The sequence below is a fragment of the Methylobacterium sp. HMF5984 genome (genome assembly GCF_045033435.1).
In the GTDB taxonomy this organism is placed as follows: Bacteria; Pseudomonadota; Alphaproteobacteria; order Rhizobiales; family Beijerinckiaceae; genus Methylobacterium.
On record NZ_JBJFLN010000001.1, the window covers coordinates 2,477,213 to 2,587,121 of the forward strand.

Consider the following 109,909-nt stretch of genomic DNA (forward strand, 5'->3'; position numbering starts at 1 on the left):
AAAGCCCGCCGCGACAGCTGCCGGTCGGGCTCAAGTGATGTCGGGGCCAGAGGAACCTCTTGGAAAGCCGGGGCGTAACGCGAGCTAGTTAACGGAGAACGAAAGAGCCCCGCGCGGCGGATGCCGGCGGGGCTAAGTGCGACTCGGGTAGGAATGAGCGTGAAACGGAAGTGCCCCACGCCGTGGCCGTAAGCGATCCATGTGCCAGCAGTACTGGAGCGAAGGCCGTGGGTACGGAAAAATCCCCGGCGGCAGCTGCCGGGCGATCTGGGGATAATGCAGGGGGGAGGGGGGGGGTTCAGAGCCTGGAAGTTAGAGTCCCTTCTTCATCCCAATGGTCCGGCCACCACCGCGACGCATCATGCGGTGGCGCATCATCGGCCGGCGCATCATACGACGATGCATCATCCGGCGCTCCATGCGGACATTCGTCACCAGCTCGGCGGGTGCGGCCACAGCGGCGGACGGGCCCATGGGTGCAGCGGAGGCGGACGTGGAGAGCGACGCTGCGCCGAGCGCGGCGAACAGGGCGGCGGCAATGATGGATGAGCGCAAGATGGTTCTCCTCGCATGCCGCCAGAAGCGACAGCCTTCTCCCGTCGGTCGACCGGAGAATGGGAGAACCAAGCTCAAGCTTGTTTCGATCCGTTCGATCGTGGACCCGTAAGCGCGTGGAATGCGCAGCCGGGCACCTCGGATAGCCATCCCCGCTTAGACAGCGTTTTAGTGAGTGCGCGCTGCGGGCCCATTGGCAGCGATCCAGTCGGGCGAGAGGACGTGGCCTTCCTCCGTCACGATCCATGGTAGCGCTCTCGGATCGCGAAGCGCAGCAACTGCAACCGTCAGGGCTTCGCGGAGCGTTCGAAACTCATGTCCCTCCTGCCTACGGGGAGACATACCCCGCGGCCAGATCGTCAGATCGGCGGGCTTGTCCAGGTCGCTGAGCGTCATGCGAACAGTCTGCTTCGATGGGAGGGACACGCCTCGATACCGGAGCCCTATGGCTTCGGTTGGAAGATCGTGTTTCGGGTTTGTGACCGTGTTGGATGGGGGGAGCCCTAAGCCCGTGCGCCTAACCCGGTGCGACCCACCCAGGCTGATCCCCTTCGACGACACCGAACGCGTGCCGAACGATGTCGGAGCGCAGGGTTTGCGTGACAGGTCATGCAGCGCATCCCCGACGAGACCGGGCGCTCCTTGTAGAGCGCGCCTTTCGCAGGTTGTGGCGATGCGGATGCCGAGTTCATGGGTGTGGCTTCGCCCGTAGAGGTAGACCGCCAGCCGTGCGCGGGTGGCCTCGGGAATACCTTCCAACAGGCTGGGCAGCGTCTCGGCTTCAGCGCCCATGAGCCGCCCCAGCACCTCTATGGCGACCGGGCAGTCTGCAGCAGGATCATCGACGCTGATCGGGTACGCTCGGTTCACGACGGCACCTGTTGGCTGGACGCGAGCACGGTGGCGGCAGGTGGTTAATGATTGGTGTCGCGGATCAGTAATGCCGCTCGGCCCGCGTCAGTGATCGCCCACTTGTCCGTCGTCAGATGATTTGGGACATTCAGCGGTGTTCAGGAGCGGAGGCTCTGGTTCATCTGGGGTAAGAGGTTAGGCAGCCTGCGCGTGGTGGCGCAAGCGGCGATCCATCAGGGTCTGGCGCTTGATGCGTTCCCGCTCGGCCAGGATCCCTTCGCCGCGTCCGAAGTAGACGTCGGCGGGCGTGAGGTTGCTCAGGCTCTCATGGGCTCGGGCATGGTTGTAGTGTTCGACGAAGTCGGCAACCTGCGTCTCCAACTCGCCGGGCAAGTACGCGTGTTCGAGCAGGATGCGGTTCTTGAGTGTCTGATGCCAACGCTCGATCTTGCCCTGCGTTTGCGGATGGCATGGCGCACCGCGGATGTGGGTCATGCCCCGAATGCCGAGCCAGTCAGCCAGGTCGCTGGCGACGTAGCTTGGACCGTTGTCGGAGAGCAGGCGTGGCCGCGGCATCACCCGCGCCTGATCGAGCCCAGCCGCACCCAGCGCCAGGTCGAGCGTGGCGGTGACGTCGCTGGCCTGCATCGTCGTGCACAGCTTCCAGGCGACGATGTAGCGTGAGAAGTCGTCCAGGACCGTCGACAGGTAGTACCAGCCCCAGCCAACGACCTTCAAGTAGGTGAAGTCCGTCTGCCAAAGCTGGTTGGGCGCGGTGGTTTTATCGCGGAACTCGTCGGCGGCCTTGATGACGATATAGGCCGGGCTGGTGATCAGGTTCTGAGACTTGAGCAACCGGTAGACGGTCGCTTCCGAGACGAAGTAGCGCCGCTCGTCGGTGAAGCGCACCGCCAGCTCACGCGGACTGAGTTCAGGCTGCTCCAGAGCCAAGGCAACGATCTGCTCGCGGATCTCTGCAGGTAGACGGTTCCAGACCCGGCTCGGCTGCGAAGGATGGTCATTCAACGCCTCGGGGCCGCCGCGCTGGTAGGCGTCGTACCAGCGGTAGAACGTCGAGCGCGTGATGCCGAGCTTGTCCAGGGTGGCACGCACCGGCAGGTGGGATTGCTCGACCAGCCGGATGATCTCCAGCTTCTCGGGGGCCGGGTACCTCATGCCTCGTCGCCCCCAGCCCCGCTCATGCTTTTTTAAGCAAACGGTTCTCCAGGACGAGATCAGCTACGACCTCCTTCAGCGCCCCCGCTTCGCGACGGAGATCCCGCACCTCATCCGTGGTGGCCGCACGAGACGTGTCACCGGACAGGCGCTTCTTGCCAGCCTCCAGGAACTCCTTGGACCAGCCGTAGTACATCGAGGCGGCAATCCCCTCACGTCGGCACAACTCCGCGATGCTGTCCTCGCCACGCAAGCCTTCCAGCACCACACGGATCTTCTCCTCGGACGAGAACTGCCGACGTGTGGCCCGACGGATGTCCTTGATCACCGCTTCTGCCGGCTTCTTGGCCGGTCCGGATGTCTGCTTCATCTTCGCTCCTCAGGGGCTACGATGAACCAGCCATCCTCCGTTCGTGAAGACCCTCATTCTGTCCCACAGGTGCTGACGTCGGACACGCCCACTCTTGACCTGACCGGTATTTTGGACCGAGCCAATTGAGAGGCTACTGCATGGTGGCGGCCATGGGTAGCCGGAAGGCCAGACCCGGGTAGCTGACGGGCGCGGGCGGCCGATAGCCCAGCGACGAATGCGGTCGAACGCGGTTGTAGGTGGTTTGCCAGAGACCGATCACGATCTGCGCCTCCTTCAGCGAGTAGAAGATCTCCTGGCGTAGGCACTCGTCGCGCAGCTTGCCGTTAAAGCTCTCGCAGTAGCCATTCTCCCACGGGGATCCTGGCGCGATGTACTGGATCTGTGAGCCAGCTTTGGCGACCCATTTGCGCAACGCCTTGGAGATCATCTCTGGGCCATTGTCGCAGCGAATGTGCTCCGGGATGCCGTGCAGGCACATCGCGTCGGCCAGCGCCTCGATCACGCCGACGCTGTTGATGCGCCGCGCCACCTTCAGCGCGAGGCAGGCACGGCTGTGCTCGTCAATCAGCGTTAGGATGCGCAGAGAGCGCCCATCGTGCGTCTGGGCTTGCACGAAGTCGAAGCTCCAGACGTGATTGCGATGAAGCGGTCGTAGCCGCACGCAGGAGCCGTCGTTCAGCCACAAGCGGCTGCGGGGTCTATGTCGGCTGGGGACCTTCAGCCCCTCGCGACGCCAGATGCGCTGAACCCGGTCTTTGCCTACCTGCCAGCCGGCTGCCTGTAGCAGCGCGGTGACTCGGCGGTAGCCGTAGCGTCCGTACTCGGACGCCAGGGCGATCATGGCCTGGGTCAGTGCATCCTCGTCGGCCAGCACGGTAGGCACGTAGCGTTGCGTGCCGCGGTGCTGACCGACGATCCGGCAGGCGTGACGTTCCGAGAGGCCGTACTTCTCGCGGATGCCGTTCACCGCCTGCCTGCGTCGCTCGGGGGCTACAAGTTTCCCGAGGCGACGTCCGCCAGCACCTGCTTCTCTAGAGAAAGGTCGGCGACGAGCCGGCGCAGACGAGCGTTCTCGCGCTCCAGATCCTTCATCTTCCTGGCTTGATCGACCTGAAGGCCGCCGTACTCCTTGCGCCAGCGGTAGTAACTCTGCTCGGAGATCTCCGCCTCCCTGCATGCAAGGGCCAAACTCTTGCCCTGGGCCGTCTGCACCTCAATCTGACGCAGCTTGAGCACGACCTGCTCCGCGTTCGTCTTCTGGCCTCGCCGCATGTCCAACTCCTTTGGTCCTGGCTGATCCTCTCAATCAGCCCGGTCCAAAGCCAGCCGGTCAGGCCAGCAGCGGCCATGCAGTAGCCTCTCAATCGGCTCGGTCCAAAATACCGGTCAGGTCAAGCGGATCGGTCGCCCAACGTCGTCCAGATGTGACCGCCCGCGATTGAGCAGCCACCGTACGGAGCCGTCGTCGGCAAGAATGCGGTATTCGGCCAGCACGAGACCGCCTGCCTTTGCAGCGCGCTTCATGTGCTCGGCCAGCCATTCCTGATCGGCTGGATGAACGGCGGCAGCTGCCGCCGCTCCGCTGATTTCGCGGTCAGCCAGATCCCGGTCTCCAGTCAGAAGCCAAGCCGCCCCGGCATCATAGACGACGATCCCGCGGACGTGGTCCCAATCCCATGTTCCGACGATGCACGAGGCGTCGAGTGCAGCCCGTAGGTGCTCTAAGTCCTCATGGAAGCCATCGATCGCGTTGACCCGCATTCTGCCCTCTCACGGCTGATACCGAGATACCGCTTTAGTCAAAAAACACCAGAACGGTTCCAGCGGAGGTCTGATGGCTTCTCCTTCACAAGTCAGATTGATGGACTTACCGTGCCGAGTTGGCGATGCCCTTCGTAGGGGCTCTTCAGGGGAAAGACCGGCTCACGCTCCGAGAGCGATACTGGGAGGGAACGTTATGCGCGATGGGCCTGACGATCCGGTGGGCGAAGTAGAGAGGGCACTGTCCCGTGTTGCGGGCGCGCTGGATTTGCCCGTCTCCACCTTCAGTGCAGTTCCTGGTTCGCATGCGGCCAAGCTCTTGGCAGAGCAAAAAGAAGCGTACCTGATCGCCATGGTCACAGCATATCTGCGCGCCGCCGACCCTAGGTCGCGAGCCCGCTTCACTGACGCGTTGAGGTCTGTTGTAGATACCATGCAATCCTAAAAGGTGTTTGGCTACAGCAGCACCGTCGCGGCTTCCTGGACCTGCGCGGCTGGCGTACCGCTACCAGACCAAACCTGCTTGATCGTCTCGCGCAGGGCTGCCGGCATGAACGGTTTGATGAGGCAGGCATTCACACCGGCCCGCCGCGCGGCGACGAAGCAGTGGGCCTGCTCCTTCGTCGTCATGATGACGAACGGCGTCTCGCGGAGCTGTGGATCGTCGCGCACCTGACGGAGCAGCTCGTAGCCGGTCATCGGATGCATGTTCCAATCCGCGATGACGAGGCCATAGCGGCGCTGGTTCAGCATCGCGAGCGCGGCAGCTCCATCGCCAGCCTCGTGTACCTCGGTCAGCCCGACCTGTTCGAGCGTCGCCCGCACCACGGCACGGATCAAAGGCACATCGTCCACGACGAGCACGGGAAGCGATCGTGGCGATGTCACATCAACCCCTACAGCGACCTCGGTTCGGCCCCGTCCCGATCCGCTCACGGGACGGGGGAACCCCGGATCTTACCAGCTAGGCCGATACGCAACTTGGCCCGAACGTGGGATGCGGCTCCTCGGTTAGAAGCACGTCACCGTGGCGAGTGCCGAGGTGTGCCGGAACGGGCCGCTGAGCGGCGTCAGGCCACTTTGGCGACCTTCTTGCGACCGCGGGCCTTCGGGGCTGCCTCTGAGGCTTCTACGGCCTTGGGCTTCTGACCACGGGCTTAGTTGCCAAGGAGATCGCTCCTCCCGTCTCAGGAGCCTAAGCGGCTGCCTTGCGCCGCAGCTGGCCGAGGCCGAGTGAACGTGCCAGCTCGGACCGCTTGGCGGAGTAGGCGGCCGATACGATGGGGTAGTCAGACGGCAGGCCGTACTTCGCACGGTAGCTCTCCGGTGTGAGCCCGCGAAGCGTGAGGTGGCGCTTCATCGTCTTGTAGGTCTTGCCATCCTCGAAGCTGACCATGCCGTCCGGGGTGACCGACTTGCGGATCTGGGCGGGGGTCGGCTTCTCGGGGATAGCAGCCTCAGCCTTGACTCCGTTGCCGAGACCATTGATGGCGGCATGCACGCTGGTGATCAGCGCCGGCAATTCACTGGCCGGGACATTGTTATTTGATACGAAAGCGGCGACGAGGTCGGCCGTCATCTCGAATTCGTCACGCCCTGAAACGAGCATCGCACCACCGGTCATATTATCACCCTTAAATACTTTTCGCTCCACATAACAACTTACCGAATTAGGCGTCAAGGTTCTGTTAGGGATCGCGCTTTAGGAGTTTTTTTAAATTTTAGGGGTTCGACGATGCGTGTTCTGCTGGTCGAGGATGATGCGTCGGTGGCGGAGAGCATTGAACTGATGCTCAAATCCGAGCGGTTCGTGACCTACACCACCGATCTCGGTGAGGAGGGGATCGATCTCGGTAAGCTCTACGACTACGACATCATCCTGCTCGACCTGAACCTGCCCGACATGTCTGGCTATGACGTGCTCAGGAAGCTCCGGGTCGCCAAGGTGAAGACCCCGATCCTGATCCTCTCAGGGATGGCCAGCATCGAGGACAAGGTGAAGGGCCTCGGCTTCGGCGCCGACGACTACCTCACCAAGCCGTTCCACAAGGACGAGCTCGTGGCCCGCATCCACGCGATCGTCCGCCGGTCACAGGGGCATGCCGAAGCGGTAATCACGATCGATGACCTGATCATCAACCTCGATCAGAAGATCGTCGAGATTGGCGGGAAGCGGGTTCCGCTGACCACCAAGGAGTACCAGATGCTGGAACTCCTCTCCCTGCGGGAGGGGACGACGATCACCAAAGAGATGTTCCTCAACCAACTCTACAACGGCATGGACGAGCCCGAACTGAAGATCATCGACGTGTTCATCTGCAAGCTTCGGAAGAAGCTTGCCAACGCCAGCGGGGGCAAGAACTACATCGAGACCATCTGGGGCCGCGGTTACGTCCTGCGGGAGAGCGCACACGAAATGCGGGCTATGGCGAGCTGAGGAGCTATGCTGCTGAAGGTACAAAGCTTAAGCGACGGCTCACTTGCTTCAAGGCGACCCTTCTTGCGACGTGTCCAAAAAAACGATCGCGCGAAGTTCGGTCTTTAGACGGTATTTCCCGCCTCAAGCTCGTTCTTGATCCCCTGCAGCGCTTCACGCTCGGCCTTGTACGCAGCCAGGGTCTGATCCGTCATATCGACCTCCTGCCCTCCAGGCTGCACCTCGCTTACCTTTCGGGTCTTGGCCTCCATCATCTCAACAGCTTGGCTGATGTCGGCGATGCGCTTCGTCGCGTAGGTGAGGAATGCTGCTTCAATGGCCATCGTGCTCTTTCGTACCGCGATGAGCGCCATATAGGGCAGCTGGGCTCCTACCGTCGGCAAATACCTCACTGCTCCGAGACGTGCCGCGCGCGCCACTCGCCCGCCGTCAGTTCCAGGCCGATGGCCAGCGTAGCATCTCTTACATCGAGCCAATCAATATGGCCGGGGTCCGGCCCCCGCCTTGGCTGCGGCGAGAGCGCATGGCATGGTCAAGCATGACCTACCGCATCGACTTCTACCGGGAAGGCGCCATCGTCAGCGTAGTGAAGGATCTAGAGGATCTCTCCGCTGCCAAACGGACTGCTGAGAAGGAAGTCGCTACCCGCGATGCCGAAATCGCCCTTGTGATCGATGTGGACGGCACTGGAACGGAGGTAGCCTCCATCCGTCAGGACACGATGGTCTGGGACGATGAATAAGCGCTGCTGCACTCCGTCTGACTAAGCCGCGCCTTCACAAACTCGGCCGGAACGCCGTAGGCGGTGAGGGCGCGGGCGAGGGTGCCGCTGTCGTCGGCCCCGGGCCAGTCAGGGTTCTGCGACTTCGCCGTCGCCCACTCGTCGAGGGCAGCGGTGGAGAGAATGTGCCCGCGCTCGGCGGGGTCCAGACATTCACCTGCTCCGTACCGTGTGCACAGGGCAGCGTCTGCCCGTTCGATCCGCTGGCTCCACTCCTCGGGGTTCGCTTCAGCCTGTGCCTCCATGTCGTCATGATCGGCATATCCGAGCGCCCGAGCGAAGCCGTCGCTGTAGGAGTCCTCCAGATGCAGCGGGCCTGACGCGCGCGGCCGAGGATAGCTGCCGAGCGCAATGGCGACGGCCCGGAGCCAGACCTGAGTCAACTCGCGGGATGCCAGTCCCTGGCCAGCGCGCCCTGCCTGTCCGGCTTCCAGGCGGTTCAGACGCTCGATCAGCTTCGGGGTCATTGCACGTTCCTCGGCCAGTCCAACTGGAAGGTGAAGGCGGCGCAGGTCTTCGGCCACAGGCCGGCTGCCCCAGCCTGCGCACGCGCCTCCTCCGTCAGGATGGCGGGCGACAGGTCCCGCGGCGGCTCGCCCTCGGCCATGCGGGACGCCCCGACGTTCATGACGAAGGCGTCGTCGCCGTCGTGGATGGCGTGGCGGCGAGCCTTCAGGAAGGCGATGATATCGCTGAGCGGCGTCCTGGAGGGAGCCTCGACCTGAAAGACGAGGTGCTTGCCGGCCGAAGGGGGGGCGGCCTCCGCCTCCAGGCGGGTCAGCCTGTCCATCACACGTGGTGTCATCGCTTTCCTCCAGATGTCTGTTCCAGGGCGGCGAGGCGTTCGGCGAACTCGTGCGCCTCGATGGCCTTCACATGCGCGTCGATTGCCTTGCCGACATCGGCCGCCTCGGATGGTGTGAGATCGCCGGAGGAGACCGCGTGGAGCAGCGCGCTCGTCGCCTTGGGGATGTCGGCGGTGCTCTTGATCGCGGGCAACTCGAACGTGACAGGGCGATCCCTCCGAGCCGGCATCAGCCGATCCATGCAGAGCCGCAGTGCCGGCCCGTCGCCGTCCAAGGCCATCTCGATCGCCTTGCGGGTCAGGGCCTCGCCCTCGCCCTCCAGGATGGCCTCCATCGCCAAGGACGTGCGGTTGCGGGAGCCCGTGGGCCGCCCGTTCGGGTTGCCGCTCTGTCCCTTCTCGAACTGCGTTATGTTCTCCGCCATGTCCTTCGATCCACGCTAAAGCTGATGCCTGCGGCCACTGTCATGCGCCTGATAGTACAGGAGAAATACAGGCGCGGGGCTATCCCTGACGGACCTCCGCCGTCCGGTCGCGCAACAGCAGATCGATCGGCTGACCATTCTCGGCGTCGGTGACGACCCGGATGATGTTCAAGTCCTCGTCCCGCACCTCGTGCCCGTTTGAACGCAGGAACGCGACGGCATCCTCAGGCGGCAATCCGGCAGGTCCCTCCATCAGAAACCGGTGGGTCTGATGAGGGATGGCCGGCGGCGTGGTCGCCACCTCCAGCTTGGCGAGGCGCTTGTGCAGGTCGTTCATCACGGTTCCTGGTGGGTTGGATCGGGTTTCTTCGTGAGGGCCAGCGCCGCGGCGCTCTCGGCGAAGGCGTAGAGGGCAGCGACGGCAGCCTGCTTGCACACGTCCGTCGCGCCAGGTGCGGTCTCCATCGTGATCGCAGCGGTGCGAGCGCCGTGGATGGCGGCGCGGAGGCCGGCGTTGTAGGCGGCTTGCTCGCGCGGGGTCATGCCTGTGCTCCAAGGTATTTTAATCCACGTCGGCGCGTGCGCGGCGTCACGTCGAGAATGAAATCGGCACCCCATCTTAGTTTCAAGCAGAAGGGAACAAGCCCGATCCAGGGATTGTCCTGCATAGGAGTTTGAATACGACCATGAAGACCCGTATCGCCGCCATCGCCACCGCCCTTGTTGTTGGCGTTGCCTCGATCTCGTCTGCAATGGCCTACGATCGGCCCGCCCGCCACACCGGGTTCTCGCCCTACGAGGTTGAGACGACGGGTTCGTTCAACGGTTACGACGCTGGCTTCCACCGTGACCCGGCAACTTGCCCGATGAGTTCGGCTGCCGAGGGCAACGCCAACCAGCAGCACTTCCCGGTGAAGCAGTACGGCCAGACCGCCGGCGGAAACCGCTGCTGATCGGCTGACAGGTTCACAGGCATGCAAATGAAGCTGTTCAACTACCTGATGATCGGAGCTTTCGCTTGCGGTCTCGTCGCAACGGCCGTGGGTACGGCGAGCGCTGTCGTCGGCTTCTGATCGCAGAGAGGCCAGGTCCGGTTTGAGGTTCGAGCGGCGGGGCGAGAGCCCCGCCGTTTTTGTGTGCGCGGTTGGCCGGACCTGGGTAGGGGCAAGGCTCTCCCATGGGGTCATCGGTAGGCCGTCCATGGCGCTCGCAGCCTCAGGCGTGTCAGTGTCCGGCTCTCGGGCGCAAACACGATCGCGACCGCCGAGAGGTAGAGGCGTTGAATGGCTGGAATTCTTGAGGAGACCGGCCTGCAGCCGTTGATCGCGACGGTGATGCGACCGTGGGTAAGCGCGGTCGAAACGGCCTCACCTGGCATGCATGGGATGATGGCGTCTGCCACGTCCAGCACGGCCGCGAGCTTGAAACGCCGCATCGTTGTCTCGCCAGCACTCGGCTCGGCGCTCGAAGTGGCTGTCGCAGCGTCCAACCTCTTTGCAGCAGCTCTCGACACAAAAAACGGCCGGGTGGCCGAGCAGCGCGCGGCAGCGCTCGCGGCCTTAGTGGTATTGATAGAGAACCTACGGTCAGCCGAGCCAAGTGAGGATACGCGGGGGCTCGGGCTGGGATGGTAGGCAGTCTGATTGTGAGAGGTCATGCTGCGGCATTCCCCCGATTGCGCCACGCCTCGACCGCCTGATGCGCCTGGATGACGACAGCTTCGATCCAGGCAGCGTCGGCATTCGTGACGGAGACATCCCCCTCGAAGCCTTTGAGGCGGTCCCGGTCTGTCTTGCTCAGGAAGCGACCGCCGAACGCCTTCGGCATCGTCCAATCGAGCATCCAGGTATAGCGCGCGACCCTGCTCCATGGCTCGATCGTCTGCGTGTCCCGGAGACGCATCCCTGTTCGGCGACATGGTGCGTTCGGCGCTTCGCTCCCGGGGTCAGGGCTGGTCGAGGAGCGCTGCGGGAACGAGGATGGCGCAAACCGGGCGGGCGCAATCTCGATCATCCTCGCGAGAGCATGCCAGTCGAGCCCCGCGGCGGCCAACGTCCGTCCCATCGCATGCGCCGCAGCCACCACCTCTCCATCATGCTCGCTTGCGAGCCGAGGCAGGATCTTGGCGAGCTTCGCAGCGATGTCGGCTGGGATCATGAGCGCCATCCAGGCAGGCCGGCCCATGCCGCAGCGATGATGGTTTCGCGACGCTCAGAACGGTCAGGAGCGGCGTCGGCGACCGCGCGCAGCAACGGCCTCCATCGTGTCACTGCCACCCGCCTCTGAGGCTTCTTCGCCCTTTCGACGAATGGCGGACTGAAAGGCTTTCCAGGCCGGACCATCCGCGGGTTGGCTCTCGACGGCCGCAACGACCGCGATCAGCGCTTCAATGATCGGAGCGATGGTCTCCTGCTGGGGCGGGGCTATCGTTGACGTCACCTCTGCCTCGCGGCTCGCAGCTGGCGGGGCGGCGACGTGACTGGTGGAGCGAGGGCGGATCATGGTGCTGATCTCGTTGGGTAAGTGATGGTGAGCAGGGTCATGATCGGATCTCCCTGGCTGCCCGGCCGGTACCGTTAAGAACGGCCAGCGCCTCGGTTGCCTTGGCGGCAGTGGCGGCGAGTGTGTAGCGGGCTGCGTTGCGAGCGGAGGCGGCATCCTCGGGATAGAGGCGATCGAGCAGGCGCAGCTTCTCGGCCGAGAGGTTCGCTGGGCAGCGAACGCACTCAATGCTCGTCGGGCACTCGGCGTGGTGCGGATGCAGGCGGATGCCCTGTTCTGCGACGAAGGTCCACACCTCCGCGTCGGTCCACGACCACAGGGGCATGGCGACCTCGATATGTGCAGGGAACGCGCTGGCGAGCCCGGCGACGGTGCCGCCCCCATCGGCGGTACGTTGACCGATGAGCAGAGGGCAGGGGCTGCGAACGCCCTCCATGAAGGTGACGGCCGGCTGCACGCGGTGGACGCCGCAACAGGATAACCAGGGCTGCACCTTCGGCTCGCGCCACCCGACCGTAGCAAGGTTCTCGACCGCAACCAGGTCGGCGGGGACGCCCCACTCCTGCCAGTTCTCGACCATGGGCCGATCCGGGCGCAGCTCGACCACCTCGAAGTCGGCGCGATGGCGCAGGACGTGATCGCGCATGAAGGGCGCGGCATCAGCGTTCACCCACAGCAACGTTGTCCGGTCCTGCCAGGGCCGGCAGAGGTGGGCGAGGGCGGCCGAGTCCTTGCCTCCCGAGAATAGGACGTAGGCGCGGTCGTAACGGTCGAAGAGGGCAGCGAGGGCCTGTTGAGCGACTTGGATGCCAGCGGCAAAGGCGGCCTGTTCGCAAGGGATCATGTCCTAATCTTCCGTGCTGCTAGGTCGGTGCCGTTGATGGCGTTGAGTACCTCGGTTGCCGTGGCTGAACGGATCGCTTGGCAGTGGGTCAGCATCGGTTCAGCGACTGAGGTGCAGCCTTCGAACTCGCCGGCTGGATGAGAGCGATGCCGGGCGCTAACGAGGTTCAGGTCATGACGCGCATGAAGGTGCTGGGAATTGCCGTTTTGATAGCCGCAGGGCTTGGTTCGGCGACTTCGGCGAATGCCGCTCCCTTCTTGTCCGGTCAGATCCGCAGTGATGCGGTAATCGAACTTGTGGCTGGCGGATGTGGCCCCGGCTTTCATCCAAATCCGTGGGGACGCTGCCGGCCGAACGACCGTGGATACGGCTACGGTGGTGGTCCTCGAGGGTACTATGAGGGGCGGCCAGCATACGGCTACGGCGGCGGGTATGGTCGTCGCGGTGGCGACTACGAGTACGGCGGTCCCCGCCGGTTCTACGGCGGCTATTAAGGCCATCAGGGCTGGCGGTCTTTCGGCTGCCAGCTCATAAACCTGTGGTTGAAGGCAGCATGCTGGCGCGGGGTCATGGCCGCGACTTTTGGGTGTTGCCAACGGTCTGAGGGGAAACGCCTGCCCGTCGAGTGATCTTGCGATCGGTGATGCTGTGACCGAATAGGTCCAGCACGTCGCGGCGTTTGTCGGCGTTGGTTCCGGATATCCAGATTGGACGGCGCCTCGGCGGTCGTCATACCTGCTGCGTGGGCGAGCACTTTCATAGGGCCAGCAGCAAACGGACCGGCGGCGCCCGGCGCGACCTAGAAGACCTTCGGGCGGCCATCGGGCATCACCAGACCGAAGGCTTGCATCGTGAGATCGTCAAAGTCCCGTTGCCAGAGAAAGGGGAGGGGAGAGACCGCTTCCTAACGAGAGAGGAGGCCGCCGGCCTGCTCTGGGTGTGCTGGCGCTACCGCGAGAAGCAAACCGTCCATCGGGGCGCGAACCTCGGCTAGGCAGTTCAGACCGACAAGCGCCCACTTCGGCACCTCGCGCGGTTTATCCTGCTCGGCCTCTATACCGGCACACCTGCCGGAGTGCTTGCTGCTGCTTCGTTCCACCGCGGTAAGGGCAGGGCCTATGTCGATCTCGATAAGGGGCTGTTTTACCGGCGAGCCGAGGGCAATCGCGTTACGAAGAAGAGGCAGCCCGTCGTGAAGCTGCCATCGCACCTCGTGGCGCACTTGCGCCGCTGGGCGGTGACGCCGCGCCGCGATGGAACGATGCCCGAGTTCGCGGTCGAGTGGAACGGCAAGCCCGTTGCGTCGGTCAAGACGGCCTTCGCATCGGCGGTCCGCCTTGCCGGCCTTGAGGAAGCTGCTTCACCGCATGTCCTCCGGCACACCGCGGCGACTTGGCTGATGCAGCGCGGCGTCAGCATCTGGGAGGCGTCCGGCTTCCTCGGCATGACGCCTGACGTGTTGATCAACGTCTACGGTCACCACCACCCGGACTTTCAATCCGGCGCCGCGGGAGCCTTCAAAAACAGGGGCAAAAAGAGCGTTCCGTTGGGCAAATCGTTGGGCGACCGCCCCGGGGCATAAAACAATGCCTGCTTAAGTCGCTGCGATGATTGGTGGGCCCGGCAGGACTCGAACCTGCAACCAGACCGTTATGAGCGGTCGGCTCTAACCATTGAGCTACAGGCCCAAGCCGTTATCCCAGCTTGCTTTTAGGCATCGGTACCGTCGCCGCTCAACGTGGGGCGGCAAGACGGCGACGGAAACCCTGCTCCTGCCTACCGCGAGCCGGTGCCGGCGACAAGCTGGGTGGGGGCTCGGACGACCGTGCCGTCGCTCCGATCGCGTCTCGGCTCGCATGGCGACCAGGATGCTAGCGTGCGGCACAGGACGGGCGATCGGATACGAAGAAAATGCCCGGACGCGAGGCTGCCGAGCACCGAGCGTAGCTGCCGAATGCTACTCCGCGACGGCCGGCGCCGCCTCCGCGATCGCCACGCGCGGCACGAGCAGGGATGCCGACAGCGTCAGCAGCGCGACGGCGAAGACCGTCCAGAAGGTGCCGTGCAGGGCGTGCTGCAGGCTGAGGCGGGCCGCCTCGCCGGCTGCGCCGAGACTCGCCGGGTCGTCGAGCAGGCGGCGCAGCTGGTCGGGATCCACCCCGGTCCCGCCGTCCGGATGGATCAGGCGATAGTTCAGCACGGCGCCGAGCGCGGTGGCGCCGAGCGTCGAGCCGAGGTTGCGCGCGAAGATGTTCGAGGCGGTGGCCGCCCCCCGCTGCCCCCAGGCGACGCTGTCTTGGATGATCACGATCGCCGCCGTCGACAGGAAGCCCATGCCGAGGCCCATCACGATCGACCCCGCCGCCGCCACGACCGGCGAGGTCTCCGGGCCCAAGGCCACGAAGGCCGTCGCGCCGATCGGCAGCAGGGCGGCGCCGAGCAGCAGGACCGGTCGCAGGCCGAAGCGGACGAAGCTGCGCGCCGCCGTCGTCGCGCCGATCGGCCAGCCGAGCACCATGAGGGTCAGGGTGAACCCGGCGACGAGCGGCGATTGCCGGAGCACGCCCTGCACGTACATCGGGAGAAAGGCGGTGAGCCCGATGATCGCCATGCCCGAGAGCAGCGTCGCGGCGTTGGCGGTGAGGATCGGGCGCTGCCCCCACAGCGAGAAATCCAGCATGGGGTCGGCGGCCCGCCGCTCCTGCAGCACGAACAGCGCGATCGCCGCCAGGAAGGTCAGGCCGGCGGCGACGGCGAGGGCCGGCGCGGCCGACGTCTCGGTCAGGGCGATCATCAGCGCCGCGATCGCCACCGTGAACAGGGCCGCCCCGATCACGTCGATCCGGCGCGGCTTGCGCTCCACCTCCTCGCGCAGGAACAGCAGGAACAGGACGGCCGCGAGGACGCCGACCGGCAGGTTGATCCAGAAGATCCACGGCCAGCTCAGATGCCCGACGATCAGCCCGCCCGCGAGCGGCCCGGCCACCGACGAGACGCCCCAGACGCTCGCGAGGTAGCCCTGGACCCGTCCGCGCTCGCGGGCCGCGTAGAGGTCGCCGACCACGGTCATGCTCACGGGCTGGATCGCGCCGGCCCCGACGCCCTGCACGAGCCGGAACAGGATCAGCGAAGGCATCGACCAGGCGATGCCGCACAGCAGCGAGCCGACGAGGAACACCGCGATGCCGAACAGCAGCACCGGGCGCCGGCCGTAGAGATCGGACAGCTTGCCGAACACCACGGTGGTCGCGGTCTGCGTCAGCAGGAAGGAGGCGAACACCCAGGCGTAGAGATGGAGGTCGCCGAGCTGGCCCGCGATCTGCGGCATCGCCGTCGAGACGATCGTCGCCTCGATCGCGATCATGAACATCGCCGCCATCACCGCGGCGAGGACCAGCGGGCGGCGCGTCGTCGGTGCGTTCAGCATGCGCCGGCTTTAGGGCTCCTGCGCCGCCGGCGCCAGAGGACGGCGATCTGCTGGCCCGCGCCCGCGCCGGCAAAACTTTCTCGATCGCGCGACGTAGGGGGTGGGCGGAAGGACATCCGCCCATGCTGGCCTCAAGCCTGATCTGCCTCGTCGTCGGGACCGGCCTGGTCGCGGCGTCCCTGCTGATGCCCGCCTATCGCCTGCGACTGGAGGTCATCGGCGCGGGGCTGTTCATCGTCGGCCTCTGCCTGCTCGGCGCAGAGCTTCCCCTGTTGCGTTGAGGCCGGTTCCCGATCGCGGGTCGTGTCCCGCCGCCCTGCGGCTCGGTCGTCATGCCCCTCGGGTGCGGGACGGGTTTCCCATCGCCGCCCGGGCGGCACCGTCTCCACGGCATCTCGGGGGCGTCCGCCCCAGCGCCACGCATTGGTCCGGGCGCCGCGATCCGCGCATGGCGGCCGGCGAGATCCGCCGCGCGGCCGGCTTCGAGAGGCACGCCGGAATCGGGCCGGATTTGATGAGCGGATGCACGATCCCTATCGGCGTCGTCGACCGATGAACCCCGCACGCACTTGATTCGAATGCCGACTCGGCCGACTGCGCCGGCAAGGGGACCGCAGGGCGCCGCCCACAGGTCTGCGCAGGAACGCTCGAACATGCCGAACACGTTTGGCCTCAACCGCACCCTCGGCGGCGCGATCGGCGCCATCGCGCTCGTGTCGGTCCTCGGCAGCGGCACGGTCCTGTTCACGCTGGACCGCCTGAACGAGGCGACCGAGGCCCGTCGCAAGGTGACGCTCGTGGCGCGCGGCCTCGACGCCTTTCGCGGCGCCATGCTCAACCAGGAAACCGGGCTGCGCGGGTACCTCATCACCGGGCGCGACAGCAGCCTCGAGCCCTATCGGGCCGGCCGCCCGGCGCTCGATGAGACCATCGATCGGCTTCGGGCGCTGACGAGCGGCGAGGCCGAGACGTCGCGCCTGCTGGCCGATGCCGTCGCCGCCGCCCGCACCTGGCAGGCCGAGATCGGCGAGCCGGCCGTGCGCATGGCCGCCGACCCGGCGCGACGGCCCGAGGCGGCGCGCGTCGAGGCCGAAGGCAATGGCAAGCAGCTGTTCGACACCCTGCGCGAAAAGCTCGCCGTCATCGAGACCAAGCAGGACGATGCCCGGAACGCGCTGAACGATCGCGTCGCGGAGGCGCAGCGGACCGCGTTCCTGACCCTGTGGGGCGCGGCCCTGATCACGCTCCTGATCTGCATCGGGATCGGGATCGCCATCAACCGCGTGATCGTCCGGCCGCTCGGGCGGGTGATGACCTTCGTCGAGCAGGTCGGTCAGGGCGACCTGTCCGGGACGCTCTGGGACGGCGGCCACAACGAGATCGGTCGCCTCGGGCGTACGCTGAACGGGATGGTCTCTGGGCTTGCGGACTTGGCCCGGACGAACCGTGCGGCGACGTCGGACCTGAACGCGGCGGCGGCCGAGATCCGCGCCTCGGCGCAGGAGCAGGCGGCCTCGGTGGAGGAGCAGTTCGCGGCGGTGCAGGAGACGGCGGCGACGGTGGACGAGATCACCCATTCGGGCGCGCAGATCACGAAGCGGGCCGGCGAGGTGATCGCCACCGCCCAGGCCACGGCCCAGACCTCGCGCCAGGGCCTGCGCGCGGTGGCCGACACGGCGCGGGCGATGGACGCGATCCGCGAGCAGGCGGAGGCGGTGGCCGGCAACATCGTGACGCTGTCGGAGAAGACCCAGACGATCGGCGACATCATCGAGACGGTCAACGACATCTCGGAGCGCACGCACCTGCTGGCGCTCAACGCCGCGATCGAGGCGGCGGCGGCCGGGGAGAGCGGGCGCAGCTTCGCGGTGGTGGCCTCGGAGATGAAGCTTCTGGCCGACCAGGCCAAGGCGGCCACCCTGCAGGTGCGCGGCATCCTTTCGGAGATCCAGCGCGGCATCAACACCTCGGTGATGCTGACGGAGGAGGCGGTCAAGCGGGCGGCCACCGGCAAGGCGCGCTCCGACACGACCCAGCGCACGATCGAGGAGATCACCGGGCGGGTGGAGGAGAACGTGCAGACCTTCCAGCAGATCGTGGCGTCGACCAACCAGCAGCAGCTCGGCATCGAGCAGGTGATGGGCGCCCTGCAGAACATCCGCCAGGCGAGCCAGCAGACCGCCGCCGGCACCCGCGAGGTCGAGGCGGCCTCGGCCAACCTCACCGAGCTCGCAGGAGCCCTCATGGCCCTCGCCGAACGCTACCGGCACTAGGCGTCGTCCGGCGCAGGCCCCGGTGGCCGGGCTGAGCCATCGGCTCGCCCCGACGCCATCTCGTCCCGCCGTCGCCGCCGGGGGTCATCGGGGTCTGCTCGAATCCCGGGCGACGGGCCCTGCCGCGTCGACGACCGGTGGCGGAGAGAAGGTCGGCGCTTTCGTCGCCCCCGGCCCTCGGGAACCTCGCGTCGCCGCGACCGGTTTTTCGCCTGGATCCGGCATGCAGCGAGATCGGGAGGCGACGATGGCAGTCAAGACGACGACGCGGAAGACGGTTCGGGCCGTGCTGGCGGCAGGCCTCATTCTCGGCTCGACCGGCGCCGTGCTCGCGCGCGGCGGCGGTGGAGGCGGTGGCAGCGACAGCGGCAGCGGCCTCTCGCCCTACGCGGCACTGAACGGCAACGACCGCTCGGCCGGCGTCAACAACGGCAACTACCGCGATCCGCGGCTCGATCCCTATCTCGGGGCGTACGGCGACGGCTATGGCCGTCCCGTTCAGGACCGCTACCGCCCGGTCCGCCGGCCGTATTACGGGACGCCCTACTGATCGGGCGGCGCAACCGTCTCACCCTAAGGTCGCCGTGACCTCGATCTCGAGCTTCATCTCGGGGCGCAGCAGGCCGGCGACGACGAGGAGCGTCGCGGCCGGCCGGACCTGGGCCAGCACGCGCCCGCAGACCGCGAGCACCGTCTCGGCATCCGCCCGATCGGTGACGTAGTAGGTCGCCCGCACGATGCGCTCCAGGCCGGATCCGGCCTCGGCGAGCACCGATGCGATGGTGCGCCAGCACGCCTCGGCCTGCGCCGCGGCCTCCTCCGGCATCGTCATCGTCGCGTCATCGTAGCCGGTGGTGCCGGCGACGAACACGAAGCCGCCCGTCACGACCGCGCGCGAATAGCCGTAGGCGGCCTCGAACGGCGAGCCCGAGCCGATCAGGCGCCGGCTCACCGGCGCAACGCTTCCAGCACCTTCGCGCCCGGACGGCCGGTCTGCGGCATGCCGAGGCTGCGCTCGATCTCCTTGATCGCGTCGCGGGTCTTGGCGCCGACCTTGCCGTCCGGCTCGCCGACGTCGTAGCCGCGCGCCGTCAGCCGGGCCTGGAGGTCGCGGCGCTCGGCCCGCGACAGCGGCGGGTCGTCGGTCGGCCACTCCGCCTGGATGCCGGGCCGGCCGCGCAGGCGGTCGGAGAGCACGGCGATTGCGAGCCCGTAGGATTCGGCGGCGTTGTAGGAGTAGATCGCGTCGAAGTTCCTGGTGACGAGGAAGGCGGGCCCCTCGATCCCGGCCGGGATCATGATGCCGACGGGACCCTCGGCCGAGAGCGGGCGCCCGTCGATGCGCTTGACGCCGAGCGCGGCCCAGTGGCCGACCGGCTTCTTGTTCTTCCGCCCCGCGGCACCGGCGTTGAAGCCGGCCGGCAGCTTGACCTCGTAGCCCCAGCCCTGGCCGTTCGACCACTTCGCGACGTGCAGGAAGTTCGCGGTCGAGCCGACGGCGTCGGGCACCGAGTCGACCACGTCGCGGCGGCCGTCGCCGTCGAGGTCGACGGCGAGGCGCTGGTAGGTCGTCGGCATGAACTGGGTCTGGCCGAAGGCGCCGGCCCAGGAGCCGGTGAGGCGGCCGGGCTCGATGTCGCCGCGGTCGATGATCTTCAGCGTCGCCATCAGCTCGCCGCGGAAGAAGTCGCGGCGGCGGTTACCGGAGCAGGCCAGCGTCGCCAGCGACTGCACCAGCGGCATCTTGCCGAGGTTCTTGCCGAAGTTCGATTCCACGCCCCAGACCGCGGCGATGGTGAAGCGGTCGACGCCGTAGCGGGCCTCTGCCTGCGCCAGGGCCTGCCCGTACTGGCGCATCGCCGCCTTGCCGTCGTCGACGCGCTCGTCGTCGACCAGGGCCGCCATGTAGTCCCAGATCGGCGTCTTGAACTCGGGCTGCGCCTGGGAGAGCTCGATCACCTTGTCGTCGAAGCTGATCCCGTCGGTGGCGCTGCGGAACGCCTGCGCCGACACGCCCTGCGCCGCCGCCTGCTGCTGCAGGCCGGCGAGGCAGGACTGGAAGTCGGCCCGCGCGCCGGTCGCCGTGAGGCAGGCGAGGGCGAGCCACGGCAGGATCGGCCTGCGGGAGGATCGCTGCCAGGAGTCTCGCCGCATCGTCGTCGCTCGCATGGTGTCCGGGGCGCCGGAGCCTGATGAGGGAACGGTTAACGCAGGCTTAAGGCCGGATCGCGGTGCGGACGCTCCCCCGCGGTCCGGCCGCGCTCACGCCCAGCCGCGCGCGGCCAGCTTGTCCTCGTAGGCGTCGATCTTCGGGGCGCGCTTGAGGGTCAGGCCGATCTCGTCGAGGCCGTTGAGCAGGCTCTCCTTGCGGCCGGGATCGATGTCGAAGTGCAGCGTGCCGCCGTCCGGGCCCCGGATGGTCTGCGCTTCGAGGTCGACCGAGAGGGTGGCGTTGGCGCCGCGCTCGGCATCCTCGAACAGCTTCTCGAGGTCTTCCGGAGAGACCACGATCGCCAGGATGCCGTTCTTGGCGCAGTTGTTGAAGAAGATGTCGGCGAAGCTCGTCGAGATCACGCAGCGGATGCCGAAATCGGTCAGCGCCCAGGGCGCGTGCTCGCGCGACGAGCCGCAGCCGAAATTGTCGCCCGCCACCAGGATCCTGGCGTTGCGGTAGGCCGGCTGGTTGAGCACGAAGTCCGGGTTCTCCGAGCCGTCGTCCCGGTAGCGCATCTCGGCGAACAGCCCCTTGCCGAGGCCGGTGCGCTTGATCGTCTTGAGGTACTGCTTCGGGATGATCCGGTCGGTGTCGACGTTGATGATCCGCATGGGCGCCGCGACGCCCTCCAGGGTGGTGAATTTTTCCATTGGTCTTGCCGTCTGTCGCGTTGCGCTCGGTGCCTGCCGGCACCCTAGCAGCGGCGTGCCACGGCCGGAAGGTTCAGGGCAGGTCCCCGGCGCGGAGGGCGCCGTCATGGATCGCCGACGCGACCAGGGCGCCCGCGACCCCGGCGCGACGGAGCGCGGCGAGGTCGTCCGGGCCGCGCACGCCGCCGGCGGCGTAGATCCGGCGGCCGGGCGCCAGGCGCGCGGCAGCTTCCAGCCCGGCGAGGTCCGGCCCCGATCCGACGCCGATGCGGGCGAGCGTCATCACGATCACCTCCGGCGGCCAGTGGCGGGCATCCGCATGCAGGCCGGGCGGCCCGAGCCGGCTCGCGCCGCGGCTGTCGAGCGAGAGCACGGCCCGGTCGCCGAGGCGGACGACGAGGCCCTCGTCGGCCTGGCTCTCGCTGCCGATCACGGGGCGGCCGAGCCCGGCGGCGAGGAAGGCCTCGACCGTCGCCGCCTCGGCGAAGCCCGCATCGACCCAGAGGCCGATGCCGGGGCAGGCCCGCGCGATCGCCGCCAGCGCCCCGAGGTCGGGGGGCGTGCCGTCAACGATCGCGTCGAGGTCGGCGACGTAGAGCGTCCGCGCCGGGACCGCGGCGAGGAGGCCGCCGGCAATGTCGGCCGGCGCCGAGCCCTTTGCCAACGGGGTCTCGATCGGGGCATAGCTCTGTCGCTCGCCGGCGCGTGCCCGCACCACCCGCCCGTGGCGCAGGTCGATCACCGGAATCACCGCGAACGGCGTCGTCGCGCCCTCGCCCTCTGCGTCGCCCATCAGTGAGATCGCCCTTGCCCGCCGCGCATCCGCTTCCCCGCCCTGCCAGGACGATCGGATGGGATCTCGGCGGGGTGCACGTCAAGGCGGCGCTGGTCGAGGGCGGCATCGTCCGCGCGGTGGTGCAGGCGCCGTGCCCGCTCTGGCGCGGGCTGCCCGCCCTCGACGCCACCTTCGCCGGGCTGCCCGACTGGGCGCGGGGGGAGGCGGCGCACGCCGTGACGATGACCGGCGAGCTCACCGACTGCTTCGCCGACCGGACGGACGGCGTCGCGCAGCTCGCGGGCTGGGCGGCGACGCACCTGGCCGGCGAGGTCGCGATCTATGCCGGGCGCGCCGGCTTCGTCGCGCCGCGGGATGCGGAGCCGAACGCCGCGGAGATCGCCTCGGCGAACTGGCACGCCACCGCGGCCCTGCTCGGGCGGAACGTGCCCGACGCGCTGCTCGTCGACGTCGGCTCGACCACCGCCGACCTGATCCCGATCGTCGGAGGCCGCGCCGCCGCCGCCGGCTACAGCGACGCCGAGCGGCTGGAGACGGGGGAGCTCGTCTATACCGGCGTCGTGCGCACGCCGCTGCTGGCGCTTTCCGACCATGCGCCGTTCCGGGGCCGCCGCACCCGGCTGATGTCCGAGACCTTCGCGCACGCGGCCGACGTCCACCGCATCACCGGCGACCTTCCCGAGGGCGCCGACCAGCAGGCGAGCGGCGACGGCAAGGGCAAGTCGGTGCCCGAAAGCGAGACGCGGCTCGCCCGGATGATCGGCCGCGACCGCGGGGAGGGGACGGACGAGGACTGGCGGGCGCTTGCCGGCCACTTCGCCGAGGCGCAGCTGCGCCTGCTCCACGACGCGGCCGCCACCCTGCTCTCGCGCCCCGACATCCCGGCCGCGGCCCCCGTGATCGCCTGCGGCGCGGGCGCCTTCCTGGCCGACGCCCTCGCCCGGCGCCTCGGCCGGCGCTGCCTGCCCTTCACCGAGGTGCTGGCGGATCGCATCGCCGGCCGGCCAGACTGGGCCTCCACCTGCGGCCCGGCGCTCGCCGTCGCGCTGCTCTCCGCCGACACGCTGGTTTCGAAGGAAGACCGATGAGCGCCCTGAAGATCCTCGCCCGCGTCCTCACCGCCCGGGTCGGCCCGCATATCGAGCTCGCGCTCGCCACCGAGGACGGCGAGACCGTCAAGGTGCTGGCGACGCCCGACCAGATCGACCGGCTGATCGACGAGCTGGAGGACATGCTGCACGCGCCGGAGGGCCCGGAGGACGGCGAGCCGCCCGAGGCGGCGTGATCGACCGCGGGACCACGCCCTCTTCCATGGGGAGAGGGTTGGGGTAAGGGGCGTGACCGCGCCGGAAAACGCACGCCCCTCATCCTGTCCTCCCCCTGGGGGAAGGGACCCGCGCCACGTCAGGCTTCCGCCCGGCGCGACGTCAGCGCAGAAAATCCCCGAACGCCCGCGGGCTGTCGTCGGTCTTGATCTCGCGGGTCACCGTCAGCGTCCGCGCATCGATGACCGAGAGCGTGTTCGAGCCCCAGTTGGCGACGATCACCGAGCGCCCGTCGGCGGTGGCGGCGATGCCCTCGGGGTGGTCGCCGACTTCGATCCGGGTCACGGGGGCGAGGGTGGCAGGATCGAACACCGTGACGGTGCCGGAATACTGGTCAGTGACGAAGCCGTGCTCCCCCGTCAGGGCGATCACGTAGGGGCGCTGGCCGGTCTTCACCCGGCCGACCTCGCGCGCCGCGGCGAGGTCGATCACCGACACGTCGTCGCCGGTGACGTTGGCGGTGTAGGCGCGCTTGGCTTGCGCATCGAGGGTGATGCCGAAGGGATGGTGGCCGACGGCGATCGTCCCGGTCTCGCGGCGGGTCGCGGCGTCGACCACCGAGACCGTGTCCGCCTCGCGGTTGGCCACCAGCAGCGTCGCGCCGTCCGGCGTCACCGCGATGCCCGACGGCGAGGCCCCGACCGCGATCTCGCCGTCGAGCCTGAGGCCCGCCTCACCCGGCACCAGCACGAACACCCGCTTGGCGTACCAGTCGGCGACGTAGACGGCGCCGCTCCTCGGGTTCGCCGCGATGCCGAGCGGGCCGCCCGGAAGGGCCAGCACCTGCGCGACCTTGCGCGCGGTCAGGTCGACGACGGCGATGCCCGGCGCGTCGGGGCAGGTCACGTAGGCGGTCCTGCGATCGGGGGAGAGCGCGATGCCGGCGGGCGAGCCGGCGACCGGGATGCGCTGCAGGATCGTGCCGGCCTCGAGGTCGATCACGTCGACGGCGTTGTCGCCCTGCACCGTGACCACCGCCTCGGCGGCGCGCGCGGCAAGCGGCACGAGCCACAGGGCGAGGGCGAGCGAGAGGCCGGCGCGCAGCCGGCCTCCGCGTCGCGATGTGATCGAACGGCTCAAGAGCCCTTCTCGACCTGCGCCTTCAGCGCGTCGAGACCGGTGCGGTAGAGGCCGCGCACGGCCTTCTGCGAGGCCTCGTCGTTCAGCTCGGGCGGCGGATCGTTGTTCATGTAGCCGCGGTAGAACGCGCCGTCCCACGACACCTTCGACTTGCCGTCGCCGTCCGCCTCGACCTTGAGCGTGGACGAGTAATCGTTCACCGGCAGGGTCTTCACGTCGACCTTGGTGATCCGGTACGAGTAGCTCATCTTCTCGGCGGAGTACTTGTACAGGCTCTCCTCGACGGTGGCGCCGCCCTTGAGCGTGAGGACGCGGGTGGCCTTGTCGGGGGTGTTGCCCTCCTTGCCCTCGGTCTTCTCGACCAGCGGCAGCCAGCTCATGTCCTGGAAGTTGCCGATCACCTTCCAGACCTTGTCCGGGCTGGCGTTGATCTCGACGGTCTCCTCGACCTTCTTGCGGGTCGGGCCGTGGGCCTGAGCCGTGGTCGCCGCCACCGCGGCGATCACCACGGCGCTCGTGAGGGCCAGTCTTCTCATCATGGGCAGCTCGATCCTCATGGGGGTGTCACTCCTGATCCGCCGTCTCGTGCGGCGGCGGTGTCGGCGAGGATGCGGCCGTCCGTCCCGAGATGGGCGGCGACCTTGTCCTCGATCCAGTCCCAGGCCTCCCGCTCGCGCGGGCCGGCCGTCTTGGATATCGCGATGGCGAGATAGCGCATCTCGGCCATGACCTTGTCGGGCGTCAGCATGTGGAGCCGCGTCGAGAGGATTGCCGCCTCCAGCACCGCGGCCTGCGCCCGGTTGTAGCCGATGAACGGGGCGTGCGCCGCCGCGTGGACCTGGCGCCCGCGGTAGCGCGGCCGGGTCGGGTCGGCCTCGACCGCCGCGACCTCGAACTCGGCGTGGCCGAAGCTGTCGGCGAGGCGCCGGCCCGGGATGCGGTCGCACGCCACCGTCGGCCAGTCCCGGCGCCCGGTGACCGCGCCGGCGATCACCCGCACGTCGCGCGGGCTCGAGGCGCAGAAGCAGGGGTTGGCCTCGAGGTTGAGGATCGTCGGCGAGGGCCGGAACGGCGCCAGCACGTAGTCGTCGCCCTCCGCGATCAGGCCGAAGGGCACGAGGTGCAGGGCGCCCTCTCGCGAGAGCGTCGTGACGATCGTCTCGAGGATCAGCGGCACCGGCTCAGGCCTCCCCGGCCGGCACGAGCTTGCCGCAGACGGGCTTTTGCGCGGGCGCCCGGGGCGTTTCCGACACCGACGCCTCGGCCGCGGCCGCGTCCGGCGCGATGGTGCGGGGCGCCGAGGCGCCGGCCTCGGCCGGAACCTGCGCGTCGCGCGCGCCCTGCAGCGCGTCCGGGCCGGAATGCTTGGTATGGCCGGCCTTCTTGAAGGCGGTGGTGTCCTCGACCTCGGCGTCGGCGGCGCAGGCCCAGTCGAGCGGCTCGTCCTGCACGTAGCGCTTGCCTAAGCGCCACGCGGTCTCGGCCTTGGTCAGCTCGCCCCCGAGGTAGAACGCGTGGGCGCCGTCGCTGGCGACGTCGAGGTCAGTGAAGAAGGCCATCGCGTCGGTGCCGACCTTGTGGACGTCGCGGTTGTAGAGGTGGATCCCGTCCTCGGCGACCGCGATCCGGTAGTTCGGGTCGCGGACCTGCGCCGCCAGGGCCGCGATCTCGTCGGGCGTTTGCACGAAGGGACGCTTGTCGTGAAGTGCCAGAAGTGCCCGGCCGTAGCCCTTCGGCAGCGCGGCGTCGGCCTTGGCCGCGAACATCACCCGCCTCGCGGCATCGTGTTCCTCAACCGTGCGGCGGGTGTGGTTCGAGACCTGCACGATCAGGACGTTGCCGATCGACAGCTCCGAACACATCCCGACGAGGAGCGCGGTGATCCCGAGGCTGTCGGCCTCCGTCAGCTCCGTGAGGTTGCCGGTGCCCATCATCATCGCGATGTCGGGCCAGCGCGCGCGGGTGGCGCGGTAGCGCGCGATCGAGTCGACGAAGCCGAAATGGATCGGCTCGAGGATCGGGTCGGCGATGAACGGGCGCCCTGCCTCCACCATCCGCGCGATCGCGCGGTCGAGGGAGGGCAGGTCGTCGGGGCGCATCGGCACCAGGATCGGCACCGCATCCGTCTCGAAGGCGAGGTCCAGCGTCTCCTCGTTGAGGCTGAGCAGGAAGTCGGCCCCGGCGGCCGCACCCCGGCGCAGCTCGTCGATTGAGAAGGAATCGACGCTGACCTTGAGGCCCTGCGCCTTCAGCCCGCGCACGCAATCCTCGAGATGCGGGAAATCGGTGTCCGGCAGGCCGCCGAGGTCGATCACGTCGGCGCCCCGGCGCGCCAGGTCCAGGCCCTTGGCCACCACCTCGGCGGCCGTCATCTTCGAGGCGTCGACGATCTCGGAGAAGATGCGCAGGTCGTGGCGCGACAGGTCGACCTTGCGGCCGGCGAGCCCGAGATGGGCCGGCAGGTCGACGATCTCGTCGGGGCCGCGCTCGACCGGCAGGCCGAAATGCGCGGCCAACGCCTCCGGGTTCGCCCGGCAGCGCCCGGGCAGGATGATGCGGGTGGCGCCCTCGGGGAGGGTGACGCGGCGCTTGATGATCTCCTCGGTCATCAGCGCGGCGACCTTCACCCCGGAATCGGCGATGCTCCAGGCGAACCGCTCCGGGGGCAGGGCGCTCGCGACCTTCTCCAGCCGGGCGCGGGCGAGCTTGCCGGTGACGAAGACCAGGTGCTCGGGCGCGGCGCTCATGCGGCGGCCCGCGCGTGGACCGGCCGCGCGCCGGCGGGGCCGAGGATCGAGACCGCGCCGCAGTAGCGGCCGGCGAAGGCCGGGAACGCGGCGTCGACGAGGCCGATCCGGGCGAGGTCGCACGCGTCGGCGCCCGCCGGGGCGTCGGCGGACTTCACCAGGATGCAGCGGGCGGCCTCGATCCGCGTCGCCGCCCAGAGCGCGAGGCTGTCGGAGGTCACGTCCCAGGATTCCGGGATGTCCGGATGGCCGGCGCGGAGGGCGATGGGGTCCCAGATAGCCGATACGGCACTCTCCCTCCCCCCTTTGCGGGGGAGGGGGAAGGGAAGGAGGCGCGGCTCGATGGCGTGGAAACACCCCGCCATCCGGCTCATCGCATCGAGCGCGCGGCGATGCGCCTCCGCGTCGTCGAAGCCGAGACGCGCCTGGTCGAGCCGCACCGCGTCGGCGAAGGCGCCGCCGCCCGGCACGACGAGGCACGGGCCGAAGGCGCCGTCGGCGAGCGCGGCGAGCAGCGCTTGCAGGCGCGCCGGGTCGGCGCGGAGGCTGCCGCCGACCTTGACGACGGTGTGCACGCTCACGCCGCGTCTCGCGCGGCCGGCCGGCGGAGCGCCCGCACGGCCTCGGCGATCCGCTGCGCGTCGAGGGCGTTGCGGCGGTCGCCGTCGCGGCAGAGGCCGCCGCGGAAGCCGAGATAGTCCGGGCGGTGGGCGGCAAGCCCGGGGATGTCGCCGACGCGCAGCGACCCGGCGAGCCCCGACAGCAGCCCGGCGGCACGGGCCGCGGCGGTGAAAGCGGCCAGGCGCGCCCCGTCGATCAGGTTGGGCAGGCGGCGCCCGTCCTTAACCGCCGTGTCGATCATCGCGCCGATGAAGCCCGCCGCCGCGAGCCGCGGCGCGCAGTCCGGCGCGGGGTCGTCCTCGGCGAACAGCACGGCGACGAGTCGGCCGGGCGCGGCCGCGCCGGCCGCGCGAAGGGAGGCGGGATCGGCGAGCCAGTCGGGGCGGACCGCGACCTTGACCCAGCCGACCCCGGTCTCCGCCATGGCGCGGATCGCGGCCTGCCGCTCCGCCGCCGCCGGCTCGCCGGCGACCGCGCTCGTGGCGGCGCGGCCGGCGGTGCGCGCGACGATGGCGCGGACGGTCTCCGGGGGGAGGGCGCCGAGCGCCCCGTTCTCCGGGTCCTTGGCGTCGATCAGGTCGGCCCCGGCGCGGATCGCGGCCTCGGCCTCGGCGGCGTCGCGGACGCTGACGAGGAGGCGGGGGAGGGGATTTGTCGGAAACGGAGGTGCGGACTCGGACACGGGCGACCTGAACGGGGACGGCTCGGGGGCGGCGCGGGCGCCGGACGACATCACGACTTGCCGGGCAGGGGCTCGGCGAGCAGGCGGTTCTTGACGATCCAGCGCATGGCATGCGTCCAGGTGTCGTCGGTGTCGGCCCGGATCACCACCTGCCCGCCGCGCACCACCTTGCCGGTGGCGGCGTCGGCGATGACGACGTTGAGGTTGAAGATCTGGCCCGACCCCTTCTCCACATAGCCGGTCACGGCGAGATCCGCACCCAGGGCCTTGGCGATCGGGGCGGCGCAGCCGTCGCACTTGTAGAGCGGTCCCTGCTTGTTCACCTCGGCCGCCTGCGGCGCGGTGTCGACGGGCTCGAGGCCGCCCTTGTCCTTGAGCGCGCCGCGCAGCTCCTCGGTGACCAGGGCGAGCTTGCGCGCCTCGTCGGGCCGGGCCTTGCGGCCGCCGACGACGCCCGGATCGAACAGCTCGACCGGGAAGACCGCGGCCTTCGACGGCTCGGCCGCCGCCGCGCCCGGATGGCAGGCGGCAGAGAGGGCGGCAGAGAGCACGAGGGGAACCGCGAGGCGGCAGGCGCGAAAGGCGTCGTCGCGAAAGATCTTGCCGCGAAAGATCATGACGGAACTCCGGTCGGAGGCATCGGCGCCGGCCGCAACGCCGGCCGCATCCCGGCATAAGGTCGCGCGGCGGGGAATTTTGGCAATGATCGGCGCGCGCTTAACGTTTGAGTCCGCGCCCGGAATGCTGTTACGTCCCGCCCCCATGCACGCCTCCCTGCACGCCATCCTGCACGATCCTGCACGTTCCCTCGGTGCTGCGGCGCTGCTCGCCCTGGCGCTGGCCGGCGCGGCGGCAGCCCAAGAGCCCGCCGCCGCGCCGGCCGCGCCCGCGGAACCGGCCGCCACCCATGTCGGCCTGATCTACCGGCCGCAGCCCGCGCCGTCCTCCTACGACGCGGAGGCCGCGCCCGAGGACGAGGGCCTGGCCGGCGCGAAGATGGCCATCGCCGACAACAACACCACCGGCCGCTTCATCAAGCAGAGCTACGCCCTCGACGAGATCGCGCTCACCGAGGGGGGCCCGAGCGCGGTCGACGCGGCGAAGGCGCTGCTCGGCAAGGGCATCCGCTTCCTCGTCCTGGCGCTGCCGGCCGACGAGGTGCTCGCCGTCTCGGAGGCGGCACGCGCCGACGGCAAGGGCGCCGTGGTGCTGAACGCGGCGGCCCCCGACGACCGCCTGCGCGGTGCCGATTGCCGCAGGAACGTGTTCCACGTCGCCCCGAGCCGGGCGATGCAGACCGACGCGCTGGCGCAGTACCTCACCGTGATGCGCTGGCGGAAGCTGTTCCTGATCGTCGGCCCGACCGACGCGGACAAGCTCTATGCCGACGCGATGCGCAACTCGGCCAGGAAGTTCGCTCTCAAGATCACGGCGGAGAAGCCCTGGACCTTCGGGCCGCTGGCCAAAGCGCGCGGCGACACGCCGACCCGCGCCGAGGCGATGGTCTTCACCCGCGGGCTCGACTACGACATGGCGATCGTGGCCGACGAGGAGGCCGACTGGGGCGACTACGTCCCCTATCGCACCGTCGACCCGCGGCCCGTCGGCGGCACGCAGGGGCTCGTCGCCACCACCTGGTCGCCGGTGCTGGAGACCTGGGGCGCCGCCCAGGCGCAGAACCGCTTCCGCCGCCTCTCCGGCCGGCTGATGCGTCCGCTGGACTACCAGGTCTGGGCCGCGATCCGCGTCGTCAGCAATGCCGAGACCGACCGCAAGACCGCCGACCCGGCGGTGCTGGCCGCCTACCTGAGCGACCCGGCCTTCGCCCTCTCCGCCTACAAGGGCGTGTCGCTGAGCTTCCGCCCCTGGGACCACCAGCTGCGCCAGCCGCTGATCGTGGTGCAGCCGAAGGCCCTGGTCTCGGTGGCGCCCGAGCAGGGCTTCCTGCACCAGCGCACGCCGCTCGACACCCTCGGGACCGACCTGCCCGAGACGACCTGCAAGTTCCAGTGAGCGCGCCGGGACGCACGAGGACGGCGTTCCGCCGCGTGAAGTCCGCAGCGCGGTTCCGTCGCCCTCGCCGCGGGCACGAAACGCACTACACTGTCGTCCGTCGGGATTTCGGCACCGCCAGAGTGCCAAGCTTGCCGCCAGGCCAGGGGGAGGATCGCGAATGGACCGCTGCGTGAGAGCAGGGTTGGGGCTCGCCGCGCTCGGCGCGGCGCTCCTGGCGTCGGTGCCGGCGCAGGCCTACACGGTCTACGTCTCCAACGAGAAGGGCAACTCGGTCAGCGTGATCGACACCGCGACGATGGCGGTGACGGCGACTTGGAAGGTCGGGCGCCGCCCCCGCGGCATCACCGTGAGCAAGGACGGCAAGGAGGTCTTCGTCTGCGCCAGCGACGACGACCGCATCGACGTGCTCGACACCGCCACCGGCAAGGTGGTGCGCTCGCTGCGCTCCGGCCCCGATCCCGAGCAGTTCATCCTCGATCGCAGCGGCAACCCGCTCTACGTCGCCAACGAGGACGACAGCCAGGTCACGATCATCGACATCGAGAAGAACAAGGTGCTCGCCGAGGTCCCCGTCGGCGTCGAGCCGGAGGGCATGGGCCTGTCGCCGGACGGCAAGATCCTGGTGAACACCTCCGAGACCACCAACATGGCCCACTTCATCGACACCAAGACCTTCCAGGTGACCGACAACGTGCTGGTCGACGCCCGTCCGCGCTTCGCCGAGTTCACGGTGGACGGCAAGTTCCTCTGGGTCTCGGCCGAGGTCGGCGGCACGGTCAGCGTGATCGACGTGGCGGCGCGGCGCGTGGTGAAGAAGATCACCTTCAAGATCCCGAGCGTGAACGACGAGGCGATCCAGCCGGTGGGCATCCGCATCACCCAGGACGGGACCAAGGCCTTCGTCGCCCTCGGGCCCGCCAACCGCATCGCGGTGATCGATGCCAAGACCTACGACGTGCAGAAGTACCTGCCGGTGGGCCAGAGGGTGTGGCAGCTCGCCTTCACGCCGGACCAGTCGCTGCTGTTCTCCACCAACGGCACCTCCAACGACGTCTCGGTGGTCGACGTGGCGGCCGAGAAGGTGGTCAAGAGCATCCCGGTCGGCCTGCTGCCCTGGGGCGTGGCGATCTCGCCGAACTGAGTTTTCGCAAGCACGACTGCCGCGAACGGCAGCGCGGGGGGGGAACAGGATGACACGAGGTCTTCGATGGGCGGCGCTGGGGCTGGCCGCGATCCTGGCGGCCGGCCCGGCCGTCGCGCTCGATCTCACCAAGAAGCGCGAGACCCTGCCCGACCTGGTCCTCGGCAACGAGGAGGGCAACGACTTCGTCGTCGAGAACAAGGACATCGAGCTCGAATCCGGCAAGGCCTACCGGCTGCGGATCATCGCCAAGGGCCATCAGGAGTACAAGGTCTACGCGACCGAGTTCTTCCGCTACATCTGGTGGAACCAGATCGTCATCGAGCACAAGGAGATCCACGGCGGCGGCCCGCCGGATCACCTCGAGTTCGACGATCCGGGCGAGATCGCGATCGAGTTCGTGGCGATCAAGCCGGGCAAGTACACCTGGGAGGCCCGCGGCCTGGAGTCGAAGGGCGTCGCCGGCACGATCACTGTGAAATGACGCACGGTGGAATGATGCGGACGCTTCTTCTCGCCAGCCTCCTCTTGAGCACGCCGGCGCTGGCCGACGACAAGGCCGCCTGCGCGGACGGCATCGCCATGATCAGGGATGCGCTCGCGCAGAACCCGCCCGAGGCGGCGCTGCCGAAGCTGAAAAAGGCCCTGCGCGTGGCCGAGCGCGAGCAGGGCGAGGGCGAGTTCGACGAGTGCCTCGACGCGGTCGGCGATGCCAGAAGGGTCCTCGGGCGATGAGCGAGGGCGCTCGGGCGATGGGTGCGGGCGGGCGTCCGGCGGGCGAGGCCCCGGCGCTGGAGGTGGCCGACGTCAGCCACAGCTTCGGCGCGCGCCGGGCGCTGTCGGACGTGTCGATCACCGTCGAGCGCGGGCGCTTCATGGCGCTGCTCGGGCCCAACGGCGCCGGCAAGACCACGCTGTTCTCCCTGATCACCCGGCTCTACAACAACCGCCACGGCCGGGTCGCGATCTTCGGCCACGCCCTCGACCGCGAGCCGTCGCGCGCGCTCGCCCGCCTCGGCGTGGTGTTCCAGGCACGGACCTTGGACACCGACCTCACCGTCGAGCAGAACCTGCTCTATCACGCGGCGCTTCACGGCATCGCGCGCAAGGCCGCCAAGGCGCGGATCGCGGTGCTGCTCGACCGGGTCGGGCTGGCGGACCGGCGCGCCGACAAGGTGCGGACGCTTTCCGGTGGCCAGTCGCGCCGCATCGAGATCGCGCGCTCGCTGGTCCACCATCCGAGCCTGCTGCTGCTCGACGAGCCCACCGTCGGTCTCGACCTCGAATCGCGGGCCGACATCGTCGCGATCGTCCGCGCGCTCGTGCGCGAGGAGGGGCTCTCGGTGCTGTGGGCGACCCACATCTTCGAGGAGATCGCGGCGGAGGACGACGCGGTGGTGCTGCACCGGGGCCGCATCGTCGCGCGCGGACGGGCCGGCACCATCGGCGGGGCCGACGAAACCCTCGAGGAGGCGTTCCGCCGGCTCGTGGCCGAGCCGGCCAAGCCGGCGAGGGAGGCTGCATGAGCACGCCCATCGGCACGCCGACGGCGGTCGACGCCCGCACCGTGGCGGCGGACGCGACGCGCCCGCCCGCCCATCTCGGCCGGCTCGACGGGGTCGGCTACCTGATCTGCCTCGGCGGCATCGTCCGGCGCGAGCTGTTGCGCTTCTTCAACCAGAAGGAGCGGTTCTTCTCGGCGCTGGTGCGGCCGCTGGTATGGCTGTTCATTTTCGCGGCGGGCTTCCGCAACACCCTCGGCGTGTCGATCGAGCCGCCGTACCAGACCTACGTGCTCTACGAGGTCTACGTGGTGCCGGGGCTGGCGGTGATGATCCAGCTGTTCAACGGCATGCAATCCTCGCTCTCGATGGTCTACGACCGCGAGGTCGGCTCGATGAAGGTGCTGCTGACGAGCCCGTATCCGCGCTGGCTGCTGCTGCTCGCCAAGCTGATCGCCGGCGTCACCGTCTCGGTGGTGCAGGCCTACGCCTTCCTGGCCATCGCCTGGTTCTGGGACCTCGACATCCCGGCCGTCGGCTACCTCGCGGCCCTGCCGGCCTTCATCGCCGCCGGGCTGATGCTCGGCTCGATCGGCCTGCTGCTGTCGTCGATGGTCAAGCAGCTCGAGAACTTCGCCAGCGTGATGAACTTCGTGATCTTCCCGATGTTCTTCGCCTCGTCGGCGCTCTACCCGCTCTGGCGCATCCGCGAATCCTCGGAGACGCTGTACTGGATCTGCCAGTGCAATCCCTTCACCCACGCCGTCCAGCTCGTGCGCTTCGCCCTCTACGGGCAGTTCGAGCCGGTCTCGTGCGCGGTCGTGCTCGGCGTGACCCTCGCCTTCTTCACCCTCGCCGTCGTCGCCTACGATCCCGGCCGCGGCATAATGGCCCGGCGCGGCGGCCCGGCCGGAGACCCGTCATGATCGCTTCCCGCTTCTGCTCCCTCGCCGCCCTCGGCGTCGCCCTGGCCGGCCTCGCCGCGCCCGCGCTGGCGCAGCCCAGGACCGACCCGGACTGGCCCTGCGTCCAGCGCAAGGTCGCGACCTTGAGCCCCGGCCAGTTCTGGACCGGGCCGGACATCGCCGCCGCCGGCGCCTGGGGCGACGACAACGACGCCGCGGTGCTGGCGCAGAAGCTCGCCTCCCGCCGGACCGAGCTCACCGAGGTCGATCCGCTGATCGACGCCTACGTCGCCAAGGTGCCGGCGGCCGACAAGGCCAAGGGCCTCGCCCACGTCTATGCGGGCGTGTTCGAGGTCATCAACGGCGAGCGCGACAAGGTGATGGGCGGGATCGCGCGCTACGCGCAGGGACAGCGCCGCATGGCCGAGCGCATCCGCGACGAGGCCGACACCATCAGCCAGACCAAGGACGGCCCGAGCGCGGCCGACGCCCGCGAGGTCTCGAAGGAGCAATCCGACATCGAGACCAAGTTCGCCTGGGATCGCCGCATCTTCCAGGAGCGCAGCCAGTCGCTGACCTACGTCTGCGAGGTGCCGCAGCTCCTGGAGCAGCGCCTCGGCGAGATCGCCAAGAAGATCCAGGCCAGGCTCTGACGCCGCCCGGCGACCCGGAGCCGGGTTGCCGAATCGTCCCGGGCAGCATTGCCGAACACTCCCTAAGCCTTTGATGAGACATAGAAAATCTGTTGCGCGCGGACCACGGATCATCCGTTTCCGCGCGTAACGGCCCCGTGAGCGGCGTTTTCCGCCGGATCACGGTCGTCCCGCGATTGTCCGATCTCGACGCGCCTTGCATGAGTGCTGGGCAAGCCCGCCGCAGAGGGGGCACGCTGTTCGACGGTTCGGGGTTGGGGAATGACAATGCGGGCGCTTCGCGGAAGCCTGATCGCCTCGGTGGCATTGCTGCCGGGTGCAGCCTACGCACAGAGTTCGGTGACGCTGTCGGAGATCAGCGTCGTGGCGACGACCCCGGTCGGCGGGTCGGGCTCGGGCAGCACGCTGGCCGCCCCGCCGCTCGGCGCGACCCCGGTCGTGTCGCCGAGCGCGGCGCCGCTCTCCTCCGCCGGCCTGCCGCGCCTGCGCGGCGGCGAGCAGCCGCTCTACAAGATCCCGAGCACGGTCGAGACCGTCACGGCGGCCGACCTCGACATCGATCGCGGCACCTTCAACGCGGTGGCCACGCTGGCGCGGCGCACGCCCGGCCTCAACCTGTCGGATTCGCAGGGCAACTCCAACCGCACCGACGTGAACTACCGCGGCTTCACCGCCTCGCCGGTGCAGGGCGTGCCGCAGGGCCTGGCCGTCTACCAGAACGGCGTGCGCATCAACGAGGCCTTCGGCGACACCGTCCAGTTCGACCTGATCCCGCCGACGGCGATCCAGCGCATCGACATCGTCACCGGCAACCCGGTGTTCGGCCTCAACGCCATCGGCGGCGCGGTCAACATCCAGATGAAGAACGGCTTCACCTGGCAGGGCACGGAGGTCACCGCGCTCGGCGGCTCGGACGGCCGCATCGCCGGCTCGCTCGAGTACGGCAAGGTGATCGGGCCGTGGAGCTTCTACTTCAACGGCGACGGCCTCAACGACCGCGGATGGCGCTACGAGAGCCCGTCGACGATCGGGCGCCTCTACACCGACCTCGGCTACCGCACCCTCGATTCCGAGTTCCACCTGATCGGCAACTTCGCGCGGACTTTCTTCGGCGCGGCCGCAGCGACCCCGGTGGACTTCACCCATGTCGACCCGCGGGCGATCTTCACCTTCCCGCAGACCACCACGACCGAGATGGGCACCATGCAGGTGACCGGCCGCGTCGACATCTCGCCGACCTGGGATCTCGCCGGAAACGCCTATTTCCGCCGCTTCAGCAACACCTACGTCGACGGCAACGACGGCAACTTCGAGAACTGCAGCCGCCAGTCGAGCAACCGCGGCTTCCTCTGCTTCGAGGATGACGGCTTCGCCCAGGCGCCGGGACAGTCCAATCTCGCCTTCCGCAACCAGTTCACCATCCTCGGCGCCAACAACCGGCGCATCCCCTTCACCCCGAACGTGCCCTACGGCACGCTGGACGTGACCAAGACCGAGGCGACGAGCTACGGCGGCTCGCTCCAGGCGGCCAACCGCGACAAGATCTTCGGCTTCGGCAACAGCTTCGTCGTCGGCGGCAGCATCGACGTCGCCGACTTCAGCTTCAAGTCGTCGAGCACGCTGGGCGTCATCAACCCGGATCTGCGGGTGACCACCGATCCGAACAACCCGTACTACGGCACCATCCCCGGCCTCGGCACGACGCAGCTGCGGACCGCGGCCGCGCTCGGCATCGCGCCCTCGAACGTCATCGGCTCGAACCTCTACATGGGCCTCTACGCGACGGACACGTTCGACGTGACCGACGCGCTGTCGCTCACCGCCGGGGCGCGCCTGAACTTCGCCCGCCTCACGACGACCGACCAGACCGGCTTCTCGCCGGACGTGAACGGGACCTACTACTACAACAAGATCAACCCGGTGGCGGGCCTGACCTACCGCTTCACCCCGGGCCTGTCGCTCTACGGCGGCTACTCGGAATCGAACCGCGCGCCGACGCCGCTCGAGACCGCCTGCTCCAACCCGGACCGGCCCTGCCTGCTGCCGAACTCGCTCGTCGCCGACCCGCCGCTCAAGCAGGTCACCGCACAGACCTACGAGGTCGGCATCCGCGGCCAGATCCCGAACGTCTACGAGGGCGGCCTCGTGACCTACAAGGTCGGCGCCTTCCGCACCGATCTCGCCAACGACATCATCCAGCTCGCGACCCCCGGCAACGCGGCGCGCGGCTACTTCGTCAACGTGCCGGCGACCCAGCGGCAGGGCATCGAGGTCGCGGCCGACTACACCCGCGGCGACCTCTCGGTCTACGCCAACTACGCCCTGATCGACGCCACCTTCCAGTTCAACGGAACCCTGTCCTCGCCCAACAACCCCCTGGCCGACGACGGCGCCATCGCCGTGACCCGCGGCAACCAGGTGCCGCTGATCCCCAACCACCAGTTCAAGGTCGGCTTCGACTACCTCGTCCTGCCGGGCTGGCGCTTCGGCATGAACCTCCAGGCCTTCTCCTCCGCCTACTATCGCGGCGACGAGTCGAACCTGAACCCGAAGCTGCCGGCCTACCTCGTGCTCGGCCTCAATACCACCTACCAAGTCACGCCGAACCTTCAGGTTTTCGGCTTGATCACCAACCTGACCAACAACCGCTACGCCAACTTCGGCACCTTCGCCGAGCGCGGGCCCGTCGCCGGCAACCTCACCATCAACGATCCGCGCACGACGACGCTGGCGCAGCCGCTCTCGATCTACGGCGGCATCCGCTACGCCTTCGGCCCCGATCCGGTCCCGATGGCGGAGCCGATCATCCGCAAGTACTGACCGCGCGGATCGATTGCCCCGCGGGCCCGGGAGGAGGGGGCGTGGACCGGGAGGTCCGCGCCCCCTTCGCGTTCGGCGGGGCGCGTGCGGGCCTGCGGCCTCACGCCACCGGAACACGGTCGCGCTTCGTCGCTTGCCCCCTGCAACCGAAACGACGCGGGCCACGTGCCCGCGCGAAAAGCTTCAGGGAGTTCTCATGCGATTGGTCCACGCGGTCTCGGCCGCCCTCCTCCTCGTCTCCGCGGCGCCCGCCTTCGCGAGCTCCTGCTCCGAGGAGATCGCGACGCTGGAGCGGCGCCTCGACAGCGCCGGCGCGGAAAAGGTGACCGGCAAGGAGCCGGCGGGCGGCACGACCTCGTCGAATTCCGACAAGGCGCTGTCCGCGCCGCCCGGGGGCAAGCCCAGCGACCCGTCGACGACCTCCACCGCCGGCGGCGTGAAGGAGGCTCGCGACCTCGTCGAGAAGGCGCGCGGCGAGGACAAGGCCGGCAAGGCCGATGCCTGCCGCGACACCATCATGAAGGCCAAGGAGAAGGCCGGCGCGCTGCCGTAGCCGCTTCGCCGCGTCCGCAACGAACAGACAGGGCGGCTCTCGCGAGCCGCCCTGTCTTCGTTTTCCGGGTCCCGCCTGCCCCGGCCCGGTCAGTACGCGTTCTCGGTCCTGAAGAGGGCGAACGGCGTGGTCAGCAGGATCTGGAGATCGAACAGCACCGACCAGTTCTCGATGTAGTACAGGTCGTGCTCGACCCGGCGCTGGAGCTTCTCGCTGGTGTCGGTCTCGCCGCGCCAGCCGTTGACCTGGGCCCAGCCGGTGATGCCGGGCTTGACCTTGTGGCGGGCGAAGTAGCCGTCGACGACCTGGTCGTAGAGCGTGTTGGCGGCCTTCGCCTGCAGCGCGTGCGGACGGGGGCCGACGAGGGAGAGGTCGCCCTTGATCACGTTGAAGAGCTGCGGCAGCTCGTCGAGCGAGGTCTTGCGGATGAACCGGCCGACCGGGGTCACGCGCGCATCGCCCTTGGTCACCATCCTCGCCGCGGTGGCGTCGCAGGCGTCGACGTACATCGAGCGGAACTTGAACACGTCGATCAGCTCGTTGTTGAAGCCGTGGCGCTTCTGCCGGAAGAACACCGGGCCGCGCGAGGTCAGCTTCACCGCGAGCGCGACGCCGATCATCACCGGGGCGAGCGCGGCCAGCATCAGCAGGCCGACCGCGCGGTCGAACACCGTCTTCATCACCACGTCCCAGTCGGCGATCGGGCGGTCGAACACGTCCAGCACCGGCACCGAGCCGAGATAGGAGTAGCTGCGCGGGCGCAGGCGCAGCTTCGTCGCGTGCGCCGAGAGGCGGATGTCGATCGGCAGGACCCAGAGCTTCGAGAGCATCTGCAGGATGCGCCCCTCGGCCGAGATCGGGATCGTGAACACGATCAGGTCGAGGCGCGTGGCGCGGGCGTAGGCGACGAGGTCGCTGACGGTGCCGAGCTTCGGGTATCCGGCGACCACGTCGGTGGAGCGGTCGTCGTTGCGGTCGTCGAACACGCCGACGATGCGGATGCCGCCCTCGCTCTGCGTCTCGAGGGCGGCGATGAGCTCCTCGGCGGCCTTGCCGCCGCCGACGATCGCGGTGCGCCGGTCGAAACGGCCCTTCCGGGTCTGCGCCACGATCACGCGCGACAGGACGAACCGGCCGGTCAGCAGCAGGCCGAGGCCGCCGGCGAAGTAGGCGGCCAGCCACAGGCGGGAATAATGGTCGGCGACCTTGGCCAGCACGAGGCCGGTCGCCACCAGGAGGAAGGCGAGCATCCAGCCGGCCGAGATCTTGATCGCGGTCTTGAAGAAGGTGCGGAACGCGCCGATCCGGTAGGTGCCGGCGGCCTGGAAGGCGGCGATCGCCAGGGCGGCCACCGCGACGACCGCGCCGGCATAGGTCAGCCCGAACGGAACCACGCCGCGCAGCAGCGTCAGGTGCAGGCCCGCGCCGAGGCAGCCGATCAGGACGAACTCCGCCGCCCGCACCAGCCCTGCGATCACCACCGGCGAGATCGCCTGGGCCGGGAGGACGGAGACCGTCTCGGCCAGCGGCGCCGCCTGCGGCGCGGGCTCGGCGAAGCGGGCCGGCTCGGCGAAGCCCGCCGCCGCGGTCTCGCCGTGTCCGGCGACCTTCAGAAGATCACGGACGTCGAAGGCACTCATCGGTCGCTTCCCAGCAGTCCAGCGGGCTAGTTCCTGCCGGTAAGTGTCTCAAACCGACCTATCGGATTACTTAAAGCTGCAGGCGGCGCCCCCGTCCTTCTGCGCGCCCGCGACGGACGGGAATCACGTTCGTGCGAGGGTCCGGGGCTCAGGCGGCCCCGACGCGGACCGGCTCGGCGGACGCCGCGGGGCGGCGGGCCCGGAAGGCGGCGGCGTAGCCCGAGAGCACGTCGGCGCCCATCCGCTCCATCGAGAAGCGCTGGCGCACCGAGTCGCTCAAGGTCCGGAACCGGGCGACGCGGCTCTCGGGCGCCTCGTCGAGGACGCGGGCGATCGCCCGCTGCAGCGCGATCGGATCGCGGGCCGGGACGAGATCGCCCGCGGCCGAGCCGAAGATCTCGGGGATGCCGCCGACATCGGTGGCGACCAGCGGCTGGGCGGCCGCGGCGGCCTCGAGCACCACGTAGGGGAGGGACTCGGCGAAGGACGGCACCACCATGATCCGTCCGCGGGCGAGGACGGAGCGGATCGCCTGGGCCGGCTCGAAGGCGATGGCGCCGGCGAGGCCGAGGGCTTCGGCCTTGGCCTGGAGCTGCCCGGCATCCGGGCCCGAGCCGACCATCAACAGCCGGACCCGGCGGCCCTCGGCGCGCAGCAGCGCCAGGGCCTGAAGCAGGATCGGCAGCCCCTTGGCGTCGCGCAGCTCGCCCACGTAGAGCAGGTCGAACGGGTCGGCCGCCGGCGTCACGGGCGCGAACTCGGCCTCGCTCAGGCCGTTGTGGACGATGCGGCTGACGCGGCCGTGGGTGCCGACATAGGCGCGGTGGCGCCCGGCGACGTACTCGCTCTCGAACAGGAACACGTCTGTCCGGCGGGCGAGGAGACCCTCGGCGCCCATGTAGACCCGGTACAGCAGGCTGCCGGGCCGGTAATTGTAGCTGCCGCCATGCGGGGTGTAGGCGCGGATCACGGGCCGACCGCGGGGAACGTGGGCGAGGCGGGCGTAGACGCCGCCCTTGGCGCCGTGCCCGTGCAGCACGTCGGCGGCTGCAGCGTCGGCGCGAGCCGCCACCGCGCGCAGGCAGGCGAGGTCGGACGGGTGCGGGTTGCGCCGCATCGGGATCCGGGTGACGCCGAGGGCGAGGCAGGGCGCGAGATCGGCCAGCGCCCGGACGGCGCGCTCGCCGCCGGTGGTCGCGTCGCACACGATCCCGACGCGGTGGCCGGCCGCGGCCTGGAGCCGTGCGAGGTCGACCACGTGGCGGAACAGGCCGCCGACGGGCGCGCGGAACACGTGCAGGATGCGGCGGGGCTCGGCATCCGAAGGGCTGACGGACGGGGTCACGGCGGACGTCTCCAGGCCGGCGCGTTCGGCCGGCCTCGCCTGCGTGCCATGCCGGCCCTGTCCAGCCGGTTAAGCGCGGGTGCCGGCCCGAATCGGCCGGGCCGCGGCGCCGCCTTTTCCCGATGCGAGGGTCAACGGTCGCCTAACGCGCCGGCTTCCATCCCCTTCGCACGAGCGGGCGCCTCAGAAGAACCGCTCCTTGATGACGATCGTGTCGCCGGGGCGCACGGGATAGGTCATCGGCACGATGCCCGAGACCAGTCCCTCGCGGCCGGCCTCGTTGGTCGGCTCGAGGCCGGGGCCGGAGGCGGCGCCGCCCTTGCCCTCGCGGGTGAGCACGGCGTAGTCGCGCGCCGCCCGCGGGCCGAACCCGGCGGCGATCGCCACCGCGGTCTCGACGGTCATGCCGTTGACGAAGGGATACTGCCCCGAGGTGGTGACCTCGCCCAGGATGTAGAACGGGCGGTAGGCGTCGACCTCGACGGTGACGTGCGGCTCGCGCACGAAGCCGGCGGCGAGCTTGGCCTCGATGGTGCGCGCGGCCTGCCCCGTGGTCTGCCCGCCGATCTGGACGACGCCGATCAGCGGCATCGCGATGCGGCCGCCGCCGTCGACCGCGTAGATGTTGGACAGGTTGTCCTGCCCGAACACGATGACGCGGAGCTTGTCGCCGGCCGCGAGCGGGTAGCGCGCGCCGATCGAGCCGGTGCCGGTGGCGTCGAGCTGGGCAGTCCGGTAGTCCGGCCGCAGGCAGCCGCCGAGCCCGAGGCTGGCGGCGAGGACGAGGAGGAGTACGCGTCGGTTCATCACCACAGCCGTCGTGATTGCCTGATCGGTCGTGGCGTAATCCGTTAAGGTTAAGAAATGCTGTCGCCCCGCGTCGGAGCAGTCCGCATCGGGCCGGCCTTAACTCTCAGGCAACCTTAACAGGTTCTATTGATCTCACGTGTTGATGCGCGGGCACAGTCGCGGCCCGGCATCGCCAAGAGATCGTGCCATGTCCCGAATCGCCCCGCGCGCGGCCGCCTTCAGCGAGAGGCCGGCCTTCGCCGAAAGGCCGGCCCCGGCCGACGGCATCAGCCTGGCCCAGGTTCCCGCGCTGCTGCGCCGGTCCTGGCACTGGATCGCGGTGCCGACGCTGGTCGTCGCGGGGCTGTCGACGGTGTTCGTCCAGGTGGTCTCGCCGCGCTACACCGGCGAGGCCAAGCTGCTGCTGGAGAGCCGCGAGGCCGCCTTCGCCCGCACCGCCTCCGAGCGCGCCGAGCAGGTCCCGCCGATCGACGAGCAGGCGGTAGCGAGCCAGGTCCAGGTGATGATGTCGCGCGACCTCGCCCGCGAGGCGATCCGCCGGCTGAACCTCGTCGGCAACCCGGAATTCGATCCGAGCGCCGGCACCATCGGCCCGGTCCAGCGCACCCTGATGATGCTCGGGCTCGCCAAGAACCCCCTCGACCGTCCGGCCGAGGACCGGGTGCTGGAAGCCTATTTCGAGCGGCTGCTGGTCTTCCCGGCGGGCAAGTCGCGCATCCTCTCGGTCGAGTTCCGCGCGAAGGACGCGGAGCTGGCGGCCAAGGGCGCCAACACCGTCTCCGAGCTCTACATCGCGGCCCTGGAGGCGGCCAAGGTCGACACCGCGCGCTACGCCTCGACCTGGCTCGGCGGCAACATCGACAGCCTGCGCAAGCGCGTCGCCGAGGCCGAGGCGCGGGTCGAGGCCTACCGCGCCGGCAACGGCCTCGTCGGCTCCACCGGCGCCACCGGCCAGCCGCTCAACGCCCAGCAGCTCGGCGAGCTCTCGACCCAGCTGTCGCAGGCCCGCATCCTGAAGGCGGACCTCGCCGGCCGGGCGAAGGCCGTCAAGGAGATGATCAAGGACGGGCGCGCCTTCGAGATCCCGGACGTCGCCAACAACGAGGTGATCCGGCGCACCGTCGAGAACCGCATCACGATCCGCGGGCAGCTCGCCCTGGAATCGCGCACGCTGCTGCCGGCGCATCCGCGCATCAAGGAGCTGACCGCGCAGCTCCAGGATCTCGACGCCCAGATCAAGGCCTCGGCCGAGCGCGTCGGGCGCACCCTGGAGAACGACGCCAAGATCGCGGCCTCCCGCGTCGAGAGCCTGCAGGCGGCGGTCGACGGCCAGCGCGACGTGGTGGTCAAGGGCAACACCAGCGAGATCCAGCTGCGCGCCCTCGAGCGCGAGGCCAAGGTCCAGCGCGAGCAGCTCGAATCCTATCTGTCGCGCTACCGCGAGGCCGCCGCCCGCGACGGCGAGAGTGCGACGCCGGCCGACGCGCGCATCATCTCGCGGGCGGTGACGCCGGAGATCCCGTCCTTCCCCAAGAAGCTGCCGATCGTCGCCTTCGCCACCCTGCTGACGCTGATGCTCGCCGCCGGCGCGGTCATCGCCCGCCACCTCCTGTCCGATCCGACCGGCGGCGGGCGGCGCGAGCGCGAGGCGGAGGCGGCCGATGCGCACGCCACGGCCGAGCGGCCCGAGCGCTTCGCCTTCCCCGAGGCCGTCCCCCCCGCCCACTGGGCCGCGGCCGAGATCGCGCCGCGCGACGCGGCGCCGCGCTTTGCCGACCCTGCCTTTCCCGAGCCGGCATCGGCCGGGCGCGCGTCGGCCCATTCCGCGGCGGCCGAAGCGCCGGCCGAGGAGGCCGAAGCCGCGCCCGAACCCGTCCTGCCCGTCGCCGCGACGCCCGAGCCGGCGCCGCCCCGCGCCGCGGCGTTCGATCTCGCCCCGCTGATCGCCCGCCTCGAAGCCGGTCCGCGTGCCGGCAGCGGGCGCACCCTCCTCGTCGTCGAGACCGCGGGCCCCGGCCGGCCTGCAGCAGGCCCGAGCCTCGTCGAGGCGATCGAGGCGGCGCTCTCGGGCCGGGCCTCCGCGCTCTCGGTCGACCTGAACGGACCGGCCTCCGACGCCGACGCGCCGGGCCTGACGGATCTCGTCGCCGGGGAGGCCGCCTTCCTCGACGTGATCCAGGCCGAACGCGCCTCCGGGCTGCACCGGATCGCCGCCGGCTCGCTGGAGACCGAGGTGCTGCTCGAGGAGCCGGACGCGGTGGCGATCACCGTCGAGGCGATGGCCGAGGCCTACGACTGGGTGGTCTGCCGCCTGCGGGCGGAGCCGGGCGCGCACGCCCTGCTCCCCGCCCTCGGCGGCCTGATGGACAGCGTGATCATCGCCTCGAACGCGGCCCTCGACGATCCCGATCTCGGCGACCTGTTCGCCAGCGCCGAGGATTCCGGCGCGGGCCAGGTCCTCGTCGCCCAGGACCGGCCGGCTCAGGCCCGCGCCGTCCGCACCGAGCCGATGGCGCTGCGCCTGTCGGCGGCGTGACCGGAGCCCCGCCGTCTCCGTGCGGAGACGGCGGGGCCTCGAGCCGCTTCAACCGCCCTTCATCCGCCGCAGGCGCCGGACGAGGGCGAACAGGCGCGGGTCGCGCTTGATCCGGCGCTTGAGCCGGGTGAGCCGCGTCGCCACGAACCCGTAGGCGTGGCCGCGCAGCGTCACCGGCAGCGTCGCCTCCACCAGCGGGATGGTCTCGTCGCAGACGCTCGCCTTGTAGCGGGCCTCACCGACGCCGAGGTCGAAGGCGCGGCGCCCCTGCGCGGCCTGGTCGTGCACGAGGTGGTGGAGCAGCAGGTCGCCGGGGCTGAAGCGGGCGATCTCGGGGTCGGCGTCGAACGCCGTCATCATGCCGCTGTAGCGCGCCCCGTCGACCGCCCCGCCGAAGGTCGCGAGCACGCGGCCGGTCGCCTCCAGCATCAGCGCGTGGATCTCGACCGCCGGGTTCTCGCCCGCGGTGGCCGCCGTGAGGAAGGCGCGGATCGCGGGGTCGGCATAAGGGTCGGCGATGCCCATCGCGGCGAAGCGTGCCGCCTTCTGAGCGTAGAAGGCCGACAGGAACCGCGCGGCCTCGGCGCCGTCGGCGGCCTTGCGGTAGGCGAGGGCGCCGTGCGCCTCGACGAGGCGCTTCTCCTTGGAGCGCAGCTTCTTGCGCGCGTCGGCGCTGAAGGCGCGCTTGAGCGTCGATTCGGGATCGGGCCCGAGCATCATTCCGTAGCCGTCGCTCGGTGCCGCCTCGCCGCGGATCGCCAGCGGGTTGACCGCCCCGTCCCAGGTGCGGGGCTGGTGCCCGAGCGCGTAGACGTCGATGCCGGCGGCGCGCCCGACCAGGCCGAGCGCCGCGATCACGTCCTCGGCCGGCACCGCGGCGGCGTCGCGGGCGGCGAAGAGCGGCAGGTGGTAGTTGGCGTGGTCGCCGCCGAGCGTCCGGGCGATCGCGATCCCGCGGCGGCGCTCGACCGCCAGCGGCAGCAGGATGCGCGGCCGGCCGGCGGCATCGCGCAGGACGACGATCCGCAGCGCGCCGGGGGCGGCGGCCGCGCCGGCATAGGCGCGGACCCAGGCGAAGCGCTGGTAGGGCGTGGCGAGGCAGGCGGGGTCGGCCTCGAGCCCGCGCCACAGCGCCTCGACGGCATCGAGATCGGTGAAGACCTCGGCGGTGAGGCCGGATTGGGCGCCCGCGCGGGCCATGATCGCTCCTGCGAGATCCCGGTTCATCGGACCGCGTGCCAGAACCGTCATCGCCCATCCCCCGCGCCGGCCTCTCGCGGAGGCGGCAAACCATCGGTCTCGGGCGCCAGTTCTCGTGCGCACGCCCCTAAGCCGGGGTGTACGGCGCGGTGCGATCGAAGCATCGGCGCCGCCGAAGCGACGACGTGGCTAACGCATGGTTGCGACGCGCCTCGGGTCCCGGGATCGCCGGTGAAACCTCAGCCTTTGTTTACATCGAGGCGGGACAAGGAACGGGCGACGCGGCGTGCGGCATCGCCTGCGACGTCCCGCTTCTGCTTCATCGATCTTGCCCCATCGAGGCGGTGCCATGCTGTCGTCCCGAAACCGCCACCGGCTGTTCGAGGCCGGGTTCCGGGCCGTCTCGGCGACGGGGGCCGACCGCTGGCTCGCGCCGGCCGCCTGCGGCCTCGGGGTGATCCTCACCTTCCACCATGTCAGCCCGGAGGCGACGGGTCCCTACGCGCCGAACCGCCTGCTCTCGATCACGCCGGACTTCCTCGACGCGACGCTGCGCGAGCTCGACGCCCGCGGCTTCGAGGTCGTCGGCCTCAACGAGGTGCCCGAGCGCCTCGCCGCCGCGCGCTACCGGCCGCCCTTCGCGGTGCTGACCTTCGACGACGGCTACCGCGACAACGTCGAGCACGCCCTGCCGGTGCTGCGCCGCCACGGCGTGCCGTGGACGCTGTTCGTCACCAGCGACTTCGCCGACCAGACCGGGCGGCTGTGGTGGATCGAGCTGGAGCGGGCGATCGGCCGGCTGGAGCGGGTCCGCGTCGCGATCGGCACGCGGACGGTCGACCTGCCGGCGCGCAGCCCGCAGGAGAAGGCGCTCGCCTTCGAGGCGGTCTACCGCGACCTGCGCAGCGGCTCGGAAGCGCGGCTGCTCGACGGGATCGCGGCTTTGTGCCGGGAGGCGGGCATCGCCCCCGGCGCGGTCGCCGCCGAGCTCTGCCTGTCGTGGGACGACCTCAGGGCGCTGGGTCGGGACCCGGCGGTGACCTTCGGCGCGCACACGCGCAGCCATCCGATGCTGGCCAAGCACGCGGCCGAGGCGGCGCTCCGCGAGATCGGCGAGGGTCGCGACCGGCTGGCGGCGGAGCTGGCGCGGCCGGTGCGGCACCTGTCCTATCCGGTCGGTGATCCGACGTCGGCCGGCGCGCGGGAATTCGCGCTCGCCCGCGACCTCGGCTTCGAGACCGCGGTGACGACGCGGCCGGGCCACCTCTTCCCCGACCATGCCGGCCACCTGCACGCCCTGCCGCGGGTCTCGGTCAACGGCTGCCACCAGTCGCGGGCGGCGCTGGCCGGCCTGCTCTCGGGCGTGCCCTTCCTCGCCTGGAACCGCGGCCGACGCCTCAACGTGACGTGAGCCCGGCGGACGCGGTCACCGCCGCCGGCGGCGGTGCCGGTAGGACCGGCCCTCGCTGCTGCCCGCGGTGAACACCGCGCTCTGGCGGCCGCGGCGGACGCGGTAGCGCCCGCGCCGGCTGCCGCGGGCCTCCTCGGCCGGCTCGTCGGCCTGGGTCGCGACCGCCGCCGTCGCGGGCAGGGCGGGCGCGGGCGGGGTCTCGCCCGCCGCGTAGCCGCCGGCGACGTTCTTGGCCGCCGGCCCGAACATCGCCAGGCACTGGTTGTAGGCGAGGTCGTTCTTCAGGCGCTCGCACTCGCCGACCGAACGCGGTGTCCCCTGGGCCAGGGCGGTGCCGCCGAGCCACAGGAGGAGCAACCCGGCGAGGGCAGGGGACGGTTTCGGGAGGGGCATGAAGGACATCTGCGAGCGAAGCGGCGCGGTTCGGCCGCTTCTCGCCCCCGAGTGCGGCGAAAACGCGGGCGCCGTCAGCGGTCCGGTCGTTCCATCCACTTGATCAGCGGCATCAGCGGGAAGATCCAGGCGATGCCGAGGATGCTGTAGAGCACGGTCTGGAGCAGGGCCGGCGCCTCGGCGATGCGGCTGTCGGCCAGCGCCATCGCCAGCGGCGCGTAGACGATGACGAAGGCCAGGATCCCGATCGTCCCGATCAGGGTGCGGGTGCGGCGGCGCATGCGATTCCCTTGATGCTCGCCCCGGGGGGTAGCGCCGGCGGCCGGCGATGGCAACGCGTCGGATCGGCGCCGTCAGGGCGATCGCTGAAAGCGATCGCCCTTGTTTTCAGCTGGCCTCAATCGCCGGCGCCCGCCTCCGCGGGCTTGGGCTTTCGCTTCGCTCGACGGTCTCCAGGACATTCGTCCTGAATACCCCGCTCCGCGCGGCGCTCTTCGCGCCGTGAAGCCGCCCCAGGCGGCTTCACGCGATCGCCCTGTCGACGCCGTCCCGCCGCGGTCCGCGCGCGTGCGGCAACGCCGGACGTTGCCGCGGGCGCCGGCTTTGCCTAACCCGGTGGCGCCCTGTCACCGATCCGAGCGACGACGCCCCGATGAGGCCTGCCGAATCCCCGCGCCGCGAAGGCGCCGTCCGCACGTGGCTCTACCTGCTCGCCGCCCTCGTCGTCGCGATGGTGGCGGTCGGCGGCGCGACGCGCCTGACCGGGTCCGGCCTGTCGATCACCGAGTGGCGCCCCGTGACCGGCGTGGTGCCGCCGCTCTCGGCCGCCGACTGGGCGACCGAGTTCGAGAAGTACCGCGACACGCCGCAATACCGCATCCTCAACCAGGGCCTGGGCCTGTCCGACTTCAAGGTGCTGTATTTCTGGGAATGGGGGCACCGCCTGCTCGGTCGGATCGTCGGCCTGGTGTTCTTCCTGCCGCTGATCGCGTTCTGGTGGCGCGGCATGCTGAGCCGGCGCCTCGGCCTCGGCCTGCTGACGCTCGGCATCCTCGGGGGCGCGCAGGGCGCGATCGGCTGGATCATGGTGGCCTCGGGTCTCCAGCCCGGCATGACCGCCGTGGCGCCGATCAAGCTCGCCCTGCACCTCACCATGGCCAGCCTGATCCTGGCGGGCCTCGTCTGGCTCGCCGCCGGCGAGCGCAGCGAGAGCGTCGCCCCGGCCCGACCCCGCCTGCGCGCGGCCGCGCTCGCCCTGCCGGTGCTGGTGCTGGCGCAGATCTTCCTCGGCGGCCTGGTCGCCGGCTCCCATGCCGGCCTCGTCCACAACACCTGGCCGACCATGGACGGCGCCCTGATCCCGCCGGCCGAGACGCTGTTCTCGGTCAGGCCCTGGATCGAGAACTTCGTCGACAACGTCACCCTGGTTCAGCTCAACCACCGGTTGACCGCCTACCTGCTCCTCGCCGTCGCCCTCGCGCACGCGGCCGACGCGCGGGTCGCCGCCCCGGGCAGCGCGGTCGCGCGGCGCGCCACCGGCGTCGCCGGGCTCGCCGTGGCTCAGGCCGGGCTCGGCATCGCGACGCTGCTGATGGCCGTGCCGCTCTGGGCGGCCCTGGCGCACCAGGTGCTGGCGATGGCCGTCCTGGTGATGGCGACCGTCCATGCGCGCCTGAGCCGCGGCCTCGTGCGCGAGACGCGCACGACCGGCCCGGCGATCGCCCCGTTCGGCTTCGAGGCGCTCGCCGGACGCGGCGCCTGATGGCGGCTCGGAGGCCCGCTTCCCCGATTCAGGATGAATGTTGAACCTGATCGGTGGAAAAGTCGGGACGGCTCGGCGCTGCGTGGTCTGCCGGTGGAACGAGTGTCATCGAAACGGCTTAGCCTCGATGCGTTGCAGGAGGCTGTGATGTTCCTGGCCGAAGACGGACGACCGGTTGGTCTCACCTGGCACTATACGCCGCGCGAGATCGTCGCCGACGGGGTGGTCCACGGCCTCGGCGTGCTCCTCGGCCTCGCCGGGGCGGTGGCCCTGGTGTCGATGGCGCTGACGGAGCATCTGGGCACGTCCGAGCGGGTCGCGGTGGCGGTCTACGCCACCGCCCTGGTCTCGATGCTGGCGGTCTCGGCCACCTACAACCTCTACCCGGTCGGCCCGCGCAAATGGCTGCTGCGCCGCGCCGACCACGCGCTGATCTACCTGATGATCGCCGGCACCTACACGCCGCTCGTCGCCCTGGTCGGGACCGGGCCGACGGCGTGGGCGCTCCTCGCCTTCGTGTGGATCGTGGCCGGGATCGGCATCGCGGTGAAGCTGCTGCTGCCCGGCCGCTTCGACCGGCTGTCGATCGGCCTCTACCTGCTCCTCGGCTGGTGCGGCCTGTTCGCCTACGAATCGGTGATCGCGGCGCTGCAGCCGACCGCTTTGTGGATGCTCGCGATCGGCGGCCTGCTCTACTCGGTTGGGGTCATCTTCCACGTCTGGCGCAAGCTTCCGTTCCAGAACGCGATCTGGCACGCCTTCGTGCTCGCGGCCGCCGCCTGCCATTACGGCACGGTCTGGGCGAGCCTGACCGGCGCCGCGATCAGCTGATCCTCCGCGAATGACAGGATCGGTCGGCGCCTCAGGGCGCCACCGTCCACGGGCTGATGACGCGCATCGAGGCCTGCTGCGGCATCAGGGTCGCGGGCGTGCGCGGCGTGGATTTCAGCCGCTCGACGAACTTGCGCGCCTGGTCGGCCGGCAGCGCCGAAGCGGGCGCCATCAGCGCCGCCAGCTGCTTGCGGGTGCCGCGATCGACGTAGGCCGAACGCTCGACCGGGGCGAAGTCGCGCATCGTGTGGGCCGCATCGGGATCGCCGGTGAACACGCGGGCTCCGCTGCTCAGCACCACGATGTCGCCGGGCCGCAGCGTCTCGTCCTTCATCAGGGCGGCGGCGGCGCCGCCCGTCATGTCGATCGGCTTCTGGCGATCGGTGATCCGCACCTTCAGCGGCTCCGCGGCGGGCAGGGCGGCGTAGCGGGTCCGCGGCCGCAGCCGCGGCGACATCGCCCGGCGGATGCGCGGACGGTACGCGCCGCCGGAATAGGCCGGCTGGCTCGGCTCGGGCGCCTGCGCCTGCGCCTGCGCCTGCGGCGCCGGGCGGGCCCCACCGAACAGCGCCTCGAAGAAGCCGAGCTCGGCCGCCTGCGCCTGGGCGACGCCGCCGGCGACGAGGCCACCGGCGAGCACGGTGGCGAGGACGCGACGGTTCAAGGACGACGTCATCGATCCCTCCAAGGATGCGCGGGCAGAGAAATGAGGTGAACCGCACGGCGCGTGCGATGCGACACCCCGTTAACGGCAACTTAAACGCGACAGTTCCGCGAAGTTTGCACGCGAATTCGCGGGCGGGCGCACCGGTCGAACGCATGGCGGAAGGCGCGGGCCCGATCGCATCGGGTCGCGCGAAACGTCCGGACGGATGTCGGCGGTTGCTGCGTCGGGCGTCAGGCCGGCGCGGCCTGCTCGCCCTCGCCGATGCAGTCGAGCGCGCGCTCGACGGCGCTGACCGCGTCGAGCAGGTGCTGGACCGTGCGCTCGACCTCGAGCGCCGGGCGGCCCATGGCGGCGGCGCGGGCGCTGACGTCCTCGAGCTGCTCGAGCAGCGTGAGAAGGTCTCCGGCGACGGCGACGACCTCGCAACGGGCGAGCTGCTGCACGGGGGTGCGCGGGCGGAAGGGCAGGACGTTGCTCATGAAGGCTTTCGGCTCATCACGGTCGTTGTCGCCGGAACGCGCCCGCTTGGCCAGGGTCGCACCGCCGCTCCTCCACACGAATGCCCGGTTTCGCGGCCGCAAAGCCACGCCGTGGTGACTTTTCCGTGGCCGGGCGACATCACATCCCCGGCAACCGATTCACGCGATCGGCACCGCCTTGACGCGGACACACTGGCCCGACACCTCGGCCCGTCATTCCCGCGCCTTCCCTCCCGATCACGCCCCAGGACCCGCGATGCGCCTCCTCCCGACCGTTCAGACACTCGCTCCCTTCGCCCTCGCGGCCGCCCTGGTCGGCGGCCTCGGCGCCTGCAACAGCGTCGACGGCCCCGACAGCCGCAGCGGCCTGGCGGAGACCTTCAACACCGACAACTACCGGCGCTCGAACGACACCAACGGCACGCAGACCCGGCCCGACGTGAACCGCCTGTACACCCAGCCCTCGATTCCCTCGATCGCCAACCGCGGCTACTGATCCCCGGATCGCTCCGCACCCGCGGCCCGGGGCGCCCTAGCGCTTGGCCAGGGCGTCGGCGAAGGCCGCGATGCGGTTGCGGGCGTAGGTCGGCAGGCCGGCGCTGATCGAGGTGCCGGTGTTGAAGCTCGAATTGCCCATCAGCACCTGCGCCGGCAGCAGGTTCCTGAGCACGGGGACGCGGGCGTATTCCGCCTTGCGGTCGAGGACGTCGCCCTTGATCGCCAGCGCCATGTAGGTGGTCACGACGGTCTTGGTCGGGTCGCCCGGCATCGGCTGGAACACCGCCAGGAACTTGCCGAAGCGCAGGATCTGGTTGACCCAGAAGATCGTCTGTTCCAGCCCGCCCGTGACGGTGGTGTCGACCTTCGTCAGCGCCCCGAGGCCGGCCGCCCGATCGGGGGCGAGGGTGCGCAGCTCGCTCTGGAACGTCACGAACTCGGCGATCTTCTTCGCGCCGCTCTCCTCCAGCTTGTTGGCGAGCTTCACGCCGAGCGGCAGCTTGCCCTCGAGGTCGTAGCGCGACTCGATGCAGACCGTGCCCGGCTCGCACCACGGGCGGTCGGGACGGCGGGCGAAGGCCGCGGCGGGGTCCTTGGTCGGCGTCACGTCGGCGGGGTCGAGGGCCTTGTGCTTGATCGCCGGGTCCATCGCCTGCACGAAGCCGAGACGGGCCAGCGCCGCGAGGTCGATCGCCTCGGGAGGCCGCGCCACCACGAAGCGCCCCTCGGCGACGTAAACCTTCAGCGTCTCGTGCCGGGGCTTGGCCACGCCGTTCACGGTGGTGGTGTAGTCCGGCTCCTTGTAGCCGGGGAAGGGCGAGAGCGCGGCCGCTTCCGCAGGCTTGGTCCGGACCCAGTCGAGGTAGGGCGTCAGGCCGTTCTCCGGCGTCGACGGGTTGTCGCGGTGGTCGCTCACCAGGATCGCGCCGGGCTTGAGCGTCGTCGGATCGACGGCGGTGATCGAGGCGACCTCGCGGATCCGCCCGGCGGCGGCCGGCGTCGCCGCCATGCCCGGCTGCGCGGGCGACGGTGCCGGCGCCTGGGCCATCGCGCATGGGGCGCCCGAGAGCACGAACCCCGGGAGCACGAGCAAGGGCAGGGCAAGGCGAGCCGGAAGCTGCATCCGCACGAAAGGAACCTCGATGGGAAAGGGGGAGGGGCGGCGGCGTCAGTAGCGCGGGTCGTCGCCGAACAGGTAATCGGGGTCGCGCCGCCGCGGCCGGGCATCGTCGTCGCCGAAGGGCGAGCGCGCCGTCTGGCCGGGCCAGAGCCGGGAGCCGCCGTCGAGGTCGCCCTGGGCCCGGCGGCTGCGCATCGCCGGGCGCCGGTCGCCGAACGGGTCGAGCAGGTCGGCATCGGGCGCGCGGTTGCCGTAGGCGTCGCCGGCGACGTCGGCGCCGTCCTCGAGGCCCGAGAGGTCGCCGTCCTCCGCGTCCGGCCGCATCGCGTAGGCGTTCTCGCGCGGCAGCAGCTTGTACTGCGTATCGGCCAGGCGGCCGTCGGCGGCCTTGCGGAAGTGCTCGGTGAACCCGCCGCCCGAGACGCGCTGCCCGCTGCGCGGGTCGATCGAGAGGTCGACGAGCATCTGCCGAGCCTCCGGAGAGGGCGGGGCCAGCGGGGTCTTGGCCACGCCGTTGGCCCAGGCGGCCTGGAAGATCGCGGACGCGATCGGCACGGAGACGTGGCCGCCGGTCTGGCCGCGGCCCAGCGTCTTGCGGGTGCCGTCGGCATTGTCGTAGCCGACCCAGACCACCACCGTGACCTCGTTGGTGAAGCCGGCGAACCACGCGTCGTTCTCGTTCTCCGAGGTGCCGGTCTTGCCGGCCACGAACTGCGAGACCCGCGCCAGGGCCGCCGCGGTCCCGTGGTTGGTCACGCCCTGGAGCATGGTCTTGAGCTGGTAGAGCGCGACCCGGTCGGCCGAGCCGATCCGCACCGGCTCGCGGGCCGCGTGGGCGTAGACCGTCCTGCCGTCGCGCTCGATCCCTTCGAGGGCGTAGGGCGCGGTGCGGGCGCCCTCGTTGGCCACCGCGGCGTAGAACCCGGCGAGGTCGATCATCCGCACCGGCTGGGCGCCCAGCACGAACGGGTAGTACGGCTCGCAGGCGGCGTAGATCTGCGCTTCGAGCGCGATGTCGCAGACCCGCTTGAGGCTGGCCGGCGCCTTGTCCGCGATCCCGCCCTGGAGGAGGCGGGCGGTGACGAGGTTCTTGGAGAATTCCAGGCCGCGCCGCAGGGTCGTCGGGCCGGAGCCGCCGCCCTCGTAGTTCTTCGGCGACCATGCGTCGCCGACCCCGCCGATCGGCGGCAGGGTCACGGGCGCGTCCATCACCAGGGTGTTGGGCTGCAGGCCGGCGTTCAGCGCGGCGAGGTAGGTCAGCGGCTTCAGGGTCGAGCCGGGCTGGCGCACCGCCTGCGTCACGCGGTTGAGCTGGCTCGCCGGGTAGGAGAACCCGCCGGCCATCGCCAGGATGCGGCCGGTGCGGTTCTCCAGCACCAGGGCCGCGCCCTGCACCGACGGCTTCACGCGGATCTCGGCGCGCAGACCTTTGCCGTCCCGCAGCTTCACCCGGACGACGTCGTACGGCTGCAGCCTGCCGCGGGCGATGCCGGGGTCGAGCAGGGCGACGCGGTCGTCGCCGAGCCCGACCTTCACGCCGTTGCGGCCGGTCTCCAGCACCACGGCGAGCGGCCAGCGCACGTCGTAGAGCACCGGCCGGGCGCTCTCGAGCGCCCGCAGCCACACCGGCTTCTCGGCGGGCGCCGCCGCGGCGACCGGCTTTCCGCGCGCCGGCCTGCCGACGGCCGCCTTCGCCGCCTCGGGTTTCGCCTCCGCCCCGGTCACGCCCGGCAGCGATTGCGGCGCCGCCTCGGGGGCGGGCGTCGCCGCCCCGAGCTTGCGCACGCTGTCGGCGAGGTTGAACTCCGGCCCGGAGAAGGTCTGGCGCCCGGTGCCGCGCTCGTAATTCGCCAGCCCGTCCTGCAGCGCGCCCTCGACCGCCCGCTGCAGCCCGGCATTGATGGTCGAGCGCACGGTGAAGGACGAAGCGGTGAGCGAATCGAGGCCGGCGAAGGTGCGGGCCTCGCGGGTGAGATGATCGACCACGTAGAACCCTGAATCCCGCCGCGCGGTCTCGATCGGCTTCAGCCCGAGGTCGGAGGCGACGGCCGCCGCCATCTCGGCCTCGGTGATCGCCCCCTCCTCCTTGAGGCGGGCGAGCACGTAGGCGCGGCGCTCGCGGGCGCGCTCGGGGTACTTGTCGGGGCTGTAGAAGTTGGGGCCCTTCGGCATGCCGGCGAGAAGCGCCGCCTCGGGCAGGGTGAGCTCGCCCACCGACTTCCCGAAATAGCTCCTGGCGGCCATCTCGATGCCGTAGGCGCCGCGGCCGAGATAGATCCCGTTGAGGTAGAGCCCGAGGATCTGCGGCTTGCCGAGGATGCGCTCCAGGCGGGAGGCGACGATCATCTCGCGGATCTTGCGCTCGTAGGTGACGTCGTCGCCCACCGAGAGGTTCTTTACCACCTGCTGCGTGATGGTCGAGCCGCCGGCCGGGCGGCCCGGGGCGGCGAGGTTTCCGATGAAGGCGCGGATCACCCCGCGCTCGTCGATGCCGTGGTGGCTCTCGAAGCGCTTGTCCTCGGCGGCGATGAAAGCTTGTCGGACCAGTTGCGGCACGTCGCCGATCGGCACGACGAGGCGGCGGCCGTTCGGCTCGAAGGTCTCGGCGAAGGGCTTTCCCGAGGCGTCGAGGATGCGGGTCATGCCCGGCAGCGCCTTGTCGCGCAGGGCCTCGGCGGTCGGCAGATCGGTGGTCGCCTTGTTGTAGAATTCGATCACCTCGCGGGCGTCGAACGGCGAGGCCTTGGGGTTCTCGCCCTTGCAGAACTGCTTGTAGCTCGTGTTCAGCTCGCCGATGTCGAGCCCGTGCAGGATCTTCGGCGCCGCCGGCCCCGCCACCGCGCTCGGGTCCTCCATCGCGGTGGAGATCAGCTCGTCGAGGTTGATGTCCTCGATGTCGAAGGCTTTTCGCATGTGCGCGCAGCCGTCGCGCAGGATCTGCACGACCTGCGGACCGTCGACGGCAGGGTCGAACCGGGTCCTCACCGCATCGGGCTTGGTCGTGACCTGGCTCAGCGTCAGGGCGGTCGCGAACAGCTTGATCAGGATGGTGTTCATGAAATCCGGGGCACCGGGCTCTTCCACGCGCGCCCCGAACCTGCGGGCGTCGCCCTGAACAGGGCGTGCACAACGCGGCTGTTTTAAGGAGCGTGCCTCGCCCCGGGCTTGTGCGCGGCTGCGTATTGACGCTTCGTATGGACACGTTACGGTGCGCTGCGATGTTCGAGTGGGACGAGGCCAAGCGGCTCGGCAACCTTGCCAAGCACCGGCTCGATTTCGTCAGGGCGGACCTCCTGTTCGACGGTCGCGCCCAGCTCGACCTGCCGTCGACGCATGCGCCCGAGCCGCGCATGATCACCGTCGCCGAACTCGACGGGGTGTTCGTCGCCCTGGTCTGGACATGGCGCGGCGATCGGCGTCGCGCGATCTCACTCCGGAGGGCACGTCATGAGGAACGAGCCGCATATCGTCAGCTATACGGCTGAGGAACTGACCGCGATGCGGAGGGACGGCGAGGACCGGACAGACTGGGAGGCCGTGAAGGCCATGACCGATGCCGAGGTCGAGGCCGCGGTCGCCTCCGACCCCGACGAGGCGGGGCTGGAGATCGACTGGAGCAAGGCGGTGTTCCACCTCGAGTCGCGCAAGAAGCCGATGACCATCCGGCTCGACGCCGACGTCCTGGCCTTCTTCCAGGGCCAGGGACGCGGATATCAGACCCGGATCAACGCCGTGCTGCGCGCCTACATGGAGCATGCGCGGAAGTAGCGGACCGGCCGGCTTCCTCCGTCCCGCCGCGCGCGTCGGGCCCCCTTCGACCTCGCGAGGCCCGATGATCACCGACCTCTGGTACAAGAACGCCGTCATCTACTGCCTGTCGGTCGCCACCTTCATGGATGCCGACGGCGACGGGATCGGCGATTTCGCCGGGCTGGAGCGGCGGCTCGACTACCTCCAGGGGCTCGGCGTCACGGCGGTGTGGCTGATGCCGTTCCAGCCCTCGCCGAAGCGCGACGGCGGCTACGACATCGCCGACCATTACGGGGTCGATCCGGATTACGGGTCGCTCGGGGACTTCGTGGCCTTCACCCACGCCGCCAAGCAGCGCGGCCTGCGGGTGCTGATCGACCTCGTGGTCAACCACACCTCGGACCAGCACCGCTGGTTCCAATCCGCCCGCTCCGACCCGGATTCGCCCTATCGCGACTGGTACGTCTGGTCGAAGGAGAAGCCGGCCAACGCCGACGAAGGCATGGTGTTTCCCGGCGTCCAGACGACGACCTGGACCTGGGACGAGGCGGCGGGCGCCTACTACTTCCACCGCTTCTTCGACTTCCAGCCCGACCTGAACACGGCCAACCCTGCCGTGCTGGCCGAGATCCTGAAGATCATGGGCTTCTGGATCGAGCTCGGGGTCTCGGGCTTCCGCATGGACGCGGTGCCCTTCGTCATCGCCGAGAAGGGCGCCGACGTGACGGGCGCGCCGCGCGAGCAGTTCGACATGCTGCGCGACTTCCGCGAGTTCCTGCAATGGCGCAAGGGCGACGCGATCATCCTGGCCGAGGCCAACATCCTGCCCCGCCACGACCTCGACTATTTCGGCGACGACGCCGACCGCGCGCACATGATGTTCAACTTCCAGGTCAACCAGGCGACCTTCTACGCGCTGGCGGCCCACGACGCGCGGCCGCTCGTCAAGGCGATCGAGCGGACCAAGCCCCGGCCGCTCTCCTGCCAGTGGGGCATCTTCCTGAGGAACCACGACGAGCTCGACCTCGGTCGCCTCACCGAGAAGCAGCGCCAGACCGTCTTCGAGAGGTTCGGCCCCGACAAGGGCATGCAGCTCTACGACCGCGGCATCCGGCGCCGCTTCGCGCCGATGCTCGACGGCGACCCGCGCCGCATCCGGCTGGCCTACTCGCTGATGTTCACGCTGCCCGGCACCCCGGTGCTGCGCTACGGCGACGAGATCGGCATGGGCGACGACCTGACCTTGAAGGAGCGCGACTGCGCCCGCACGCCGATGCAGTGGACGCCCGAGGCGCAGGGCGGCTTCACCCGGTCGGCGACGCCGACCATGCCGCCGATCGACCACGGCGCCTACGGCTACGCGCACGTCAACGTCGCGGACCAGCGCCACGAGACCGGCTCGCTCCTCAACTGGATGCAGAGCATCATCCGCCTGCGCAAGGAGGCGCCGGAGATCGGCTGGGGCGATGTCACCGCGCTCGAGACCGGCCAGCCGGCCGTGCTGGCGCTCCGCTACGACTGGCGCGGCAACGCGGTGCTGTGCCTCCACAACCTCGGGCCCGGCCCGACCGAGGTCGCGCTCGACACCGGCGTCCCCGCGCCGGACGGCCTGCTGCTGATCGACCTGCTCACGGGCGAGCGCAGCGAGGCGGACGATGCCGGGCGCCACGGCCTCTACCTGGAGGGCTACGGCTATCACTGGTTCCGGGTCGGCGGGCTCGACGCGCTACTGAAGCGCAAGCCGACCTGACCGGCGCCTCGCGCTTGCCGCCGCGCCAGGGTAGGGGAGACCGGGAAGCGAGAACCCGATGCCCCGACGCCCCCCACTTTCGCCCGACGCGACCATCGCCGACGTGCTGCCCGACCTCGAGGACGGCGAGGCCTATCTCCGCGCGGTGCTCGCCACCATGCGGATGTGCCAGAAGCATTTCGGCGACGCCGTGGTGCGGATCGGGGTGACCGCGAAGGGCGGCCCGCCCTCCTACCGGATCGACCGCCCGGCGCCCGACGGCGCGGAGGCGCTGGTGCTGTTCGGCGCCTATGGCGGCCGCTCGCACGACCGCTTCACCCAGGTGAACACCGCCGAGACCCGCTGGAGCAGCCGGGCGCTGGGCATGGCGGAGATGCTGGCGCTCCACGACGGCTTCCGCCGGCCGAAGGGCGGGGCGGCCGACTGAGCGAGACCCCGAGAGCATCGTCCTCCCGCGCGCCCCATCGACCGCGCGCGACGAGGCTCAGAATCGCAGCCGCATCCCGGTCATGAAGGTCCGCGGCGGGCCGGCGAAGATCGTGCCGCTCGTGTTCGCGAGCACGGCGCGGCCGTTCTGCAGGCCGCTGACGGGGCTCAGCGTGTTCGCCAGCGGGTTGGCGGCGCCGACATAGGCGGTGTCGAGGACGTTGCGGACCTCGCCGTAGAGGTCGAGGCGCCGGACGTCGCCGACGAGCGCCGTCGCGTAGTGGACGTTGAGGTTCAGGACCGCGAAGCCCGGCACCCGCAGCAGGTTGGCGTTGTCGAGGAAGGATCCGTCCTGCGCCACCGCCTCGGCGTAGGCGCCGAGGCCGGCGAGCGGCCCGGCCGGCACGTCGTATCCGATCCGGGCGAGGAGCTGGTGCTCCGGCACGCCGACGATGCGGTTGCCGGCCCGGTCGAACGCGGCGGTGAGCGGGCCGGCCGCGAGGCGCTCGACGAACCGCGTGTAGACCTGGGCGTCGAAGGTGTAGGCCAGCGTGCCGCGCCAGCCCGAGCCGAGCGCCGCCTCCGCCCCGAGCTCGATGCCGCGGTGCTCCGAGGCCGGCACGTTGAAGGTGTAGGACAGGAGCCCCGCCCCCGGAGACTGGCCGACCAGCTCGTTGCGGAAGAGCTCGTAGAAGCCGGTGAGGCTGACGCGCACGCCCGCCGTCGGGGACCAGTCCGCGCCGAGGTCGAATCCGAGGTTCCGCTGCGACCGGAGCCCGGTGTTGTCGCCGGGGATGCCGGCCGGCGTGACGAACAGGTTGCCGACCGACGGCGTCGCGTAGCCGGCGGCGACCCGGCTGCGCAGGGCCCAGTCCGCATCCGGCCGGTAGACGAGGATCAGCTCGGGCGCGACGTTGACGTAGGTCGGGTCGACCCCGGTGACGGCGGAGGCGGCGCCGGCGGCCGTGTAGGCGAAGGTGGTGTTGCGCCCGGCGATCGCGGTCCGCGTCGCGCCGATCCCGAGCACGGCGGTCCAGCGGTCGGACACGGCGATCTCGGCCCGTGCCCGGCCGCCAAGGTTGTCCTGCATCGCCTCCTGCAGGCCGATCAGCGCGCCGATCCGCGGTCCCCCGTAGGCCGCCCGGTTGAAGGTGGGCGCGCGGATGTCGATGGTGTCGTAGCTCAGCGCGAGGTAGCCGGTGGCGGCCAGCCCGAACAGCTCGCCGCGCCGGGTCAGGTCGGCGGCGAGATTGACCGAGGGCAGGCTGGCGCGGCCCGCCAGGGTGTAGAACGGCTGGTCGTAGCGGCGCTCGTCGTAGCCGGCCTGGACGCGCCAGGTCGTCTGCGCGTCGACGTCGTGCTCCCAGCGGCCGGCGACGACGGTGCGGCGGTCGTCGCGCCCGAAGCCGCCCTCGTCGGCGGTCACCGCCACGGTCCGTCCGAAGATGCCATTGCGCAGGATCGCGACCGTCGCGCAGCCGGGCGCCGCCGTCGCGGCGGTCTCGCAGCCGCGCTGGTACGGGTTGAGGGTGAACTGGTTCAGCGACGCGCGCGCCGGCAGCCCGGTGGAGACCACGTTGTCGATCACCTTGAGGGTGAAGCGGTCGTCCGGGCTCGGGGTGTAGCTCGCCAGCAGGTTGACGGTCTGGGTGTCGAAGCTCGCATGGCCCTGGTAGCCGTTGCCGCGCGCGTCGCTGGAAAACAGGCTGATCTCGAACGGGCCGCTCGCCTGGCCGACGGCGAAGGACGTGTTGAGGACGCCGAAGCTGCCGGCGTCGACCGCGACCTCGGCGCCGTCGATCTCGCGGCCGGTGCGGGTGCGGAAGGCCAGCGCGCCGCCGCTGGCATAGTTGCCGAACAGGGCCGATTGCGGCCCGCGGAACACGTCGATCCGCGAATAGGCGCGGGGATCCGACAGGTCGAAGCGCGAGGCGCCGTCGGCCTGCGTCACCAGGAACCCGTCCTCCAGCACCACCATGTTGCGGGTGATGCCGGTGGAGCGGGCGTTGTTGCCGCGGATCGAGATCACCACGTCGCGGCCGCCGAGCCCCTGGCGGACGGTGACGCCGGGGCTGTTGGCGAGCACGGCGCCGATCCCCGTCGGCGGCCGGTCGTCGATCGCGCCCGCGCGCCCGATCGACGTCACCACTTGGCCGACGGGGTTCTCGATCGGGCTCGGGGCCGATCCGGGCGGAGCGGACACGCCGAAGCCGCGGGGCTCGTCGGGGCGGGCCTCGCCGACGACGGAGAGCGTGTCGAGGGTGACGCCGTCGTCCGATCCGGATCGGACCTCCGCCTCCGGCCTTGCCGCGGCCTCCGCCCCAGCCGCCGCGGATACGAGCTGGGCCAGCATCAGGGCGGGCACGATCCGGCGGAGGCGGACGCGCCCCCGCAAGCGCCGGAACGCCATCGCGGTCACCCGGTGCGGTCGACGCGCGGCGCGACCGGCAACCGCGCGGCGATGTCGACGAAGGCGGGCGGCACGGGCACGGCGCAGATCCGCGAGACGGACGAAGGCGAGATGGAGGAAGGCAAGACGGACGACGGATTGTGCACAAAGTTGTATCGGTTGCACCGTCAACCAACCAGCCGGCGGCGGCGCACGCGCGATGAATCGGCCGAGCCGTCGCATTTCGGATACAAGCGCTCCTGCGGTGCGGCCGCCCCCCGGGGTGCGGCTCGACCCGATCGGGGTTAGAACGGGCGGCGCTTCCACCCTCCACTCGGTGAACGGACCACCATGCCAGGCACGCCCCGCGTCGGGATCATCCCGGTCACGCCCTTCCAGCAGAACTGCACCCTGATCTGGGATGCCGCGACCAAGGTCGGCGCCGTGGTCGATCCCGGCGGCGACCTCGACCGGATCGAGGCGGCGATCGCCGAGCAGGGCGTGAGCGTGGAGAAGATCCTGCTGACGCACGGGCATATCGACCATGCCGGCGGCGCGGCCGAGCTGCGCGAGCGCCTCGGCGTGCCGATCGAGGGCCCGCACGAGGCCGACCGCTACCTCCTCGACTCGCTGCCCGAGACCGGCGCCAACTACGGCATCGACGGCGCCCGCGCGGTCGTGCCCGACCGCTGGCTCGACGAGGGCGACGCGGTGACCGTCGGGCCGCTGGCCTTCGACATCCTGCATGCCCCCGGCCATTCGCCCGGCAGCGTGGTGTTCGTCAGCCGCGACGCGCGCTTCGCCCTGGTCGGCGACGTGGTGTTCAAGGGCTCGGTCGGGCGCACCGACCTGCCGGGCGGCAACCACGACCAGCTCATCCGCGCGATCCGCGAGAAGGTGCTGCCGCTCGGCGACGACCTCGCCTTCATCCCCGGCCACGGACCCACCGGGACGCTCGGCGAGGAGCGGGTCTCGAACCCGTTCCTGCAGGGTTGAGCGCCATGGAAACGCGCCCCGTCGGCCGCTCCGGCCTGTCCGTCGCCCCCTTGTGCCTCGGCGCCAACGTCTTCGGCTGGACGGCCGACGAGACCACGTCCTTCGCGATCCTCGACCGCTTCGTCGACGCGGGCCTGAACTTCGTCGACACGGCCGACGTCTACTCGCGCTGGGCCCCCGGGCATGCGGGCGGCGAGTCGGAGGCGGTGATCGGCCGCTGGTTCGCCGCGCGCGGCACGCGGGACAAGGTCGTGCTGGCGACCAAGGTCGGCATGGACATGGGCGGGGGCAGGACCGGCCTCGCGCCCGCGCGCATCGCCGAGGCCTGCGAGGCCTCGCTCCGCCGGCTCCGGACCGACCGGATCGACCTGTACCAGTCGCATGCCGACGACGCGGCGACCTCGCAGGAGGAGACGCTGCGCGCCTACGAGCGCCTGATCCAGGCGGGCAAGGTGCGGGCGATCGGCGCCTCGAATTTTTCCGCCGCGCGCCTGCGCGAGGCGCTGGCCGTCGCGGAACGCGCGGGCCTGCCGCGCTACGAATGCCTGCAGCCCGACTACAGCCTGGCCGAGCGCGGCTACGAGGCCGAGCTCGAGCCGGTCTGCCGCGAGGCCGGGCTCGGCGTGATCGGCTACTTCTCGCTCGCGGCCGGCTTCCTCACCGGCAAGTACCGCTCGGCGGAGTCCGCCGCCGGCCGCGCCCGCGAGAACCGGGTGTCGAAGTACCTGACGCCGAAGGGCTTCGCGCTGCTCGGCGTGCTCGATGCGGTCGCCGCCGAGCACGGCGCCAGCCCGGCGCAGGTGGCGCTCGCCTGGATCATGGCGCGCCCCGGCATCACCGCGCCGATCGCCAGCGCGACCTCGGTGGCGCAGCTCGACGAGCTGATCGGGGCCGCCACGCTGCGCCTCCCGCCCGATGCGATCGCACGCCTCGACGCGGCGACGGCCGGCGGGATTCAGGCCTAACCCGACGTTAAGGCGGCCGCGTCAGAACACGGGACCGAGCCAGGCCGTGCAAGCCTGGAAACGATGCAATTTCAAGGCGGAACGCCTATATGAGGCGGACTGATCGAATCGCAGGCGGGGCTGCTCCCAAGCGGGCGCCGGACCCTCGCGCTCGGACCCGCCTGCCCGAGGACCTTGATGTCTGACCAGAACCCGAACGACCTGTCCCAGGGCGCCGTGCCCCCCGCCGAATTCGTCGACGCCTACGGCGCGGAGTCGATCCGCGTGCTCAAGGGCCTGGATGCCGTGCGCAAGCGCCCCGGCATGTATATCGGCGACACCGACGACGGCTCGGGCCTGCACCACATGGTCTACGAGGTGGTGGACAACGCCATCGACGAGGCCCTGGGGGGCCATGCCGACCTCGTGACCGTGACGCTGAACGCCGACGGCTCCTGCACGGTCTCGGACAACGGCCGCGGCATCCCGGTGGACATCCACAAGGAGGAGGGCGTCTCGGCGGCCGAGGTCATCATGACCCAGCTCCACGCCGGCGGGAAGTTCGACCAGAATTCCTACAAGGTCTCGGGCGGCCTGCACGGCGTCGGCGTCTCGGTCGTCAACGCCCTGTCGCAGTGGCTGCGCCTGCGCATCTGGCGCAACGACAAGGAGCACACGATGGAGTTCCGCCACGGCGACGCCGTGGCCCCGCTCAAGGTCCTCGGCCCCGGCAACGGGCGGAAGGGGACGGAGGTCAGCTTCCTGCCCTCCACCGACACCTTCACGATGATCGAGTTCGACTTCGCGACGCTGGAGAAGCGCCTGCGCGAGCTCGCCTTCCTCAATTCCGGCGTCCGGATCGTGCTGACCGACGCGCGCCACCCCGAGCACCGGCGCGAGGAGCTGTACTACGAGGGCGGGATCGAGGCGTTCGTGCGCTACCTCGACCGCTCGCGCAAGCCGATCGAGGGCGTGTCCAAGCCCGTCATGGTGCGCTCGGAGCGCGACGGCATCCGCGTCGAGGTGGCGTTCTGGTGGAACGACTCGTTCAACGAGACGGTGCTGCCCTTCACCAACAACATCCCGCAGCGCGACGGCGGCACCCACATGGCGGGGTTCCGCGCCGCGCTGACCCGCCAGATCACCGGCTACGCGGAATCGTCGGGCATCGCCAAGCGCGAGAAGATCACCCTCACCGGCGAGGATTGCCGCGAGGGCCTGACCGCGGTGATCTCGGTGCAGGTGCCGGACCCGAAGTTCTCGTCGCAGACCAAGGACAAGCTCGTCTCCTCCGAGGTGCGCCCGGCGGTGGAGAACGTGCTGAACGAGGGCCTGTCGAACTGGCTGGAGGAGAACCCGTCCCAGGCCCGGTCGGTGATGGGCAAGGTGATCCTGGCGGCCTCGGCCCGCGAGGCCGCGCGCAAGGCGCGCGAGACCGTGACCCGCAAGGGCGCGCTCGACATCGCCTCGCTGCCGGGCAAGCTCGCCGACTGCCAGGAGCGCGACCCGAGCAAGTGCGAGATCCTGCTGGTCGAGGGCGACTCGGCCGGCGGCTCGGCCAAGCAGGGCCGCGACCGCACCTTCCAGGCGGTGCTGCCGCTGCGGGGCAAGATCCTCAACGTCGAGCGCGTGCGCGCCGACCGGATGCTCGGCTCGGCCGAGATCGGCACGCTGATCACCGCGCTCGGGGCCGGGATCGGGCGGTCCTCGACCGACCGCGAGGGCTTCAACCCGGACAAGCTGCGCTACCACCGCATCATCATCATGACCGACGCGGACGTGGACGGCTCGCACATCCGCACCCTGCTCCTGACCTTCTTCTTCCGGCAGATGCCGGAGCTGATCGAGCGCGGCCACCTCTACATCGCCCAGCCGCCGCTCTACAAAGCCGAGCGCGGGCGCAAGGCGCTCTACCTCAAGGACGAGCGCGCCCTCGAGGACTACCTGATCGACCAGGGCGTCGAGGGCGCGACCCTGACGCTGGCCTCGGGCGCGGCCTTCGGCGGCCCGCAGCTCAAGACGCTGGTCGAGGAGGCCCGCACCTTCCGCGGCATCCTGCTCGGCCTGCACACCCGCTACGACCGCTCGGTGGTCGAGCAGGCGGTGCTGGCCGGCGCCTTCCGGCCGGAGGCGGCCGAGCACGCGGGCGAGGCCGAGGTCCTGGCCGACGTGACGGCCAGGCGCCTCGACGCCATCGCCGACGACATCGAGCAGGGCTGGCAGGGCGAGGCGTCGGAGGGCGGCTACGTCTTCGGGCGCACGCTGCGCGGCGTGCGCCAGGTCGCGACGCTCGATGCCGGCCTCATCGCCTCGCAGGAGGCGCGCCGCCTCGCCGACCGCGCCGATGCGCTCCGCGAGATCTACGGCGAGCCGGTCACCTTCTCGCGCAAGGGCGAATCGACGGTCCTGCACGGGCCGGTCGCGCTGTTCGAGGCGGTGATGGCGTTCGGCCGGAAGGGGCTCCAGCTCCAGCGCTACAAGGGCCTGGGCGAGATGACCGCGCAGCAGCTGTGGGAGACGACGCTGGACCGCGACATCCGCTCGCTGCTCCAGGTCAAGGTCAAGGACACCACCGACGCCGACGACCTGTTCGTCAAGCTGATGGGCGACGTGGTCGAGCCCCGGCGCGAGTTCATCCAGGAGAACGCGCTCAGCGTGGCCAACCTCGACGTGTGATCCGTCGGTGCGAGACGCGTCCGGCCGACGGCCGGACGACGCTCCCACGGACCTCGGTGTCCGCCGTATCGGATGTCAGGACAGCCCGTTCGCGCCGAGAGCCCGGCGCATGTCGAGCTTGTCGCGGATCCCGTACTCCGCGAGGGCGGCGAGCCGGTCGCGCTCGGACAGCGCGGCGGGCGCCGCCGGATCCTGCGTCATCGGCCGTGCTCCGGGGGTTCGGGGGCCGGGGATGCGGTGCCGATGATCCGGCGCAGGACCCGGCCGACCTGCGCGGCCGAGTAGGGCTTGTGCAGCAGCTCGAAGCCGTGGCTGTCCTCGCGGGCGAGCACGTGGCTGTAGCCCGAGGCCAGCACCACCGGCAGGGCCGGGATGCGGAGGCGCAACGCCTTGGCGAGCTCGATGCCGCCCATGCCGGGCATGACGACGTCGGAGAAGACGGCCCGGAAGCCGGCCCCGTCCGTCCCGAGGCGCGCGAGCGCCTCCTCCGCGTTGACCACCCATTCGGGCGCGTAACCGAGGTCCTCGAGGATCTGCGAGCAGAAGGCGCCGACCTCGAGGTTGTCCTCCACGAGCAGGATGCGCTGGCCCAGCCCCGCCGGCGACAGGGCGGCGTCGGGGTCGGCGACGGCGGCCTCGACCGCCTCCGACGAGACCTCGGGCAGGTAGAGGGTGAAGGTCGTGCCCCGGCCGATCTCGCTCGTCACGTCGACGTCGCCGCCGGACTGCTTGGCGAAGCCGAACACCTGGGAGAGCCCGAGCCCCGTGCCGCGCCCGATGTCCTTGGTGGTGAAGAACGGCTCGAAGATGCGCCCGAGCACGTCGAGGGGAATGCCCGAGCCGGTGTCGGCGAGCGAGACCGCGGCGAACGGCCCGCGCGAGCCGGCATGGCCCCGGATCGTCGGCATGGCCTGCCCGGCCGCCACCCGCATCGTCAGCGTCCCGCTGCCGTCCATCGCGTCGCGGGCGTTGACGGCGATGTTCACCAGGGCCGTCTCGAACTGGTTGAGGTCGGCGCGCACCAGGGCCGGCCTGTCCGACGCCTCGACCCGGACGCGGATGCGCGCGCCGGTGATGGTGTCGAGCATCTCGGCCACGCCGTTCAGGCACGCGCCGACCTCGAACACCTCCGGCTTGAGGGATTGCCGGCGCGCGAAGGCCAGGAGCTGCCCGGTGAGCTTGGCGGCGCGGTCGACCGTGTCGGAGACGGCGTCCATGTAGCGCTTGCGCCGGTCCTCCGGCAGGTCCGGCCGGCGCAGGAAGTCGACGGACGAGCGGATGATGGTCAGCAGGTTGTTGAAGTCGTGCGCCACGCCGCCGGTCAGCTGGCCGACCGCCTCGAGCTTCTGCGATTGCCGGAGGTCCTGCTCCATCCGCTCGCGCTCGGCCGCCTCGGCGAGGAGCCGGGCGTTCGCCGCGGCGAGCTCGGCGGTGCGGGCCGCCACCTGGCTCTCGAGGAGGGCCCCCGCCTCGCGGAGGAGGGCGGCCTGCGCCTCCAGCTCCGCGTGGAGCGCCACCACGCCCCGGTTGGTGTCGGACAGCTCCCGGTTCAGGCGCTGGGCTTCCTCCTCGCGTTCGGCGAGCTCGGCGAGGCTGCGCAGGAGCTCGCGGTTCTGCTCGCGCATGGCGGTCGCCGGCTCGTCCGTCCGGGCCCGGGCGACGTCGTCGGCCAGGGTGGTCAGCCGGCGCCCAGAGAAGGTCTCGGAGCCGAACGGCAGCCGCATCCCGAACGTCACCACCGTGCCGTGATCGACGACGGATTCGATCTCGAAGCGGTTCATCAGCCGGCGCGACCCGGTGATGCCGATGCCGAGCCCGGTGGTCGAGCGGTAGCGCCCCTCCAGGATGGCATCGAGATGCGGGATGCCGGGCCCCGCGTCGCGGACGCGGATCAGCAGGATCTGGCCGCCCTCCACCGCGTCGAGGCCGTACTCGACCCGGCCGCCGCCGGCGTAGCCGTAGGCGTTGCGCGCGATCTCGGACAGGGCCGTGGCGATCCGGGTCTGGTCCTGGACGCCGAAGCCGAGGCGCTCGGCCAGCCCGCGCACCCGCTGGCGCACCGCGATGATGTCGTCCTCGTGCTCGACCAGGCTGGAGAGCAGCGGCCACCTCATGCCGGATCCCCCCGCACGACCAGCACGGTGGCGTCGTCGCGGGCGCGGGCGAAGTCGCGCAGGATGACCCCGGCCACGAGGGTCGGGTGGGCGCCGGCGAGGCCCGGATGGGCGTCGAGGGACCAGCCCGTCGCGATGCCGTCGGAGCAGAGCACGAACACGTCCCGCGCCTGCATCGGGTACTCGAACTCCTGGATCCGCCGGGCCGCGTGGCCGGCCGTCCCGGCCAGGCTGACCGTCCGCTTCATCGCCGTGCCGGAGACCACCGCCCCGGCGACGTTGCCGATGCCGGCCAGCGCGAGGGTGGCACGATCCCGGGCGTAGCGCGCGACGGAGATCGCGCCGCCCCGGGTGTGGGAGAGGCCCGCGTGGATCGCGGCGAGGATCGCCGCGGGCGGCTCGTCGCGATGGCGCCGGAACAGCTTGAGGGCCTCCTCGGACGCCTTGGCGGCCTCCGGCCCGTGGCCGAGGCCGTCCGACACGATGGCGGTCCAGCCGTCGTCGCGCTCGCGCACGGCGTAGGCGTCGCCGTTGGCGGTCTCGCCCTTCAGCGGCACCGTCACCGCGCCGAAGCCGGGCACGCCGTCCGGGGTGCGCGTCCTGTCGATCGACAGGCGCGCCAGCACCGCGGTGCCGAGGCCGGGCCGGGAGACGATGTCGAAGGCGTCGGAGAGGCGACGCACCGCGCCGAGCCCCTCGCCGGCGCTGCCGCCGGTGGAATGGCCGTCGCGCAGGGCGAGGCCGAGATCCTGGCAACCGTTGCCCTTGTCGAGGGCGAGGATCTCGACCCCCGAGCCGGTCCCGTCCTCGTAGGTGCCCACCAGGACCTCGCCCGGCACGCCGTACTTGACGACGTTGGTGGCGAGCTCGGTGACGACCAGGGCCACGCGTCCGGCCGCGGTCTCGTCGAAGCCGATGCCCTGCGCCACGGCGACGGCGCGCCGCCGCGCCTCGGCCACCTGGCTCGCTTCCGTCACGGTGATCCGGTGCATGCTCACTTCCACCGCGCGATCGTCACGCGGGTGCCGGCTCCGGGGGTCGACGCGATGTGGAACTCGTTCGAGAGCCGCTTGGCGCCGCCCAGACCGAGGCCGAGCCCGCCGCCGGAAGTGTAGTGGTCGGTCATCGCCTGATCGATGTCGGCGATGCCGGGGCCCTGATCCTCGAAGGTCAGGCGCAGGCCCCTGCGCGTCCCGGCCTGGACGATCTCCGCGTGGACGTGGCCGCCCCCGCCGTAGTCGAGGGTGTTGCGCGCGAGCTCGCTCGCGGCGGTGACGATCTTGGTCTGGTCGACGAGCCCGAGGCCGATCTCGACGGCGAGCGCGCGGACCCGCTGGCGCACCCGCACGACGTCGTCGCCCGAGCGGATCGCGAGGGTCTCGGCCTTCGGGGGCTCAGCCTTCGTGGCCTTCACGGTCGCCCCCGCAGCCGTCCTCCTCCTCGGCGAGTCGCGCCTGGATCAGCGCCATGCCGCGCTCGACGTTGAGGGCGGTCTTGATGCCGGTCAGCTCCAGGCCGAGCTCGACCAGGGTGATGGCGACCGCCGGCCGCATGCCGGCCACGACCGTCTCCGCGTCGAGGACGCGCGAGACGGCGGCGATGCTCACCAGCATGCGCCCGATGAAGGAATCGACGATCTCCAGCGCCGAGATCTCGAGCAGGACGCCGCGTGCGCCGGTGCGCGCGATCATCGCGGTGAGGTCCTCCTCCAGCGCGAGGGCGAGGCGGTCGTGCATGTCGACCTGGATGGTGACGATGAGGGCGCCACCCAGCTTGAGGATCGGGATGCGGTCCATGGCGTCAGCCGCGTCCCTCGATGGAGGCCTGCTGGCGCACCACCTTGCGGCCGGTCCGCCTCAGGGCGACGGCGAAGGCGTCGGCCAGGGTCGCCTTCGAGACGACGTTCAGCTCGACGCCGAGATGGACCATGGTCTGGGCGATCTGGGGCCGGATGCCGGAGACGATGCAGTCGGCGCCCATCAGCCGCGCCGCCGCGACGGTCTTCAGCAGGTGCTGCGCCACCAGGGTGTCGACGGTCGGCACGCCGGTGATGTCGATGATGGCGATCTCGGCCTCCTCGTCGACGATCGCCTGGAGCAGGTTCTCCATCACGACGCCTGTCCGGGCGCTGTCGAGGGTGCCGATGAGCGGCAGCGCGAGGATGCCGTCCCAGAGCCGGACCACCGGGGTCGAGAGCTCGGCGATCTCCTGCCCCTGGCGCCCGATCACCTCCTCGCGGCTGGCCAGGAACACCTCCATGGTGTGCAGGCCGAGCCGATCGAGCACCCTGCTCGCGGCCCGGGTCCCCGCCGCCAGCGTCGCCGCGTCCGTCGCGTGGGCCTTCTCGAGGGCCTCGAAGACCGGCGGCTTGAGAGAATACACGAAGTTAGCCGTGTCGGTCGGCGTGAAGCCCTGGATCGCCCGCGAGCGCGAGATGTCGGCGAGGGTGTCGCGGAGCTGGGCGAAGCCCTCCGCGTCGGCGTCGAGCCCGCCCGCGGCGAAAGCGTCCCGAAGCTGGCGATAGACCGCCCTGGCCTGGGTCTGGAGCTCGGCCTCGCGGATGCGGCCGCTCTGAAGGGATGTCCCCTCCCGAAGGGACACGGTCCAGGCATCGAGGATGGCGGCCTCGTCGTCCGCGAGCGTCCGCTTCAGGACCTCGGCGCCATCGATACGCGTCATGTCTTCCCCCTGTCGTGATCCAGCATCTACCTGGGTCGTGACCGTTTCGATAGGCTGCATCGCCGCCAAGTCCGGTCTCTCTCGGGGCAATGCTTGCATTCGGATCAGTGAAAAGAAAGATTTCCCACGCCCGGAACCATCATCGGCCCGGACCGTCCTCGCGCGCCGCGAGACGGATGCGGCGAGGCGCCGCCCGGATTTGAGGTGCTGCGTGACTTTGAAGAGCTTGGCCAAGCTCTTGGCCAAGCGCTTGGCAGAGCCGGAGAAATCGCGTCGGCGACGACGTCCGGCCGGCGTGGAGGAGACGGCTCTCATGGTCGGGCGCCAGCGTCCGGGCGGACGGCGGCTTGCCCTCGGAACCCGGTGACGCCTCGGACGAAGCGGAGACCGACGGCGCGCTGCGCAACCCGCCGGTCGAGGGCGGCCTCAGACCCGTCAGGGCGTCGGATCGGCCGCCGCGACGGCGTGGTCGAGCTTCCGCAACAGCGTGCAGAGCTGCTCGGAGGGCGGCGGCGTCGGCAGGGCCTCGTACATCGCGCGCAACGTGCGGCCGAGATGCCGCTCGGTCGCGTTCACGGGCGAGGCGTAGAACCAACGACTCTCGAAGAAGGGCACGGTCGTCTCGCTTTCGGCGTCGGGCAGGGCTGCGTCCCGGCGACCCTGCCCGATCGACGGATTCGATCCGGCGTCGCGGCAGCCCCCGACATCAGACTTAGCCAAGCGTGCTCGTCGCCCGGAGTTCCCGTCACGGGTTCGATGACAGGCATGCGTCCGATCGATGCTTGCGCCATCTTGATGAGCCGAGCCTTCAGGCTCGACCCGACTTGGCAGAGACGCGCAGGATCCGGGCGCCGACGCTCGCGTCCCGGCGTCCGGCCGGACCTCCGATCACTCGGCCGCGCGGAGCGGGCGCTCGCCGACATCGGCCTGCGCGGCCTCGCGCTCGGCGGCTTCGAGGAAGGCGTGCGCCTCCGAGCGGCGCTCGAAGACGTGCGGGGCGAGGCCGCGGCGGCTCAGGGCCTCCTGCATCTTCAGGCGCAGGAAGGCGCTCGTCGCGTAGCGCGTCGTCGTGAGGTAGTGGTACTTCGACAGGTACTCGATCATCTCGGCGTAGTCGTCGTAGAGGTTCTCGCCGATGCGGAACCCGTCGTGGTTGACCACCGAGTTCACCCGCTGCCCGGCCTTCAGGCAGGCGGTCTCGAGCACCTGACGCAGCGCGTCGATGTCGCCCTTCGAGCGGACCTGCCAGCCTTCGAGGTTGACGAACAGCAGGTTGCGCGCCGGGTCGTAGCTCACCCGGTCGGGCAGGTTGAGGTTCAGGAGGTCGGCGAGCAACTCCATCGGCTCGTCGCGGAAGATGCGCGGGTCCATCGGGATCGGGTTCTCGATCACCGGCGTGAAGTCCATGTGGGCGAGGATGTCGCGGCCGATGTCGATGCCCGGCGCCACCTCGATCAGCTCCAGCCCGGCCTGGGTCAGGTTGAAGACGCAGCGTTCCGTCACGTAGAGCACCGGCTGCCGCCGCTCCTGCGCGAACGGCCCGCTGAAGGTGTTCTGCTCGACGGATCCGACGAACTTGCGCGAGCGGCCCTCCTGCACGATCCGCAGGCGTCCCTCGTCGATCTCGGTGACGAGGCCGCCGGAGGTGAAGGTGCCGGCGAACACCACCTTGCGCGCGTTCTGCGAGATGTTGATGAAGCCGCCGCAGCCGTTGAGCCGCCCGCCGAAGCGGCTGGTGTTGACGTTGCCGGCGCCGTCGCACTCGGCCATGCCGAGGCAGGTCATGTCGAGGCCGCCGCCGTCGTAGAAGTCGAACATCTGGTTCTGGTCGATGATCGAGTCGGCGTTGGTGGCCGCGCCGAAGCTCGAGCCCGAGGCGAGCACGCCGCCCACGGCGCCGGCTTCCGTCGTCAGGGTGATGTAGGGGGTGACCTTCTCCTCGTTGGCGATCGAGGAGATGCCTTCGGGCGCGCCGACGCCGAGGTTGACCACGCCGTTCGGCGGCAGCTCGAACGCGGCGCGGCGGGCGATGATCTTGCGCGCGTCAAGCGTCATCCGCTTCAGGCCGGTGACCGGCACGCGGATCTCGCCGGCGAGCGCCGCGTCGTGCTGCACGCCGTAGTTCATGCGGTGCTGCTCGGGCGGCGCCACCACGACGCAATCGACCAGGATGCCCGGCACGCGCACGTCCTTGGGCTTGATCGAGCCCTGCTCGACGATGCGCTCGACCTGCGCGATGACGATGCCGCCGTTGTTGCGGGCGGCCATCGCCTGGGCGAGGTTGTCCAGCGTCAGCGCCTCCTTGGAGACGCAGAGGTTGCCCGACGGGTCGGCGCTGGTGGCGCGGATGAAGGCGACGTCGATCTTGGTGGCCCGGTAGAACAGCCACTCCTCGCCCTCGACCTCCACGACCTTGACGATCTCGTCGGTCGTCAGGGTGTTCACGCGGCCGCCGCCGTGGCGCGGGTCGACGTAGGTGTGGAGGCCGACCTTCGAGAACAGGCCGGGCTGGCCGGCGGCGCAGGCCCGGTAGAGCTGCGAGATCACCCCTTGCGGCAGGTTGTAGCCGCGGATGCGGTTGTCCTGCGCAGCCTGCGCCACCTTGGGCATCCGCCCGAAGTTCGCCGCGATCACCCGCCCGAGCAGGCCCTCGTGGTGGAGGCGCCCGGTGCCGAGGCCTTTGCTGTCGCCGGCGCCGGCGGTCATGATCAGGGTGAGGTTGCCGGGCGCGCCGGTCTCGACGAAGCGCTTCTCCAGGGCCGCGTGCAGCGCCTCGGGGATGCAGCTCTGCACGAAGCCCGTCGTCGTGACGACGTCGTCGGTGCGGATGAGGGCGATCGCCTCGTCGGCGCTGACGATCTTGTTCTTCTTCACGCGACTCTCCCTGCCGACGACCGTTCCGGTCTTGCGGCCACTGCCTTGCGGCACCTGTTGGCTCAGGCTCTATTCTTGACGGACCGCGACGGCATGGCTGCACGGGACCGCTCGGGGGGAGGTTAGGGCAAGCCAAGGCTGCCCTGCAAACGAACATTATTTGTCGCGACGTTGAAATTAACTCGTTCTTCCACGCGCAGAATATTGAATTCAGATCCTGCGCCTTCGGCATCCCGCGGCGCTTCCGCACGCGCGCGGCTCACTGGTCAGCCGGCCGGCGCCGTGTCATGGGCTGAAGCCGTGACCGATGATCCCCACGCCCTCCGCGCCGCAGAAGCGGCCAGCCTCGGCTGGTCCGGCTTCTTCGAGGACCAGTGCGAGGCCGCCGATGCCGGCTTCGCGCCGATGCGGATCGCCCTGGTCCACCGCTCCCGGCTGACGGCGCTGTCGGCGGCCGGCCCCGTCGAGCTGATCCTGCCGGTCCACGCCAGCACCGGCGACGTCACCGTCGGCGACTGGGTCCTGGCCGATCCGCGGACGCTGACCCTGCACCGCCGATTGTCGCGGAGGACCGTGCTGCAGAGGCGCACCGAGGGCGGCAAGGTCCCGCAGGCCGCGGCCGCCAACGTCGACACCCTGTTCGTCGTCACCTCGTGCAACGCCGACTTCAACCCGGCCCGCCTGGAGCGCTACCTCGCCCTGGCCAACCAGGGCGGCACCGACCCGGTGATCCTGCTGACCAAGGCCGACCTGACCGACGACGTCGAGGCCTACCGCCGGCAGGCCGCCGCCCTCCAGCGCGGGCTGTCGGTGGTCGGCGTCAACCCGCGCCGCCCGGACGCCGCGGCGGCGCTGGCGCCCTGGTGCGGGCCCGGGCAGACCGTCGCGCTGGTCGGCTCGTCCGGCGTCGGCAAGTCGACGCTCGTCAACACCCTGGCCGGGCCCGGCCAGGACGCGCCGCAGGAGACCGGCGCGATCCGGGAGCACGACGCCAAGGGGCGCCACACCACGACGGGCCGCTCGCTGCACGCGATGGCGGGGGGCGGCTGGGTGATCGACACGCCGGGGATGCGCACGCTCCACGTCAGCGACGCCGCGGAGGGGATCGACACGCTGTTCGCCGAGATCACCGAGCGCGCGCCCGACTGCCGGTTCCGCGACTGCACCCACGCGCACGAGCCGGGCTGCGCGGTGCAGGCCGCCATCGCCGACGGAACCCTCGACCCCGACCGCCTGGACCGCTGGCGCAAGCTCGTCGCGGAGAATCGCGACAAGACCCCGGCCACGGCGCCGCGGCGCCCGCGCAGGCACTGAGCGCTCGATCGGTATTCGCCGCCTCGTGACCGTGTCGTCGGGCGCGGATCGACTGTCCTTTCGCGCGCCGTCACCGGACCGTCACGCACGCGACCTATCCGAAGGCGTTCGAAGTCCGATCGCCGTCGAGATCCGTCATGTCCGATTCTGCCCGCCTGACACCGCACCTGTCGGGCGCCGAACCGAGGCGCCGCCCGGGTCCGACGCTCGATCGTGGCCTGCATCCGGGCGGGATCGTCGCCTTCCTGCTGATCCTGGTGGCGGGCCTGGTCTACGCCGGCGTCAGCCTGATCACCGACATGAACGCGGTCGGCCAGACGCCGCTGGCGATCGGCGCCTTCGTGCTCCTCGGCCTCGCCCTGCTGATCGCGCTGGCCTTTGAGTTCGTGAACGGCTTCCACGACACCGCCAACGCGGTGGCGACCGTGATCTACACCCACTCGATGCCGCCGCTCGTGGCGGTGATCTGGTCCGGCGCCTTCAACTTCCTCGGCGTGATGCTGTCCTCGGGCGCGGTGGCCTACGCCATCGTCACGCTGCTGCCGGTGGAGCTGATCCTGCAGGTCGGGTCGGGCGCCGGCTACGCGATGATCTTCGCGCTGCTCATCGCCGCGATCGTCTGGAACCTCGGCACCTGGGCCTTCGGCCTGCCGAACTCCTCGTCGCACGCGCTGATCGGCTCGGTGATCGGCGTCGGGCTGGCCAACCAGCTGATGGCGCCGGAAGGCTCCGCGACCTCGGGCGTCGACTGGGCCCAGGCGCTCGGCGTGTTCAAGGCGCTGCTGTTCAGCCCGCTCATCGGCTTCGTCGCGGCGGCCCTCCTGCTGCTGGCGCTCAAGCTCACCGTGCGGCGCAAGGACCTCTACGAGGCGCCCGAGGGCGACACGCCGCCCCCGCTCTGGATCCGTTCGCTGCTGATCCTGACCTGCACGCTGGTCTCGTTCTTCCACGGCGGCAACGACGGCCAGAAGGGCATGGGCTTGATCATGCTGATCCTGATCGGCGCGGCGCCCACCGCCTACGCCCTGAACCGCACCATGGCCGACGACACGACGCCGGCCTTCATCCAGACCTCGCAGAGCGCCAGCGCGGTGTTCGCGAGCCACGCCGGGACGACGGCCCAGCCCGACGCGGCGGCCGCCCGCAAGCAGGTCTCGGACGCGCTCAAGACCAAGGACCTGAACCAGCCGGCGGTCTACGGCGCGCTCGCGGCCCTCTCCACCGACATCGCCGCCAACGTGCGGAACTACGGCGCGATCAAGCAGGTGCCGGCGGCGCAGACCTCGAACCTGCGCAACGACATGTACCTCGCCGCCGACGCGATCCGGCTGCTGCCGAAGAACGGCGCCAGCTTCTCGGAGGCCGAGGCCGGCACGCTGAAGGCCTATACCGGCCTGCTCAACGACGGCACGCGCTACATCCCGACCTGGGTGAAGGTCTGCGTCGCGCTGGCGCTGGGCCTGGGCACCATGGTCGGCTGGAAGCGGATCGTGGTCACGGTCGGCGAGAGGATCGGCAAGACCCACCTGACCTACGCGCAGGGCGCCTCGGCCGAGCTCGTCGCCGCCGGCACGATCGGGCTGGCCGAGGTCTACGGCCTGCCCGTCTCGACCACCCACATCCTGTCCTCGGGCGTCGCCGGCACCATGGCGGCCAACGGCTCCGGGCTGCAGATGTCGACGGTGCGCAACATGGCGCTGGCCTGGGTGCTGACCCTGCCGGCGGCGATCACCCTGGCGGGCGTCCTGTTCTTTATCCTCCGCCACGTCTTCTGAGGCCAACGCCTTTCAAAGCCTGCGCATGTCCCGCTCGTCGCCCCGGGATCGCCCGCGGCGATCACCCGGACGCGTCTGACCGGATCGTGCGCCCGGCCGGGCGAGGGCGCGCGCGGTCGGGTTTCAGGGGCGGCGCCTTGCATGCCGACGGCCGGCTCCACGGCCTCGGCGGGGCTGCAAACCCGGTCGATGTCGGCTAGGCCGGGACCGATCCGGCCTCCTCGGCCGGGCGTTCGCGAGCCGCGGCCCAGCATGCCTCCCACCTCCTCGATCGCTCGCCTGATCCTGGTGCTCGCGGCCGCGGGCTTCTCCAGCACCTTCGCGTGGCGCTCGGTCGAGCCGCTGGTCGGCGTGCTGGCGCGCGACCTGCGCAGCGACGCCCACACCGTGGCGCTGCTCTCGACCGCTTTCGCGCTGCCCTACGCGCTGATCCAGCCGATCCTCGGGCCGGTGGGCGACGCGGTCGGCAAGGAGCGGGTCATCACCGCGTGCCTCGCGGTGCTGGTGGCGGCGCTGGTCGGCTGCGCCTTCGCCGAAGACCTGCGCCTGCTCTTCGGCCTGCGGATGGTGGCGGGCGCCGCGGCCGGCGGGGTGATCCCGCTGGCGCTCGCCCTGATGGGCGACCGGGTGCCGATGGAGCGCCGCCAGGTGGCGATCGGCCGCTTCCTCGTCGCGGTGATCCTCGGCCAGCTCTCGGGCTCAACCTTCGCCGGGCTGATCGAGGGGCAGGTCGGCTGGCACGGCGTGTTCGCGATCAACGCCGCGGTCGCCGTGCTCGGCTGCGCCGCGACCCTGCTCGGGTTCGACCGGAGCGGCCGCCTTCCGGCGCGACGGCCGGAATTCGGGCTGGCGCTGACGCGCTATCGCACGATCGTGGCCAATCCGCGCGCGCGGGTGCTGTTCGCGGCGGTGTTCGTCGAGGCGATCGCGGTGTTCGGCATCTTCCCGCACCTCGCGCCGCTGATCGAGGCGCGCGGCGAGGGCGGCCCGCGCGAGGCCGGGCTGGCGCTCGCCGGCTTCGCCGTCGGCGGGCTGATCTACTCCGCCCTCGTCGGCCTGCTGGTCCGGTTCCTCGGGATGCAGCGGATGCTGGTCGGCGGCGGCCTCGTCTGCGCCGGTGCCCTGACCATGATCGGCCTCGCGGGGCGCTGGCAGCTCGACGCGGCCGCCCTCGTCGCGATGGGGCTCGGCTTCTACATGCTGCACAACACGTTTCAGGTGCAGGTGACCGAGGTCGCCCCGACCGCCCGCGCCTCGGCGGTGGCGCTCCACGCCTTCTCGTTCTTCTGCGGGCAGGCGCTCGGCGTCGCCGTGCTCGGCGTCGCGCTCCAGGGCATCGGCCAGCTCGCGGCGCTCGCCGCCTGCGCCGTCACGATCCTCGCCGTCGGGATCGCGACCGCCGTGCTGCTGGCAAGGCCGGCGGGGCGGGGCGCAGAGTAGGTCTCTTCGCGAATCCGCTCGGTTTCGACGCCCACGCGCGCCTTCCCTCCCCCTCTGCGGGGGAGGGAAAGAGCGCCACGTCACGCCGGCACGCGCGGCCGCGCCCGTGCCGCCACGGTGCGCGAGGCCGTCTCGCGCAGGGCCTGCTCGATGGCGGCGTTGGCGCGGCCGCGCAGCAGCCTGGTCGCCTCCGCCTCGTCGAACGTGTCGGGGAAGCGCCGGGCCAGCCAGAGGTAGGCTGCGGCGAGCTTGACCGTGCGTTCGAGGTACTCGAGCTCGCCGCCGACGTTGGCCCGCAGAGCCGGGACGGCGGCGCCGGCCGCGCGGGCCTGGACCCAGCGGTCGAGCACCGCGGTCGAGGCCGGGTCGCGCCGGTCGATCGGGCAGACCGCGAAGGCGAAGGCCTCGCGGATCGGCAGGTGCGCCGTGTCGACCGCGCGCGCCGCCTCCAGCGCCTCCTCCATCGCGGAGGGCTGGAACGGGGACCCCTCGTAGAACGTCGCGCGGGAAAAATGCGTCAGCACCTCGGCGAGCGAGTCGGTGCCGAGTTCGGCCGCCGCCGCCTCGATCGCGATCAGGTCCGGCCGGACGTAGAACCGGGTGTCGGCGGCGGGCGCCGTCGGCGCGCCGGCCAGCGCATCGCGGATCGGGCCGAGGCTCACGTCGTCGGTGGCCGAGACGTGGCCCTCGTCCTGATGGCCGAAGCGCCCGGCCCGGCCGGCGATCTGGCGGATCTCGGGATTGGTGAGCGGGCGGGTCGCCGTGCCGTCCCACTTGGTGACCGCCGAGAAGATCACCCGCTTGAGCGGTCCGAGGTTCAGGCCCATGCCGATCGCGTCGGTGGTGACCAGCACCTCGGCCTCGGCGTTGCGGAACCGTGCCGCTTCCGCCCGGCGCACCTCCGGCGAGAGCGCGCCGTAGATGGTGGCGACGCTGCGCCCGGCCGCCACCAGCGCCTCGCGGTTCTCGTGCACGGCCCGCCGCGAGAAGGCGACGACGGCATCCCCCGGCTTCACGGATTCGAGGGGCACGGGCTCGTCGAGCGCCACCAGCGGGGTCTTGCGCACGAAGGTCACGACGTCGAGCGATTCGCCCGCGGCCTCCGCCGCGCGGCGGACATGCGAGAGCGCGTCGTCCGAGCCGCAGACGATCACGGTCTTCGCCGGGATCCCGAACAGCGCGTTGGTCCAGGCCCAGCCGCGATCGGGGTCGGACAGCATCTGGATCTCGTCGATCACCGCGACCTCGACCGGGCGGCGCAGGTCCGCGGTCTCGATGGTGCGCGCGGTGTGGCTCGGGTCCGGCTCCCCCAGAATCTCCTCGCCGGTGACCATGCCGGCGCGCAGGCCCCGCTCGAGCAGGGCCTCGTAGTTCTCCAGCGCGAGCAGGCGCAAGGGCGCGAGGTAGGTCCCGGTTGGCGCCTTCGCCAGCACCTCCAGCGCCGCGTAGGTCTTGCCGGAATTGGTCGGGCCCATGTGGAAGACGATGCGCCGGTTCAGCCGGCGGGCGGGCACGAACTTGTCGATGTAGGAGCCGAACCCGACCCGGTCGCGCAGGCGGCGACGGCCGGATTCCTCGCGCGCCACCGCCTTCGCCCGCGTCCGCACCGTCTTCAGGGTGTCGAGGATCGCGTGGGCGAGGTTCGGCGCGGGCGTGAAGACGCGAGCGCGCAGCGACCGGTCGAGATGGGCGATGTAGGTCGGCGCGTCCGCCCCGATCTCGCGGAGGTCGTCCCGGATCTGGTCGCGCAGGCGCGCGACCGTGCGGTGGAGCGTGCGCGCCGAGGCCGCCGACGTCTCGGCCAGCGCCCGGCGCAGGTCGTCGAGGCGCCAGGCCGGATCGTTGCCGAGCGCCATCTCCTCCAGGATCTCGGCCGCCGCCTCGCCCGGCGGCCCGTCGAGGCGCAGGTCGAGGCGGCCGTCGTCGAGGAGCGGCAGGCTCACCCGGAGCCGCCAGGCGAGGGCGCCGTCCCGCCCCGGCTCGGCCCGGAGCGCCGGCAGGGCGAGCTTCAGCGCCGCGACGCCGGTCTGCGAGAAGGCCTGGCGCGCCGTCCCGTCGCGGAGCGCCGCGGCGACGGCGGAATCCTCGACGAAGCCGTCCTGCTCGGGCAGGCCCATCCGGACGCGCAGGGCCTCGCGGTCGATCGCGGCCGCCGCGATCCCGAGCCGGTGCAGGGCGTCGGCCAGGATATCGGTCGTCAGGTGGATGCGCTTGCGAGCCATGCCCTACCTTCTCGGCCGCGACGCGCCGGATCAAGCACGCCGGCAGGTTCTCAACGGTTGCGGACGAGCCAGCGGGCGATGCGGGGGCGGAGCGGCAGGAACGCGCGATAGGCGATCTCGGCGAGCGGCAGCACGACCGGGAGCCGCGCGATCCGCGCGAGCCAACGCCAGCGCGGCAGCGCACTCCACAGCCGGGCGAAGCCCGCCGCCCCCGACCGGAGCCGGCCGTCGGCGTCGCGGACATGGAAGCGGGCGCGGGCCGCCGCACGGTCGAGGTCCGGCCCGAGGGGAGCGCCGTCCGGCGCCACGTCGACGAAGGCGATGCGCTCGGCCCCGCGGCAGCGGCGATAATGCCCGATCTCCGCCCGGCAGAGCGGGCAGGCTCCGTCGTAGTAGACGGTCAGCGTCTCGTCGGGCACGGGATGGTCCTCTTGGCGACCCCCGGGAGATAGGGGGGCAGGGCCCACGCGGCAGCGCGGCCGGACGCCGCTGGGCCGGTCGCACGCCCGGGCCGCAAAGCCCTCGCGCCTCATTAGCGACCGGCGTCGCAGATCCCTCCAAGGGGCCGGGTCGAAGCGGGAGTCCCTTCCCCCAGAGGGAGCCGCGCGGCGCTGGCCACGCCCCATTCGAAGACGTTCGACGCCGTGCGATCCGAACCCCCATCGGCAAGCTCAGCCGCAGCCTCCGCCCTATCGGCGGTCGTAGGGATCGTAGGGCGCGAGCGCATCGCCGAGCGCCTTGGCGGCCGGATCACGCCGGAGATCGAGCTCCCGGTCGAGGGCGCGCACGAAGCGCTCGCGGCCGGCTTCCAGCTCGCGGCCGAGGCCGCCGAAGGCCTCGGCGACCTCGACATGGGGCGGCCCGTCGGTGACGAGGTAGTCGATCCCGCAATCCGGCTCGGCCGGGCGCCCGGCAGGGCGGAGCCAGTAGCAGATGCGGACGCGGGTGAACGGCTCGCCCGCGCGCCGCTCGACCCGGGCGGGCGCCAGTCGAAAGCTGTCTGGCCGGGCCCGCTCGGCATAGGCGAGGCTCTGGCCGACGGTGACGAAGCCCTGCGTGCGGTGCCCGCGCACCAGCGCCATCGCCCGCGCGTCGGAGAGGTCCGCCGGCTGCGCCTGGGCGCCCGCGAGCGAGGCGAGGCCGAGGGCCGCTGTCATAAAAGCCCGCCGCGCCGCCCGCAGCGACGGCCTCGCGGGCCGGCCGGCCTCGTCCGGCGTTGCAGCGCGGCTGGGCTTCACCATGTCTTGCTCCGATCCCGCTTCGCGTGCGTGAAGCCCGATGCTGCAGGAGCCTGTACCGTGCCGCGCTACTTCTTCAACACACGGATCGGCGACGACTGGGTGACGGACCCGGACGGCGCCGACCTGCCCGATGCCGACGCCGCCTGGGAGGCCGCCCGCGACACCATCCTGGCGGCGCTGCGCGCCGGCCAAGCGCGTGAGGCGCGGGACCAGGCCCGGCTGATGACGGCCGACCTCGTCGTCACCGATGCCGCGGGCGAGATCGTGCTGGAATTCCCCTTCGCCGAGGCGGTCGAGATCGACCCGGACCCCGGCGCGACGTTGCACTGACCGCGACACGCGGCATCGATCTCAGCGCTCGGCGCTTCGCTTGCGCAGGGGCCGCGTCAGGCGGGTGCCGGCCGCGACGAAGCCGGTGGCGGCGCAGAAGGCTTCGAGGTCCGGCCGGTCCGGCGGCAGCACCATCTCCAGCCCGTCGCATCCGGCGGTGCGCGCGGCCTGCGCCGCCGCCTTGAGCAGCAGGCGCCCGAGCCCGCGCCGGCGGTCGTCGGGCGCGACGAGGAGCGTCGTGATCTGCGCGATCGGCTCGGCGACGAGGGTGCGGTACCAGTGCAGCACGACGAGGCCGCCCGGCGGCCCCCACTCGACCGCGACGAGGGCCGCACCGTCGCGGCCGCGCAGGGCCTCGATCCGCTCGGCGAGGTCGCGGACCGCGATCGCCGGGCCGCCCGAGCCGATCAGCGCGGCGAGCCCCGGCGCGTCGGCGGCGCTGGCCGCCCGGATCTCCAGCCCGTACCGACCGCTCAAGCCCCACCCCCGCTCATCCCGACCATCGTCATCCCGTCGCTTTCCCGCCGCCGATCGATGCGCGCGCCGCATCGATCCATCCAGCCTTTGAGTTGGACGCCGCGCCGGGGACGCTCCTAACCTGAGATCGCAAGCGGCCGCCGGGGCCCCGTCGAGGGGCCTTCAGAGAACGGCCGCTGTCCGCCGCGGCACCGGCCGGGCGGTCCGCCTTCAGGGAGAAGGTCGTATGAGCGCGGGTCTCGCCATGACCGCGGTGAAGCGCAGCCGCGTGCGGCTCCTCATCGTGACGATGCTCTTCATCGCCACCACCATCAACTACGCCGACCGCGCGACGCTCTCCATCGCCGGCCCGTCGCTGGCCAAGGACCTGGGCCTCGATGCGGTGGCGATGGGCTACGTCTTCTCCGCCTTCGCCTGGTCCTACGTCCTGGCGCAGCTGCCCGGCGGCTGGCTGCTCGACCGCTACGGCGCGAAGTGGGTCTATGCCGGCGCGATCTTCCTGTGGTCGGCCTTCACGCTGATGCAGGGGGCGGTCGGCTTCTTCACCGGCTTCACCGCGGTGGCGGTGCTGTTCGGCCTGCGCCTGCTGGTGGGACTCGCCGAGGCGCCGGTGTTTCCGGCCAACGCCCGGATCACCGCGGCGTGGTTCCCCACCGCCGAGCGCGGCACCGCCTCGGCCTTCTTCAATGCCTCGCAGTACTTCGCCACCGTGCTGTTCACGCCGCTGATGGGCTTCGTCGTCCACCATTACGGCTGGCACCACGTCTTCACCCTGATGGGCGCGCTCGGCATCGCCTTCGCGCTGCTGTGGACCCAGGTGATCTACGGGCCGAAGGAGCACCCCGCGATCAACCAGGGGGAGCGCGACTACATCGAGGCGGGCGGCGCCCTCCTCGACATGGACGGCCGCGACGCGGGCGTGGCCCAGGTCGACGCCGGCCGCACGATCCGGCAGCTGCTCGCCAACCGCATGCTGCTCGGGATCTACGTCGGGCAGTACTGCATCACCACGCTGACGTACTTCTTCCTGACCTGGTTCCCGGTCTACCTCGTGAAGGAGCGCGGCCTGTCGATCCTGCAGGCGGGCTTCGCCGCGGTGCTGCCGGCGCTCTGCGGCTTCGTCGGCGGCATCCTGGGCGGCTGGATCTCGGATCGGCTGCTCAAGCGCGGCTGGTCGCTGACCGCATCGCGGAAGATCCCGATCGTCGGCGGGATGCTGCTGTCGATGGTCATCGTCGGCTGCAACTACGTCCAGACCGACGCGCTCGTGGTCGGGCTGATGGCGCTCGCCTTCTTCGGCAAGGGCGTCGGGGCGCTCGGCTGGGCGGTCGTCTCCGACACCTCGCCGCGCCAGGGCGGCGGCCTCTCGGGCGGGCTATTCAACACCTTCGGCAACACCGCCGGCATCACCACCCCGATCGCGATCGGCTACATCGTGCAGCAGACGGGGTCGTTCAACGGCGCGCTGGTGTTCGTCGGGCTGAACGCGCTCGTCGCCGTGTTCTGCTACCTCGTCGTCGTCGGCGAGATCCGGCGGGTGGAGCTGCGCTGAGCGGGCTCGCGCCGGCAAGGCGACGCTTCAAAGGCGACACGTCTCCGGCCCGGCTTCCAGACCGGTCGCAGGTTGCGCGGACCCGCAGAACACGTCCGCGCAACCGGCTCAAGCGGACCGCCGCCGCCACCCCTCGGGCACGGGATGGCGGGCATGCGCCTCGGCCAGCGCTTCGAGCCAGCCTGCGACGTCGGGTGGGATCGCGGCGTCGCCGGAGGCCCAACGGCGCACCAGGCGGTCATCGCAGGCCAGGGCCTGAGCGAAGCCCCGTTGCGACCAGCGCAGCCGGGCGAGCACGTCGCGGAGGCGGCTGGCGGTCACCCGCCCAACACCTTGATGAAGGCGGCGCCCGCGCCGAACAGCGCAGCACCCGCGGCCATGCCGGACAGGGCGATCTGCCAGGGTGCCAAGGCTCGCTCGCGCGTCAGCTTGTCGGCCTCGGCGCGCAGCTTAGCCTGTTCCTCAATGAATTTCTGGGTCTCGGCGTTCGACCGGAGGACGCGAGCGACCTGCTCGGCGATGTCGAGGCTGTTCGGAGCGGATGTGCCGGCCATCGGGGTCGTCCTGCAATTTAGCCGGGGAACTCCCGCGAACATGTCCGCAATATGAGGGACGATCGGACGAACGTCAACGACGGCGAAGTCGAACGTGCCCGTGACGACCCACCTCGCCGAAGCGACGCCACCCGATCGAGACCGTCTTCCGCAAGCCGAAGGCGTTCAAGCGCATCGCGAGGCAGGCCGACGAGACCGATCGAAGCTTTGCTGCCATCATCCGTCTCGCCGCGACCGGCATCGGGATGCGATCAATCCAGGCACGTCGCAACCCGGGTCGCCTTTCCAGGATCGCGCATGTTCGACTTCAGCCAGCTCCGGTGCTTCGCGGCCGTCGCCGAGGAGCTGCATTTCGGCCGGGCCGCCGCCCGGCTGAACATGACCCAGCCGCCGCTCTCGCGGCAGATCCAGGTCCTGGAGCGCATCCTCGACGTGCAGCTCCTCGACCGCACCAGCCGCTCGGTGCGCCTGACCGCGGCCGGGCGCAGCTTCCTGCCCGAGGCGCAGCGCATCCTGCGGCTCGCCGAGACCGCGACCCACGTCACCCGCCAGGTCGCGGCCGGAAGGGCCGGGGTGCTCAAGCTCGGGTTCACGGCGGCTTCGGCCTACGACTTCCTGCCCCGCCTCGTCATCGCCGCCCGGGCCGCGCTGCCGGACGTGACGCTCGCGCTGCGCGAGATGGTGACCAAGGATCAGGTCGAGGAACTGCTGGCCGGGCGCATCGACGCGGCGCTGGTGCGCCCGCCGGTCACCCATCCCGACCTCGCCTCCGTGCGGGCGCTGGCCGAGCCGATGGTGGTCGCCGTGCCCGCCGGCAATCGCCTGGCGGCGCACGCGGACCTGACGCTGGCGGACCTCGACGGCGAACCGTTCATCGCCTACGCGCCGAACGAGGCGCACTACTTCCACGACCTCGTCCGCGGCCTGTTCGCCGAGGCCGGCATCCAGCCGCGCATCCTGCAGCAGCTGACGCAGATCCACTCGATCCTGGCACTGGTGCGTGCCGGCCTCGGGGTCGCCCTGGTGCCGGCGGCGGCCGAGCGCCTGCGCTTCGAGGGCGTCGCGTTCCGCCCCCTCGACCTGCCCGCGCCGCGCCCGGCCGAGCTGCACCTCGCCTGGCGCCGCGACGGCGACGACCCGCTGATCGCGCGCCTGATCGCGATCCTGGCAGTGCTGCCGCCGGGATGATCGATGCCTGTCGCGCATCGATCGATCCAGCCTTTGGCTTGGACCCGCATCGGCATCCTTGCGAGAACGTGCGGCAGACGGCGCGCCAGACGCCGGTCCCGTCAACGCCCCGGGAGGCACGCATGCAGGCCGACGCCGTCGATGCCCCGTCGCGCGGATTTTCGCGCTCCCCCACCGTCACCGCGATGCGGGTCGTGCCGGTCGCCGGCCGCGACAGCATGCTGCTCAACCTCAGCGGCGCGCACGGCCCGTTCTTCACCCGCAACCTGGTGATCCTCGAGGATTCCACCGGCGCGACGGGCCTCGGCGAGGTGCCCGGCGGCGAGCGCATCCGCGGCGTGCTGGAGGAGGCCCGCGACCTGATCGTCGGGCGCCCGCTCGGCGCCTGGCAGGCGGTGCTCAACGCGATGCGCGCGCGCTTCGCCGACCGCGATTCCGGCGGGCGCGGCCTCCAGACCTTCGACCTGCGCGTCACCATCCACGCGGTGACGGCGGTGGAATCCGCCTTCCTCGACCTGCTCGGCCAGTTCCTCGACGTGCCGGTGGCGGCCCTGCTGGGCGAGGGCCAGCAGCGCGACGCCGTCGAGATGCTGGGCTACCTGTTCTACGTCGGCGACCGCCGCCGCACCGATCTGCCCTATCGCGAGCCGACCGCCCGCGACGGCTGGATGCGGCTGCGCGACGAGGAGGCCCTGACGCCCGACGCCGTCGCACGCCTGGCCGAGGCCGCGCATGCGGCCTACGGCTTCAACGACTTCAAGCTGAAGGGCGGCGTGCTCGCCGGCGAGGACGAGATCGCCGCCGTCACCGCGATCCACGAGCGCTTCCCGGAAGCCCGCGTCACCCTCGACCCGAACGGCGCGTGGTCGCTCGCCGAGGCGATCCGCCTGTGCAAGGGCCGCGGCGGCGTGCTCGCCTACGCCGAGGATCCGTGCGGGGCCGAGGACGGGTTCTCGGGCCGCGAGATCATGGCCGAGTTCCGCCGCGCCACGGGCCTGCCCACCGCCACCAACATGATCGCCACCGACTGGCGCCAGATGAACCACGCGATTCAGCTGGGCGCCGTCGACATCCCGCTGGCCGACCCGCATTTCTGGACGCTGGCCGGCTCGGTGCGGGTGGCGCAGCTCTGCCGCGACCACGGGCTGACCTGGGGCTCGCACTCGAACAACCACTTCGACGTGTCGCTGGCGATGTTCACTCACGTCGCGGCCGCCGCCCCGGGCAAGGTGACGGCGATCGACACGCACTGGATCTGGCAGGACGGCCAGCGCCTGACCAAAGAGCCGCTGGCGATCCGCGGCGGGCTCGTGCGGGTGCCGGATCGTCCGGGGCTGGGCATCGAGATTGACATGGCCGAGGTCGAGGCGGCGCACGCGCTCTATCTGGACCACGGCCTCGGCGCCCGCGACGACGCGGCGGCGATGCAGTTCCTCGTCCCGAACTGGACCTTCGACAACAAGCGCCCGTGCCTCGTGCGCTGAGGGCGACGGACGCTTCAGATCCCTCCCCCTCTGCGGGGGAGGGTGGCCCCTGCGTCGGCAGGGGTCGGGAGAGGGGAGCGCCGTATCCGGCACCGGCGCTCCCCTCTCCCGACCCGCTTCGCGGGCCACCCTCTCCCGCAGAGGGGAGAGGGAGGCGCGTGATCCGGACGACGCTCGACCTCTCAGATCGATTCCACGAAGGAGCACATCCGATGGACATCCTCTCCAACCGCTTCAAGGCGGCGCTCGGCCAGGGCCGGCAGCAGATCGGCCTGTGGTGCAGCCTCGCCAGCCCGATCTCCACCGAGGTCGTAGCCGGCTCCGGCTTCGACTGGCTGCTCCTCGACATGGAGCATTCGGCCAACGACCTGCGGGACGTCTACATTCAGGTCCAGGCGATGATGGAGAGCCCGGCCCACGCCATGGTGCGGGTGCCGAGCGACGAGGCGATCACCATCAAGCGCATCCTCGACACCGGGGTGCAGTCGCTGATGATCCCCAACATCGACGACGCCGACCAGGCCCGCCGCGCGGTGGCCGCGACCCGCTACGCCCCGCGCGGCGTGCGCGGATTCTCGCAGGCGCCGCGCGCCGCCCGCTTCGGCCGCATCCCCGACTACCACGCCCGCTGCGAGGCCGAGATCTTCGTGGCCGTGCAGATCGAGTCGCGGCGGGCGCTGGACAACCTCGACGAGATCGCCGGCGTGGAGGGCGTCGACGGCGTCTTCATCGGCCCCGGCGACCTCTCGACCAGCCTCGGCTACCTCGGCCAGCAGAATCATCCCGACGTGGTGGCGATCATCGCGGAGACGATCGCGCGCATCACGAAGGCCGGGAAGCATGCCGGCATCCTCACCGCCAACGAGGATCTGGCCCACCGCTACATCGCCGCCGGCACCCGCTTCACCGCGGTCGGCTCCGACATGGGCCTGCTCGCGCGGCAGTCCGAGGCGCTCGCCGCCCGCTTCAGGGGCTGAGCCAGGATCGACCCTCCCCCCTCCGCGGGGGAGGGCGGATGCGCCATTCCGGGAGACACCACCATGAACATCGGATTCATCGGCCTCGGCATCATGGGCGCGCCCATGGCCGGGCACCTGATCGCCGCCGGGCACAGCCTGTTCCTGAAGAGCCGCCGGGCGGTGCCCGAGGCCCTGGTCGCCGCCGGCGGCACGCCCTGCGCCACCGCCGCCGAGGTCGCCGAGCGCGCCGACGTCGTCATCCTGATGCTGCCGGACACCCCCGACGTCGAGACGGTGCTGTTCGGCGCGGACGGCGTCGCAGCGGGCCTGAGGCCCGGCACGACCGTGATCGACATGAGCTCGATCTCGCCGATCGCGACGAAGGACTTCGCCGCCCGCATCAGGGAGCGCGGCGGCGCCTATCTCGACGCGCCGGTCTCCGGCGGCGAGGTCGGGGCGAAGAACGCCGCCCTCTCGATCATGGTCGGCGGCGACGAGGCCGATTTCGGGCGCGCACAACCGCTGTTCGCGGCCATGGGGAAGACCGTGACCCATGTCGGCCCGGTCGGATCGGGCCAGGTGGCGAAGGTCGCCAACCAGATCATCGTCGCGCTCACCATCGAGGCGGTGGCCGAGGGCCTGCTGTTCGCCTCGAAGGCCGGCGCCGACCCGGCCAAGGTCCGCGAGGCCATCACCGGGGGCCTGGCCACCTCGCGCATCCTCGAGCTGCACGGCAAGCGCATGATCGACCGCACCTTCGATCCGGGCTTCCGCATCGGGCTGCACCAGAAGGACCTGAACCTGGCGCTGGAGGGCGCCCGCGCGCTCGGGCTCAGCCTGCCGGCCACAGCTCTGGCGCAGCAGCTGTTCTCGGCCTGCGTCGCCAACGGCGGGGCGGCCTGGGACCATTCGGCGATGGTCCGCGCGCTGGAGATCATGGCCGACCACGAGGTCGGCGCCGCCTGATCAAGGCTCGATCGATCGATGCCGCGATGGCATCGATCGATCCATCGTTTGGATTGGAAGGTATCGACCGGGCGGACTAATCTGGAAACCTCAAGGAAACCGACCGCGACGGGCACGCATCCGTCGGGCGATCCCGAGGAGGAAACCATGTCGCTGGCGATTCCGGTGCAGAGCGCGACGCGCATGCGCGTGCGCTACCTGATCCTCCTCGTGCTGTTCGCGGTCACGGTGCTGAACTACGCCGACCGCGCGATCATCTCGATCGCGGGCGTGCCGATCGCGCAGGAATTCGGCATCACGCCCGTGCAGATGGGCTACATCCTCTCCGCCTTCAGCTGGTCCTACGTCGCGGCCCAGCTGCCCGGCGGCTGGCTGCTCGACCGCTACGGCACCAAGTGGATCTATGCCGGCGGCGTGTTCTTCTGGTCGTTCTTCACCTTCGTCCAGGGCTGGGCCGGCTTCCTCGGCGCGGGCTCCGCGGTGGCGGTGTTCTTCCTGATGCGGATGCTGGTGGGCATCGCCGAGGCGCCGTCCTTCCCCGGCAACGCCCGCCTCGTCACCGCCTGGTTCCCGGCGGCCGAGCGCGGCAAGGCCTCGGCCGTGTTCAACGCGGCCCAATACTTCGCGCCGGTGCTGTTCGCGCCGCTCACCGCCTGGGTGACCCAGAGCTTCGGCTGGCGCTACGCGTTCTTCAGCATGGGCCTGATCGGCCTGGCGATGGTGCTGCTCTGGGTCTGGCTGATCCACGACCCCAAGGACCATCCGAGCGTCACCTCGGGCGAGCTCGACGAGATCGCCCGGGGCGGCGCGCTGGTGCAGGTCGGCGCCGCGCCGTCGGGCGCGACCACGTCGACAGCGCGCGACGCGAAGCCGGTGCGGGCGGGCGCCGCCCCCGCCGCCGGCACCTGGGGAACGATCAAGCAGCTCCTCGGCAACCGGATGCTGCTCGGCATCTACGTGGCGCAGCACTGCATCAACGTGATGACCTACTTCTTCCTGACGTGGTTTCCGATCTACCTCGTCAAGCAGCGCGGCATGTCCGTGCTCCAGGCCGGCTTCACCGCCTCGCTCCCGGCCTTGTGCGGCTTCGTCGGCGGCATCCTCGGCGGCGTGATCTCCGACGCGCTCCTGCGCCGGACCGGCTCGCTCAACATCGCCCGCAAGCTGCCGATCATCGCCGGCATGCTGCTGTCGATGGTGATCATCGCCTGCAACTACGTCGACTCGCATGCCCTGGTGATCGGCCTGATGGCGGCGGCCTTCTTCGGCAAGGGCCTCGGGGCGCTCGGCTGGGCGGTGGTGTCCGACACCTCGCCCAAGGAGGCGGCGGGCCTGAGCGGCGCGCTGTTCAACATGTTCGGCAACACCGCCGGCATCACCACGCCGATCATCATCGGCTATCTCGTCCAGTCCTCGGGCTCGTTCGACACGGCGTTGGTCTTCGTCGGGATCAACGCGCTCGTGGCGATGAGCGCCTATCTCTTCCTCGTCGGCGACATCCGGCGGGTGGAGCTGCGCCGCGCCTGATCGACCGCCGACCGCCGCCAGGGAGCATGCGATGCCAGACGCCGTGATCGAAGCCCCGCCGGTGCCGCCGGCCGGGCCCGCCCTGGGCGACGCCCCCCGCACCATCCGCCTGCACGCGAGCGACAACGTCGCCATCGTCGTCAACGCCTTCGGGCTGCCGGCCGGCACGGTGTTCCCGGACGGGCTGACCCTCGTCGAGTTCGTGCCGCAGGGCCACAAGGTGGCGCTCGCCGCGATCCCCGAGGGCGGCGAGGTCCGGCGCTACGGCGAGGTCGTCGGCATCGCGACGCAGGATATCCCGTGCGGCGCCTGGGTCGAGGAATCGCGCGTGGCCACCCCGACCGCCCCCGCCCTCGACGCGCTGGAGATGGCGACCCGCGTGCCGGCGCCCCTGCCGCCGCTGACCGGCTGCACCTTCGAGGGGTTCCGCAACCCGGACGGCTCGGTCGGCACCAAGAACATCCTCGCGATCTCGATCAGCGTGCAATGCGTCGCCGGCACACTCGACGTGGCGATCCGGCGGATCAAGGCGGAGCTGCTGCCGCGCTTCCCCAACGTCGACGACGTGGTCGGGCTGACCCACGCCTACGGCTGCGGCGTCGCGATCAACGCGCCGCAGGCGGTGATCCCGATCCGCACCCTCCAGAGCCTCGCCCGCAACCCGAATTTCGGCGGCGAGGTGATGGTGGTGGGCCTCGGCTGCGAGAAGCTCGTCTCCGAGCGCCTGCTGCCGGACGGCGACGACGCGCAGGACGGCGGCGTCGTGCGGATGCAGGACGAGCGCCACCAGGGCTTTTCCATGATGCTCGACAGCATCATGGCGATGGCCGAGGCGCGGCTCGCGATCCTGAACCGGCGCCGGCGCGAGACCTGCCCGGCCTCCGACCTCGTGGTCGGCCTGCAATGCGGCGGCAGCGACGCGTTCTCCGGCGTCACCGCCAACCCGGCGCTCGGGTACTGCGCCGACCTGATCGTCGCCGCCGGCGGCACGGTCCTGTTCTCGGAGGTCACCGAGGTCCGCGACGCGATCCACCTGCTGACGCCGCGCGCCAAGACGCCGGCGGTGGCCGAGGCTTTGGTACGCGAGATGGCGTGGTACGACGACTACCTCGCCAAGGGCGAGGCCGACCGGCGCGCCAACCCGTCCCCCGGCAACAAGAAGGGCGGGCTGAACAACATCGTCGAGAAGGCGCTCGGGTCGGTCGCCAAATCCGGCACCTCGGCGATCTCCGGCGTGCTCGCCCCGGGCGAGCGGGTCCGCGAGAAGGGCCTGATCTTCGCGGCGACGCCAGCGAGCGACTTCGTCTGCGGCACGCTGCAGCTCGCCTCCGGGATCACCCTCCAGGTGTTCTCGACCGGGCGCGGCACGCCCTACGGCCTCGCGCAATGCCCCGTGATCAAGGTCGCGACCCGCACCGAGCTCAGCCAGCGCTGGTCCGACCTGATCGACCTCGACGCCGGCCGCATCGCCACCGGTCACGCGACGATCGAGGAGGTCGGCCGCGAGCTGTTCCAGCTCATCCTCGACGTGGCGAGCGGGCGCAAGACGCCGTGGTCCGACCGCTGGGGCCTGTTCAACGACCTGACGCTGTTCAACCCGGCGCCGATCACCTGAGGGTTCCGACGCCACGGAAGGAGCGGACACGCCGCACGCCATGCGCCGTGCCCGCCGGGGACCGAGCGACGGACAGGCCGGGACGACACCGGCCGGGAGGACACGATGGGCGCACTCGATCGCCGGACCCTGCTGGCGCTGGCGGGCGCCGCCGCCACGACGGCGTGGGCCGGGCCTGCGCAGGCCGCCTTCGAGCCGTCCGAGCGCCTGCCCGACCCGGCGATCGAGATCCTCGACCCGTCGTTCGCCCGGTACCGGATCTTCTCGGCGACGGTGGAGCGGATCGCCACGGGCTTTCGCTGGGCGGAAGGGCCGGTCTGGCTCGGCGACATGCGCTGCCTGCTGTTCAGCGACGTGGTCAATGACGCGATCATGCGGTGGGACGAGGCGACGGGCACGACGAGCGTGTTCCGCAAGCCCTCGAACTACGCCAACGGCAACGCCCGCGACCGCCAGGGCCGCCTCGTCACCTGCGAGCACAAATCCCGCCGGGTGACCCGCACCGAGCACGACGGCACGATCACCACCCTGTTCAGCGGGTTCGACGGCAAGCCCGCCAACGCCCCGAACGACGTCGTCTGCCGCTCAGACGGCGCGATCTGGTTCACCGACCCGGCCTTCGGCCCCAACCCCTACGAGGCGATGGCCCAGCCGGAACGGCCGGGCCAGGTCTTCCGCCTCGATCCGCGGACCGGCGAGGCGAGGGTCGTCGTCGCCGACATCGCGGGCCCGAACGGGCTGTGCTTCTCGCCCGACGAGACCAAGCTCTACGTCATCGAATCCCGCGCCCAGCCGAACCGGCTGATCCGGGTCTACGACGTGGTCGGGGACGGCAGCGCGCTCGCCGACCGCCGGGTGCTGTTCGATTGCGGCAGGGGCACCGCGGACGGGTTCCGGGCGGATGCCGACGGCAACCTCTGGTGCGGCTGGGGCATGGGCGCCGATCTCGACGGCGTCCTGGTGATCTCGCCCGAGGGCAGGGCGATCGGCCGGATCCGCCTGCCGGAGCGCTGCGCCAACCTGTGCTTCGGCGGCGCCGACGGCAACCGCCTGTTCATGGCCTCGACCAAGTCGATCTACGCGCTCTCCGTCAACACCCGGGGCGCGGTGCGGTAGGGCCGCCCTACACCAGCTCGAGGATCGCGAGCCGGTCCGTCACGCCGAGGGTCAGCGTCCGGGCCGGGCCGAGCGTTTCCACGCCGACGGAGCCGTCGTCGGCGAAGCGGTGCAGCCGCGCCGCCTTCGGGACGCCCGAGAGGGTGAGGGTCACGCCCTGCGCCGGCGCGTCGGGCCGTGCCCGGCGTTGCACCCGGTCCCAGCCGTCGATCCCGAGCCAGAGCGGCACGAGGACGGCGCCGTCGCCGCGCAGGAAGCGGATCGCCTGGAGGTCGCGCGGGGCCGCGTCGAGGGCCACGTCGAGGGCGGGGCCGGCCACGGCCGGGCCGGCCACGGCCGGGCCGGCCCGGAACAGGCGCATCAGGTTGGCGACCGCGGAAAAGGTCGGCGTGGCTGAGCCGTCGAAGCGCAAGAGGCCGAACCGGCCTTCCGGGTCGCCCTCGCCTCGGTCGACCGAGGCGGCCAGCTCGTAGAGGTAGGTGCGGCGGATGCCCTGGAGGAAGCTCCACAGCAGCAGGCGGGGCGTGTAGCGCGCCCGCACGGCCTCCGAGACCGGGAAGTGGAAGCTCCGGGTGGCGAGCGCGGTGTGGTAGCCGTTCTCGGTGGCGAGCAGCGGCGCGCGGCCGAAGATGGGCTGAGCGGCGGCGACGAAGCGGCGCAGGTCGCCGTTGCCGGCGTTCTCCGGGTGCTCCATGCCGGGGTAGGGGTGGATGTTGCCGTAGTCGACGGCGTTGGCCAGGGACTCCGCCGCCGCGACGTTGGCCTGGACGTAGCTCGGCCCGGCGACCTTCACCGCGCCGCCGGCGTTGCGTGCCGCCCGGTAGAGCGCGCGCTGGTGCTCGGCCGAGGCAAGCGGGCGGCCGGCGCCGGCGGCGATGTTGGGCTCGTTGCTGCCCTCGGCGATCGCGAGCCCGCCCGCGCTCCAGGCGGCGATGTCGGGCAGGCGCCGGGGCGGCACCAGCGGCCCGACGTCGAGCCCGTCGTAGAAGACGAGGCTGAACCGGTAGCCGGCCCGCGCCAGCTCGGCGATCCGCCGGAACTGCGGCGGCGGCCCCGATGGCGGCCCGCCCGCCGGCAGGACGATGTCGTCGCGCAGGTGCCGGATCCCGAGGGCGTCGAGCGCCGCCGCGCAGCGCGCGAACCGGTCGACGTACGGGGTCCCGTCGTGCCCGAAATGGGTGTTGATGCCGACGGACTGCGCGAAGTCCTCGCTGGGATACGACGGCAGCGGGCCGGCCAGGGCCGGGCGTGCCGCCAGCGCCGACGCGCCCGCCGCCAGCACGAGGCGGCGGGTCGGTCCATGGGGCCTCATCGATCGCACCTCCTCTAAGGCGTCGCAGCCGCGGGCACCGCCTCGGCGCGCGGCGCGGCGGCGGCGACCAGGGCGGCCTTGCGGTTCAGGATCAGCGCGACGCTCCGGCGCAGCGGCGCGCGCAGGAACAGCAGCGCCAGGATCCCGTAGACCAGGATGCCGAGGCCGATCGCCGCCGCGAGGCCGGCGTGGTCGCCGAGCCGCGCGTAGAGGCGATCCTGCGCCAGGAACACGGTGGCGCCCATCGCGAGCGAGCAGGCGAGGATCGGCGCCAGCGAGGCGGCGACCGCCAAGGTGCCGACCGGCACGAACCGGCCGGCGGCCCGCACCACCACGGGCGAGAACAGGTAGGCGCGCAGCACGTGCCCGACGACGAGGGCCGACAGGCCGAACGGCGCCGTCACCAACGAGGCCAGGATCGTGATCGTGAACTGCGCGGCCGACAGGACCAGCGCGGTGCCGGTCCGGTCGGAGGCGGTGAAGATCATCCACAGCATCGAGGTCGCGACGAATTCCGGGCCGAGCAGCGCCAGGATGCGCAGCACCGGCACCGCGTCGCGCCACTGCTCGCCGAAGAGCAGCGGCACGAGGTGCGGCGCCACCACGGCCATGCCGACGAAGGCCGGCAGCGCCAGCACCGCCGACATCGCGACGAAGCCGTCGAAGGCCGCGGCCAGGTCGCGCGGCCGGTCCTGCAGCCGGGCGTAGGTCGGCAGCGCGACCGCCGCGAGCGGGATCACCGCGACCTGGCTGATCAGGTCGATGCAGCGCCAGGCCATGCGCAGCAGGCCGATATCGGCGGTGGAGAGGAAGTAGGCGGCGACCACCTCCTGGCTGCGGATGCTGAGCGTCAGGAGGAGCTGGGTCGAGAACACCCGGGAGCCGAAGGCGAGCTGGCGGCGGGCATGGGCGCGCACGAAGCGCCATCCGGGAAGCCACGGAAACGCCGCCCAGGTCAGCAGCGTCGTCATGCCGGTGGCGAGCAGCCGTTGGATCACCAGGCTCCAGACCCCGAACCCGTTCAGCGCGAGCGCGATCGCCACCGACCCGCCGATCAGGTTGGCGACGAGGGCCCGGATCGCGAGGCTGCGGAAGCCGAAGAGGCGCTGCAGCCGCGCCTCGTGGATCACGCCCGCGGCCGCGATCACGAAGGTGGCGGCGAGCGCCGCCAGCACCGGCTGCAGCTCGGGGATCCGCAGCATCCACGCGATCGGCCACGACAGCGCGACCAGCGCCAGCCCGTAGAGGCAGCCGGAGGCCAAAGCCACCCAGAAGGCGGTGTCGACGAAGCCGTCGTCGAGCCGGTCGGTCTGCACGACGAGGTCGGGCAGGCCGCCCCGCGTGACGATGAGCAGGATGTCGATGAACACGACCGCCACGGCGACGAGGCCGAACTCGCTCGGGTCGAGCAGGCGCGCCAGCACCAGGAACACCACGAAGCTCAGGACGACGTTGCCGATTGCGCTGACGGCGACCCACCCGGCCGCCCGGACGGAGCGGCCGGCCATATCGTCCCGGGTCGCAGCCGCGTCCGGCGCCGCGGCGGACGGGCCGGGCGGGCTAGGCGCCATGATGGATGCCGTGCGCTGGCGACGGTTCCGGCGCGATGCCGCGGCGCTCGGCGAGAAGCTCGGCGTAGAGGTCGAGATACTTCTCGGCGACGCGCTCGGAGGTTGATTCGCGCAGGACGTGCTGGAACGCGCGCTCGTCCGGCAGGCTGGCGCGGCCGCGGGCCAGCACCGTGCGGATGCGGTCCGCGAGGTCGGGCGCGTCGCCGGCGCGAAACAGCCAGTCGGCGTTGTCCTCGCCGATCAGCTCGGGGATGCCGCCGGAATCGGCGCCGATCACCGGCACGCCCATGGCGTAGGCCTCGTAGACCGTGCGCGGCGAGGGCTCGGCCCAGAACGAGGGGACGACGAGGACGTCGACCTCGGTGAGGAAGTCCTTCGGGTCGACCCAGCCGACGAACTCGATCGGCAGCCCTTCGGCCTTCGCCTTGAACCGCTCGATCGAGTCGTCCATCGCCTGGCCCGCGATCAGGCAGCGCCAGCCGCCGGAGGCGGGATTCCCTTCGGCGGCGTGCGCGCGTGAGCCGATCTCGGCCAGCGCGTCGATCAGCGTGCCGACGCCCTTCTCGACGTTGATCCGCCCGAGATAGCCGAAGGTCATCGGCTTGGCGCTCCGGTCGACCCGGCGGCGCGCCTCGGGATCGCCGTCCGGCACCGTGCAGGAATAGTAGATCACCCGTCGCCGCTCGGGAGCGAGGTGGCGGAACAGGCCATGGTCGACATGGGTCTGCAGGATCCGGGTGCCGACGCTCGCCACCGCGTCGACCCAGCGGTTGGTCAGCTGCTTGGAGGCGTTCACGACCTTGCAGCCGAGGTGCCAGTGCGTGCACGGCGCGCCGTGCTTGAACATCGCCGCGTTGCCGCAGATCAGGTCGTACTCGCAGACCGTGTGCACGATCGGGATGTCGCGCCGGGCCGCCTCGCGCCAGACCAGCGTCGAGATGTCGAGCAGCGAGTGGGTGTTGACGACGTCCGGCCGGAAGTCGTCGAGCACCCGGCCGAAATCGGCGGCGATCGCGAAGTTCCACTGCTGCTTGAGCTTGGCGGCGTTGCGCGCGAAGCGGCCGTGCTGCGCCCAGTCCTCGAGCCAGAAGTCGTTGTGATGCGCCATGCGGTAGACCGTGACGCCGTTGCGCACGGTCTTGGGCTCGGCCTGCCGCTCGATGCAGGCGGCGGCGACCGTGTGCCCGAGGCCGGCGAGCTCCTCGGCCAGATGCTCGACGGACCGCTCGGCGCCGCCGACGATATGGGGCGGGTAGAGCGAGCTAAGGTGCAGGATGCGCATGGCGCCTTGATCCTTGAGGCGTTGATTCTCGAGGCGTTGACCGCTGGGACGTCGATCCTTGGGACGCCGATCCGTGGGCGACGGCGGGCTCACGGGCGAGGAGGCTGCGGTAGAGGTCGAGGTAGCGGGTGGCGACCGCCTGCGGCCGAGTTCCTTCGGCGACCGCGGCGGCGTTGGCGAGGCCGGTCGCGAGGCGGGCGGGGTCGGCGACGATCCGCGCCATCGCGGCGGCCAGCGCCGCCGCGTCGCCGGGCGGCACGAGCCAGGCGGGATCGTCGGTGCCGACCTGCTCGGCGATGCCGCCGACGGCGGTGCCGATCACCGGCACGCCGCGGGCGTAGGCTTCGGCCACCGTGCGCCCGAAGGCCTCGGGCCAGACCGGCGGGACGACGAGGCAGTCGATGCCGTCGAGGAAGGCGTCGGCCGCGACGAACCCGTCGAAGGCGACGGGCAGCCCGGCGGCGAGGCCTTCGTAGCGGTCGAGCCCGTCGACGGCGCGCCCGGCGACGCGCAGCCGCCAGCCGGTGCCGGGCAGGCGGCGGCAGGCCTCGATCAGGGTGTCGACGCCCTTCGACGGCTCGATCCGGCCGATGTAGCCGAACGTGACTTCGCCCGAGGGGAGGGCGCGCGGCGCCGGCGGCGGCCCCGTCTCGATCGGGTTCCAGATCACCTGCCGCAACGCGGCCGGCACGTCGCGGAAGAACCCGGCCGCGAGGTGGCGGGCGAGGATGTCGCTGCCGACACCGACCACGGCGTCGACCGGCCGCTGGCAGAGCCGGTGCAGGAGCGCGTAGGCGCGGCACTTGGCGTGCTGCCGCTCGCAGGCGCGGCCGTGCCGCACCATCGCGCCGTTGCTGCACAGGCTCGTGAAGTCGTGCAGCGTGTGGACGACCGGCACCCCGAGCCGGCGCAGCATCGGCCAGATCCGCGGCGTCAGCTCCGACATCGAGTGCGTGTTCACCACGTCGGGCGAAAAATCCCGCACCGCGGCCTCCATCGCGGCGAGCGTGCGCCCGTCCCACTGCGCGGCGAGCTTGTAGCGCAGGCGGTCGAGCCGCCCGTGCTCGGCCCAGTCGAGGACGTGGAACGGCGTGCCGTGGCCGAGGCGGTAGATCGTCGCCGCGCCCGACCGGTCGGGCGGCTCCGCCCGGCGCGACAGGCAGGCGACGCCGACCTGCGCCCCGAGACCCGCCTGCATCCGCACGAGGGTCTCCACCATCAGCTCCGCCCCCCCGACCTGTTCGGGCTGATACAGCGATGAGAGGTGGAGAATACGCATCTGATCAATCTGACGGTGCTAGATCGACCCTAGTCCGGGGTTATTGCCAGTCGATGAAGCGCATCCTGCTCAACATGCCGAGCCAGTTCGGCGGCAAGCCGTCCGGCGTCGCCCGCGTCGCCTTCGCGCTGATCGGCGAGCTCGTCCGGCGGCCCGACGTCGCCGTGGTGCTGCGCTCGCCCTGGACCCGGGCCGAGCTCCCCGCGGCGTGGCGCGACGCCGTCGCGGTCGTGACGGTGCGCCGCCCGCGCATCGTGGTCCTCGACGTGCTGGCCCAGCTCGTCACCGTTCCGGCCTGCTGCCGGCGGCACGCCATCGACGTGGTGCTGAACATCGACCCCTACGGCGCGGGCGCCGGCGGGCGAGCGCGCATCGTCGTGGTCCACGACCTGTACTTCCGCACGATCCCTCAGAGCACCGGCCTGCGCGAGGCGCTCACCACCGACTGGATCTTCCGGCTGATGCTGGCGCGCAACCACGCCGCCGTCGCCGTCTCGGACGCGACGCGGCGCGACCTGGAGCAGCATTACCCTGCCGTCCGCGGGCGCGTCCGCGTGATCCCCTCGGCTTCCGTGCTTGACCCTGCGGCCCTCGCCGTCGGGGCGCCCGCGGAGGTCGCCGGCCCCTACGTGCTCGCCGTCGGGAACGCCACGCACAACAAGAACTTCGGCTTGCTCGCCGAAGCGGTGGCCTCGATCGCGCACGCCCATCCCGATCTCGCCGTCGTCCATGTCGGCGAGGACCCCGCCGACGCCGTCGCCGGGACGCTCCGGCGGCTCGGGGCGGCTTCCCGCGTGGTCCGCCTGTCGCGCATCGACGACCAGAGGCTCGCCGCGCTCTACCGCGGCGCGCTGTGCCTCTGCGTCCCGTCCTTCGCGGAAGGCTTCTGCCTGCCGGTGCTGGAGGCGCAGGCGCTCGGCTGCCCGGTGGTGTGCTCGGACCGCTCCGCGACGCCGGAGGTCGCAGGGGAGGGCGCCCTGACCTTCGATCCCACCGATGCCGGCGCCCTGGCCGCCTGCCTTCGCCGGCTGATCGAAGAGCCGGCCCTGCGCGAGAGCCTGGTCGCGAAGGGCCGGAGCAACCAAGCCCGCTACACCTGGGACGTCACCGCCCGCGGCTACGCCGACCTCCTCGACGCCGTGCTCGCAGGCGCCGACCCGCCGCCGCGCCCGCTATGAGGCCGGCGCGGCCGGCGGCGGGCCGGAACCGCGCGCCGAGCCGCTTCAGCATAGTTAAGATTTACCAAGCGGACGAATTCAGCAGTCTTTGCGCTGTCGGCAGGCCTTTGAGCCGTCGATATTTCTAAAAGTGCAAGCATCTCCGCCTATCACCAGCATTGGCCGCGACCATTCAGGTGACTACACCTGTAAGTTGCATCCATACCGGGCTTCGCCTCGGTGCCCCCTTCCTTCGAGGTCTCGAAGATGCGCGTCGCGATCGTCCATGATTGGCTCTACGTCGTCGGCGGTGCCGAGCGCGTCCTGCACGAGATCCTGGCGATCTATCCCGAGGCGGACGTCTTCACGCTGTTCGACTTCCTGAGCCCGGCCGACCGCGCCAAGATCGGCGTCGGCGCCACGCGGACGAGCTTCCTGCAGCGGATGCCGCTGGTGCGCACCCGGCACCGCGCCTACCTGCCGCTGATGCCGATCGCCGTCGAGCAGTTCGACCTCTCGGCCTACGACCTCGTGATCTCGAGCAGCTACGCCGTCGCCAAGGGCATCCTGACCGGGCCGAGCCAGGTCCACGTGTCCTACATCCATTCGCCGATGCGCTACGCCTGGGACATGCAGCACAGCTACCTGCGCGAGAGCGGGTACGAGCACGGCGTCAAGAGCATGGTCGCCCGCATGATCCTGCACCGGATGCGCCTGTGGGACACCCGCACCGCCAGCGGGCCGGACGCGGTGGTCGCCAACTCCGCCTTCGTCGCCCGGCGCATCCGCAAGGTCTACGGCCGCGCCGCCGAGGTGATCCATCCGCCGGTCACGCAATCGGCGATCCGGGCGGACCTGCCGCGCGGCGACCACTTCCTCGTGGCGAGCCGCCTCGTGCCGTACAAGAACGTGCGCGCGGTGATCGAGGCCTTCGCCCTGATGCCGGACCTCCGGCTCGTCGTCGCCGGGACCGGCTCCGAGGAGGCGCGCCTGCGCGAGGCGGCCGGGCCGAACGTGACGTTCGCCGGCTTCGTCGGGGATTCCGAGCTCCGCCGGCTGATGGGGACGGCGCGCGCCTTCGTGTTCGCGGCGGAGGAGGATTTCGGGATCATCCCGGTGGAGGCGCAGGCCGAGGGCACCCCCGTGCTGGCGCTCGGCCGCGGCGGCGCGCGCGAGACCGTGGCGACGCTCCCGCCCAACCGCTCGGGCATGTTCTTCGCCGAGCCGGACCCCGCCGCGATCGCGGCCTGCGTCCGCGACTTCACGGAGCAGGAGGGCATGTTCTCGCGCGCCGCCTGCCGCGCCCAGGCGGCGCTGTTCGCCCCGGAGGTGTTCCGCACCCGGTTCGCCGGCTTCGTCGACGAGCAGATGGCCCTCCACCGCGACCTCGGCGCCGGCCAGGAGCGCTCGGGCCACCGCCTCAAGGCCCTGGCCTGACCGAATCCGCCACGCTCGGCCCGCGCGCGGCGGCCCGAACCTCACAATCCCTTCCGCACGGTCGCGCGACCCCGTTCGCGAACCGGCGCCAGACCCGGTGGTCGACGATGACGACGTCCTACCTCAACCCCGCCCGCACCGCCGTGCCGGCCGCGCCGCGTTCGGGCCCGGCCACCGACCAGGCCGGCCCGTTCGCGACGATCTGGCGGCGGCGGCGCCTGTTCGCGGCGGTCTTCATCGGCGTCATGTCGGTGGCGATCGGGCTGCTGATGGTCGCGCCGGTGCAGTACCTGGCGGTCGGCTCGGTGATCGTGGCCGAGCCGGAGCCCGGCAGCAACAACGCCAACGCGTCGGTCGCCTGGATCCAGAAGCTCGGCGACCCGGCCGACATCGAGAGCCAGATGCTGGTGATCCGCGCGCCGCGGATCATGCGCCTCGTCGCCTCGGGCGACGTCGTCGAGAAGGTTGTGGCCGAGTGCCGGCAAATCGCGCGCGGCGGGCTCCTCGCGAGCCTGCTGCCGCCCAAGGAGGACGGCTGCGACAAGCTGCGCGGCAACACCGACCTGGTGGTCGACTACCTGCAGCGCCGCTACGTCGTCACCGGCGCCGGCCGCTCGCGCGTCATCAACATCACCTACCGCTCGCCGAACGCGGAGACCTCCCAGGCGCTGACCAACGCGCTGATCACCGCCTTCCTCGACGACCAGCGCGGCGTGCTCGCCAACAGCCGCGAGGCGGCGACCGAGTGGCTGTGGAAGGAGATCCGCCAGCTCGACGCGTCCCTGCGCGACGACGAGGCCAAGATCCAGGCCTTCCGCCGGCGCAAGGGCCTGATGTCGGGCGCCAACGCGCCGATCACCTCCGAGCGGCTCAGCACCATCACCCAGCAGCTCTCGGCGGCCGAGACCGCCAAGGCCGACGCCGCGGCGCGCCTCTCCGAGATCAACGCCGACCAGGCCCGGGGCTCGATCAACGCCCCGGCGGTGCTGGCGAGCCGGACGATCGGCGACCTCAAGCAGCAGATGAACGTGGTGGCCGCGCAGATCGCCAACACCGGCACGGTGCTGGGGCCGAACCATCCAACGCTGCAGGCGATGCGCACGGAGCTCGCCGGCCTGAAGCTGCGCGTCGACCGGGAGGTCGCGAGCATCAGCGCCGGCCTGAAGAAGACCTTCGACGCGTCGAGCGCGCTCGCCAAGTCGCTGCGCCAGCAGATGGAGACCGCGAAGGCCGAGGCGGCGTCCGCGATGGACGACGAATCGGTCGTCGCCGGCATGGTGCGCAACGCCGAGATCAAGCGCGGCCAGTACACCGACCTGTACAAGCGCGCCAACGAGCTCGAGACCGAGCGCCGCATCCTCGTCGGCAGCACCCGGCTCGTCAGCCTCGCCGACGTGCCGGCCGCGCCGGTCACCCCGAAGCCGCTGCTGTTCCTCGGCGCCGGCTTCGTCCTGGCCGCCACGCTGGCCGCGGCCGCCGCGCTGCTGCGCGAACGCGCCGACCGCAGCGTTCGGACCTCGACGCAGCTCGCCGCGGTGGCCCACGCCCCCGTCTTCGCCCAGCTGCCGCACCTGCGCGCCGCCGGCGGACCGGCGCTGCTCGGACGGATGGGGGCCGCCGCCGGCGAGCTGCCGCTCGCCGCGGCGCTGCGCGACGCGCGCAGCGATCCGCTGATGCAGCAGGTCCTGCGCAACCTCGGCGCCCGGCTGATGCTGGCCGGCGCCGACGGCACGAGCCGCGCGATCCTGCTCACCTCGGCCGCGCCCGGCGAGGGCAAGTCCTTCACCACCCTCGCGCTCGCCCAGCTCAACGCGGCGAGCGGGCGCCGCGTGCTCGTCCTCGAATGCGACCTGCGCCGCCCGGTCTTCGAGACGGCTCTGGACCTGCCCGCCGGCCCCGGCCTCGCCGGCGTGCTGCGCGGCGAGGCCCTGCCGCGGGAGGCGGTGATCGCGACGGCGACGCCCAACCTCGACGCCATCCCCGCCGGCGCGGCGACCACGGAATCGACCGAGCTGCTGATGGGCAAGCGCATGACCGAGCTGCTGCTCTGGGCCCGCAAGTACGACCTGGTGCTGATCGACAGCCCGCCCGCGGCGATGCTGATGGACGCCCAGATCCTGGCGCGGCAGGTCGACGGCGTGCTGTGCTGCACCCGCTGGGGCCGCTCGCAGGTGTCGGCGATCAGCGCCACCGTCAACGGCCTGCGCGAGGCCGGCGGCGACGTGTTCGGGCTCGCGATCACCATGGTGCGGGCCGACGACCACCCGTTCTACGACACCGGGCACGAGCCGGCGCGCCGCTATCTCGGAGCCGCGTGATGGACCGTCCGCGGGTCGTGTTCGTCAACCACACCAGCACGATGTCGGGCGCCGAGATGGTGCTGTGCGATGCCGTGGGACCCTGGCGCGGCGCCACCGCCTTCCTGTTCGAGGACGGGCCGCTCGCGACCGCGCTGCGGGAGCGGGGGCTGGCGGTCGTCCGTGCGCGGCACGGATCCGGGCTGTCGTCCCTGCGCCGCGACGGCTCGCCCTGGCGCGCGATTCCGCTGGCCGGACGGCTCGCCGCGACGATCCTCGCGCTGGCGCGGACCGCGAAGGCCCACGACGTGGTCTACGCCAACTCGCAGAAGGCCTTCATCCTCTCGGCCCTCGCCGCGGCTCTCGTGCGCCGCCCGCTGATCTGGCACCTGCACGACATCCTCGATCCCGCGCATTTCGGGGCGGCGCAGCGTGGGCTTCAGGTCCGCCTCGCCAACGCGTTCGCCGCCGGGGTCGTGGTTCCGTCGCAGGCCGCCGCCGACGCCTTCGTCGCGGCGGGCGGGCGCCGGGATCTCGTCGAGGTTGTGCCCAACGGCCTCGACCTCGACGGCGAGCCCGGCGACCCGGCCGCCCTGCGCACGAGCCTCGGGTTGCCGCACGGCCCACTGGTCGGCGTGTTCAGCCGGCTCGCCCCGTGGAAGGGGCAGCACGTGGTGCTGGAGGCCCTGGCCCGCTCGCCCGGCACGGCGTGCATCGTCGCCGGCACCGCCCTGTTCGGCGAGGACGCCTACGCGAACGGTCTGCATGCGCGCGCGGCCGAGCGCGGGCTCGCCGACCGCGTCCACTTCCTCGGCCAGCGCGGGGACGTGACGCGCCTGATGCGCGCGGTGGACGCGGTGATCCATCCCTCGATCGCACCCGAGCCGTTCGGGCGCACCCTGGTCGAGGCGATGCTGGTCGGGACGCCGGTGATCGCCACCGATACGGGCGCGGCGGCCGAGATCCTCGACCGGGGCGCAGCGGGGACCCTGGTGCCGCCCGGCGACGCGGGGGCGCTCGCCGACGCCATCGCCCGCGTCCTGTCCGCGCCGCCGGGGCTCTCGGCCCAGGTCGCCCGGGCGCAGGCGACGGCCCGCGCGCGCTACGGCGCCGCGCGGATGCAGGCGAGCCTGGCCGAGATCGTCCGCCGCGTGGCGGCCGGTAAGCGACGGGCCGCCGCGATCGCGGGCGCTTCGCTGGACCGGCCGGCATGACCGCCGCGACGACGACGGGCGCCCTCGATCGGCCGGCGCCGGGGCGCCTTCACCGCCTCGACGGCGTGCAGATCCTGCGGGCGGTGGCGGCGGTGATGGTCGTCCTGCTCCATGCCGAGCTCCTGCTCGCGCTCCAGGCGGAGGCGCGCGGCCTCGCCATGCCGCGCTTCGCTACCCTGCCGCTCGGGGCCGGCGTCGACCTGTTCTTCGTCATCTCCGGCTTCATCATCGTCTACGCGTCCGAGCCGCTGTTCGGCGCGCCCGGGGGCGCCGCGCGCTTCCTCAAGCGCCGCCTGCTGCGGATCGTGCCGCTGTACTGGTTCGCGCTCACGCTGCGCCTCGTCGTCCTGCTGGCCGCGGCCGCCGCCGGCCAGGCCGCCGCCCCGAGCCTGGCGGACGTGGCGACCTCGTACCTGTTCATCCCGTTCGACACCCGCGGCTTCGGGCCGGACTACCCGTTCCCGATCCTCGATCTCGGCTGGACGCTGAACTACGAGATGGCGTTCTACCTCGTCTTCGCCGGGGCGATGATGCTCGCGGCGCGGGCGATGAAGGCCTCCGCGCCCGCCGCGGCCCTGCGCGACCGGGCGGCGCTGGCGGCCGTCTCGATCCTCGCCGTCGGCGTGCTCCTGGCCTGGCTGCGGCCGCCGGCCTTCGACCCGCTCCGGTTCTGGCTGCGGCCGATCGTGCTCGAATTCGCCGCCGGCATCGGCCTCGCGCTGCTGTTCCGCCGCGGCGTCCGGCTCGGCGTCGCCGGCGGCGTCCTGCTCTGCGGCCTCGGGATCGGCGTCTGGGCGACGATCGACCTGTCCGGGTTCGACGCCTCGTCTGCGCCCGGGAATTACGGCTGGGCCCGCACCCTGATCTGGGGCGGCGGCGCGGTGCTGATCGTCGCCGGCCTCGTCCTCGGCGGGCTCCGGTTCGACCAGGCGATCGCCCGGCGGATCGCGCGGATCGGCGACGCGTCCTACGCGCTCTACCTGCTGCACCCCTTCGTCTTCCTTGCCGCCAAGGCGGTCCTGCCGCGGCTGCCGCTGAGCGCCGGCCTGCTCTGGCCGCTGACGCTGCTCCTCGTCGCCGTGTCGATCGCCGCGACCGAGGCCTTCCATCGCAGCGTCGAGCGGCCGGTGCTGCGCTGGCTGCAGGGCCGGCCGCGCGACGCCGGAGCGGCGGGCGTGCGGGCGGGTGCCGGGGCATGACGGCCCATCGCGCTCGAGGCGCGCGTTCCGCGGGGTCACACCGTCGCGCGGCGGGGTTGGAACGGTGGCCTCGCTTTCCCCATCCGGCGGGGCGGCGTATGAGGACGTTCCCGAACCGTTGCGAGACCCCATGTCCGCCTCCCCGATCGCTCTCCACGCGAGCGGTCCCGCACGCGACCCGGCCGCCGACGAGGCCCTCGACCCCGATGCGATGCGCCGGCCGCTGCCGGATGCGTGGTACTGCGTCGGCCAAGCCTCGGGCCTGACCGGCAAGGCGCTCCGCGCGGTCGAGCTGAACGGCGAGCAGATCGTGATCGGGCGCGATGCGGACGGCGCCCCGTTCGCGCTGCGCGACCGCTGCCCGCACCGCGGCATGGCGCTGTCCAAGGGCGGCTTCGACGGTGCCGAGCTGGTCTGCCCGTTCCACGGCTGGCGCTTCTCCACCGAAGGCCGCTGCCGCGACGTGCCGACCCTCTCCGAGCACGACACGGCCGACTTCTCGAAGATCGTGGTGCAGCGCTTCCCCGTGATCGAGAGCGCCGGCTTCGTCTGGGTCAACCCGCATCTCGGGACGCCGGGCGAGACGCCCGCCCTGCCGGCGCTCGACTTCCACCCGGTCGGCTCGCTCGTGGTCGAGCTCGTGGTCGAGGCCTCGTTCGACCTGACGACCTTGAGCCTCGTCGATCCCGGCCACGTCGCCTTCGTCCACGATTCGTGGTGGTTCCGGCCGTCCAAGGCGTTGCGCGAGAAGAAGAAGACGTTTCGGCCGGTGCCGCACGGCTTCGTCATGTCGAGCCACGCGACGACGACGAGCTCGCCGGTCTACCGCCTGCTCGGCGGGGTGCCCGACGTCGAGATCGAGTTCCGCCTTCCCGGCGTGCGCCTGGAGCGGATCACGGCGGGCGCGAAGCGCCTGGCGAACTACACGTTCGCGACGCCGCTGACCGCCAACCGCACGATGCTCACCAACGCGCTCTACTGGAACGTCCCCGGCCTCAACCTGCTCAAGCCCGTCGCCCGCCCGCTGATGCGCCAGTTCCTGACCCAGGACCAGCAGGTGCTCCAGCACGCGCAACTGGGCCTCGACCGCAAGCCGACCATGGTGCTGTTCGGCCAGGGCGACCTGCCCTCGCAATGGTACTTTCGCCTGAAGCGCGAGGCGCTGGAGGCCGCGCGCGCCGGGCGCCCGTTCGCGAACCCGCTGGAGTCGCGGGAGCTGCGCTGGCGCTCGTGAGGGGCATCGGGGCGACCCGATGCGCGTCTCGGTCGCGATCCCGCCCGGGAACGTCGGTTCGGACAGCGCGATCTTGCCGTTCAGCTCCGATCAGTTCGGCAGCAGCCCCGCTTCCCGATAACTCTGGATCAGGGAATCGAACAGCGTTATGTCCGCGCGGCTTCGCGCGACGATCTGTGCGCCGGCGACCGCCGCGTAGACGGCACGCGCTCTCGCCTCGCCCTCGTTCGGCGCGACCAGCTCGGCAGCGACGAGCTGGCGACGCAGCCACGCCGTGTTGACGTCGGCGAAAGCCTGAACCTCCTTCAGGACCGGCTCGGGCAACGCATCGTATTCCGTCGCCATGAAGCTGCTGAGGCACATGCGGTTGTCGCGCGCCAGCGACAGGCGAAAGATGCCGGGGTACCGTCTCAGCGCCTCCGTCGGGCTCGAGGCATGCGACGACACGTCCTCGAGGTCGCGGGCGATGTCCTCCCAATAGCGGCGCGCGACCGCCTCGCCGAGGAGAGCCTTGTTGGCGAAGTAGTAGTTGATGCTCGCGGCCTTGATGCCGACGGTCTCGGCGAGGTCGCGGAAATTGAGACCGCCGTAGCCGTAGGCCATCGCCGCCTCCCGGGCGGCCGCCAGGATCGCCTCCCGCACGTTCTCCTTCGACGTCGCTGCCATGCCCAACCTCCATCTGTCATATGGCAGACAGGGGTTGACGAGACAAGCGCCGGGACGTAGCGTGCTGCCTGTCATCTGACAGACAGGCGAACGTGATGGAAAGCGAGACGACGATGTCCGACAAGCTCAGGCTCTTCACCTCCCCCTCGGCCTTCCCGAACCCGCAGCGCCTGCGGATCTTCATGCACGAGAAGGGCATCGCCGACCGCTTCGACGAGACGGTCTACGACATGTCGCCCGTCGGCGAGCAACGGGGATGGAAACACCTGAAGATGAACGCCTGGGGCGAGACGCCGACCCTCGCGCTCGCGGACGGGTCCTTTCTCAGCGAGACCTCCGCCATCGCCCGCTACCTCGACGACGCGTTCGAAGGCCGCAAGATCATGGGCGAAACGGCGCTCGAGCGCGGCCTCGACCAGATGTGGGACAGCCGGGTGTGGGTGCACATCCTCTACCCCATCGTCACCGCGTTCCACGTCCTGCACCAGGGCCTGGGCCCGAAGCTCGAGCTGACCAGCAACCCGGCCTGGGGCGAGCATTCGCGCAAGGTGGCGCTGGCGCATGCCGGCCTGGTCGACCGGCATCTCGCCGACGGCCGCGCGTGGCTCCTGGGCGGCGATCAGCCGACCTTCTCGGACATCACGCTGGCGACGGCGATCGCGTTCTCCAAGTTTCCGGTCAACGCGACGCCCCTCGATGAGCGCTTCGAGCATCTCGATGCCTTCTGGCGGCGCTGGCAGACCCGGCCGACCTTCATCGCCGCCTACGCCGACCGGAGCAGCGGCGTCCCGGAGATCGACGAACGCGCCTGAGCGTCCGGCGGTCGGATCCGGTCATCGCCCTACCGCGAGCCCCCCGTGCCGCCCTTGGACGCCGGCTTGCATTGGACGGCGGCCGGCAGACGCCGCCTTCCGACCAGTGCCGGCGCCCGTCCGCATGCCCGGCATGGATCGGAGGAGGGCGGTCGCGAAGCCGGGCCTCGACCCCTATCGCGCCTTCCCCCGCGTCGCCTCGTCCTTGCAAGGCGTGATCGTCTTCGGATCGGGCCGCCGGTCGGGGGCCGGCGCCTCGAACACCGCGAGGTAGCCCACCCCGCCGTCGAGCACGGAAAAGCCCGTCTCGCGAAAACCCGCGGCGGACAGCTCGCAGCGCAGGAGCTTGGGCGGCGTGCCGTGGCGCGAGGGGATGTCGTCGGCGTCCACGATCCCGACCCGGCCGCCGGGCCTCATCGCGGCGGCGAGGTTGTGGAGCAGGCCGTAGGGCTGGGTGATCTCGTGGTACATGTGCACCAGGATCGCCGCGTCGACCGATCCGGGCGCGAGGCGCGGGTCGTGCGGCTCGCCGCGCACCACCGTGACGTTGGACAGGTCGGCCTTGCGCAGCCGGGCTTCGAGGTCGGCGAGGTAGCGCGGCGTCACGTCCTCGGCGAGCACCCGGCCCTGCGGCCCGACCAGCGGGCTCAGCCGCGTGACGTAGTAGCCGCTGCCGGCGCCGATGTCGGCCACCGTCTCGCCCGGCTTGAAGCCCATCAGGCGGGCGACCTGCCCGAACTCGTCGGCCTTGTCGCGCTGCGCCTCGAAGGCCCATTGCGCCGCGACGATCTCGGCCACCGGCCGGTCGGGCTTCGGGAAGGCGGCAGCCGGGGCGCCGGGCGGTCCCAGGGGTTCCGCCGCCTGCGCGCCGTGCGCCAGGGCCGGGAGAGCGAGGAGGAGGGCGAGGAGCGGTCTGATCATCGAAGTCCTGAACGCGCGAGGGCGGCGCTCGGTGCCGCGGCGTTGACCGCGCAGGCGTCCCGGCGCCATCAAGCGGCCATGACGAACCCGCCCCCTTCCGCCCCGCCCTGGCGGGCGACGATCCTCACGCTCTACCCCGAGATGTTTCCCGGGCCGCTCGGCGCCTCGCTGTCGGGCAGCGCGCTCGCCCGCGGCGACTGGGTCTGCGAGGCCCGCGACATCCGCGAGCACGGGCTCGGCCGCCACCGCAGCGTCGACGACAACCCGGCCGGCGGCGGCGCCGGCATGGTGCTGCGCTGCGACGTGCTCGGCCCCGCCATCGACGCCGCGACCGGTCCGGATGACGCCCGCCCCCGCCTGCTGATGTCGCCCCGCGGAAAGCCGCTGACGCAGGCGCGGGTGCGGGCGCTGAGCGCCGGGCCGGGCGCGCTGATCGTCTGCGGCCGCTTCGAGGGGGTCGACGAGCGGGTGATCGCCGGCCGCGCCCTCGAGGAGGTCTCGATCGGCGACTACGTGCTCTCCGGCGGCGAGATCGCGGCGATCACCCTGATCGACGCCTGC

At 71.1% G+C, this 109,909-nt stretch carries 110 protein-coding genes and 1 tRNA gene (1 of these 111 only partly in view); 52 read left to right on the plus strand and 59 right to left on the minus strand.

Features of this window, described 5'->3' with window-relative positions; genetic code table 11:
* Window positions 1-312 precede the first annotated feature (312 nt).
* From ACFZ8E_RS11945 to ACFZ8E_RS11970, 6 genes are all read right to left on the minus strand, one after another.
* The gene (locus tag ACFZ8E_RS11945) at window positions 313-555 is read right to left on the minus strand and encodes a hypothetical protein (protein ID WP_405042843.1); all 243 of its coding nucleotides are present in this window, start codon (window positions 553-555) and stop codon (window positions 313-315) included.
* 1,047 nt (window positions 556-1,602) lie between these two features.
* A protein-coding gene (locus ACFZ8E_RS11950) for an IS3-like element ISMex16 family transposase (protein ID WP_405041759.1) occupies window positions 1,603-2,953 on the minus strand; the annotation gives its coding sequence in 2 pieces (ribosomal slippage) (window positions 1,603-2,617 and window positions 2,616-2,953; 1,353 coding nt in all).
* Window positions 2,954-3,086: 133 nt separating this feature from the next.
* A protein-coding gene (locus ACFZ8E_RS11955; RefSeq protein WP_405042273.1) for an IS3 family transposase occupies window positions 3,087-4,228 on the minus strand; the annotation gives its coding sequence in 2 pieces (ribosomal slippage) (window positions 3,087-3,961 and window positions 3,961-4,228; 1,143 coding nt in all).
* Window positions 4,229-4,342: 114 nt separating this feature from the next.
* Window positions 4,343-4,717 (minus strand): PAS domain-containing protein, encoded by a 375-nt coding sequence (locus tag ACFZ8E_RS11960; protein WP_405042844.1) that lies wholly within the window; start codon window positions 4,715-4,717, stop codon window positions 4,343-4,345.
* Between the two features lie 456 nt (window positions 4,718-5,173).
* A complete protein-coding gene (locus ACFZ8E_RS11965; RefSeq protein ID WP_243937694.1) occupies window positions 5,174-5,581 on the minus strand; it encodes a response regulator in 408 nt (135 codons plus the stop codon).
* Window positions 5,582-5,912: 331 nt separating this feature from the next.
* Window positions 5,913-6,341, minus strand: coding sequence for a MucR family transcriptional regulator (locus ACFZ8E_RS11970; RefSeq protein ID WP_243937693.1), 429 nt, complete (start codon window positions 6,339-6,341; stop codon window positions 5,913-5,915).
* 111 nt (window positions 6,342-6,452) lie between these two features.
* Between ACFZ8E_RS11970 and ctrA the strand changes: the two genes are divergently transcribed.
* Complete coding sequence (gene ctrA / locus ACFZ8E_RS11975) at window positions 6,453-7,154, plus strand: response regulator transcription factor CtrA (RefSeq protein WP_405042845.1); 702 nt, start codon at window positions 6,453-6,455, stop codon at window positions 7,152-7,154.
* A gap of 104 nt (window positions 7,155-7,258) precedes the next feature.
* On the opposite strand, the gene ACFZ8E_RS11980 is transcribed toward ctrA, so the two are convergent.
* On the minus strand, window positions 7,259-7,507 hold the full coding sequence (locus ACFZ8E_RS11980; RefSeq protein WP_243946736.1) for a hypothetical protein: 249 nt from the start codon (window positions 7,505-7,507) through the stop codon (window positions 7,259-7,261).
* Between the two features lie 185 nt (window positions 7,508-7,692).
* Here ACFZ8E_RS11980 and ACFZ8E_RS11985 point away from each other — a divergent pair, with 185 nt between their 5' ends.
* Window positions 7,693-7,896: a hypothetical protein gene (locus ACFZ8E_RS11985; RefSeq protein ID WP_243937690.1), complete on the plus strand. Its 204-nt coding sequence runs from the start codon at window positions 7,693-7,695 to the stop codon at window positions 7,894-7,896.
* Here the strand turns inward: ACFZ8E_RS11985 and ACFZ8E_RS11990 are convergent.
* The 5 genes from ACFZ8E_RS11990 to ACFZ8E_RS12010 form a co-directional block, all read right to left on the minus strand.
* Window positions 7,866-8,402 carry a hypothetical protein gene (locus ACFZ8E_RS11990; RefSeq protein ID WP_243946734.1) on the minus strand — a complete coding sequence of 179 codons (537 nt, stop codon included), beginning with the start codon at window positions 8,400-8,402 and terminating at the stop codon, window positions 7,866-7,868. The two genes, ACFZ8E_RS11985 and ACFZ8E_RS11990, sit on opposite strands and share 31 nt — an antisense overlap.
* A complete protein-coding gene (locus ACFZ8E_RS11995; RefSeq protein ID WP_243946732.1) occupies window positions 8,399-8,740 on the minus strand; it encodes a hypothetical protein in 342 nt (113 codons plus the stop codon). Before ACFZ8E_RS11995 ends, ACFZ8E_RS11990 begins: the two co-directional genes overlap by 4 nt.
* A complete protein-coding gene (locus tag ACFZ8E_RS12000) occupies window positions 8,737-9,165 on the minus strand; it encodes a DUF5681 domain-containing protein (RefSeq protein ID WP_243937684.1) in 429 nt (142 codons plus the stop codon). The genes ACFZ8E_RS11995 and ACFZ8E_RS12000 overlap by 4 nt, the downstream gene beginning before the upstream one ends.
* A 79-nt stretch (window positions 9,166-9,244) precedes the next feature.
* Window positions 9,245-9,502, minus strand: a complete 258-nt coding sequence (locus ACFZ8E_RS12005) for a hypothetical protein (protein WP_243937682.1) — start codon at window positions 9,500-9,502, stop codon at window positions 9,245-9,247.
* Window positions 9,502-9,708: a hypothetical protein gene (locus ACFZ8E_RS12010; protein ID WP_243937681.1), complete on the minus strand. Its 207-nt coding sequence runs from the start codon at window positions 9,706-9,708 to the stop codon at window positions 9,502-9,504. Before ACFZ8E_RS12010 ends, ACFZ8E_RS12005 begins: the two co-directional genes overlap by 1 nt.
* A gap of 143 nt (window positions 9,709-9,851) precedes the next feature.
* Between ACFZ8E_RS12010 and ACFZ8E_RS12015 the strand changes: the two genes are divergently transcribed.
* On the plus strand, window positions 9,852-10,118 hold the full coding sequence (locus ACFZ8E_RS12015) for a hypothetical protein (protein WP_243937680.1): 267 nt from the start codon (window positions 9,852-9,854) through the stop codon (window positions 10,116-10,118).
* 330 nt (window positions 10,119-10,448) lie between these two features.
* Window positions 10,449-10,799: a hypothetical protein gene (locus ACFZ8E_RS12020; protein ID WP_243937679.1), complete on the plus strand. Its 351-nt coding sequence runs from the start codon at window positions 10,449-10,451 to the stop codon at window positions 10,797-10,799.
* A gap of 19 nt (window positions 10,800-10,818) precedes the next feature.
* Here the strand turns inward: ACFZ8E_RS12020 and ACFZ8E_RS12025 are convergent, their stop codons facing one another.
* The 3 genes from ACFZ8E_RS12025 to ACFZ8E_RS12035 form a co-directional block, all read right to left on the minus strand.
* Window positions 10,819-11,322, minus strand: coding sequence for a hypothetical protein (locus ACFZ8E_RS12025; protein ID WP_243937678.1), 504 nt, complete (start codon window positions 11,320-11,322; stop codon window positions 10,819-10,821).
* 382 nt (window positions 11,323-11,704) lie between these two features.
* Complete coding sequence (locus tag ACFZ8E_RS12030) at window positions 11,705-12,511, minus strand: phosphoadenosine phosphosulfate reductase family protein (protein ID WP_405042846.1); 807 nt, start codon at window positions 12,509-12,511, stop codon at window positions 11,705-11,707.
* Window positions 12,508-12,837: a hypothetical protein gene (locus ACFZ8E_RS12035; RefSeq protein WP_243937724.1), complete on the minus strand. Its 330-nt coding sequence runs from the start codon at window positions 12,835-12,837 to the stop codon at window positions 12,508-12,510. The genes ACFZ8E_RS12030 and ACFZ8E_RS12035 overlap by 4 nt, the downstream gene beginning before the upstream one ends.
* On the opposite strand from ACFZ8E_RS12035, the gene ACFZ8E_RS12040 reads away from it, so the two are divergent.
* A complete protein-coding gene (locus ACFZ8E_RS12040; protein WP_243937723.1) occupies window positions 12,718-13,005 on the plus strand; it encodes a GCG_CRPN prefix-to-repeats domain-containing protein in 288 nt (95 codons plus the stop codon). The genes ACFZ8E_RS12035 and ACFZ8E_RS12040 overlap by 120 nt on opposite strands.
* 698 nt (window positions 13,006-13,703) lie before the next feature.
* Entirely contained in the window at window positions 13,704-14,093 is a 390-nt protein-coding gene (locus ACFZ8E_RS12045; RefSeq protein WP_243946726.1) for a tyrosine-type recombinase/integrase, read from the plus strand.
* A gap of 30 nt (window positions 14,094-14,123) precedes the next feature.
* Here the strand turns inward: ACFZ8E_RS12045 and ACFZ8E_RS12050 are convergent.
* Both ACFZ8E_RS12050 and ACFZ8E_RS12055 read right to left on the minus strand, forming a co-directional pair.
* Window positions 14,124-14,199 (minus strand) — tRNA-Ile (locus tag ACFZ8E_RS12050).
* A 269-nt stretch (window positions 14,200-14,468) separates the two neighbouring features.
* Window positions 14,469-15,938 (minus strand): MDR family MFS transporter, encoded by a 1,470-nt coding sequence (locus tag ACFZ8E_RS12055; RefSeq protein ID WP_147727823.1) that lies wholly within the window; start codon window positions 15,936-15,938, stop codon window positions 14,469-14,471.
* A gap of 122 nt (window positions 15,939-16,060) precedes the next feature.
* On the opposite strand from ACFZ8E_RS12055, the gene ACFZ8E_RS12060 reads away from it, so the two are divergent.
* From ACFZ8E_RS12060 to ACFZ8E_RS12070, 3 genes are all read left to right on the plus strand, one after another.
* Window positions 16,061-16,219, plus strand: a complete 159-nt coding sequence (locus ACFZ8E_RS12060; RefSeq protein WP_187275542.1) for a hypothetical protein — start codon at window positions 16,061-16,063, stop codon at window positions 16,217-16,219.
* Between the two features lie 372 nt (window positions 16,220-16,591).
* Window positions 16,592-18,211 carry a methyl-accepting chemotaxis protein gene (locus ACFZ8E_RS12065; protein WP_405042847.1) on the plus strand — a complete coding sequence of 540 codons (1,620 nt, stop codon included), beginning with the start codon at window positions 16,592-16,594 and terminating at the stop codon, window positions 18,209-18,211.
* A 247-nt stretch (window positions 18,212-18,458) separates the two neighbouring features.
* Window positions 18,459-18,761 (plus strand): hypothetical protein, encoded by a 303-nt coding sequence (locus tag ACFZ8E_RS12070; RefSeq protein ID WP_243948519.1) that lies wholly within the window; start codon window positions 18,459-18,461, stop codon window positions 18,759-18,761.
* Between the two features lie 18 nt (window positions 18,762-18,779).
* Here ACFZ8E_RS12070 and ACFZ8E_RS12075 read toward each other — a convergent pair whose 3' ends face one another.
* The 4 genes from ACFZ8E_RS12075 to ACFZ8E_RS12090 form a co-directional block, all read right to left on the minus strand.
* The gene (locus tag ACFZ8E_RS12075) at window positions 18,780-19,163 is read right to left on the minus strand and encodes a RidA family protein (protein WP_243948518.1); all 384 of its coding nucleotides are present in this window, start codon (window positions 19,161-19,163) and stop codon (window positions 18,780-18,782) included.
* On the minus strand, window positions 19,160-20,365 hold the full coding sequence (locus tag ACFZ8E_RS12080) for a lytic murein transglycosylase (RefSeq protein ID WP_147729234.1): 1,206 nt from the start codon (window positions 20,363-20,365) through the stop codon (window positions 19,160-19,162). Before ACFZ8E_RS12080 ends, ACFZ8E_RS12075 begins: the two co-directional genes overlap by 4 nt.
* Window positions 20,366-20,473: 108 nt before the next feature.
* Complete coding sequence (leuD, locus tag ACFZ8E_RS12085; RefSeq protein WP_147729235.1) at window positions 20,474-21,076, minus strand: 3-isopropylmalate dehydratase small subunit; 603 nt, start codon at window positions 21,074-21,076, stop codon at window positions 20,474-20,476.
* Window positions 21,077-21,149: 73 nt separating this feature from the next.
* On the minus strand, window positions 21,150-21,869 hold the full coding sequence (locus ACFZ8E_RS12090) for a HisA/HisF-related TIM barrel protein (protein ID WP_405042848.1): 720 nt from the start codon (window positions 21,867-21,869) through the stop codon (window positions 21,150-21,152).
* A gap of 14 nt (window positions 21,870-21,883) precedes the next feature.
* Here ACFZ8E_RS12090 and ACFZ8E_RS12095 point away from each other — a divergent pair, with 14 nt between their 5' ends.
* Together ACFZ8E_RS12095 and ACFZ8E_RS12100 are read left to right on the plus strand one after the other, a co-directional pair.
* Complete coding sequence (locus ACFZ8E_RS12095; RefSeq protein ID WP_405042849.1) at window positions 21,884-22,960, plus strand: hydantoinase/oxoprolinase family protein; 1,077 nt, start codon at window positions 21,884-21,886, stop codon at window positions 22,958-22,960.
* A complete protein-coding gene (locus ACFZ8E_RS12100; protein ID WP_147729338.1) occupies window positions 22,957-23,157 on the plus strand; it encodes a hypothetical protein in 201 nt (66 codons plus the stop codon). Before ACFZ8E_RS12095 ends, ACFZ8E_RS12100 begins: the two co-directional genes overlap by 4 nt.
* Before the next feature lie 142 nt (window positions 23,158-23,299).
* Here the strand turns inward: ACFZ8E_RS12100 and ACFZ8E_RS12105 are convergent, their stop codons facing one another.
* From ACFZ8E_RS12105 to ACFZ8E_RS12135, 7 genes are read right to left on the minus strand one after another with little or no spacing between them, the layout of a single operon-like run.
* Window positions 23,300-24,241, minus strand: coding sequence for a YncE family protein (locus tag ACFZ8E_RS12105; RefSeq protein ID WP_405044377.1), 942 nt, complete (start codon window positions 24,239-24,241; stop codon window positions 23,300-23,302).
* A gap of 32 nt (window positions 24,242-24,273) precedes the next feature.
* Window positions 24,274-24,813 carry an SRPBCC family protein gene (locus ACFZ8E_RS12110; protein WP_243938988.1) on the minus strand — a complete coding sequence of 180 codons (540 nt, stop codon included), beginning with the start codon at window positions 24,811-24,813 and terminating at the stop codon, window positions 24,274-24,276.
* Window positions 24,814-24,830: 17 nt separating this feature from the next.
* On the minus strand, window positions 24,831-25,454 hold the full coding sequence (locus ACFZ8E_RS12115) for a DUF447 domain-containing protein (protein WP_147729340.1): 624 nt from the start codon (window positions 25,452-25,454) through the stop codon (window positions 24,831-24,833).
* A 4-nt stretch (window positions 25,455-25,458) separates the two neighbouring features.
* Entirely contained in the window at window positions 25,459-27,024 is a 1,566-nt protein-coding gene (locus ACFZ8E_RS12120) for a DUF6513 domain-containing protein (protein WP_405042850.1), read from the minus strand.
* Complete coding sequence (locus tag ACFZ8E_RS12125) at window positions 27,021-27,599, minus strand: uridylate kinase (RefSeq protein ID WP_244029312.1); 579 nt, start codon at window positions 27,597-27,599, stop codon at window positions 27,021-27,023. Before ACFZ8E_RS12125 ends, ACFZ8E_RS12120 begins: the two co-directional genes overlap by 4 nt.
* A gap of 2 nt (window positions 27,600-27,601) precedes the next feature.
* A complete protein-coding gene (locus tag ACFZ8E_RS12130; protein ID WP_243948510.1) occupies window positions 27,602-28,327 on the minus strand; it encodes a (5-formylfuran-3-yl)methyl phosphate synthase in 726 nt (241 codons plus the stop codon).
* Between the two features lie 50 nt (window positions 28,328-28,377).
* The gene (locus tag ACFZ8E_RS12135; protein ID WP_243948508.1) at window positions 28,378-28,944 is read right to left on the minus strand and encodes a DUF3280 domain-containing protein; all 567 of its coding nucleotides are present in this window, start codon (window positions 28,942-28,944) and stop codon (window positions 28,378-28,380) included.
* Window positions 28,945-29,089: 145 nt separating this feature from the next.
* Here ACFZ8E_RS12135 and ACFZ8E_RS12140 point away from each other — a divergent pair, with 145 nt between their 5' ends.
* From ACFZ8E_RS12140 to ACFZ8E_RS12180, 9 genes are all read left to right on the plus strand, one after another.
* Window positions 29,090-30,340, plus strand: coding sequence for an ABC transporter substrate-binding protein (locus tag ACFZ8E_RS12140; RefSeq protein ID WP_405042851.1), 1,251 nt, complete (start codon window positions 29,090-29,092; stop codon window positions 30,338-30,340).
* Between the two features lie 160 nt (window positions 30,341-30,500).
* Entirely contained in the window at window positions 30,501-31,484 is a 984-nt protein-coding gene (locus tag ACFZ8E_RS12145) for a YVTN family beta-propeller repeat protein (RefSeq protein WP_405042852.1), read from the plus strand.
* 49 nt (window positions 31,485-31,533) lie between these two features.
* On the plus strand, window positions 31,534-31,968 hold the full coding sequence (locus tag ACFZ8E_RS12150; RefSeq protein WP_147728360.1) for a hypothetical protein: 435 nt from the start codon (window positions 31,534-31,536) through the stop codon (window positions 31,966-31,968).
* A gap of 14 nt (window positions 31,969-31,982) precedes the next feature.
* Window positions 31,983-32,219: a hypothetical protein gene (locus tag ACFZ8E_RS12155; RefSeq protein WP_147728365.1), complete on the plus strand. Its 237-nt coding sequence runs from the start codon at window positions 31,983-31,985 to the stop codon at window positions 32,217-32,219.
* A 17-nt stretch (window positions 32,220-32,236) separates the two neighbouring features.
* Complete coding sequence (locus tag ACFZ8E_RS12160) at window positions 32,237-33,010, plus strand: ABC transporter ATP-binding protein (RefSeq protein WP_405044378.1); 774 nt, start codon at window positions 32,237-32,239, stop codon at window positions 33,008-33,010.
* On the plus strand, window positions 33,007-33,912 hold the full coding sequence (locus ACFZ8E_RS12165) for an ABC transporter permease (protein WP_187274887.1): 906 nt from the start codon (window positions 33,007-33,009) through the stop codon (window positions 33,910-33,912). Before ACFZ8E_RS12160 ends, ACFZ8E_RS12165 begins: the two co-directional genes overlap by 4 nt.
* The gene (locus ACFZ8E_RS12170; protein ID WP_147728359.1) at window positions 33,909-34,544 is read left to right on the plus strand and encodes a hypothetical protein; all 636 of its coding nucleotides are present in this window, start codon (window positions 33,909-33,911) and stop codon (window positions 34,542-34,544) included. The genes ACFZ8E_RS12165 and ACFZ8E_RS12170 overlap by 4 nt, the downstream gene beginning before the upstream one ends.
* Window positions 34,545-34,811: 267 nt before the next feature.
* Entirely contained in the window at window positions 34,812-37,364 is a 2,553-nt protein-coding gene (locus ACFZ8E_RS12175; RefSeq protein ID WP_405042853.1) for a TonB-dependent receptor domain-containing protein, read from the plus strand.
* Window positions 37,365-37,560: 196 nt separating this feature from the next.
* Window positions 37,561-37,917, plus strand: a complete 357-nt coding sequence (locus ACFZ8E_RS12180; protein WP_147842831.1) for a hypothetical protein — start codon at window positions 37,561-37,563, stop codon at window positions 37,915-37,917.
* Between the two features lie 89 nt (window positions 37,918-38,006).
* On the opposite strand, the gene ACFZ8E_RS12185 is transcribed toward ACFZ8E_RS12180, so the two are convergent.
* From ACFZ8E_RS12185 to ACFZ8E_RS12195, 3 genes are all read right to left on the minus strand, one after another.
* Window positions 38,007-39,557 (minus strand): undecaprenyl-phosphate glucose phosphotransferase, encoded by a 1,551-nt coding sequence (locus ACFZ8E_RS12185; RefSeq protein WP_405042854.1) that lies wholly within the window; start codon window positions 39,555-39,557, stop codon window positions 38,007-38,009.
* 148 nt (window positions 39,558-39,705) lie between these two features.
* Window positions 39,706-40,902 (minus strand): glycosyltransferase family 4 protein, encoded by a 1,197-nt coding sequence (locus ACFZ8E_RS12190; RefSeq protein WP_405042855.1) that lies wholly within the window; start codon window positions 40,900-40,902, stop codon window positions 39,706-39,708.
* A 183-nt stretch (window positions 40,903-41,085) separates the two neighbouring features.
* A complete protein-coding gene (locus ACFZ8E_RS12195; protein WP_147729466.1) occupies window positions 41,086-41,709 on the minus strand; it encodes a polysaccharide biosynthesis/export family protein in 624 nt (207 codons plus the stop codon).
* Between the two features lie 190 nt (window positions 41,710-41,899).
* On the opposite strand from ACFZ8E_RS12195, the gene ACFZ8E_RS12200 reads away from it, so the two are divergent.
* Window positions 41,900-44,248 carry a GumC family protein gene (locus ACFZ8E_RS12200; protein ID WP_405042856.1) on the plus strand — a complete coding sequence of 783 codons (2,349 nt, stop codon included), beginning with the start codon at window positions 41,900-41,902 and terminating at the stop codon, window positions 44,246-44,248.
* 48 nt (window positions 44,249-44,296) lie between these two features.
* Here the strand turns inward: ACFZ8E_RS12200 and ACFZ8E_RS12205 are convergent, their stop codons facing one another.
* Window positions 44,297-45,448, minus strand: a complete 1,152-nt coding sequence (locus ACFZ8E_RS12205) for a GNAT family N-acetyltransferase (protein WP_405042857.1) — start codon at window positions 45,446-45,448, stop codon at window positions 44,297-44,299.
* A 349-nt stretch (window positions 45,449-45,797) separates the two neighbouring features.
* Here ACFZ8E_RS12205 and ACFZ8E_RS12210 point away from each other — a divergent pair, with 349 nt between their 5' ends.
* Window positions 45,798-46,859, plus strand: a complete 1,062-nt coding sequence (locus ACFZ8E_RS12210) for a polysaccharide deacetylase family protein (RefSeq protein ID WP_405042858.1) — start codon at window positions 45,798-45,800, stop codon at window positions 46,857-46,859.
* 15 nt (window positions 46,860-46,874) lie between these two features.
* On the opposite strand, the gene ACFZ8E_RS12215 is transcribed toward ACFZ8E_RS12210, so the two are convergent.
* Entirely contained in the window at window positions 46,875-47,252 is a 378-nt protein-coding gene (locus ACFZ8E_RS12215) for a hypothetical protein (RefSeq protein WP_147858710.1), read from the minus strand.
* A gap of 74 nt (window positions 47,253-47,326) precedes the next feature.
* A complete protein-coding gene (locus ACFZ8E_RS12220) occupies window positions 47,327-47,533 on the minus strand; it encodes a DUF2842 domain-containing protein (protein ID WP_147729767.1) in 207 nt (68 codons plus the stop codon).
* 371 nt (window positions 47,534-47,904) lie between these two features.
* Between ACFZ8E_RS12220 and ACFZ8E_RS12225 the strand changes: the two genes are divergently transcribed.
* Together ACFZ8E_RS12225 and ACFZ8E_RS12230 are read left to right on the plus strand one after the other, a co-directional pair.
* Window positions 47,905-49,014 carry a COX15/CtaA family protein gene (locus ACFZ8E_RS12225; RefSeq protein WP_405042859.1) on the plus strand — a complete coding sequence of 370 codons (1,110 nt, stop codon included), beginning with the start codon at window positions 47,905-47,907 and terminating at the stop codon, window positions 49,012-49,014.
* A 147-nt stretch (window positions 49,015-49,161) separates the two neighbouring features.
* On the plus strand, window positions 49,162-49,845 hold the full coding sequence (locus tag ACFZ8E_RS12230; protein WP_147729078.1) for a hemolysin III family protein: 684 nt from the start codon (window positions 49,162-49,164) through the stop codon (window positions 49,843-49,845).
* 31 nt (window positions 49,846-49,876) lie between these two features.
* On the opposite strand, the gene ACFZ8E_RS12235 is transcribed toward ACFZ8E_RS12230, so the two are convergent.
* On the minus strand, window positions 49,877-50,521 hold the full coding sequence (locus ACFZ8E_RS12235; RefSeq protein ID WP_405042860.1) for a hypothetical protein: 645 nt from the start codon (window positions 50,519-50,521) through the stop codon (window positions 49,877-49,879).
* A gap of 221 nt (window positions 50,522-50,742) precedes the next feature.
* The gene (locus ACFZ8E_RS12240; RefSeq protein ID WP_147844166.1) at window positions 50,743-50,991 is read right to left on the minus strand and encodes a hypothetical protein; all 249 of its coding nucleotides are present in this window, start codon (window positions 50,989-50,991) and stop codon (window positions 50,743-50,745) included.
* Window positions 50,992-51,247: 256 nt separating this feature from the next.
* Between ACFZ8E_RS12240 and ACFZ8E_RS12245 the strand changes: the two genes are divergently transcribed.
* Window positions 51,248-51,487: a hypothetical protein gene (locus tag ACFZ8E_RS12245; protein ID WP_243945473.1), complete on the plus strand. Its 240-nt coding sequence runs from the start codon at window positions 51,248-51,250 to the stop codon at window positions 51,485-51,487.
* 36 nt (window positions 51,488-51,523) lie between these two features.
* Here the strand turns inward: ACFZ8E_RS12245 and ACFZ8E_RS12250 are convergent, their stop codons facing one another.
* A complete protein-coding gene (locus tag ACFZ8E_RS12250) occupies window positions 51,524-52,618 on the minus strand; it encodes a hypothetical protein (RefSeq protein ID WP_405042861.1) in 1,095 nt (364 codons plus the stop codon).
* A 39-nt stretch (window positions 52,619-52,657) separates the two neighbouring features.
* Window positions 52,658-55,666 carry a penicillin-binding protein 1A gene (locus tag ACFZ8E_RS12255; RefSeq protein WP_405042862.1) on the minus strand — a complete coding sequence of 1,003 codons (3,009 nt, stop codon included), beginning with the start codon at window positions 55,664-55,666 and terminating at the stop codon, window positions 52,658-52,660.
* Between the two features lie 161 nt (window positions 55,667-55,827).
* Here ACFZ8E_RS12255 and ACFZ8E_RS12260 point away from each other — a divergent pair, with 161 nt between their 5' ends.
* From ACFZ8E_RS12260 to ACFZ8E_RS12275, 4 genes are all read left to right on the plus strand, one after another.
* Window positions 55,828-56,094, plus strand: a complete 267-nt coding sequence (locus tag ACFZ8E_RS12260) for a BrnT family toxin (RefSeq protein WP_405042863.1) — start codon at window positions 55,828-55,830, stop codon at window positions 56,092-56,094.
* Window positions 56,057-56,377, plus strand: coding sequence for a BrnA antitoxin family protein (locus ACFZ8E_RS12265; RefSeq protein WP_405042864.1), 321 nt, complete (start codon window positions 56,057-56,059; stop codon window positions 56,375-56,377). The genes ACFZ8E_RS12260 and ACFZ8E_RS12265 overlap by 38 nt, the downstream gene beginning before the upstream one ends.
* 64 nt (window positions 56,378-56,441) lie before the next feature.
* A complete protein-coding gene (locus tag ACFZ8E_RS12270) occupies window positions 56,442-58,109 on the plus strand; it encodes an alpha-amylase family protein (RefSeq protein WP_405042865.1) in 1,668 nt (555 codons plus the stop codon).
* Window positions 58,110-58,167: 58 nt separating this feature from the next.
* Window positions 58,168-58,536, plus strand: a complete 369-nt coding sequence (locus tag ACFZ8E_RS12275) for a hypothetical protein (RefSeq protein WP_147725688.1) — start codon at window positions 58,168-58,170, stop codon at window positions 58,534-58,536.
* Window positions 58,537-58,593: 57 nt separating this feature from the next.
* On the opposite strand, the gene ACFZ8E_RS12280 is transcribed toward ACFZ8E_RS12275, so the two are convergent.
* A complete protein-coding gene (locus ACFZ8E_RS12280; RefSeq protein WP_405042866.1) occupies window positions 58,594-60,945 on the minus strand; it encodes a TonB-dependent receptor family protein in 2,352 nt (783 codons plus the stop codon).
* 330 nt (window positions 60,946-61,275) lie between these two features.
* Here ACFZ8E_RS12280 and ACFZ8E_RS12285 point away from each other — a divergent pair, with 330 nt between their 5' ends.
* The 3 genes from ACFZ8E_RS12285 to gyrB all read left to right on the plus strand — a co-directional run bounded on the left by ACFZ8E_RS12285 (window position 61,276) and on the right by gyrB (window position 65,540).
* Entirely contained in the window at window positions 61,276-61,920 is a 645-nt protein-coding gene (locus ACFZ8E_RS12285; RefSeq protein ID WP_147725689.1) for an MBL fold metallo-hydrolase, read from the plus strand.
* A gap of 5 nt (window positions 61,921-61,925) precedes the next feature.
* Window positions 61,926-62,885 (plus strand): aldo/keto reductase, encoded by a 960-nt coding sequence (locus ACFZ8E_RS12290; RefSeq protein WP_405042867.1) that lies wholly within the window; start codon window positions 61,926-61,928, stop codon window positions 62,883-62,885.
* A gap of 177 nt (window positions 62,886-63,062) precedes the next feature.
* A complete protein-coding gene (gene gyrB, locus ACFZ8E_RS12295; RefSeq protein WP_187274726.1) occupies window positions 63,063-65,540 on the plus strand; it encodes a DNA topoisomerase (ATP-hydrolyzing) subunit B in 2,478 nt (825 codons plus the stop codon).
* A gap of 75 nt (window positions 65,541-65,615) precedes the next feature.
* On the opposite strand, the gene ACFZ8E_RS12300 is transcribed toward gyrB, so the two are convergent.
* From ACFZ8E_RS12300 to ACFZ8E_RS12335, 8 genes are all read right to left on the minus strand, one after another.
* Window positions 65,616-65,741: a hypothetical protein gene (locus tag ACFZ8E_RS12300; RefSeq protein ID WP_405042868.1), complete on the minus strand. Its 126-nt coding sequence runs from the start codon at window positions 65,739-65,741 to the stop codon at window positions 65,616-65,618.
* Entirely contained in the window at window positions 65,738-67,654 is a 1,917-nt protein-coding gene (locus tag ACFZ8E_RS12305; RefSeq protein ID WP_405042869.1) for an ATP-binding protein, read from the minus strand. The genes ACFZ8E_RS12300 and ACFZ8E_RS12305 overlap by 4 nt, the downstream gene beginning before the upstream one ends.
* Entirely contained in the window at window positions 67,651-68,646 is a 996-nt protein-coding gene (locus tag ACFZ8E_RS12310; RefSeq protein ID WP_405042870.1) for an ATP-binding protein, read from the minus strand. The genes ACFZ8E_RS12305 and ACFZ8E_RS12310 overlap by 4 nt, the downstream gene beginning before the upstream one ends.
* A gap of 2 nt (window positions 68,647-68,648) precedes the next feature.
* Window positions 68,649-69,068: an anti-sigma regulatory factor gene (locus ACFZ8E_RS12315; protein ID WP_147725693.1), complete on the minus strand. Its 420-nt coding sequence runs from the start codon at window positions 69,066-69,068 to the stop codon at window positions 68,649-68,651.
* Window positions 69,049-69,450 (minus strand): STAS domain-containing protein, encoded by a 402-nt coding sequence (locus ACFZ8E_RS12320; RefSeq protein ID WP_147725694.1) that lies wholly within the window; start codon window positions 69,448-69,450, stop codon window positions 69,049-69,051. Before ACFZ8E_RS12320 ends, ACFZ8E_RS12315 begins: the two co-directional genes overlap by 20 nt.
* A gap of 4 nt (window positions 69,451-69,454) precedes the next feature.
* Window positions 69,455-70,333 carry an STAS domain-containing protein gene (locus ACFZ8E_RS12325; protein ID WP_243938966.1) on the minus strand — a complete coding sequence of 293 codons (879 nt, stop codon included), beginning with the start codon at window positions 70,331-70,333 and terminating at the stop codon, window positions 69,455-69,457.
* A gap of 435 nt (window positions 70,334-70,768) precedes the next feature.
* Complete coding sequence (locus ACFZ8E_RS12330; RefSeq protein WP_405042871.1) at window positions 70,769-70,948, minus strand: hypothetical protein; 180 nt, start codon at window positions 70,946-70,948, stop codon at window positions 70,769-70,771.
* 273 nt (window positions 70,949-71,221) lie between these two features.
* The gene (locus tag ACFZ8E_RS12335; protein ID WP_243938968.1) at window positions 71,222-73,207 is read right to left on the minus strand and encodes a malonate decarboxylase subunit alpha; all 1,986 of its coding nucleotides are present in this window, start codon (window positions 73,205-73,207) and stop codon (window positions 71,222-71,224) included.
* 282 nt (window positions 73,208-73,489) lie between these two features.
* On the opposite strand from ACFZ8E_RS12335, the gene rsgA reads away from it, so the two are divergent.
* From rsgA to ACFZ8E_RS12350, 3 genes are all read left to right on the plus strand, one after another.
* Window positions 73,490-74,521, plus strand: a complete 1,032-nt coding sequence (gene rsgA, locus ACFZ8E_RS12340; RefSeq protein ID WP_405042872.1) for a ribosome small subunit-dependent GTPase A — start codon at window positions 73,490-73,492, stop codon at window positions 74,519-74,521.
* Window positions 74,522-74,658: 137 nt separating this feature from the next.
* Window positions 74,659-76,296 (plus strand): inorganic phosphate transporter, encoded by a 1,638-nt coding sequence (locus ACFZ8E_RS12345; protein WP_147858715.1) that lies wholly within the window; start codon window positions 74,659-74,661, stop codon window positions 76,294-76,296.
* Window positions 76,297-76,548: 252 nt separating this feature from the next.
* A complete protein-coding gene (locus ACFZ8E_RS12350) occupies window positions 76,549-77,736 on the plus strand; it encodes an MFS transporter (protein WP_243950371.1) in 1,188 nt (395 codons plus the stop codon).
* Window positions 77,737-77,816: 80 nt separating this feature from the next.
* Here the strand turns inward: ACFZ8E_RS12350 and ACFZ8E_RS12355 are convergent, their stop codons facing one another.
* From ACFZ8E_RS12355 to ACFZ8E_RS12365, 3 genes are all read right to left on the minus strand, one after another.
* Complete coding sequence (locus ACFZ8E_RS12355; protein ID WP_405042873.1) at window positions 77,817-79,958, minus strand: helicase-related protein; 2,142 nt, start codon at window positions 79,956-79,958, stop codon at window positions 77,817-77,819.
* Window positions 79,959-80,008: 50 nt separating this feature from the next.
* Window positions 80,009-80,377, minus strand: a complete 369-nt coding sequence (locus tag ACFZ8E_RS12360; RefSeq protein WP_147843464.1) for a thiol-disulfide oxidoreductase DCC family protein — start codon at window positions 80,375-80,377, stop codon at window positions 80,009-80,011.
* A 270-nt stretch (window positions 80,378-80,647) separates the two neighbouring features.
* Window positions 80,648-81,115 (minus strand): hypothetical protein, encoded by a 468-nt coding sequence (locus ACFZ8E_RS12365; protein ID WP_147730069.1) that lies wholly within the window; start codon window positions 81,113-81,115, stop codon window positions 80,648-80,650.
* Window positions 81,116-81,256: 141 nt separating this feature from the next.
* Between ACFZ8E_RS12365 and ACFZ8E_RS12370 the strand changes: the two genes are divergently transcribed.
* Window positions 81,257-81,529, plus strand: a complete 273-nt coding sequence (locus tag ACFZ8E_RS12370; protein WP_147843465.1) for a DUF6894 family protein — start codon at window positions 81,257-81,259, stop codon at window positions 81,527-81,529.
* Between the two features lie 21 nt (window positions 81,530-81,550).
* On the opposite strand, the gene ACFZ8E_RS12375 is transcribed toward ACFZ8E_RS12370, so the two are convergent.
* Window positions 81,551-82,006, minus strand: a complete 456-nt coding sequence (locus ACFZ8E_RS12375; RefSeq protein ID WP_243950377.1) for a GNAT family N-acetyltransferase — start codon at window positions 82,004-82,006, stop codon at window positions 81,551-81,553.
* Between the two features lie 226 nt (window positions 82,007-82,232).
* Here ACFZ8E_RS12375 and ACFZ8E_RS12380 point away from each other — a divergent pair, with 226 nt between their 5' ends.
* The gene (locus ACFZ8E_RS12380) at window positions 82,233-83,558 is read left to right on the plus strand and encodes an MFS transporter (RefSeq protein WP_147729290.1); all 1,326 of its coding nucleotides are present in this window, start codon (window positions 82,233-82,235) and stop codon (window positions 83,556-83,558) included.
* Window positions 83,559-83,666: 108 nt separating this feature from the next.
* Here ACFZ8E_RS12380 and ACFZ8E_RS12385 read toward each other — a convergent pair whose 3' ends face one another.
* Together ACFZ8E_RS12385 and ACFZ8E_RS12390 are read right to left on the minus strand one after the other, a co-directional pair.
* Window positions 83,667-83,879, minus strand: a complete 213-nt coding sequence (locus ACFZ8E_RS12385; protein ID WP_147729291.1) for a hypothetical protein — start codon at window positions 83,877-83,879, stop codon at window positions 83,667-83,669.
* Window positions 83,876-84,112, minus strand: coding sequence for a hypothetical protein (locus ACFZ8E_RS12390; protein ID WP_147729292.1), 237 nt, complete (start codon window positions 84,110-84,112; stop codon window positions 83,876-83,878). Before ACFZ8E_RS12390 ends, ACFZ8E_RS12385 begins: the two co-directional genes overlap by 4 nt.
* Before the next feature lie 297 nt (window positions 84,113-84,409).
* Here ACFZ8E_RS12390 and ACFZ8E_RS12395 point away from each other — a divergent pair, with 297 nt between their 5' ends.
* The 7 genes from ACFZ8E_RS12395 (at window position 84,410) to ACFZ8E_RS12425 (ending at window position 92,967) form a co-directional block, all read left to right on the plus strand.
* Window positions 84,410-85,300 (plus strand): LysR substrate-binding domain-containing protein, encoded by an 891-nt coding sequence (locus ACFZ8E_RS12395; RefSeq protein ID WP_405042874.1) that lies wholly within the window; start codon window positions 84,410-84,412, stop codon window positions 85,298-85,300.
* A gap of 122 nt (window positions 85,301-85,422) precedes the next feature.
* Window positions 85,423-86,784: a glucarate dehydratase gene (gene gudD / locus ACFZ8E_RS12400; RefSeq protein ID WP_243950380.1), complete on the plus strand. Its 1,362-nt coding sequence runs from the start codon at window positions 85,423-85,425 to the stop codon at window positions 86,782-86,784.
* Window positions 86,785-86,996: 212 nt separating this feature from the next.
* Entirely contained in the window at window positions 86,997-87,761 is a 765-nt protein-coding gene (locus ACFZ8E_RS12405) for an HpcH/HpaI aldolase/citrate lyase family protein (protein ID WP_405042875.1), read from the plus strand.
* 63 nt (window positions 87,762-87,824) lie between these two features.
* Window positions 87,825-88,709, plus strand: a complete 885-nt coding sequence (locus tag ACFZ8E_RS12410) for a 2-hydroxy-3-oxopropionate reductase (RefSeq protein WP_147843654.1) — start codon at window positions 87,825-87,827, stop codon at window positions 88,707-88,709.
* Window positions 88,710-88,856: 147 nt separating this feature from the next.
* On the plus strand, window positions 88,857-90,236 hold the full coding sequence (locus ACFZ8E_RS12415) for an MFS transporter (protein ID WP_243985431.1): 1,380 nt from the start codon (window positions 88,857-88,859) through the stop codon (window positions 90,234-90,236).
* A 31-nt stretch (window positions 90,237-90,267) separates the two neighbouring features.
* Window positions 90,268-91,851, plus strand: coding sequence for a galactarate dehydratase (gene garD, locus ACFZ8E_RS12420; protein ID WP_243985429.1), 1,584 nt, complete (start codon window positions 90,268-90,270; stop codon window positions 91,849-91,851).
* A 105-nt stretch (window positions 91,852-91,956) separates the two neighbouring features.
* On the plus strand, window positions 91,957-92,967 hold the full coding sequence (locus ACFZ8E_RS12425) for an SMP-30/gluconolactonase/LRE family protein (RefSeq protein ID WP_405042876.1): 1,011 nt from the start codon (window positions 91,957-91,959) through the stop codon (window positions 92,965-92,967).
* Between the two features lie 7 nt (window positions 92,968-92,974).
* Here the strand turns inward: ACFZ8E_RS12425 and ACFZ8E_RS12430 are convergent, their stop codons facing one another.
* The 4 genes from ACFZ8E_RS12430 to ACFZ8E_RS12445 are packed head-to-tail and all read right to left on the minus strand — an operon-like array spanning window position 92,975 to window position 98,411.
* A complete protein-coding gene (locus ACFZ8E_RS12430) occupies window positions 92,975-94,279 on the minus strand; it encodes a hypothetical protein (RefSeq protein ID WP_405042877.1) in 1,305 nt (434 codons plus the stop codon).
* A gap of 14 nt (window positions 94,280-94,293) precedes the next feature.
* Window positions 94,294-95,787, minus strand: a complete 1,494-nt coding sequence (locus ACFZ8E_RS12435) for a lipopolysaccharide biosynthesis protein (RefSeq protein ID WP_243935769.1) — start codon at window positions 95,785-95,787, stop codon at window positions 94,294-94,296.
* Between the two features lie 52 nt (window positions 95,788-95,839).
* Complete coding sequence (locus ACFZ8E_RS12440) at window positions 95,840-97,132, minus strand: glycosyltransferase family 4 protein (protein ID WP_405042878.1); 1,293 nt, start codon at window positions 97,130-97,132, stop codon at window positions 95,840-95,842.
* Window positions 97,113-98,411, minus strand: a complete 1,299-nt coding sequence (locus ACFZ8E_RS12445) for a glycosyltransferase family 4 protein (RefSeq protein ID WP_405042879.1) — start codon at window positions 98,409-98,411, stop codon at window positions 97,113-97,115. Before ACFZ8E_RS12445 ends, ACFZ8E_RS12440 begins: the two co-directional genes overlap by 20 nt.
* Window positions 98,412-98,464: 53 nt before the next feature.
* On the opposite strand from ACFZ8E_RS12445, the gene ACFZ8E_RS12450 reads away from it, so the two are divergent.
* From ACFZ8E_RS12450 to ACFZ8E_RS12475, 6 genes are all read left to right on the plus strand, one after another.
* Window positions 98,465-99,589, plus strand: coding sequence for a glycosyltransferase family 4 protein (locus ACFZ8E_RS12450; protein WP_405042880.1), 1,125 nt, complete (start codon window positions 98,465-98,467; stop codon window positions 99,587-99,589).
* 246 nt (window positions 99,590-99,835) lie between these two features.
* Complete coding sequence (locus ACFZ8E_RS12455) at window positions 99,836-101,005, plus strand: glycosyltransferase (RefSeq protein WP_243985419.1); 1,170 nt, start codon at window positions 99,836-99,838, stop codon at window positions 101,003-101,005.
* A 107-nt stretch (window positions 101,006-101,112) separates the two neighbouring features.
* Entirely contained in the window at window positions 101,113-103,323 is a 2,211-nt protein-coding gene (locus ACFZ8E_RS12460; protein ID WP_405042881.1) for a GumC family protein, read from the plus strand.
* Entirely contained in the window at window positions 103,323-104,516 is a 1,194-nt protein-coding gene (locus ACFZ8E_RS12465; RefSeq protein WP_243935757.1) for a glycosyltransferase, read from the plus strand. The genes ACFZ8E_RS12460 and ACFZ8E_RS12465 overlap by 1 nt, the downstream gene beginning before the upstream one ends.
* Entirely contained in the window at window positions 104,513-105,715 is a 1,203-nt protein-coding gene (locus tag ACFZ8E_RS12470) for an acyltransferase family protein (RefSeq protein ID WP_405042882.1), read from the plus strand. Before ACFZ8E_RS12465 ends, ACFZ8E_RS12470 begins: the two co-directional genes overlap by 4 nt.
* 130 nt (window positions 105,716-105,845) lie before the next feature.
* A complete protein-coding gene (locus tag ACFZ8E_RS12475; RefSeq protein WP_243935753.1) occupies window positions 105,846-106,949 on the plus strand; it encodes an aromatic ring-hydroxylating dioxygenase subunit alpha in 1,104 nt (367 codons plus the stop codon).
* A gap of 90 nt (window positions 106,950-107,039) precedes the next feature.
* Here ACFZ8E_RS12475 and ACFZ8E_RS12480 read toward each other — a convergent pair whose 3' ends face one another.
* A complete protein-coding gene (locus tag ACFZ8E_RS12480) occupies window positions 107,040-107,615 on the minus strand; it encodes a TetR/AcrR family transcriptional regulator (protein ID WP_243935751.1) in 576 nt (191 codons plus the stop codon).
* 95 nt (window positions 107,616-107,710) lie between these two features.
* On the opposite strand from ACFZ8E_RS12480, the gene ACFZ8E_RS12485 reads away from it, so the two are divergent.
* The gene (locus tag ACFZ8E_RS12485; RefSeq protein WP_243985409.1) at window positions 107,711-108,427 is read left to right on the plus strand and encodes a glutathione S-transferase family protein; all 717 of its coding nucleotides are present in this window, start codon (window positions 107,711-107,713) and stop codon (window positions 108,425-108,427) included.
* A gap of 174 nt (window positions 108,428-108,601) precedes the next feature.
* Here ACFZ8E_RS12485 and ACFZ8E_RS12490 read toward each other — a convergent pair whose 3' ends face one another.
* Window positions 108,602-109,348 (minus strand): class I SAM-dependent methyltransferase, encoded by a 747-nt coding sequence (locus tag ACFZ8E_RS12490; RefSeq protein WP_243935747.1) that lies wholly within the window; start codon window positions 109,346-109,348, stop codon window positions 108,602-108,604.
* Between the two features lie 78 nt (window positions 109,349-109,426).
* On the opposite strand from ACFZ8E_RS12490, the gene trmD reads away from it, so the two are divergent.
* On the plus strand, window positions 109,427-109,909 hold the 5' portion of the coding sequence (trmD, locus tag ACFZ8E_RS12495; protein ID WP_405042883.1) for a tRNA (guanosine(37)-N1)-methyltransferase TrmD. The gene runs 237 nt beyond the window's last position; the window shows 483 of its 720 coding nt (coding positions 1-483); its start codon is at window positions 109,427-109,429; its stop codon lies off the right edge, out of view.

Coding starts and splice junctions, on each gene's coding strand:
- ACFZ8E_RS12170 (WP_147728359.1), top strand. CDS start 33,909: ATGATCGCTTCCCGCTTCTGCTCCCTCGCCGCCCTCGGCGTCGCCCTG.
- ACFZ8E_RS12445 (WP_405042879.1), bottom strand. CDS start 98,411: ATGCGTATTCTCCACCTCTCATCGCTGTATCAGCCCGAACAGGTCGGG.
- ACFZ8E_RS12405 (WP_405042875.1), top strand. CDS start 86,997: ATGGACATCCTCTCCAACCGCTTCAAGGCGGCGCTCGGCCAGGGCCGG.
- ACFZ8E_RS11970 (WP_243937693.1), bottom strand. CDS start 6,341: ATGACCGGTGGTGCGATGCTCGTTTCAGGGCGTGACGAATTCGAGATG.
- ACFZ8E_RS12200 (WP_405042856.1), top strand. CDS start 41,900: ATGTCCCGAATCGCCCCGCGCGCGGCCGCCTTCAGCGAGAGGCCGGCC.
- ACFZ8E_RS12195 (WP_147729466.1), bottom strand. CDS start 41,709: ATGAACCGACGCGTACTCCTCCTCGTCCTCGCCGCCAGCCTCGGGCTC.
- ACFZ8E_RS12060 (WP_187275542.1), top strand. CDS start 16,061: ATGCTGGCCTCAAGCCTGATCTGCCTCGTCGTCGGGACCGGCCTGGTC.
- ACFZ8E_RS12210 (WP_405042858.1), top strand. CDS start 45,798: ATGCTGTCGTCCCGAAACCGCCACCGGCTGTTCGAGGCCGGGTTCCGG.
- ACFZ8E_RS11990 (WP_243946734.1), bottom strand. CDS start 8,402: ATGACCCCGAAGCTGATCGAGCGTCTGAACCGCCTGGAAGCCGGACAG.
- ACFZ8E_RS12455 (WP_243985419.1), top strand. CDS start 99,836: ATGCGCGTCGCGATCGTCCATGATTGGCTCTACGTCGTCGGCGGTGCC.
- ACFZ8E_RS12245 (WP_243945473.1), top strand. CDS start 51,248: ATGCGCCTCCTCCCGACCGTTCAGACACTCGCTCCCTTCGCCCTCGCG.
- gudD (WP_243950380.1), top strand. CDS start 85,423: ATGCAGGCCGACGCCGTCGATGCCCCGTCGCGCGGATTTTCGCGCTCC.
- ACFZ8E_RS12390 (WP_147729292.1), bottom strand. CDS start 84,112: ATGGCCGGCACATCCGCTCCGAACAGCCTCGACATCGCCGAGCAGGTC.
- ACFZ8E_RS12140 (WP_405042851.1), top strand. CDS start 29,090: ATGCACGCCTCCCTGCACGCCATCCTGCACGATCCTGCACGTTCCCTC.
- ACFZ8E_RS12080 (WP_147729234.1), bottom strand. CDS start 20,365: ATGCGGCGAGACTCCTGGCAGCGATCCTCCCGCAGGCCGATCCTGCCG.
- ACFZ8E_RS12155 (WP_147728365.1), top strand. CDS start 31,983: ATGCGGACGCTTCTTCTCGCCAGCCTCCTCTTGAGCACGCCGGCGCTG.
- ACFZ8E_RS12255 (WP_405042862.1), bottom strand. CDS start 55,666: ATGAACACCATCCTGATCAAGCTGTTCGCGACCGCCCTGACGCTGAGC.
- ACFZ8E_RS12365 (WP_147730069.1), bottom strand. CDS start 81,115: ATGACAGCGGCCCTCGGCCTCGCCTCGCTCGCGGGCGCCCAGGCGCAG.
- ACFZ8E_RS12065 (WP_405042847.1), top strand. CDS start 16,592: ATGCCGAACACGTTTGGCCTCAACCGCACCCTCGGCGGCGCGATCGGC.
- ACFZ8E_RS12175 (WP_405042853.1), top strand. CDS start 34,812: ATGCGGGCGCTTCGCGGAAGCCTGATCGCCTCGGTGGCATTGCTGCCG.
- ACFZ8E_RS12015 (WP_243937680.1), top strand. CDS start 9,852: ATGAAGACCCGTATCGCCGCCATCGCCACCGCCCTTGTTGTTGGCGTT.
- garD (WP_243985429.1), top strand. CDS start 90,268: ATGCCAGACGCCGTGATCGAAGCCCCGCCGGTGCCGCCGGCCGGGCCC.
- ACFZ8E_RS12410 (WP_147843654.1), top strand. CDS start 87,825: ATGAACATCGGATTCATCGGCCTCGGCATCATGGGCGCGCCCATGGCC.
- ACFZ8E_RS11985 (WP_243937690.1), top strand. CDS start 7,693: ATGACCTACCGCATCGACTTCTACCGGGAAGGCGCCATCGTCAGCGTA.
- leuD (WP_147729235.1), bottom strand. CDS start 21,076: ATGGAAAAATTCACCACCCTGGAGGGCGTCGCGGCGCCCATGCGGATC.
- ACFZ8E_RS11960 (WP_405042844.1), bottom strand. CDS start 4,717: ATGCGGGTCAACGCGATCGATGGCTTCCATGAGGACTTAGAGCACCTA.
- ACFZ8E_RS12480 (WP_243935751.1), bottom strand. CDS start 107,615: ATGGCAGCGACGTCGAAGGAGAACGTGCGGGAGGCGATCCTGGCGGCC.
- ACFZ8E_RS12005 (WP_243937682.1), bottom strand. CDS start 9,502: ATGAACGACCTGCACAAGCGCCTCGCCAAGCTGGAGGTGGCGACCACG.
- gyrB (WP_187274726.1), top strand. CDS start 63,063: ATGTCTGACCAGAACCCGAACGACCTGTCCCAGGGCGCCGTGCCCCCC.
- ACFZ8E_RS12470 (WP_405042882.1), top strand. CDS start 104,513: ATGACCGCCGCGACGACGACGGGCGCCCTCGATCGGCCGGCGCCGGGG.
- ACFZ8E_RS12310 (WP_405042870.1), bottom strand. CDS start 68,646: ATGCACCGGATCACCGTGACGGAAGCGAGCCAGGTGGCCGAGGCGCGG.
- ACFZ8E_RS12070 (WP_243948519.1), top strand. CDS start 18,459: ATGGCAGTCAAGACGACGACGCGGAAGACGGTTCGGGCCGTGCTGGCG.
- ACFZ8E_RS12345 (WP_147858715.1), top strand. CDS start 74,659: ATGTCCGATTCTGCCCGCCTGACACCGCACCTGTCGGGCGCCGAACCG.
- ACFZ8E_RS12270 (WP_405042865.1), top strand. CDS start 56,442: ATGATCACCGACCTCTGGTACAAGAACGCCGTCATCTACTGCCTGTCG.
- ACFZ8E_RS12230 (WP_147729078.1), top strand. CDS start 49,162: ATGTTCCTGGCCGAAGACGGACGACCGGTTGGTCTCACCTGGCACTAT.
- ACFZ8E_RS12100 (WP_147729338.1), top strand. CDS start 22,957: ATGAGCGCCCTGAAGATCCTCGCCCGCGTCCTCACCGCCCGGGTCGGC.
- ACFZ8E_RS12220 (WP_147729767.1), bottom strand. CDS start 47,533: ATGCGCCGCCGCACCCGCACCCTGATCGGGACGATCGGGATCCTGGCC.
- ACFZ8E_RS12260 (WP_405042863.1), top strand. CDS start 55,828: ATGTTCGAGTGGGACGAGGCCAAGCGGCTCGGCAACCTTGCCAAGCAC.
- ACFZ8E_RS12280 (WP_405042866.1), bottom strand. CDS start 60,945: ATGGCGTTCCGGCGCTTGCGGGGGCGCGTCCGCCTCCGCCGGATCGTG.
- ACFZ8E_RS12465 (WP_243935757.1), top strand. CDS start 103,323: ATGGACCGTCCGCGGGTCGTGTTCGTCAACCACACCAGCACGATGTCG.
- ACFZ8E_RS12380 (WP_147729290.1), top strand. CDS start 82,233: ATGAGCGCGGGTCTCGCCATGACCGCGGTGAAGCGCAGCCGCGTGCGG.
- ACFZ8E_RS12355 (WP_405042873.1), bottom strand. CDS start 79,958: ATGGCTCGCAAGCGCATCCACCTGACGACCGATATCCTGGCCGACGCC.
- ACFZ8E_RS12055 (WP_147727823.1), bottom strand. CDS start 15,938: ATGCTGAACGCACCGACGACGCGCCGCCCGCTGGTCCTCGCCGCGGTG.
- ACFZ8E_RS12035 (WP_243937724.1), bottom strand. CDS start 12,837: ATGAAAGCCGGGGCCACATCCGCCAGCCACAAGTTCGATTACCGCATC.
- ACFZ8E_RS12300 (WP_405042868.1), bottom strand. CDS start 65,741: ATGACGCAGGATCCGGCGGCGCCCGCCGCGCTGTCCGAGCGCGACCGG.
- ACFZ8E_RS12395 (WP_405042874.1), top strand. CDS start 84,410: ATGTTCGACTTCAGCCAGCTCCGGTGCTTCGCGGCCGTCGCCGAGGAG.
- ACFZ8E_RS12150 (WP_147728360.1), top strand. CDS start 31,534: ATGACACGAGGTCTTCGATGGGCGGCGCTGGGGCTGGCCGCGATCCTG.
- ACFZ8E_RS12160 (WP_405044378.1), top strand. CDS start 32,237: ATGGGTGCGGGCGGGCGTCCGGCGGGCGAGGCCCCGGCGCTGGAGGTG.
- ACFZ8E_RS12110 (WP_243938988.1), bottom strand. CDS start 24,813: ATGAGAAGACTGGCCCTCACGAGCGCCGTGGTGATCGCCGCGGTGGCG.
- ACFZ8E_RS12290 (WP_405042867.1), top strand. CDS start 61,926: ATGGAAACGCGCCCCGTCGGCCGCTCCGGCCTGTCCGTCGCCCCCTTG.
- ACFZ8E_RS12030 (WP_405042846.1), bottom strand. CDS start 12,511: ATGATCCCTTGCGAACAGGCCGCCTTTGCCGCTGGCATCCAAGTCGCT.
- ACFZ8E_RS12425 (WP_405042876.1), top strand. CDS start 91,957: ATGGGCGCACTCGATCGCCGGACCCTGCTGGCGCTGGCGGGCGCCGCC.
- ACFZ8E_RS12320 (WP_147725694.1), bottom strand. CDS start 69,450: ATGGACCGCATCCCGATCCTCAAGCTGGGTGGCGCCCTCATCGTCACC.
- ACFZ8E_RS12460 (WP_405042881.1), top strand. CDS start 101,113: ATGACGACGTCCTACCTCAACCCCGCCCGCACCGCCGTGCCGGCCGCG.
- ACFZ8E_RS12205 (WP_405042857.1), bottom strand. CDS start 45,448: ATGGCCCGCGCGGGCGCCCAATCCGGCCTCACCGCCGAGGTCTTCACC.
- ACFZ8E_RS12185 (WP_405042854.1), bottom strand. CDS start 39,557: ATGAGTGCCTTCGACGTCCGTGATCTTCTGAAGGTCGCCGGACACGGC.
- ACFZ8E_RS12090 (WP_405042848.1), bottom strand. CDS start 21,869: ATGGGCGACGCAGAGGGCGAGGGCGCGACGACGCCGTTCGCGGTGATT.
- ACFZ8E_RS12325 (WP_243938966.1), bottom strand. CDS start 70,333: ATGACGCGTATCGATGGCGCCGAGGTCCTGAAGCGGACGCTCGCGGAC.
- ACFZ8E_RS12435 (WP_243935769.1), bottom strand. CDS start 95,787: ATGGCCGGCCGCTCCGTCCGGGCGGCCGGGTGGGTCGCCGTCAGCGCA.
- ACFZ8E_RS12490 (WP_243935747.1), bottom strand. CDS start 109,348: ATGATCAGACCGCTCCTCGCCCTCCTCCTCGCTCTCCCGGCCCTGGCG.
- ACFZ8E_RS12000 (WP_243937684.1), bottom strand. CDS start 9,165: ATGGCGGAGAACATAACGCAGTTCGAGAAGGGACAGAGCGGCAACCCG.
- ACFZ8E_RS12135 (WP_243948508.1), bottom strand. CDS start 28,944: ATGATCTTTCGCGGCAAGATCTTTCGCGACGACGCCTTTCGCGCCTGC.
- ACFZ8E_RS12020 (WP_243937679.1), top strand. CDS start 10,449: ATGGCTGGAATTCTTGAGGAGACCGGCCTGCAGCCGTTGATCGCGACG.
- ACFZ8E_RS12225 (WP_405042859.1), top strand. CDS start 47,905: ATGAGGCCTGCCGAATCCCCGCGCCGCGAAGGCGCCGTCCGCACGTGG.
- ACFZ8E_RS12450 (WP_405042880.1), top strand. CDS start 98,465: ATGAAGCGCATCCTGCTCAACATGCCGAGCCAGTTCGGCGGCAAGCCG.
- ACFZ8E_RS12415 (WP_243985431.1), top strand. CDS start 88,857: ATGTCGCTGGCGATTCCGGTGCAGAGCGCGACGCGCATGCGCGTGCGC.
- ACFZ8E_RS12120 (WP_405042850.1), bottom strand. CDS start 27,024: ATGAGCGCCGCGCCCGAGCACCTGGTCTTCGTCACCGGCAAGCTCGCC.
- ACFZ8E_RS12275 (WP_147725688.1), top strand. CDS start 58,168: ATGCCCCGACGCCCCCCACTTTCGCCCGACGCGACCATCGCCGACGTG.
- ACFZ8E_RS12285 (WP_147725689.1), top strand. CDS start 61,276: ATGCCAGGCACGCCCCGCGTCGGGATCATCCCGGTCACGCCCTTCCAG.
- ACFZ8E_RS11980 (WP_243946736.1), bottom strand. CDS start 7,507: ATGGCGCTCATCGCGGTACGAAAGAGCACGATGGCCATTGAAGCAGCA.
- ACFZ8E_RS12305 (WP_405042869.1), bottom strand. CDS start 67,654: ATGAGGTGGCCGCTGCTCTCCAGCCTGGTCGAGCACGAGGACGACATC.
- ACFZ8E_RS12265 (WP_405042864.1), top strand. CDS start 56,057: ATGAGGAACGAGCCGCATATCGTCAGCTATACGGCTGAGGAACTGACC.
- ACFZ8E_RS12235 (WP_405042860.1), bottom strand. CDS start 50,521: ATGACGTCGTCCTTGAACCGTCGCGTCCTCGCCACCGTGCTCGCCGGT.
- ACFZ8E_RS12145 (WP_405042852.1), top strand. CDS start 30,501: ATGGACCGCTGCGTGAGAGCAGGGTTGGGGCTCGCCGCGCTCGGCGCG.
- ACFZ8E_RS12240 (WP_147844166.1), bottom strand. CDS start 50,991: ATGAGCAACGTCCTGCCCTTCCGCCCGCGCACCCCCGTGCAGCAGCTC.
- ACFZ8E_RS12440 (WP_405042878.1), bottom strand. CDS start 97,132: ATGCGCATCCTGCACCTTAGCTCGCTCTACCCGCCCCATATCGTCGGC.
- ACFZ8E_RS12165 (WP_187274887.1), top strand. CDS start 33,007: ATGAGCACGCCCATCGGCACGCCGACGGCGGTCGACGCCCGCACCGTG.
- ACFZ8E_RS12010 (WP_243937681.1), bottom strand. CDS start 9,708: ATGACCCCGCGCGAGCAAGCCGCCTACAACGCCGGCCTCCGCGCCGCC.
- ACFZ8E_RS12485 (WP_243985409.1), top strand. CDS start 107,711: ATGGAAAGCGAGACGACGATGTCCGACAAGCTCAGGCTCTTCACCTCC.
- ACFZ8E_RS12475 (WP_243935753.1), top strand. CDS start 105,846: ATGTCCGCCTCCCCGATCGCTCTCCACGCGAGCGGTCCCGCACGCGAC.
- ACFZ8E_RS12180 (WP_147842831.1), top strand. CDS start 37,561: ATGCGATTGGTCCACGCGGTCTCGGCCGCCCTCCTCCTCGTCTCCGCG.
- ctrA (WP_405042845.1), top strand. CDS start 6,453: ATGCGTGTTCTGCTGGTCGAGGATGATGCGTCGGTGGCGGAGAGCATT.
- ACFZ8E_RS12430 (WP_405042877.1), bottom strand. CDS start 94,279: ATGAGGCCCCATGGACCGACCCGCCGCCTCGTGCTGGCGGCGGGCGCG.
- ACFZ8E_RS11995 (WP_243946732.1), bottom strand. CDS start 8,740: ATGACACCACGTGTGATGGACAGGCTGACCCGCCTGGAGGCGGAGGCC.
- ACFZ8E_RS12025 (WP_243937678.1), bottom strand. CDS start 11,322: ATGATCCCAGCCGACATCGCTGCGAAGCTCGCCAAGATCCTGCCTCGG.
- ACFZ8E_RS12215 (WP_147858710.1), bottom strand. CDS start 47,252: ATGCCCCTCCCGAAACCGTCCCCTGCCCTCGCCGGGTTGCTCCTCCTG.
- ACFZ8E_RS12350 (WP_243950371.1), top strand. CDS start 76,549: ATGCCTCCCACCTCCTCGATCGCTCGCCTGATCCTGGTGCTCGCGGCC.